The 115,029-nt window shown below is 63.6% G+C and carries 98 protein-coding genes and 1 pseudogene (2 of these 99 cut by a window edge); 53 read left to right on the top strand and 46 right to left on the bottom strand.

Translation table 11 applies throughout. The features are described 5' to 3' along the window. From OKQ63_RS22365 to OKQ63_RS22340, 6 genes are all read left to right on the top strand, one after another. Positions 1-78, top strand: partial view of a LysR substrate-binding domain-containing protein gene (locus OKQ63_RS22365; protein ID WP_264214055.1) — the end only. Its footprint begins 837 nt before the window's first position; only the last 78 of its 915 coding nucleotides appear in the window; its start codon lies off the left edge, out of view; the stop codon is at positions 76-78. Positions 79-173: 95 nt separating this feature from the next. After that, positions 174-1,328, top strand: coding sequence for an aromatic ring-hydroxylating oxygenase subunit alpha (locus OKQ63_RS22360; RefSeq protein WP_264214054.1), 1,155 nt, complete (start codon positions 174-176; stop codon positions 1,326-1,328). Beyond that, positions 1,325-2,776: an aldehyde dehydrogenase family protein gene (locus OKQ63_RS22355; protein ID WP_264214053.1), complete on the top strand. Its 1,452-nt coding sequence runs from the start codon at positions 1,325-1,327 to the stop codon at positions 2,774-2,776. Before OKQ63_RS22360 ends, OKQ63_RS22355 begins: the two co-directional genes overlap by 4 nt. Positions 2,777-2,779: 3 nt before the next feature. Continuing rightward, positions 2,780-3,019, top strand: coding sequence for a hypothetical protein (locus OKQ63_RS22350; protein WP_264214052.1), 240 nt, complete (start codon positions 2,780-2,782; stop codon positions 3,017-3,019). A gap of 94 nt (positions 3,020-3,113) precedes the next feature. Beyond that, a complete protein-coding gene (locus tag OKQ63_RS22345; RefSeq protein ID WP_264214051.1) occupies positions 3,114-4,208 on the top strand; it encodes an alcohol dehydrogenase family protein in 1,095 nt (364 codons plus the stop codon). Continuing rightward, positions 4,205-5,329, top strand: a complete 1,125-nt coding sequence (locus OKQ63_RS22340; protein WP_264214050.1) for a mandelate racemase/muconate lactonizing enzyme family protein — start codon at positions 4,205-4,207, stop codon at positions 5,327-5,329. The genes OKQ63_RS22345 and OKQ63_RS22340 overlap by 4 nt, the downstream gene beginning before the upstream one ends. A gap of 31 nt (positions 5,330-5,360) precedes the next feature. On the opposite strand, the gene OKQ63_RS22335 is transcribed toward OKQ63_RS22340, so the two are convergent. Then, on the bottom strand, positions 5,361-6,056 hold the full coding sequence (locus tag OKQ63_RS22335) for a GntR family transcriptional regulator (protein ID WP_264214049.1): 696 nt from the start codon (positions 6,054-6,056) through the stop codon (positions 5,361-5,363). A 135-nt stretch (positions 6,057-6,191) separates the two neighbouring features. On the opposite strand from OKQ63_RS22335, the gene OKQ63_RS22330 reads away from it, so the two are divergent. The 8 genes from OKQ63_RS22330 to nqrF all read left to right on the top strand — a co-directional run bounded on the left by OKQ63_RS22330 (position 6,192) and on the right by nqrF (position 14,505). Next, on the top strand, positions 6,192-6,890 hold the full coding sequence (locus OKQ63_RS22330) for an aspartate/glutamate racemase family protein (RefSeq protein ID WP_264214048.1): 699 nt from the start codon (positions 6,192-6,194) through the stop codon (positions 6,888-6,890). Positions 6,891-6,913: 23 nt separating this feature from the next. Then, positions 6,914-8,278: an NCS1 family transporter gene (locus OKQ63_RS22325; protein WP_434086066.1), complete on the top strand. Its 1,365-nt coding sequence runs from the start codon at positions 6,914-6,916 to the stop codon at positions 8,276-8,278. Positions 8,279-8,649: 371 nt separating this feature from the next. Continuing rightward, entirely contained in the window at positions 8,650-9,993 is a 1,344-nt protein-coding gene (locus OKQ63_RS22320) for a Na(+)-translocating NADH-quinone reductase subunit A (RefSeq protein WP_264214047.1), read from the top strand. A gap of 5 nt (positions 9,994-9,998) precedes the next feature. Next, entirely contained in the window at positions 9,999-11,207 is a 1,209-nt protein-coding gene (locus tag OKQ63_RS22315) for an NADH:ubiquinone reductase (Na(+)-transporting) subunit B (protein WP_264214046.1), read from the top strand. Further along, positions 11,200-12,003, top strand: a complete 804-nt coding sequence (locus tag OKQ63_RS22310; RefSeq protein ID WP_264214045.1) for a Na(+)-translocating NADH-quinone reductase subunit C — start codon at positions 11,200-11,202, stop codon at positions 12,001-12,003. Before OKQ63_RS22315 ends, OKQ63_RS22310 begins: the two co-directional genes overlap by 8 nt. Position 12,004: 1 nt before the next feature. Further along, entirely contained in the window at positions 12,005-12,658 is a 654-nt protein-coding gene (locus tag OKQ63_RS22305) for an NADH:ubiquinone reductase (Na(+)-transporting) subunit D (RefSeq protein ID WP_264214044.1), read from the top strand. Beyond that, positions 12,658-13,266, top strand: coding sequence for an NADH:ubiquinone reductase (Na(+)-transporting) subunit E (gene nqrE, locus OKQ63_RS22300; protein ID WP_264214043.1), 609 nt, complete (start codon positions 12,658-12,660; stop codon positions 13,264-13,266). Before OKQ63_RS22305 ends, nqrE begins: the two co-directional genes overlap by 1 nt. 15 nt (positions 13,267-13,281) lie before the next feature. Continuing rightward, on the top strand, positions 13,282-14,505 hold the full coding sequence (gene nqrF / locus OKQ63_RS22295) for an NADH:ubiquinone reductase (Na(+)-transporting) subunit F (RefSeq protein WP_264214042.1): 1,224 nt from the start codon (positions 13,282-13,284) through the stop codon (positions 14,503-14,505). Between the two features lie 141 nt (positions 14,506-14,646). Here nqrF and OKQ63_RS26255 read toward each other — a convergent pair whose 3' ends face one another. From OKQ63_RS26255 to OKQ63_RS22275, 4 genes are all read right to left on the bottom strand, one after another. After that, positions 14,647-14,871: a hypothetical protein gene (locus OKQ63_RS26255; RefSeq protein ID WP_434086065.1), complete on the bottom strand. Its 225-nt coding sequence runs from the start codon at positions 14,869-14,871 to the stop codon at positions 14,647-14,649. 115 nt (positions 14,872-14,986) lie between these two features. Next, positions 14,987-15,544 carry a TRAP transporter small permease gene (locus OKQ63_RS22285; protein ID WP_264214041.1) on the bottom strand — a complete coding sequence of 186 codons (558 nt, stop codon included), beginning with the start codon at positions 15,542-15,544 and terminating at the stop codon, positions 14,987-14,989. Positions 15,545-15,620: 76 nt separating this feature from the next. After that, positions 15,621-16,910 (bottom strand): TRAP transporter large permease, encoded by a 1,290-nt coding sequence (locus OKQ63_RS22280; RefSeq protein WP_264214040.1) that lies wholly within the window; start codon positions 16,908-16,910, stop codon positions 15,621-15,623. Positions 16,911-17,013: 103 nt separating this feature from the next. Beyond that, the gene (locus OKQ63_RS22275) at positions 17,014-18,054 is read right to left on the bottom strand and encodes a TRAP transporter substrate-binding protein (protein WP_264214039.1); all 1,041 of its coding nucleotides are present in this window, start codon (positions 18,052-18,054) and stop codon (positions 17,014-17,016) included. A gap of 176 nt (positions 18,055-18,230) precedes the next feature. Here OKQ63_RS22275 and pdxR point away from each other — a divergent pair, with 176 nt between their 5' ends. The 4 genes from pdxR to OKQ63_RS22255 all read left to right on the top strand — a co-directional run bounded on the left by pdxR (position 18,231) and on the right by OKQ63_RS22255 (position 23,829). Then, positions 18,231-19,694, top strand: coding sequence for a MocR-like pyridoxine biosynthesis transcription factor PdxR (pdxR, locus tag OKQ63_RS22270; RefSeq protein WP_264214038.1), 1,464 nt, complete (start codon positions 18,231-18,233; stop codon positions 19,692-19,694). A 272-nt stretch (positions 19,695-19,966) separates the two neighbouring features. Next, complete coding sequence (locus OKQ63_RS22265) at positions 19,967-21,127, top strand: epoxide hydrolase family protein (protein WP_264214268.1); 1,161 nt, start codon at positions 19,967-19,969, stop codon at positions 21,125-21,127. Positions 21,128-21,144: 17 nt separating this feature from the next. Next, on the top strand, positions 21,145-22,629 hold the full coding sequence (locus OKQ63_RS22260) for an aldehyde dehydrogenase (RefSeq protein ID WP_264214037.1): 1,485 nt from the start codon (positions 21,145-21,147) through the stop codon (positions 22,627-22,629). Between the two features lie 165 nt (positions 22,630-22,794). Beyond that, positions 22,795-23,829, top strand: coding sequence for a YeiH family protein (locus OKQ63_RS22255; protein WP_264214036.1), 1,035 nt, complete (start codon positions 22,795-22,797; stop codon positions 23,827-23,829). A gap of 524 nt (positions 23,830-24,353) precedes the next feature. Here the strand turns inward: OKQ63_RS22255 and torT are convergent. Beyond that, positions 24,354-25,406, bottom strand: a complete 1,053-nt coding sequence (gene torT / locus OKQ63_RS22250) for a TMAO reductase system periplasmic protein TorT (RefSeq protein WP_264214035.1) — start codon at positions 25,404-25,406, stop codon at positions 24,354-24,356. Positions 25,407-25,500: 94 nt separating this feature from the next. Here torT and torS point away from each other — a divergent pair, with 94 nt between their 5' ends. Next, entirely contained in the window at positions 25,501-28,431 is a 2,931-nt protein-coding gene (gene torS, locus OKQ63_RS22245; protein WP_264214034.1) for a TMAO reductase system sensor histidine kinase/response regulator TorS, read from the top strand. Here torS and OKQ63_RS22240 read toward each other — a convergent pair. Next, entirely contained in the window at positions 28,404-29,096 is a 693-nt protein-coding gene (locus OKQ63_RS22240; protein ID WP_264214033.1) for a response regulator, read from the bottom strand. The two genes, torS and OKQ63_RS22240, sit on opposite strands and share 28 nt — an antisense overlap. A 207-nt stretch (positions 29,097-29,303) precedes the next feature. On the opposite strand from OKQ63_RS22240, the gene OKQ63_RS22235 reads away from it, so the two are divergent. The 4 genes from OKQ63_RS22235 (at position 29,304) to OKQ63_RS22220 (ending at position 34,329) form a co-directional block, all read left to right on the top strand. Next, positions 29,304-30,230, top strand: coding sequence for an ABC transporter substrate-binding protein (locus OKQ63_RS22235; RefSeq protein WP_264214032.1), 927 nt, complete (start codon positions 29,304-29,306; stop codon positions 30,228-30,230). A gap of 70 nt (positions 30,231-30,300) precedes the next feature. Then, positions 30,301-31,332 carry a quaternary amine ABC transporter ATP-binding protein gene (locus OKQ63_RS22230; protein ID WP_264214031.1) on the top strand — a complete coding sequence of 344 codons (1,032 nt, stop codon included), beginning with the start codon at positions 30,301-30,303 and terminating at the stop codon, positions 31,330-31,332. Then, positions 31,329-33,293 (top strand): ABC transporter permease, encoded by a 1,965-nt coding sequence (locus OKQ63_RS22225; protein ID WP_264214030.1) that lies wholly within the window; start codon positions 31,329-31,331, stop codon positions 33,291-33,293. The genes OKQ63_RS22230 and OKQ63_RS22225 overlap by 4 nt, the downstream gene beginning before the upstream one ends. A 4-nt stretch (positions 33,294-33,297) precedes the next feature. After that, complete coding sequence (locus OKQ63_RS22220) at positions 33,298-34,329, top strand: GlxA family transcriptional regulator (protein WP_264214029.1); 1,032 nt, start codon at positions 33,298-33,300, stop codon at positions 34,327-34,329. 324 nt (positions 34,330-34,653) lie between these two features. On the opposite strand, the gene OKQ63_RS22215 is transcribed toward OKQ63_RS22220, so the two are convergent. Then, positions 34,654-36,183 carry an AMP-binding protein gene (locus OKQ63_RS22215; protein WP_264214028.1) on the bottom strand — a complete coding sequence of 510 codons (1,530 nt, stop codon included), beginning with the start codon at positions 36,181-36,183 and terminating at the stop codon, positions 34,654-34,656. Between the two features lie 130 nt (positions 36,184-36,313). Here OKQ63_RS22215 and OKQ63_RS22210 point away from each other — a divergent pair, with 130 nt between their 5' ends. After that, on the top strand, positions 36,314-37,207 hold the full coding sequence (locus OKQ63_RS22210) for a LysR substrate-binding domain-containing protein (RefSeq protein ID WP_264214027.1): 894 nt from the start codon (positions 36,314-36,316) through the stop codon (positions 37,205-37,207). Positions 37,208-37,592: 385 nt separating this feature from the next. Here OKQ63_RS22210 and OKQ63_RS22205 read toward each other — a convergent pair. Continuing rightward, a pseudogene (locus OKQ63_RS22205) lies at positions 37,593-37,709 on the bottom strand (acyl-CoA thioesterase); the annotation flags it as partial. Between the two features lie 319 nt (positions 37,710-38,028). On the opposite strand from OKQ63_RS22205, the gene OKQ63_RS22200 reads away from it, so the two are divergent. After that, entirely contained in the window at positions 38,029-38,904 is an 876-nt protein-coding gene (locus OKQ63_RS22200; RefSeq protein ID WP_264214026.1) for a dioxygenase family protein, read from the top strand. Between the two features lie 96 nt (positions 38,905-39,000). After that, positions 39,001-39,891 (top strand): LysR family transcriptional regulator, encoded by an 891-nt coding sequence (locus OKQ63_RS22195; protein ID WP_264214025.1) that lies wholly within the window; start codon positions 39,001-39,003, stop codon positions 39,889-39,891. A gap of 15 nt (positions 39,892-39,906) precedes the next feature. On the opposite strand, the gene OKQ63_RS22190 is transcribed toward OKQ63_RS22195, so the two are convergent. From OKQ63_RS22190 to OKQ63_RS22130, 13 genes are all read right to left on the bottom strand, one after another. After that, positions 39,907-41,793 (bottom strand): FAD-dependent monooxygenase, encoded by a 1,887-nt coding sequence (locus tag OKQ63_RS22190; protein WP_264214024.1) that lies wholly within the window; start codon positions 41,791-41,793, stop codon positions 39,907-39,909. A gap of 24 nt (positions 41,794-41,817) precedes the next feature. Continuing rightward, positions 41,818-42,516, bottom strand: coding sequence for an ABC transporter ATP-binding protein (locus tag OKQ63_RS22185; RefSeq protein ID WP_264214023.1), 699 nt, complete (start codon positions 42,514-42,516; stop codon positions 41,818-41,820). Further along, positions 42,509-43,252 (bottom strand): ABC transporter ATP-binding protein, encoded by a 744-nt coding sequence (locus OKQ63_RS22180; RefSeq protein ID WP_264214022.1) that lies wholly within the window; start codon positions 43,250-43,252, stop codon positions 42,509-42,511. The genes OKQ63_RS22185 and OKQ63_RS22180 overlap by 8 nt, the downstream gene beginning before the upstream one ends. Continuing rightward, a complete protein-coding gene (locus tag OKQ63_RS22175; protein ID WP_264214021.1) occupies positions 43,245-44,249 on the bottom strand; it encodes a branched-chain amino acid ABC transporter permease in 1,005 nt (334 codons plus the stop codon). Before OKQ63_RS22175 ends, OKQ63_RS22180 begins: the two co-directional genes overlap by 8 nt. A 4-nt stretch (positions 44,250-44,253) precedes the next feature. Continuing rightward, the gene (locus OKQ63_RS22170; RefSeq protein WP_264214020.1) at positions 44,254-45,123 is read right to left on the bottom strand and encodes a branched-chain amino acid ABC transporter permease; all 870 of its coding nucleotides are present in this window, start codon (positions 45,121-45,123) and stop codon (positions 44,254-44,256) included. A gap of 57 nt (positions 45,124-45,180) precedes the next feature. Continuing rightward, a complete protein-coding gene (locus tag OKQ63_RS22165; RefSeq protein ID WP_264214019.1) occupies positions 45,181-46,356 on the bottom strand; it encodes an ABC transporter substrate-binding protein in 1,176 nt (391 codons plus the stop codon). Between the two features lie 56 nt (positions 46,357-46,412). Further along, on the bottom strand, positions 46,413-47,192 hold the full coding sequence (benD, locus tag OKQ63_RS22160; RefSeq protein WP_264214018.1) for a benzoate diol dehydrogenase BenD: 780 nt from the start codon (positions 47,190-47,192) through the stop codon (positions 46,413-46,415). Continuing rightward, positions 47,189-48,211 carry a benzoate 1,2-dioxygenase electron transfer component BenC gene (gene benC, locus OKQ63_RS22155; RefSeq protein ID WP_264214017.1) on the bottom strand — a complete coding sequence of 341 codons (1,023 nt, stop codon included), beginning with the start codon at positions 48,209-48,211 and terminating at the stop codon, positions 47,189-47,191. The genes benD and benC overlap by 4 nt, the downstream gene beginning before the upstream one ends. 72 nt (positions 48,212-48,283) lie before the next feature. Continuing rightward, positions 48,284-48,811, bottom strand: coding sequence for a benzoate 1,2-dioxygenase small subunit (gene benB, locus OKQ63_RS22150; protein WP_264214016.1), 528 nt, complete (start codon positions 48,809-48,811; stop codon positions 48,284-48,286). Positions 48,812-48,823: 12 nt separating this feature from the next. Continuing rightward, the gene (gene benA / locus OKQ63_RS22145) at positions 48,824-50,212 is read right to left on the bottom strand and encodes a benzoate 1,2-dioxygenase large subunit (RefSeq protein ID WP_264214015.1); all 1,389 of its coding nucleotides are present in this window, start codon (positions 50,210-50,212) and stop codon (positions 48,824-48,826) included. 70 nt (positions 50,213-50,282) lie between these two features. Next, a complete protein-coding gene (locus tag OKQ63_RS22140; protein ID WP_264214014.1) occupies positions 50,283-51,431 on the bottom strand; it encodes a muconate/chloromuconate family cycloisomerase in 1,149 nt (382 codons plus the stop codon). Positions 51,432-51,529: 98 nt separating this feature from the next. Further along, positions 51,530-51,730, bottom strand: coding sequence for a hypothetical protein (locus OKQ63_RS22135; RefSeq protein ID WP_264214013.1), 201 nt, complete (start codon positions 51,728-51,730; stop codon positions 51,530-51,532). Positions 51,731-51,861: 131 nt separating this feature from the next. Next, on the bottom strand, positions 51,862-54,105 hold the full coding sequence (locus tag OKQ63_RS22130) for a methyl-accepting chemotaxis protein (protein WP_264214012.1): 2,244 nt from the start codon (positions 54,103-54,105) through the stop codon (positions 51,862-51,864). 932 nt (positions 54,106-55,037) lie between these two features. On the opposite strand from OKQ63_RS22130, the gene OKQ63_RS22125 reads away from it, so the two are divergent. Further along, positions 55,038-55,487 (top strand): Lrp/AsnC family transcriptional regulator, encoded by a 450-nt coding sequence (locus OKQ63_RS22125; RefSeq protein WP_264214011.1) that lies wholly within the window; start codon positions 55,038-55,040, stop codon positions 55,485-55,487. 421 nt (positions 55,488-55,908) lie between these two features. Here the strand turns inward: OKQ63_RS22125 and OKQ63_RS22120 are convergent, their stop codons facing one another. Further along, entirely contained in the window at positions 55,909-56,844 is a 936-nt protein-coding gene (locus OKQ63_RS22120; protein WP_264214010.1) for a LysR family transcriptional regulator, read from the bottom strand. Positions 56,845-57,010: 166 nt separating this feature from the next. Here OKQ63_RS22120 and OKQ63_RS22115 point away from each other — a divergent pair, with 166 nt between their 5' ends. The 4 genes from OKQ63_RS22115 to OKQ63_RS22100 all read left to right on the top strand — a co-directional run bounded on the left by OKQ63_RS22115 (position 57,011) and on the right by OKQ63_RS22100 (position 60,511). Further along, entirely contained in the window at positions 57,011-58,024 is a 1,014-nt protein-coding gene (locus tag OKQ63_RS22115; protein WP_264214009.1) for a TRAP transporter substrate-binding protein, read from the top strand. A gap of 71 nt (positions 58,025-58,095) precedes the next feature. Further along, a complete protein-coding gene (locus OKQ63_RS22110) occupies positions 58,096-58,632 on the top strand; it encodes a TRAP transporter small permease (RefSeq protein ID WP_264214008.1) in 537 nt (178 codons plus the stop codon). 17 nt (positions 58,633-58,649) lie between these two features. After that, a complete protein-coding gene (locus OKQ63_RS22105) occupies positions 58,650-59,990 on the top strand; it encodes a TRAP transporter large permease (protein WP_264214007.1) in 1,341 nt (446 codons plus the stop codon). 17 nt (positions 59,991-60,007) lie between these two features. Further along, the gene (locus OKQ63_RS22100) at positions 60,008-60,511 is read left to right on the top strand and encodes a universal stress protein (protein ID WP_264214006.1); all 504 of its coding nucleotides are present in this window, start codon (positions 60,008-60,010) and stop codon (positions 60,509-60,511) included. 33 nt (positions 60,512-60,544) lie between these two features. Here OKQ63_RS22100 and OKQ63_RS22095 read toward each other — a convergent pair whose 3' ends face one another. The 8 genes from OKQ63_RS22095 to OKQ63_RS22060 form a co-directional block, all read right to left on the bottom strand. Then, the gene (locus tag OKQ63_RS22095) at positions 60,545-62,044 is read right to left on the bottom strand and encodes a M81 family metallopeptidase (RefSeq protein WP_264214005.1); all 1,500 of its coding nucleotides are present in this window, start codon (positions 62,042-62,044) and stop codon (positions 60,545-60,547) included. Beyond that, positions 62,041-63,666, bottom strand: a complete 1,626-nt coding sequence (locus OKQ63_RS22090; RefSeq protein WP_264214004.1) for an amidohydrolase — start codon at positions 63,664-63,666, stop codon at positions 62,041-62,043. The genes OKQ63_RS22095 and OKQ63_RS22090 overlap by 4 nt, the downstream gene beginning before the upstream one ends. 24 nt (positions 63,667-63,690) lie before the next feature. Continuing rightward, positions 63,691-64,614 carry an oligopeptide/dipeptide ABC transporter ATP-binding protein gene (locus tag OKQ63_RS22085; RefSeq protein ID WP_264214003.1) on the bottom strand — a complete coding sequence of 308 codons (924 nt, stop codon included), beginning with the start codon at positions 64,612-64,614 and terminating at the stop codon, positions 63,691-63,693. Then, entirely contained in the window at positions 64,611-65,591 is a 981-nt protein-coding gene (locus OKQ63_RS22080) for an ABC transporter ATP-binding protein (protein WP_264214002.1), read from the bottom strand. Before OKQ63_RS22080 ends, OKQ63_RS22085 begins: the two co-directional genes overlap by 4 nt. Next, positions 65,588-66,481: an ABC transporter permease gene (locus tag OKQ63_RS22075; protein WP_264214001.1), complete on the bottom strand. Its 894-nt coding sequence runs from the start codon at positions 66,479-66,481 to the stop codon at positions 65,588-65,590. Before OKQ63_RS22075 ends, OKQ63_RS22080 begins: the two co-directional genes overlap by 4 nt. Positions 66,482-66,491: 10 nt before the next feature. Beyond that, positions 66,492-67,430: an ABC transporter permease gene (locus tag OKQ63_RS22070; protein ID WP_264214000.1), complete on the bottom strand. Its 939-nt coding sequence runs from the start codon at positions 67,428-67,430 to the stop codon at positions 66,492-66,494. Between the two features lie 92 nt (positions 67,431-67,522). Beyond that, positions 67,523-69,085, bottom strand: coding sequence for an ABC transporter substrate-binding protein (locus OKQ63_RS22065; protein ID WP_264213999.1), 1,563 nt, complete (start codon positions 69,083-69,085; stop codon positions 67,523-67,525). A gap of 22 nt (positions 69,086-69,107) precedes the next feature. After that, on the bottom strand, positions 69,108-71,087 hold the full coding sequence (locus OKQ63_RS22060; protein ID WP_264213998.1) for a CocE/NonD family hydrolase: 1,980 nt from the start codon (positions 71,085-71,087) through the stop codon (positions 69,108-69,110). A gap of 128 nt (positions 71,088-71,215) precedes the next feature. Between OKQ63_RS22060 and OKQ63_RS22055 the strand changes: the two genes are divergently transcribed. Beyond that, on the top strand, positions 71,216-72,019 hold the full coding sequence (locus OKQ63_RS22055) for a helix-turn-helix transcriptional regulator (RefSeq protein WP_264213997.1): 804 nt from the start codon (positions 71,216-71,218) through the stop codon (positions 72,017-72,019). A gap of 51 nt (positions 72,020-72,070) precedes the next feature. Here OKQ63_RS22055 and OKQ63_RS22050 read toward each other — a convergent pair whose 3' ends face one another. The 3 genes from OKQ63_RS22050 to OKQ63_RS22040 form a co-directional block, all read right to left on the bottom strand. Continuing rightward, positions 72,071-73,765 carry a Na/Pi cotransporter family protein gene (locus OKQ63_RS22050; protein WP_264213995.1) on the bottom strand — a complete coding sequence of 565 codons (1,695 nt, stop codon included), beginning with the start codon at positions 73,763-73,765 and terminating at the stop codon, positions 72,071-72,073. A gap of 3 nt (positions 73,766-73,768) precedes the next feature. Further along, positions 73,769-74,542, bottom strand: coding sequence for an inositol monophosphatase family protein (locus OKQ63_RS22045; protein ID WP_264213994.1), 774 nt, complete (start codon positions 74,540-74,542; stop codon positions 73,769-73,771). Between the two features lie 374 nt (positions 74,543-74,916). Then, positions 74,917-75,666, bottom strand: coding sequence for a helix-turn-helix transcriptional regulator (locus tag OKQ63_RS22040; RefSeq protein ID WP_264213993.1), 750 nt, complete (start codon positions 75,664-75,666; stop codon positions 74,917-74,919). A 150-nt stretch (positions 75,667-75,816) separates the two neighbouring features. On the opposite strand from OKQ63_RS22040, the gene speB reads away from it, so the two are divergent. Together speB and OKQ63_RS22030 are read left to right on the top strand one after the other, a co-directional pair. Beyond that, positions 75,817-76,788 carry an agmatinase gene (gene speB / locus OKQ63_RS22035; protein ID WP_264213992.1) on the top strand — a complete coding sequence of 324 codons (972 nt, stop codon included), beginning with the start codon at positions 75,817-75,819 and terminating at the stop codon, positions 76,786-76,788. Positions 76,789-76,813: 25 nt separating this feature from the next. Further along, positions 76,814-77,899, top strand: a complete 1,086-nt coding sequence (locus OKQ63_RS22030; RefSeq protein ID WP_264213991.1) for an extracellular solute-binding protein — start codon at positions 76,814-76,816, stop codon at positions 77,897-77,899. A 32-nt stretch (positions 77,900-77,931) separates the two neighbouring features. On the opposite strand, the gene OKQ63_RS22025 is transcribed toward OKQ63_RS22030, so the two are convergent. After that, positions 77,932-78,573, bottom strand: a complete 642-nt coding sequence (locus OKQ63_RS22025; protein ID WP_264213990.1) for a TetR family transcriptional regulator C-terminal domain-containing protein — start codon at positions 78,571-78,573, stop codon at positions 77,932-77,934. A 243-nt stretch (positions 78,574-78,816) separates the two neighbouring features. Here OKQ63_RS22025 and OKQ63_RS22020 point away from each other — a divergent pair, with 243 nt between their 5' ends. From OKQ63_RS22020 to OKQ63_RS21995, 6 genes are all read left to right on the top strand, one after another. Further along, the gene (locus tag OKQ63_RS22020) at positions 78,817-79,680 is read left to right on the top strand and encodes an ABC transporter permease (protein ID WP_264213989.1); all 864 of its coding nucleotides are present in this window, start codon (positions 78,817-78,819) and stop codon (positions 79,678-79,680) included. Then, the gene (locus OKQ63_RS22015; RefSeq protein WP_264211123.1) at positions 79,677-80,480 is read left to right on the top strand and encodes an ABC transporter permease; all 804 of its coding nucleotides are present in this window, start codon (positions 79,677-79,679) and stop codon (positions 80,478-80,480) included. The genes OKQ63_RS22020 and OKQ63_RS22015 overlap by 4 nt, the downstream gene beginning before the upstream one ends. A 14-nt stretch (positions 80,481-80,494) precedes the next feature. After that, complete coding sequence (locus OKQ63_RS22010; protein ID WP_264211122.1) at positions 80,495-81,595, top strand: ABC transporter ATP-binding protein; 1,101 nt, start codon at positions 80,495-80,497, stop codon at positions 81,593-81,595. Positions 81,596-81,615: 20 nt separating this feature from the next. After that, a complete protein-coding gene (locus tag OKQ63_RS22005; RefSeq protein ID WP_264211121.1) occupies positions 81,616-82,674 on the top strand; it encodes an extracellular solute-binding protein in 1,059 nt (352 codons plus the stop codon). Between the two features lie 64 nt (positions 82,675-82,738). Continuing rightward, complete coding sequence (locus OKQ63_RS22000) at positions 82,739-84,814, top strand: oxidoreductase (RefSeq protein WP_264213988.1); 2,076 nt, start codon at positions 82,739-82,741, stop codon at positions 84,812-84,814. Then, positions 84,814-86,013 (top strand): aromatic ring-hydroxylating oxygenase subunit alpha, encoded by a 1,200-nt coding sequence (locus OKQ63_RS21995; RefSeq protein ID WP_264213987.1) that lies wholly within the window; start codon positions 84,814-84,816, stop codon positions 86,011-86,013. Before OKQ63_RS22000 ends, OKQ63_RS21995 begins: the two co-directional genes overlap by 1 nt. 49 nt (positions 86,014-86,062) lie before the next feature. Here the strand turns inward: OKQ63_RS21995 and OKQ63_RS21990 are convergent, their stop codons facing one another. Together OKQ63_RS21990 and OKQ63_RS21985 are read right to left on the bottom strand one after the other, a co-directional pair. After that, positions 86,063-87,271 carry a mandelate racemase/muconate lactonizing enzyme family protein gene (locus OKQ63_RS21990; protein ID WP_264213986.1) on the bottom strand — a complete coding sequence of 403 codons (1,209 nt, stop codon included), beginning with the start codon at positions 87,269-87,271 and terminating at the stop codon, positions 86,063-86,065. A gap of 14 nt (positions 87,272-87,285) precedes the next feature. Beyond that, entirely contained in the window at positions 87,286-88,944 is a 1,659-nt protein-coding gene (locus tag OKQ63_RS21985; RefSeq protein WP_264213985.1) for a GMC family oxidoreductase, read from the bottom strand. Between the two features lie 103 nt (positions 88,945-89,047). Here OKQ63_RS21985 and OKQ63_RS21980 point away from each other — a divergent pair, with 103 nt between their 5' ends. From OKQ63_RS21980 to OKQ63_RS21970, 3 genes are all read left to right on the top strand, one after another. Beyond that, entirely contained in the window at positions 89,048-89,938 is an 891-nt protein-coding gene (locus OKQ63_RS21980; protein WP_264213984.1) for a LysR substrate-binding domain-containing protein, read from the top strand. Positions 89,939-90,449: 511 nt separating this feature from the next. Beyond that, the gene (locus OKQ63_RS21975) at positions 90,450-92,141 is read left to right on the top strand and encodes a thiamine pyrophosphate-binding protein (RefSeq protein WP_264213983.1); all 1,692 of its coding nucleotides are present in this window, start codon (positions 90,450-90,452) and stop codon (positions 92,139-92,141) included. A gap of 211 nt (positions 92,142-92,352) precedes the next feature. Next, the gene (locus tag OKQ63_RS21970; RefSeq protein ID WP_264213982.1) at positions 92,353-93,468 is read left to right on the top strand and encodes a cystathionine gamma-lyase; all 1,116 of its coding nucleotides are present in this window, start codon (positions 92,353-92,355) and stop codon (positions 93,466-93,468) included. Between the two features lie 107 nt (positions 93,469-93,575). Here OKQ63_RS21970 and OKQ63_RS21965 read toward each other — a convergent pair whose 3' ends face one another. Further along, on the bottom strand, positions 93,576-94,511 hold the full coding sequence (locus tag OKQ63_RS21965) for a LysR family transcriptional regulator (RefSeq protein WP_264213981.1): 936 nt from the start codon (positions 94,509-94,511) through the stop codon (positions 93,576-93,578). 153 nt (positions 94,512-94,664) lie between these two features. Here OKQ63_RS21965 and OKQ63_RS21960 point away from each other — a divergent pair, with 153 nt between their 5' ends. The 5 genes from OKQ63_RS21960 to OKQ63_RS21940 all read left to right on the top strand — a co-directional run bounded on the left by OKQ63_RS21960 (position 94,665) and on the right by OKQ63_RS21940 (position 101,444). After that, positions 94,665-95,675 (top strand): TAXI family TRAP transporter solute-binding subunit, encoded by a 1,011-nt coding sequence (locus OKQ63_RS21960; RefSeq protein ID WP_264213980.1) that lies wholly within the window; start codon positions 94,665-94,667, stop codon positions 95,673-95,675. A gap of 120 nt (positions 95,676-95,795) precedes the next feature. Continuing rightward, positions 95,796-98,021: a TRAP transporter permease gene (locus OKQ63_RS21955; protein WP_264213979.1), complete on the top strand. Its 2,226-nt coding sequence runs from the start codon at positions 95,796-95,798 to the stop codon at positions 98,019-98,021. Beyond that, the gene (locus tag OKQ63_RS21950; protein WP_264213978.1) at positions 98,018-99,301 is read left to right on the top strand and encodes an NAD(P)/FAD-dependent oxidoreductase; all 1,284 of its coding nucleotides are present in this window, start codon (positions 98,018-98,020) and stop codon (positions 99,299-99,301) included. The genes OKQ63_RS21955 and OKQ63_RS21950 overlap by 4 nt, the downstream gene beginning before the upstream one ends. Further along, complete coding sequence (locus OKQ63_RS21945; RefSeq protein WP_264213977.1) at positions 99,298-100,026, top strand: aspartate/glutamate racemase family protein; 729 nt, start codon at positions 99,298-99,300, stop codon at positions 100,024-100,026. The genes OKQ63_RS21950 and OKQ63_RS21945 overlap by 4 nt, the downstream gene beginning before the upstream one ends. Positions 100,027-100,190: 164 nt before the next feature. Then, positions 100,191-101,444 carry an aminotransferase class V-fold PLP-dependent enzyme gene (locus OKQ63_RS21940; RefSeq protein WP_264213976.1) on the top strand — a complete coding sequence of 418 codons (1,254 nt, stop codon included), beginning with the start codon at positions 100,191-100,193 and terminating at the stop codon, positions 101,442-101,444. A 203-nt stretch (positions 101,445-101,647) separates the two neighbouring features. On the opposite strand, the gene OKQ63_RS21935 is transcribed toward OKQ63_RS21940, so the two are convergent. The 5 genes from OKQ63_RS21935 to OKQ63_RS21915 form a co-directional block, all read right to left on the bottom strand. Then, positions 101,648-102,577 carry an isoaspartyl peptidase/L-asparaginase family protein gene (locus tag OKQ63_RS21935; RefSeq protein ID WP_264213975.1) on the bottom strand — a complete coding sequence of 310 codons (930 nt, stop codon included), beginning with the start codon at positions 102,575-102,577 and terminating at the stop codon, positions 101,648-101,650. A 53-nt stretch (positions 102,578-102,630) separates the two neighbouring features. Continuing rightward, positions 102,631-104,268 (bottom strand): ABC transporter ATP-binding protein, encoded by a 1,638-nt coding sequence (locus OKQ63_RS21930; protein ID WP_264213974.1) that lies wholly within the window; start codon positions 104,266-104,268, stop codon positions 102,631-102,633. Further along, complete coding sequence (locus tag OKQ63_RS21925) at positions 104,268-105,152, bottom strand: ABC transporter permease (protein WP_264213973.1); 885 nt, start codon at positions 105,150-105,152, stop codon at positions 104,268-104,270. Before OKQ63_RS21925 ends, OKQ63_RS21930 begins: the two co-directional genes overlap by 1 nt. A 5-nt stretch (positions 105,153-105,157) precedes the next feature. Next, positions 105,158-106,075, bottom strand: coding sequence for an ABC transporter permease (locus tag OKQ63_RS21920; RefSeq protein ID WP_264214260.1), 918 nt, complete (start codon positions 106,073-106,075; stop codon positions 105,158-105,160). Positions 106,076-106,136: 61 nt separating this feature from the next. Next, on the bottom strand, positions 106,137-107,666 hold the full coding sequence (locus OKQ63_RS21915) for an ABC transporter substrate-binding protein (protein WP_264214259.1): 1,530 nt from the start codon (positions 107,664-107,666) through the stop codon (positions 106,137-106,139). 162 nt (positions 107,667-107,828) lie between these two features. On the opposite strand from OKQ63_RS21915, the gene OKQ63_RS21910 reads away from it, so the two are divergent. Then, positions 107,829-108,746 carry a LysR family transcriptional regulator gene (locus OKQ63_RS21910; RefSeq protein ID WP_264214258.1) on the top strand — a complete coding sequence of 306 codons (918 nt, stop codon included), beginning with the start codon at positions 107,829-107,831 and terminating at the stop codon, positions 108,744-108,746. A 75-nt stretch (positions 108,747-108,821) separates the two neighbouring features. Here the strand turns inward: OKQ63_RS21910 and OKQ63_RS21905 are convergent, their stop codons facing one another. After that, the gene (locus OKQ63_RS21905) at positions 108,822-109,253 is read right to left on the bottom strand and encodes an aspartate/glutamate racemase family protein (RefSeq protein WP_264214257.1); all 432 of its coding nucleotides are present in this window, start codon (positions 109,251-109,253) and stop codon (positions 108,822-108,824) included. Between OKQ63_RS21905 and OKQ63_RS21900 the strand changes: the two genes are divergently transcribed. The 3 genes from OKQ63_RS21900 (at position 109,233) to OKQ63_RS21890 (ending at position 111,564) form a co-directional block, all read left to right on the top strand. Continuing rightward, positions 109,233-109,871, top strand: coding sequence for a LysR family protein (locus OKQ63_RS21900; RefSeq protein ID WP_264214256.1), 639 nt, complete (start codon positions 109,233-109,235; stop codon positions 109,869-109,871). The genes OKQ63_RS21905 and OKQ63_RS21900 overlap by 21 nt on opposite strands. Before the next feature lie 3 nt (positions 109,872-109,874). Beyond that, complete coding sequence (locus OKQ63_RS21895; protein ID WP_264214255.1) at positions 109,875-110,069, top strand: hypothetical protein; 195 nt, start codon at positions 109,875-109,877, stop codon at positions 110,067-110,069. A 196-nt stretch (positions 110,070-110,265) separates the two neighbouring features. Continuing rightward, on the top strand, positions 110,266-111,564 hold the full coding sequence (locus OKQ63_RS21890; protein WP_264214267.1) for a dicarboxylate/amino acid:cation symporter: 1,299 nt from the start codon (positions 110,266-110,268) through the stop codon (positions 111,562-111,564). Positions 111,565-111,717: 153 nt separating this feature from the next. Here OKQ63_RS21890 and cuyB read toward each other — a convergent pair whose 3' ends face one another. Continuing rightward, positions 111,718-113,181, bottom strand: a complete 1,464-nt coding sequence (gene cuyB, locus OKQ63_RS21885; protein WP_264214254.1) for a cysteate racemase — start codon at positions 113,179-113,181, stop codon at positions 111,718-111,720. 3 nt (positions 113,182-113,184) lie between these two features. Then, positions 113,185-114,588 carry an aspartate ammonia-lyase gene (locus OKQ63_RS21880; RefSeq protein WP_264214253.1) on the bottom strand — a complete coding sequence of 468 codons (1,404 nt, stop codon included), beginning with the start codon at positions 114,586-114,588 and terminating at the stop codon, positions 113,185-113,187. Positions 114,589-114,946: 358 nt separating this feature from the next. Between OKQ63_RS21880 and OKQ63_RS21875 the strand changes: the two genes are divergently transcribed. Next, positions 114,947-115,029 carry the beginning of a LysR family transcriptional regulator gene (locus OKQ63_RS21875; protein ID WP_264214252.1) on the top strand. 820 nt of this gene lie beyond the right edge of the window, so only the first 83 of its 903 coding nucleotides appear in the window; it begins with the start codon at positions 114,947-114,949; its stop codon lies beyond the right edge, outside the window.

The raw sequence follows: 115,029 nt of genomic DNA, 5'->3' as shown, positions 1-115,029 counted from the left end.
GAACTGTCGGAATCCGCCCGATTTCTTCGCAATTGGGTGATTGACGAGGTGAGCCGAAGTTCGGGTGAATCCAGCTAAGGCCAGCGCGAAGTTTTCTGATATTGAGTGAATCTGCTCTCTCCCCTCAATGGTGCACAACGCGCACATCTTTTCCCAGGTTTGGAGAGACCCAGATGAACAAGCATGACACGCTTGCCCCGGTGATGGCTCCGGTCAACGTGGCCAACGGCCTGCCGAACGCCCATTACATCGATCCCGCCGTCTTTGCCGAAGAGAAACGCTCGGTGCTGTTCAAGAATTGGTCCGGCATCGGCTTTGGCAAGGATGTGCCGGAGCCGGGCTATGCCAAGCCTGTCGATTTCCTCGGCATGCCGCTGCTGATCGTGCGCGACACCGATGGCGCCGTCGGTGTGTTTCAGAACACCTGCCGCCACCGCGGCATGATCCTGGTCGAAAAACCCGGCAAGATCCGCGGCGCCATCCGCTGCCCGTATCACAGCTGGTGCTATGGCTTGAACGGCCGCCTGGTCTCCACCCCGCATGTGGGCGGCCCCGGCAACAACAAGCATGAGGACATCAAGCTGGACGAGCTGGGCCTGGTGCGCATCCGCTCCTACGTCTGGCGCGACGTGATCTTTGTCAACGTCGACGGCACCGCGCCGGAGTTCGAGGACGCCCACGCGGGCCTCTTGGAGCGCTGGAAGGAATTCGAAACCCCGGTCTTTCACGGCGGCGAAGACTCCGGCTTCACACTGGAAGTGAAAACCAACTGGAAACTGGCGGTCGAGAACTACTGCGAGAGCTACCACCTGCCGTGGGTGCATCCGGGGCTGAACAGCTATTCCCGGCTGGAAGACCACTACAACATCGAAGTGCCGGGGCATTATTCCGGCCAGGGCACCCTGGTCTACCGCCAGATGAAGGGCGAGGACGGCACGGTGTTCCCGGATTTCGAAGGCCTCAGCAGCAAGTGGGACGAAGGCGGCGAATATGTGGCCGTCTACCCGAACGTGCTGCTGGGCGTGCAGCGCGACCATGCTTTCGCGATCATTCTGGAGCCGGTTGATACCGAAAACACCGTCGAGCACATCGAGCTCTACTATGCGAAGTCCAACGAGGACACGCCGGAGCTGGAAAACCTGCGCACCGAGAACGCGAAGCTGTGGAAGACCGTTTTTGAGGAAGACGTCTTTGTCGTCGAGGGCATGCAGAAGGGCCGCCACGGTGAGCTGTTCGACGGCGGGCGCTTCTCTCCTGCAATGGACGGGCCGACCCATAACTTCCACGCTTGGGTGGCCGATCAGGTGACCAAGGGCCGCGCGGCATGAGTTCTTTCCTGAACGACGGGCTGGCCAGGAATTTCCTGGCCGGTGCCTGGGCCGAGGGCGACGGCGGTGCACGCATGGCCGTCGAGGACCCGGGCAACGGCAGCCATGTGGCGGACTGCGCGCTGGCGGGCGAGGAGAGCCTGGCCCGCGCGCTGGAGGCGGCACGGGCAAGTTTCGAGCGCGGCGACCTGGCCGCCATGAAGCCCGCCAAGCGCGGCCAGCTGATGCAGCGCATCGCGGCTGAGATCCGGGGCATCGCCGACGAGGGCGCAGACTTGCTGTGCCGGGAAAGCGGCAAGAGCCTGAGCGCTGCGCATGATGAATTCGAAGAGGCCGCGCAGTATTTCGAATATTATGGCGGCATGGCCGACAAGATCGAAGGCAAGTCGATCCCGCTTGGCCCCGATTACGCTGACTTTACGGTCTATGAGCCCTACGGTGTCTCCGCCCAGATCGTGCCGTGGAACTTCCCGGTGTCGATCGCGGCGCGGTCGCTGGCGCCTGCGATGGCGGCGGGCAATTCGGTGATCATCAAATCGCCGGAACTGGATCCGATGGCGCTGGCGATGCTGGGTGTGGCGCTTGAGCGCGCTGAAGTCCCGGCGGGGGCGGTCTCGATCCTGAACGGTATCGGCGCGGAACTGGGTGCGCGGCTGGTGGAAAGCCCCGCGGTGGATCAGATTGTCTTCACCGGCTCGGTCCCGACCGGCCAAGCGATCCTGCGTGCGGCGGCCAGCCCGGTGACGCCGGCGCTGATGGAGCTCGGCGGCAAATCCGCCGCGGTGGCGTTCGAGGACGCCAATCTCGACACGCTGATGTCCAGCTTGCAAAGCGGCATCTTCTACAACGCCGGTCAGGTCTGCTCCGCCATGTCGCGGGTGCTGGTGCACCGGTCGATCTATGACGAGGCGGTGGAACGCGCCGCGGCGCTGGCAAACGGCCTCAGCGTCGGCCACGGGCTGGAAAACCCCGGCCTGACCCCGGTGATCTCGGCCCGCCAGCTCGACGGCGTTGAGACCCTGACCGCCACTGCCCGCCAAAGCGGCGCGCGCGCGGCGTCCGGCGGTGCCCGGCTGGAGCGCGAGGGCTACTTCATGGCGCCGACTATTCTGGCGGACGTGGACCCTAGCAGCCGCGTGGCGCAGGAGGAGATATTCGGCCCTGTCACCTGCTTCACGCCCTTCGACACCGAAGCCGAGGCCATCGCCATGGCCAACGGCACCGAGTTCGGGCTGGTGGCCGGCGTCTTTACCCGCGATCTGGCGCGGGCGCACCGTGTGGCAAACCGTCTGCGCGCAGGCCAGGTGTTTGTGAACGAATGGTTTGCGGGCGGTATTTCCACACCGTTCGGGGGTGTCGGCAAATCCGGCTTTGGCCGTGAAAAGGGACTGGAGGCGCTCTATAACTATGTGCGCACCAAGAACATCGCGATCTCGCTGAAGGGCTGAGGAATGGAGCGCGCAGAACTCGACCACGCGCTGCTGCAGGCGCATGAGGACAAGGACAGCGCGGCGCTGGTCCGGCTCTATACGCTGGCCGGTGACCGGGCAGAGGCGGCAGGCGATATCAACGCCGCCTGTTTCTACCTAACCCATGCCTTTGTCTTTGCGCTGGAGGCCGGGCTGCCGGAAACCAGGGAGCTCAACCGCCGGCTGGCGGAGCGGGGCCGGGCGCATCCGCTGGAGCCCTGACACAGTTTCAGGCGGCTGTCCCCGCGGGGACAGCGGTCTGTTTGGCCGGCAGGGGAGGGCCGGCCAAAGAATTTCATAGAAGGGAGGCATGGGCATGATCCCCAGCAAAATGGCGGCGGTCCTGCTGACCGGCCACGGCGGCATCGAGAAGCTGGAGTATCGCACCGATGTGCCGGTGCCGCAGCCCGGCCCCGGCGAAGTGCTGATCCGCGTCGCGGCGGCGGGCATCAACAACACCGACATCAACACCCGCATCGGCTGGTATTCCAAGACGGTGGATGCGGACACCGGCAGCGGCGGCGCAACCGGCTTTGACAGCGTCAATGATGATGACGCCAGCTGGTCCGGCAAGCCGCTGGAATTCCCGCGCATCCAGGGCGCCGATGCCTGCGGCCGCATCGCGGCCGTGGGGGAGGGGGTCGACCCCGCCCGCATTGGCGAACGGGTTCTGGTGCGCAACATGCTGCGTACCTATGTGGACTACCGCCCCTATGAGTGCTGGACCTTCGGCAGCGAATGCGATGGCGGCTTTGCCCAGTTCGCAGTGGCGCCGGCGCGTGAGACCCATGCGGTGCACTGCGATTGGTCGGATGCGGAGCTGGCCTCGATCCCCTGCGCCTATTCGACGGCAGAGAACATGCTGCACCGGGTCGGGCTGGGTGCCGAGACCGTGCTGATCTCAGGCGCGTCCGGCGGGGTTGGCTCTGCCGCCGTGCAGCTGGCCAAGCGCCGCGGTGCGACGGTGATTGCGCTGTCCTCCGCCGCCAAGGCGGACGAGGTGCTGGCGCTTGGTGCCGACTGCGTTGTCGACCGCAACGCCGATCTGCGCGCGGAACTGGGCGAGGGCAGCATCGACGTGGTGATCGATCTGGTTGCCGGCGAGCAATGGCCCGCTTTTATGGACGTTTTACGAAGGGGCGGCCGCTACGCCACCGCAGGCGCCATCGCCGGGCCGATCAGCGAGATCGACGTGCGCACGCTGTATCTCAAGGATCTGACCCTGATGGGCTGCACCTTTCAGGAGGATGAGGTGTTCGCCAATCTGATCTCCTACATCGAAGCCGGGGACATCCGCCCGCTGGTGGCCAAAACCTATCCGCTGAGCGGGATTGCCGCTGCGCAGGAGGACTTCCTGAGCAAGAAACACACCGGCAAGCTGGTGCTGATGATCCCGGAGGTCACCGCGTGAAGATCAGGAAGATAGAACTGTACCAGCTGGACCTGCCCTATTCCGGCGGCACCTACATGCTGTCGGGCGGGCGGGAGTACCGCAGCTTTGATGCGTCCTTTGTGCGGATCGAGACCGACACCGGGCTGGAGGGCTGGGGCGAGAGCACGCCGTTCGGCGCCACCTATATCGCGTCGCACGCCCTTGGGGCGCGGGCCGGGATTGCCGAGATTGCGCCGTATCTCTTGGGCCGTGATCCGCGGCAGATGGACCGCATCAATGACGCGATGGACGAGGCGCTGCTGGGCCACAACCACGCCAAATCCGCAATTGACCTGGCCTGCTGGGATCTGTTCGGCAAATCGGTGAACCTGCCGGTCTGCGAGTTGCTGGGAGGCTCCACCGGAAAGCGCCTGCCGGTGATCTCTTCGATCTATGCAGGCAGTCCCGAGGACATGTGCGCCCGCGTCGCGCGGCACCGCCAGATGGGCTATCTGGGCCATTCGGTGAAAATCGGCGCGCTGGATGCCGAGGGCGGCCCGGCGCTGGACGCCGAGCGCATCCGCGCGTCCTTGGCCGACCGGCAGCCGGGGGAGTTCTTTCTGGTCGACGCCAATGGCGGGCTGACGCCGGAAGCCGCGCTGCGGATGCTGCGGATGTTGCCCGAGGGGCTGGATTTCGTGCTGGAGGCGCCTTGCCGCACATGGCGCGAGACCATGTCGCTGCGCAAGCGCTGCACCGTGCCGATCATTCTGGATGAGCTGGTGCAGCAGGATGAGGACGTCGCGCTGATGCTGGCGGAGGACGTGGCGGACGGTATCGGCCTCAAGATCTCCAAGGCGGGCGGGCTGACCCACGGGCGGCGGCACCGGGACATGTGCCTGGCCGCGGGCGCGACCGTGAGTGTGCAGGATACCGTCGGCTCGGTGGTGGCGTTCTCGGCCATTGCGCATCTGGGTGCCACGGTGCCGGAACGGTCCCTGCGCTGCATTCTGGACTGCCGCGATATGGTGACGCTGACAACGGCCGCATTCGACGCGCCGGTCCGGGACGGCGGCGTGCTGGTGCCGGATGCGCCGGGGCTGGGGATCACTGTCGACCGCGATCTGATGGGCGCCCCGCAATTGGTCTGGGACGCCTGACAGGCCCGGCAGGCGCGGTCATCGGCGCCTGCTACCGGCCCGCGGCGGGGCTGCGCGGTGCCTTCAGTTGTTCCTTGAGGCTCATCGGGGCGGCCGGCGGCTTATCGAAATTCAGCCCCTCCTCCAGATGGCGCAGGTGCTGGTCTGCCAGCTGGACCAGCGCATCCGTGTTGCCTGCTTCCAGCGCATCGACGATCCGGTCGTGCTCATCTTCGGCGCAGGAGGAGCTTCCGGTGGGCGAATAGAGCCCCAGAATGAGCGTGCTGCGCATGGTCAGCTCTGACAGGAAACGCTCCAGCACCAGATTGCCGGCGATCTGCGCAATCCGCATGTGAAACTGCCGCGACGCGCGCAGCTCGGCCGGCTTGTCGGCGGCTTTATGCGCGGCGGCTTCCTCCAGAATATTGTCCCGCAGAAAGGCGATGTCCTCCGCCGACGCCCGGCCCGCGGCATGGCGGGCGATGGTGCGCTCGATCGCGCGGCGGGCCTGGAAGATGTCGCGCGCCTCCTTGGGGGAGGGGGTGATCACAAAGGCGCCGCGGTTGGGACGCAGCTCCACCACCTGCTGCGCCGCCAGCGAGGCCAGCGCCCGGCGCACATTGGCACGGTTGCAGGAAAACAGATCGCTCAGCGCCTGTTCGCCCAGCTTGGTTCCGGCCGGCAGGCGCTGTTCCGCAATCGCGTCGAGAATCGCGTTCACGATCAGATCTTCGGGTGAATCCTTCATCGGACCTAAAAAAGTTTTTCCTGCATCGCCGCAACTTAAGGAGCGGAGGGGCGCTTTGCAATGGCTTGCCGGAACCCTTAGGATTGACGTGTTATCAAAAATTGTTAACAATAAATGGTAACAAAGGAGGAGCGCATGAAAATCCTGGTCGTCAATCCCAACTCGACCGAGTCGATGACAACAAAGATCGTGGAGGCCGCGCAGGCCGCCGCCAGCCCCGGCGTCACCATTCTGGGCGCAACCGCGGCCGGGGCGCCGGCCAGCATCGAAGGGCATTTCGATGAGGCGATGTCGCTGCCGGGTCTGCTGGCGCAGGTCGCAGCCGCCGAGGAGCAGGGCGTCGACGGCATCGTCGTGGCCTGTTTCGACGATCCCGGCATCGGCGCCTGCCGCGAGCTGGCCAGCGGTCCGGTGCTGGGCATCTGCGAAGCGGCGGTGAAAGCGGCCAGCATGCTGTCGACCTCGTTTTCGGTGGTGACCACGCTGCCGCGGTCGGTGCCGGTGATCGAGCATCTGATCCACGGCTATGGCCTCAGCCATCAGTGCCGCCGAGTGCGCTCGGCCGCGATCCCGGTGCTGGCGCTGGAAGAGGAAGGCTCCGGCGCGCGGGAGAAGGTGCGCGCCGAGATCCTGCGCGCCATCGAGGAAGATCATTGCGAGGCCGTGGTTCTGGGCTGTGCCGGCATGGCCGATCTCACTGCATGGCTCAGCGAGGAGACCGGCATTCCGGTCATCGACGGGGTCAGCGTAGCCACGCGGATGATCGAGGCGCTGGCAGGCAGCGGCCTGAAGACCAGCAAGATCGGCGCCTATGCGCGCCCGAACCGGAAATAATGGTATCGTCAGGGAGGAAGACAATGACCATGAATGCGGAAATGGAAGCCGTCGCCGAAGGCGGCATTGAGGATCACAGCGGCAAGGGGGTAGGCGAAGAGAGCCTGGCGCCGCAGGAAACCCGGATCATGGATCCGTGGTCCTATCTGTTTGCCTGGCTGGGCGGCTGCGTGTCGATCGGCACCTTCACCATCGGCTCCGGCCTGGTGGGCACGCTGAACCTGCTGCAGACCTTTGTCGCCATCGCCATCGGCTGCACCGTGATCGGCGCGGCGCTGATGATCAACGGCCAGGCGGGCCACAAGTACGGCATCCCCTTCATGGTGCAGGCGCGATCGGCCTTCGGCTTTGCCGGCACCCGGCTGCCGGCGCTGGTGCGCTCGGTGCCGGCCATCGTCTGGTTCGGCTTCCAGAGCTGGATCGGGGCAGGGGCGCTGAACCTGGTTTCGGAGACGATGTTCGGATATGACAACATCGTGGTGTTCTTCATCGGCTTCCAGCTGCTGCAGATCGGCCTGTCGGTGCTGGGATTCCATGGCATCAAGTGGCTGGAGAACATCGGCTCCGTCTTCATCATCGGCTCGCTCGTCTACATGTTCTTCAGCGTGATCAGCAAATACGGCGAGGAAATCTCGGCCAATCTGGTCAATGTCGAAGGCACCTGGGGGGCACCGTTCTGGGGCGCGACCATGTTGTTCCTGGGCATCTACAGCACCATGATGCTGAACGTGTCGGACTATTCGCGCGAGCTGCGCCGCAATGTCGGCCCGGTCCGCCAGGTGGCGATCTATGCCAACTCGATCCTGCCCGCGACCCTGTTCATGGGGCTGATCGGCCTGATGGTGTCCGGTGCAACGGGCGAGGTGGATCCGATCAAGGTGTTCTCCAGCGCCGTCGACAACAAGCCGCTGCTGATCATCACCCTGCTGTTCATCGCCTTTGCCCAAGTGACCACCAACATCCTGAACAATGTGGTGCCGCCGGCCTATGCGCTGATGGACATCTTCAAGATCAAGTTCAAGACCTCGGCCGTGATCGTCGGCCTGCTGGCCTTTGCCACCTTCCCCTGGGAGCTGGTGAAGGATGAATCCGCCGCCGGTCTCAGCCTGTTCATCCAGACCTATTCCGCCTTCCTGGGCCCGATCTTTGCGATCCTGGTGGTGGATTATTTCGTGCTGCGCAAGCAGACGCTGGATCTGGACAAGCTCTATGACGAGAACGGCCCCTATCAGGGCGTCAACTGGGCGGCGGTGATTGCCATGGGTCTGGGTGTCGCGGCGGCGCTGATCTTCTCAGGGGTTTCCTGGTACGCCAGCCTGCTGCCTGCCGGTGTGTCCTATTACCTGCTGATGCAGTACCTGCCGGCCGCGAAGCGGTTCATGGACTGACCGCCACGAAACCCTCTTCGGGAGCCCCGCCTCAGGCGGGGCTCTTTTGCTGTTGGACGGCGAATCAATGATCCGGATCAGAGGCAGGTTTTGCAGCTTGCCGTTTCCGGCTGCGGTTTCTGACGCATTGGCGGCCCCCGGATGCGGCATTCTGGCGTAGAAGCCGTGTCCGCGGGGGAATTTTGGCGGGGTTGCCGGGGGGCGGCCTTGCCATTCGGCGGCAAATTTGATTCGAGTGCGCGCGGCAAGCAAGGCCGTGCCCGGCTGACCAAGAGTCAAAAGCGACGGCAGGCAGCGTTTTCTTTGTCACTGCCGCCGGAAACAGATAAGAACCGCCACGGGAATCGGCCTCGGAAGGACGTAGCGCAAATATGAAAACATTTAACTTGAGGAAGGGGCTGGACCTGCCGGTGACAGGCGCGCCTGAGCAGGTCATTCACCCCGGTCCCGCCATATCTTCGGTGGCCGTGCTTGGCCCCGACTATCTGGGCCTGAAACCCCGCATGCTGGTGCAGGAAGGCGAGGAGGTCCAGCGCGGAACTCCGCTGTTCTGCCACAAGGATGCCGAAGACGCGGTGATGGTCGCCCCCATGACCGGCAAGGTCGTGGCGATCCACCGCGGCGCCCGCCGGGTGCTGCAAAGCGTGGTGATCGCGGTGTCGGATGCCGGGGACAAGGGCCGCGATTTCTCCGCCACCGGCAATGCCGAGACTGCCGAGGGGCTGACCGAGAAGCTGTGCGCCGCGGGCCTGTGGACGTCGTTCCGCACCCGTCCCTATTCCAAACTGCCGGTGCCGGGCAGCAAGCCCGAAGCGATTTTCGTGACCGCGATGGACAGCGAGCCGCTGGCTGCCGATGCCGCGGTGATCATCAATGACGCGGCTGAGGCGTTCGAGGCCGGCCTTAAGGCGCTGACGCTGCTGACCGATGGCACCACCTTCCTGTGCCAGAAGGCAGGCGACAGCATTCCGGGCACTGGTCTTGCCGGCGTGGAGGCTGCGGCTTTTGACGGGCCGCACCCGTCGGGCTTGGCCGGCACCCATATCCACTTCCTGCATCCGGTCCGCGCTGACGATCGGGTCTGGACGATCTCCTATCAGGACGTGATCGCCATCGGCCGCCTGCTGATGACCGGCCATCTGGACCCCAGTGTCGTGGTTGCACTGGCGGGTCCCGCTGCGCGCTCCCCCCGTCTGGTCCGCACCGTCATGGGCGCCTCCACCGATGAGCTGACCCGCGGCGAGATCGCCTCGGACGGTCCGGTGCGGGTGATCTCCGGCTCGATCCTGTCGGGCCGCCAGGCGGCGGGCCCGCTGGCGTACCTCGGCCGGTTTGCCCGCCAGGTCGCCATCATCGAGGAAGACCGCAAGCAGATCCCGCTGGGCTGGATCCGCCCGATGGGCGGCAAATACGCTGTGCAGCCGGTGCTCGGCTCGGCGCTCAGCCGCAAGCTGTTCAGCCTGACCAGCAATCTCAACGGCGGCCGCCGGGCGATGGTGCCCACCGGCACCTTCGAGACGCTGATGCCGCAGGACTACCTGCCGACGCAGCTGCTGCGCGCGCTGCTGGTGATGGACACCGATACCGCACAGGCGCTGGGGGCGCTGGAGCTCGATGAAGAGGACATGGGCCTCGTCGGCTTTGCCTGCCCGGCCAAATATGAATACGGGCAAGCGCTGCGCGACTGCCTGGCCAAGATTGAAAAGGAGGGCTGAGCCGGATGGGATTGCGCAGCTTCTTTGACAGGATCGAGCCGCATTTCGAGAAGGGGGGCAAGTACGAAAAGCTCTTCCCCGTCTACGAGATGGTGGAGTCCTTCCTTTATACCCCGAAAACCGTCACCTCGGTGGCGCCGCATGCCCGTTCATATGTCGATATGAAACGGATCATGACCTATGTGGTGATTGCCACCATCCCCTGCATCCTGTGGGGCATGTGGAACACCGGCTATCAGGCGAACTCGGCAATTGCCGCGCTGGGGGCCGATGCGGCAACTGGCTGGCGGATTGCCCTGCTGCAGATGTTCGGCATCTCGCTGGATGCGGCCAACCCGATGGCCAACATCGCCCACGGGCTCCTGTATTTCCTGCCGATCTACATCGTGACGCTGGTTGCGGGCGGCATCTTTGAAGTCATTTTTGCCACCGTGCGCGGCCATGAGGTGAACGAGGGCTTCCTGGTCACCTCGATGCTGTATGCCCTGATCCTGCCGGCCTCGGCGCCGCTGTGGCAGGTCGCGCTTGGCATCATCTTCGGCGTGGTGATCGGCAAGGAAGTCTTTGGCGGCACCGGCAAGAACTTCCTGAACCCGGCGCTGACCGGCCGTGCGTTCCTGTATTTCGCCTATCCCGCCAACATGTCGGGCGACAGCGTCTGGACCCCGGTGGACGGCTTCTCCGGCGCCACCGCGCTGGGGGTCTCTGCCGCTGACGGCGTGCAGGCGCTGGCCGCCAAGGGCATCGATTGGTCGGATGCGTTCTTTGGCACCATCCAGGGCAGCTTTGGCGAGACCTCGACGCTGGCCTGCGCCATTGGCCTTGCCTTCCTGCTGTTCACCAAGATTGCCAACTGGCGCCTGATCGCGGGCTGCCTGGGCGGCATGGTTGCCTTTTCGCTGCTGCTGAATTTGATCGGCTCCGACACCAACCCGATGTTTGCGATGCCGTGGTACTGGCACCTGGTGCTGGGCGGTTATGCCTTCGGCCTGGTGTTCATGGTGACCGAGCCGGTTTCGGCCAGCCACACCAATGCCGGCCGCTACATCTATGGCGCGCTGATCGGGGTGATGGCGGTGCTGATCCGGGTGCTGAACCCGGCCTTCCCCGAAGGCATGATGCTGGCGATCCTGTTCGGCAACGTCTTTGCCCCGCTGATCGACTACTTCGTCGTGCAGGCCAACATCAAACGGAGGGCGCGCCGCCATGGCTGATACCCAAAGCAAGGGCCTGATCGGCCGCTTCCTCGCCGCATCGCCGGATTCGGTCGGCAAGACCGTGTTCATCGCCGTCGCTGTCTGTCTGGTGGCCTCGATGATCGTGTCCTCCGCCGCGGTGTCCCTGCGCCCGGTGCAGGAAACCAACCGCAAACGCGACAAGCAGCTGAACGTGCTGCAGGTGGCAGGGCTCTACGAGCCGGGCATCAATGTTGCCGAAGCCTTTGCCGCGTTCGAGCCGCAGGTGCTGGATCTGGAGACCGGTGAATTCACCGATCAGTTCGACGCCGCCAGCTTTGACGATCTGGCCGCGGCGCAGGATCCGGAGCTGAGCCGCGCGCTGGACAATGACCCGGCAGGCATCGGCCGCCAGTCGCGCTACAAGACCGTGTATCTGCTGCGCGACGAAAACGGCGGCCTGGACAAGGTGATCCTGCCGGTCCACGGCTATGGCCTGTGGTCGACCCTTTACGGCTTCATCGCGGTGGAGGAGAACGGCAACGACATCTTTGGCCTGCAGTTCTATCAGCACGGCGAAACCCCCGGCCTGGGCGCCGAGGTGGACAACCCGCGCTGGAAGGCGCTGTGGCAGGGCAAGAAGCTGCATGACGACAGCGGCGCGCTGCGGATCAGCGTTGCCAAGTCCCAGGGCCCGGCCGGGCCGGAGCACCACATCGACGCGCTGGCCGGTGCGACGCTGACTTCGGTCGGCGTGGACAACCTGGTGAAATTCTGGATGGGCGAGGAAGGCTACGCACCCTTCCTGGATGCCCTGCAAGCGGGAGACATCTGAGATGGCCCAGACCAAGAAAGACATGCTGGTCGACCCGCTGGTCGACAACAACCCGATCACCCTGCAGGTGCTGGGCATCTGTTCGGCACTGGCGGTGACCTCCTCGCTGCAGGTGGCGTTTGTGATGACCCTGGCGGTGACCTTTGTGACCGCGTTCTCGTCGATGTTCATCTCGATCCTGAGGAACCAGATTCCGGGCTCGATCCGGATCATCGTGCAGATGGTGATCATCGCTTCGCTGGTGATCCTGGTGGATCAGGTGCTGAAAGCCTATGCCTTTGAAATCTCGAAAACCCTGTCGGTCTTCGTCGGCCTGATCATCACCAACTGCATCGTGATGGGCCGCGCCGAGGCGTTTGCCATGAAGAACCCGCCGGTTGCCTCCTTCATCGACGGCATCGGCAACGGTCTGGGCTACGGCCTGATCCTGATGCTGGTCGGTGTGATCCGCGAGCTGTTCGGTTCCGGCTCGCTGTTCGGCATCACCATCCTGGAGACCGTGAACAACGGCGGCTGGTACGTCCCGAACGGCCTGCTGCTGCTGCCGCCCTCGGCGTTCTTCGTGATCGGCCTTCTGATCTGGGGCTTCCGCACCTGGAAACCGAACCAGGTGGAAGAGCGTGAATACAAAATCCAATCCGTGGAGGCGCACTGATGGAAGGGCTGATTTCCCTGGCCGTTAAGGCCGTCTTTGTCGAAAACCTGGCGCTGTCCTTTTTCCTGGGCATGTGCACCTTCATCGCGGTGTCCAAGAAGATTTCCACAGCACTTGGTCTGGGGATTTCGGTGATGCTGGTGCAGGCCATTACGGTTCCTGCCAACAACCTGCTGCTGACCTACCTGCTGAAACCGGGCGCGCTGGCCTGGGCGGGCTTCCCGGATGTGGATCTGACCTTTCTCGGCCTGATCTCCTATATCGGGGTGATCGCGGCAATGGTGCAGATCCTGGAGATGATCCTCGATAAGTATTTCCCGCCGCTTTACAACGCGCTGGGGATCTTCCTGCCGCTGATCACGGTGAACTGCGCGATCCTGGGCGGCTCACTGTTCATGGTGGAACGCGACTACAACTTTGCCGAGGCGGCGACCTACGGCCTCTCCTCCGGCTTCGGCTGGGCGCTGGCGATCACCGCTATGGCGGGCGTGCGCGAGAAGCTGAAATATTCCGACGTGCCGGACGGTCTGCAGGGCTTGGGCATCACCTTTATCACCGCGGGTCTGATGGCGATGGCCTTCATGTCCTTCAGCGGCGTCAAACTGTAAGGAGAGCGCGGAAACATGGAAACTTTCACGCTCGGCGTTGCCCTGTTCACCGTGATCGTGCTGGCGCTGGTGACCATCATCCTGGTCGCCCGCTCCCGCCTGGTCTCGACCGGCAATGTCAACATCACCATCAATGGTGAAAAAACCATCTCGGTGCCGGCTGGCGGCAAGCTGCTGCAAACGCTGGCAGCGGAAAAACTGTTCGTTCCCTCTGCTTGCGGCGGCGGCGGGACTTGTGCCCAGTGCCGGGTCAAGGTGCATTCCGGCGGCGGGTCGATCCTGCCGACTGAGGAAAGCCATATCACCAAGCGCGAAGCGTCCTGCGGCGACCGGCTGTCCTGTCAGGTGGCGGTCAAGCAGGACATGGAAGTCGAGGTCCCGGAAGAAGTCTTCGGGGTCAAGAAATGGCGCTGCAAGGTGCGCTCCAACGACAACGTGGCGACCTTCATCAAGGCGCTGGTGCTGGAACTGCCCGAAGGCGAGGATGTGAATTTCCGCGCCGGCGGCTACATCCAGATCGAGGCGCCCGCCCACCAGCTGTCCTATACCGATTTCGACATCCAGGAGGAGTACCGCGAGGACTGGGATCGCTTCAACCTGTGGCAGTACAAATCCCAGGTGGCTGAACCGGTCGAGCGCGCCTATTCGATGGCGAACTACCCGGACGAGAAGGGCATCATCATGCTGAACGTCCGCGTTGCCTCGCCGCCGCCGGGGTCGGAGGGTATCCCTGCCGGTCAGATGTCGTCCTACATCTTCAATCTGAAACCGGGGGACGAAGTCACCATCTCGGGTCCGTTCGGCGAATTCTTTGCCCGCGACACCCAGAAGGAAATGGTGTTCATCGGCGGCGGTGCCGGCATGGCGCCGATGCGCAGCCACATCTTCGACCAGCTGAAGCGGCTGGAGAACCGCGACCGCAAAATCAGCTTCTGGTATGGCGCGCGCTCGAAGAAGGAGATGTTCTTTGTCGAGGATTTCGACCAGCTGGCCGAGGAGTTCGACAACTTCGAATGGCACGTCGCCCTGTCCGACGCCCAGCCCGAGGACGACTGGAAAGGCTACACCGGCTTTATCCACAACGTTCTGTTCGAGGAATACCTCAAGAACCACCCGGCGCCGGAAGACTGCGAATTCTACATGTGCGGACCGCCGATCATGAACCAGTCGGTGATCAACATGCTGCTGGATCTGGGTGTGGACCGCGAGGACATCATGCTCGACGATTTCGGCGGCTGAGCCGGAGCAGCAAGCCAAAAGCAAAGCCCCGGATGGAACCATCCGGGGCTTTCTTGATTTCTGCGCGCCGGTTTTCAAGGATCGCCTCAAATACGCTCTGCAGCCCATGCCGCCCGGAGCGGCCTGCAATGCCCTGTGCAATCAAGTACAGCCGGATCCGGTGATTGCCGCGGGGCGGCGCGCAACCGACCTGGAGCGGCAGTTCGGCACATTCACGGCAAGACCGCCTTGATCGGGGTGGAAGCCGCCGACGCCGAGGATGGTGGCGCCGAGGCCTTTGGCCTTACGCGCCTTGGCAACGGCGGGGCGGTGCTCCAGCCCGGCGCAGAGGCGTTGCAGGCTGGGGTTTGTCCTGCGGCAACCCATTTGCTCAAGCCTGCTCTGTCTATCCGCAGACTTGGTGCTTCTGGCCGGTTGCGCCTGCGCAAGCCCCCTTTTTGAAGGGCCTGCGCAGGATCCCGGACTTGTCCCAGCTGCCGCGCTAGGCTTCGGCTTCCTGGGCCCGCTCATAGGTGCCCGCGCTGAGGCGCAAGCCGTCTTCCAGCACCGAAGCCAGTGCGCCAATGCAGACAAGCAAGCCGGAGATTGGCACAATCGCAATGGCGTATTTTTTCGGCATGTAATTCGGCTTGAACACGAATTGGCCGTCTTCCCAGGCGAAGTACCACATTTCCCAGTATTTGCCGCCCATCGTGGAGACCGCTTCCAGCCCGTATACGATCATCACGATGCCTAACCCGCCGATAACCAGCGTCCAGAACTGCTGGACCGCGAAGGCAACACCCAGAGGCAGCCAGGAGTAGATCAGGTCAAGGGCGATGTGGTCCTTGTCGCGGACAGTCAGCGCCAGGGCCAGAAACACCAGCCAGATATTGCTGAGCACTGTAAGAAGATCGCCCCACACCGGCGGGTTCTCAAAGACATAGCGCATGATGACCGAGTAGACGGTGAAGGCCGCCATGAGGAACAACAGCACAGAGCAAAGGGCTGTCAGGGTCCTGCTCACGGCGGTGTCGATAAACTTGATGATCCCGATCATCTGCTAGATCTCCCGAAATGGACGGATGCTGCCGTCAATCCGCAACAGGGCGGAGAGAGGCGTGTCATACCCGGCATCAGTTCACAAAGCCCAATGCCCGGGGCAGATACATCGTGAAGCCGGGTACGATGATCAGAATGAACAACAGGGCGAAGAGCGCAGCGAGATAAGGCAGCATCGCAACCGCCACCTTTTCCAGGCGTACCTTCGCAATTGCGCCAGCGGTGAAGAAGGCCACGCCAACCGGCGGTGTGACCGAGCCGATCAAGAAGCCGACAACCACGACCAGCGCGGCCTGCACGTCGGCATACCCCGCCTTCACCATGACATCGACCAGCACCGGACCGACGACAATGATATTGGCGGCTGAGTCCATGACCATGCCCAGCAGGAAGATGAACAGCACCAGCACCAGCGCAAACACCAGCGGATTGTAGGTGTAGCTGAGCAGCCATTGCTCCAGATCGCTGATCGCTCCCAGCGACGTCAGGAGCCAGCTGAACGGCCCGGATGCAGCAATGATGATGAACACCATGGCGGAATTCCGGAAGGCCCGGACAAAAGCGCCTTTGCAATTGTCCCACTTGATGGTGCGATACACAAAAAGCCCGACGACCAAAGCGATGGTGGCCGTCAGCGCGCCTGCTTCCACAACGCCGGCGATGCCGAACACAACCGACCCTACCAGCACGGCCGGTATCAACAGCGCGAAAGAAGACTTGTAGCCCACAATTGCGATTGCCTTGAGGTTGAACGGCTCGTCGCTGCGTTCGAAGTTGTTGCGCTTGGCTATGATGTGGTTGATTGCCATCAGAAGGCCGCCGATCATGATCCCCGGCACGATACCGCCCGCAAACAGCGCCCCCACGGAAATGCCGCCGGCATTCGCCAGAACGATCATCATGATCGAAGGCGGGATGATCCCGCCGATGGTGGAGCTGACCGCTGTAATCGCGGCGGCAAAGGCCGATGGGTAGCCCGCTCGCTTCATTGCAGGCACCAGCAGCGAGCCGACGGTGGCGGTGTCAGCGACCACCGAGCCGTTCATGCCGGCAAAGAACATGCTCACCAGCACATTTGCCTGGGCCATGCTGCCGCGCATGCGGCCGATCAGGCGGCGGCTCAGTTCCACCAGCCTGTCGGTGATGGTGGCACTGGTCATCAATTCCCCGGTCAGCATGAAGAACGGAATGGCAGTCAGCGGCACCGAGTCGATTGCGCTGAACATCTGACTGGGGATCAGGATCATCGGCGCTGCATCGGTGACCAGAATGTAGACCACCGGGATCAGGATCAGCGTGAAGCCGACTGGTGCCCCCAACATGATCAGCAGCACGAGAATTATGAGAAGTATGACGCTTTCCATGAGGGCAAAGTCCTATTGCAGTCAGCGGGGTTCTAAAGACAGGAACGTCTGGCGCGGAGAACAGGCTCCGCGCCATATCTTGCTGCGGGAGGCTAACCGCCCGTCACAGCGCACCCGCTTCTTTGAGCTGAGCGATGAAGTCCGTCATTCCTTGCTCTTCGAGCACGCGGACCGCGGTTTCCGGATCGAAGGTGCCCTTGGCATTTATCCAGGCCCCGATCGCACCTGCGCGCCACTCGGCCAGCTCTTCTTCGGTCGGCACATACCACTCCTCCACCGAAGCCTTGATGGCGTCTTCGCCAGCGGCAACCCATTCGCGGTCAAGTTCCCGCACCCGCTCGCCAAAGGCATCCGCCGCCGTATGCAGCCATTCCCGTTCCTGGTCGCTGAGCGCATCATACTGGCGCTTGTCCATGGACAGCTGGTTGCCCGACCAGGATCCGCCAATCTGAGTATAGTATTTTGCAACCTCATGAAGTTTGGCGATTTCCTGCCATGGTGTTGCGACGTACTGGCCGGAAACGACGCCGGTCTGCAGACCTTGGTAGAGCTGTGTCCAGTCGTAGGGCACCGGCACCGCCCCCCAGTTCTTGATCAGGGTATATTCGATGGGGCTTTTGGTTACGCGCCATTTGATGCCTTCCATGTCCGACGGAACATGCACCGGGCGCATAGCGTTTCCAAGCTGGCGGAAGCCGCCGCTGGAATAAACTGTCAGGCAGACATGGCCTGCTTCTTCGGCCGCGATCTCGCATTGTTTTTCGGCAAGCCATTCCGAGGAGACGCGGTCCGCGTCTTCGATGCTTTTGAAGATGTAAGGCAGGTCGAAGATGGACAGCGCGGTTCCGAAGTTTCCGAAGTTCGCGGTGGAGCTTGTCCAAAGCTGCAGCAACCCCTGGTTGGCCTGCTCACCGCAGGTCTGCTCGCCGCACAGAGAGCCCCGGTAGTGCGGCTCAACCCGCATCTGGCCGCCGGACACCTCTTCCAGCGCCGGCATGAGCGCCTGTTCGATGGCATCGCCGATCGGCATGCCCAGCCGGCCGACTGTACCGAGTTTCAGCACTGTTTCAGCGGCGGCAGACTGCGCAAACATCGCGACGAGCGACGCTGCGCACAGGGCCTTTCCTATGGACCGGATATTCATTGGTTTCTCCTCCTATTGGCATCTTCTTGCTCGCTCCGATCATCCTGTCTGGCCTGAGGCATTCAAAGTGACAGATCGGCTGAAAGGAGGGGACAGATGGTATTGAGCCTGAAACGAGGAGGGGAATTCGGGTACCATGCTGCACGACAAATGCAGCTGGAACAGGGAGCAAACAGTTGGGATCAACCGCGCCACGCTTCATGAAGCTATCTGGGAATTCGAACCTCAGCCTGCGTGATCAGATCTGCGAATCTGTCAGCGCCGCGATAACCTCGCAGTCACTGGCATTGGACCGCCCGCTGCCGTCCTGCCGGGAACTTGCAGACCAACTGGGTGTGTCGCGCAACACCGTTTTTGCCGCATACAACCGGCTGGTGGACTTGGAGCTTCTGGTGTCGCGCGACCGCTCCGGATACTTTGTCAGCCCCAGTGCTGCGGCGCTCCAAACAGCGGAAGCCGGCGCGGCGAAAGACGATGAACGCGATGTTCCATGCCCGGTTGGCTTTCAGGCCAATGATTTGATGCCGGTGGTGAATCCGCTGGATTGGAATGCCTTTCCCTATCCCTTTATCTATAACCAGATTGATCCCAACCTGTTCCCGGTTGACGGGTGGCGGGAATGCACGCGGCAGGTTCTGGGCCGCAAGCACATGCCGGCGTGGGCCAGCGATTCCGTTGAAAGTGACAGTCCCCATTTGGTGCAGCAATTGCGCCAGAGGCTGCTGAACACCCGCGGCATCTATGCCGAAGAAGATGAAATTCTGATCACTCTCGGTTCGCAGAATGCGCTGTTCATCCTGGGGACAATCTTTGCGCAGAACCGGAAGCCTATAGCATTGGAGGATCCCGGATTTTTCGGCGCCCGGAATGCTTTCCGGCTGTCGGGAAACGAATTGGTTGGGGCTCCAATCGATGATCAGGGTTTGACACCCTCGGCAATACCAACGGGCTGCAAACTGGTGTTCACCACGCCGAGCCACCAGTTTCCGACCATGGTGACAATGAGCCAGTCCAGGCGGGAAGAGCTGATCGATGCGGCCGTAAAGAAGGACTTCCTGATCATCGAGGACGACTACGAAGCCGAGATGAACTATGTCGCCAAGTCGTCACCATCGCTGCGGTCCCTCGATCACAACGGCCGTGTTATTTACGTTGGCAGCTTGTCAAAGACAGTTTCGCCGGGCATCCGATTGGGCTTCATTGTTGCCCATCGCGACATTATCCGGGAAGCACGCGTCGCCCGCGGCGTGATGATGCGTCACCCCCCGACGATCGTTCAGGAGATTGTCGCGCTGTTCTTTCAGCTTGGCCATTATGACGCCCATCTGCGCAACATCGAGCGCCGCTACAAGAAGCGCTGGCATGCAATGAACTTGGCGCTGACGAAACACCTTGGAATGCTGGAGCATACAAAATCCGAAGGCGGCACGTCCTTCTGGCTTTCCGGTCCCGAGGGGTTCGATGGTTCAGAATTGGCGCGGCGCCTCAAAACCAAGGGCGTGCTGGTGGATCGCGGCCAGGACTATTATCTGAACCAGAATGACAGCAGAAGCTTCCGCCTTGGTTTTGCTTACGTTCCGGTCTCAAAAATGGATGCGGGGCTGCAATTGATAGCTGATGAAGTGCAGTCGATGATCTGAGCCGCCGCTGACTTGCCACGGCTGTTCTGCACCCATTTCTGTTCAGCTTCATCTTCCATTGCGGGCCTGTCTCCTGTTTGAGGCAGGCCCCGCGGCCGCATGCGCACCAACCGTGCATGCCTAGCGCTGCGATTCCAACTGTCCCTTCGAAAGCCTGCACCTGTCTCTCGTTCCGGGCGGTCGTTTCCAGTTACCTGTCTGCGAGGATGCCCGGCCGGATGGCTTTGGAGCATCGCCATTCAACCCGAGGATTTGGTCCATTGAAAGATCGCATGCTTTCCAACCCGCAGGTCTCCCCTTTCACTTTCCATGTTCCGGATGAAACGCTGGCGTTCATTCGCGACCGGGTTGCCAATTTCCCCTGGCACGAGATGCCGGATGACGGCGGCTGGGGCTATGGCACCAATATGGGCTACCTCAAGGAGCTTTGCGCGTATTGGGTTGATGGTTTCGACTGGCGCGCGCAAGAGGCGGGGATCAACAGCTTTTCGCATTTCAAGGCGCCGGTGGACGGCATCGATATGCACTTCGTCTATGAACAGGGCAGCGGGCCGGACCCTATGCCGTTGATGATCAGCCACGGCTGGCCGGGATCGGTGGCGGAGTTCTTCGATCTGATCGAACCTTTGGCCCATCCTGAGCGCTTTGGCGGCACTGTCGAAGACGCCTTTACCGTTGTTGCCCCCTCGCTTCCCGGCTTCGGCTTTTCCGGGCGCCCGCCCCGTCCCTATGGTCCCCGAAAGATGGCAGGTGTGATCAATTCGCTGATGACCGGCACGCTTGGTTTCGACCGTTACCTGGCCCAGGGCGGCGACTGGGGCGGCGCGATCTGTTCCTGGCTGGGCTATGAGCATGCCCCGGCGTGCTCTGCGATCCACATCAATGTGCTGACGATGCGCCATCCGGACGGGCCGCAAACCCCGGAAGAGAAGGCCTGGGAAGCGCAGTTCGATCACGATCAGATCATGCAGAACGGCTATCGTACCCAGCAGGCCACCCGGCCGCAGACCCTGAGCTACGCAATGATGGACAGCCCTGTGGGCATTGCCGCCTGGCTGGTCGAAAAGTTCCATTCCTGGTCGGACGTGAAGAACGACGACATCGAAGCGGTCCATTCGAAGGATGAACTGCTGACCAATATCATGATCTACATCACCACCCGGACCTTCAATTCCGCCTCGTGGATCTACTACGGCAGGCGTGAGGAAGGCGGACGTGTTCTTTCGCCCGAAGGAAAGCGGGTCGAAGTCCCCACCGGCTGCGCGGTGTTCCCGGCCGAAATGCTGAACTGGCCGCCCAGATCCTATGCCGACCGCATCTACAACATCCAGCATTGGACCGAGATGCCGCGCGGCGGGCATTTCGCGGCGATGGAAGAGCCGGAACTGCTGCTGCAAGACATTCGCAAATTCGCGCGCATTTTGCGCCGCTGAGACAACGGAGTTTCATGATGACCCTCTCTTATGCTGACTTTCAGGCAATTGCCGGCAAGTTGAAACCGAATGGCCAGGCCTTCATCGACGGGCAGTTCTGCGATGCCGCCGACGGCGGCAAGTTTGAAACCTCCAACCCGGCAACAGGTGAGGTGCTGGCAACCGTTGCCCATTGCAAATCCGCCGATGTTGACCGGGCGGTGGCGGCAGCGCGCCGCGTATTCAATGCGGGCACCTGGTCGCGGGCCGAACCCGAGCACCGCAAAGAGGTGCTGCTGAAGATTGCGGCGCTGGTGAGGGAAAACGCCAATGAACTGGCGGTTCTGGAAAGCTTGGACACGGGCAAGACAATCACCGACTGCCTGCACGAGATAGGGGCCGAGGTTCCAAATTTCTTCCAATGGTATGCAGAGCTGGCCGACAAAACCTTTGGCAAGATCGCCCCCACCGGGCCAAGCGCGCTGGCGCTTGTGGTGAAGGAACCGGCGGGTATTGCCGGCGCGGTCCTGCCGTGGAACTTCCCCTTGGTCATGGCCGCCTGGAAAATTGCCCCTGCGCTGGCCGTCGGCTGCTCTGCGGTGATCAAACCGGCGGAGCAGACACCGCTGACGGCACTGCGCCTGGCCGAACTGATCCGGGAAGCAGGCGTGCCCGACGGCGTTCTGAACGTCGTCCCGGGATACGGCCATACAGCGGGCAAGGCGATCGGGCTCCACAATGATATCGACACGGTTTCCTTCACCGGCTCCACCGAGGTCGGCCGGATGTTCATGCGGTATTCGGGCGACAGCAACCTCAAGGGCGTCGGGCTGGAGATGGGCGGCAAGAGCCCGTTCATCGTGCTGGACGACGCGGCCATCGACGACGATCTGATTGAGCATGCAGCCATGTCGGCCTTCTGGAATGGCGGCCAGAACTGCTCGGCCAACATGCGCCAGCTGATCGCAGCGCCGCTGGTCGAGGAATTCACCGCGCGCGTCTGCGAACGGGTCAGGGCGTTCAAACTGGGCGATCCGCTGGATCCTGGCACGGACATCGGTTCGATGATCAGCATGGATCATAAGGCGATGGTTATGGATTATATCCGCAGCGGTGAGGACGAGGGCGCCACGAAACTGATGGGCGGCAACAGCGATCTGCCTGGGCACTTTATCGAACCTGCGGTTTTCCAGAACGTCACACCCGGTATGAAAATCGCGCGGGAAGAGATCTTTGGCCCGGTGCTCGGGATCATGCCGGTTCAGTCCGCCGAAGAAGCTTTGGCGATTGCCTGCGATACAGACTACGGCCTGCATGCCACCGTCTTCACCCGCGACATAGACCGGGCAATTCACATGGCCCGATCGCTGCCGTGCGGCACCGTGTCGGTCAATGGCTTCTCGGAAGGCGATATCAAGACGCCGTTCGGCGGATACAAACAGTCCGGTTCCCTGGCCCGCGACAACGGAACCGAGGCACTGGCGCAATACATGCAGACAAAAACGATCTGGATCAGCACCTGACCAGAACAGGCGGCTGCGTTGCTTGCGGCCGCCAGCACTGTGGCCCGCCAGGCCAGTTGCAGGCTGGTCGGATGGCCTGTGATTTCGCGGCTGTTCCTCCCCGTCATCCACCCACTCGCTTTTGCTCTCCTACAGCGCGGCGCGGCTTTCAGAAGGGTTCGATCAATGCAGGCTAAATCTGTTTCGGAATTTTCCCCCCTCCAGCTGAAAGGCTTCCTTCGCACGCATGGCCGCGGCTTTCTGGTCTCGGCCATCGTGGCCGCTGCCGCGCAGTTCCTATCGGACCACTACGGGGCTCCGGCCATGCTGATGGCGCTGCTCTTAGGCATAGCATTCCACTTTCTGGCCGAAGAAGGTGCCTGCAAGCCGGGCATAGACTTCACGGCCCGCACCGTGCTGAGGTTCGGTATTGCCATGCTTGGCGCGCGCATCAGCGCCGAACTCATGATTGGTCTCGGGCCCAGGCTTATCGCCGTGGTCGCCGCCGGCGTTATCCTGACCATCATTGCGGGGCTGATCGGTGCCCGCCTGCTCGGGCGCGGCTGGCGCTTTGGTCTTTTGACCGGTGGATCAGTGGCGATCTGCGGAGCATCTGCTGCGATGGCGATTTCGGCGGTTCTGCCCAGAAACGAACAGTCCGAACGCAACCTGATCTTTACTGTGCTTTCAGTCACAGTGCTGTCTACCTTGGCGATGATCGTCTACCCGCTTCTCACCGCCCTGTTTAACTTCGATGACACAGCAGCAGGCGTGTTTCTGGGCGGTACCATTCATGATGTGGCCCAGGTCGTCGGTGCGGGTTTTTCCGTTTCGGATCAAACCGGCGAAGTGGCAACCCTGGTGAAACTGATCCGCGTATCCATGCTTGCGCCGGTCGTCCTGATCATTTCCCTGGCTATCAGGCACTACGCGGCCCCGCAGGTTTCCGAGGAAAAGCGCCCGCCGGTCCTGCCCATGTTTGTTGTCAGCTTTTTGATTTTCGCTGCGTTGAATTCATTTGATTTGATACCGCCGCAGGTCATTGCGGCAATGTCGGATCTTTCCCGTTGGGCGTTGCTTGTTTCCATCGCTGCAGTGGGCATGAAAACTTCGCTCAAACGCATTTTCGAAGTGGGCGGTCAAGCGGTTGTGCTGATCGTTGCAGAGACTGTTTTAATTGCGCTTTGGGTCCTGATCGGCGTCACACTGATCAACCACTGATCGGCGAGGGAATATTATAGATGCATCGTAAATCCGTCCCGGATTTCGCTCTATCGAGAACAAATCAGAGACCGCACGGTCAAATGCCGGCCGTCGGCACACCCCGGACATTGGCCGTTTTAACATCTGTGCGTAATACCTGAATGGCAGAGTTTTCTCCTGCCAGGCGGCGAGACCTTGTCAGCGGAGCAGCGGTTCTGTGCGCTGCTTGCGCGCGCAGCAGGCTTTACACCGCGATCTGGACTGAGCTCCAGAAATAGGACCACAAGTGGTGCGGCCTCCGCGCTAAGGGGCTGCATCGTTCTGCCGCAAAGATCTGCGCAGGGTCACACAGCCGGTGAGTGTCGCGCAAAGGGGCTATCTGCTGCGCCCTGGGCAATTGGCCGGCCCACTGTCATGACCGCCACGGGAAGTCCGCCACGGGCCAAACGGCAGCTGGCGGACATGCTCAAAGGATGGCCGGTGGCGGTCTGGCGGTCAGCAACAGGGCCGCCAAACAAAAAAAGGCACCTGCGCTCTTGCGTTCAGCGTTTCGGCTGAAAATCGAAGACCGGGACAAAACTTGCCGGCGCCAGGGTCTGGTCCAGCAGGTCCGCCGCGACCGTGCCGCTGTCGAATATCCTGATGGCAGGCCCGGCATGTTTGACAAGCAGGCTGCCTTCGATCGCACGCACTGCCATTTCAACCGCCAGCCGCCCCTGAAGCACGGGAAAATCCGAGGGTGCCGCAACGATGCGATCGCGCAGGACCCCGCGGTAGACCGCATGGGTCATGTAGTCTGACACAACCTGAACCTGCTGCTGCTTGCCGCGGGCGCGCAGCACCGACACTGCGGCCTCGGCAGAGGGAGCAGATCCGGCGATGTATTCCAGGTCAGGCACCTCATCCAGCGCCTCCTCGACCAGCCGCACCTGGATCTCGCGCCCGGTATCGCCGTATTTGGTCACTGCAATCACCGCAGAACTCTCCGCCAGGGCGGCACGGAATCCTTCATCCACAAAAGCCACCCAACCCGCTTCTGCCGGCCCGGGAAACCAAGCGACCTTGACTGGCGGCGCCCCCTTGGGGTGACGCGCGGCAATGATCCTCCCCGCTTCGGCGCCCATTTCCGTCCAGGACACGCCCACCTTGGCGGTGACCCCTGCATCGGCGATGTCATTTACCGCAGCAATCACCGGGACAGAGGCTGAAATACGTTCGACCGTGCTGGTCAGGCCCGCAAAGGATACGGTGCCGAGGATCAGGGCATCAGCACCGGCAGCAACACATTCCTCGGCCTGCTGAATTTGCCGCTGGAGGTTGGGATAGCCGCCAGCCTCGACAAGCTTGAAGGACACCCCCAGCCGGGTGGCTTCCGCCACCATCCCGTAATTGACGCTCAGCCAGTAGGCATCCTTCATGTGCGGATAGGCGACACACAGCCGCCAGGCCTGCGCCGCCTGCTCAAGCGGTGCATAGTCCATCGCCTCAAGCCCGCTGCCGTAGTCAAAGGCGGTTTTCGGCACCTGCACGCGCCACGTGTCTGCAGCTGCCAGCGTATGAAAAAACGTGAAGAGCATTAGCCACAAAACGCGCATGAGGTCCCCTTTTCCAGGCTCGGAGGATAGGCAGCAGGACGCGAAAGGGAAATTCAAATTTGCGAAATCTGCAAATGCAGGCGAAAGTTCTGGAATGTTGGAAAAACTCGGCCTTGGCGGAAAACTGAGCCTCGCATTCATCGTCATTGCGGGTCTGCCGACAATTGCCGGCATTCTCGGTCTGGTCGAATTGCGGGGGCTTGCACGCCGCCAGGCAGAGGTGATCAGCCAGACCATACCGGCCATCGCCGAGGTGCGCGGCATGGCGGAAGAAAGCACCAGGATCATTGCCATTGCTCCGGAACTGGCCGCGGTCACGAGCCAGGCGGAACGGGCGAACCGGGCTCAGTTTCTGTCCGATCAGGTCGAGGCGCTCACCCGGCGCCTGGACGCGCTGGAGCGCGGCGGGATCACCGGGTCCAGCCGTCTGCGGGCGACGGTGACAGATGCCGCGCGGGTGCTTGCGCTGCTTGATGAACTGGTGGAAACCCGCATCGCGCTGCGCAGCGGCTTCAAGCAGCTGGCCGACCGCAACCTGACAGCTGCAAACGACCTGCTGAGCATGGCCGACACGTTGGTTGCCAATGCCGAAATGGGAACAACGGCAGTTATTTCAAGTCTTTACAGTCCGGGCACCTCACCTGTTGAAGAACAGGCCCGCATCGATATGCTCGACAAGCTGATCGAAGTCGACCTTTTCCAGCTGGGCCTGATGTTCGAGCTTCGGTCGCAAACTGCGGAAATCGGGCTGCTGATAAACCGGATCGAAGAGGCCGCCAACGATGCTGAACTGGAGGCGGTTGAAGCCGCGCTGATCAGCCGCCTGGAAATCGTTTACCGCCGCATCAAGGCCATCCGTGATCCTGGCCGCCGCCAGCAAGCAGAGAGCTATGCCGCACTTCTGCGGGCATTGCCGGAAAGCAACACAGGCCTCTTTGGCCTGCGCAGCCGCATCCTGTCCACCGAAGAACGCATCACAGCCCTCAAACAGGATTTGCAGAACACTGCGCTGAGGCTGGGCGACGAGGCCTCTGCCGTCGCCGATCAGGCACAGGCGCGGGCAATCAGTTCGGGCAACGCTGCCGCCGCGGACATTCAGCGGGCACAGCTGCGCAACGGTTTTGCGGCCATCTCAGGGTTCCTTCTGTCGCTGGCCGTTTTGTGGTTCTATGTGCGCGGCAGCATCACCCGCCGGCTCAACCAGCTGGCAGGCACCATGGCAGCGCTGATGCGCGGCCAGCTGGATCATCCGGTGCGCCCGCGCGGACAGGACGAGATCGCCCGCATGGAAGCGGCAGTGGAGGTTTTCCGCCAGCAGGCCCTCGACAAACTGGAGCTGGAAAAAGTCCGCGACCGGAACGAACGGGAACTCAGGGAACACCGCAACAACCTGCAATCCCTGGTGGCCGAACAGACGGACCGCCTGCGGGAGGAAGTCGAAGCTCATGATGAGGCCCGGCAGAAAGCTGAGGCCGCGGATCAGGCAAAGTCCGAATTCCTGGCGATGATGAGCCACGAAATCCGCACTCCGATGAACGGCGTGCTGGGCATGCTGCGCAGTCTCTCGGACGAGGGCTTGCCGCCCCGGCAGATGGAGCGTCTGCGCGTGGCGCTGGTCTCGGGCCAGAACCTGCTGAAAATCCTGAACGATATACTGGACTACTCCAAGATCGAAAGCGGCGCTCTGGAACGGGAAGATGTTACGTTTTCACTGCGCGGCCTGATCAACGACATCGTCGTTCTGCTGCGCCCCGGGGCGGACAGCAAGGGGATCCATCTCTGGCTGGACGCGCCGGAGGCATTGCCCGACCTGGTTGAGGGGGACGCCGCCAAGCTGCGGCAGATCCTGTTCAACCTGCTGTCGAACGCGCTGAAGTTCACCGATGAGGGCGAGGTCATCCTGCGGGTCCGCACAAACGGCAATGCCGAAGGGAGCCTCTGGATCACCTTTGAGGTCAGCGATACCGGCAAGGGCATCTCGGAAGACGCCAAGGCGCGCATCTTCGAGGCCTTCGAGCAGGAGGACACGGACACCGCCCGCAAATTCGGCGGTACCGGGCTGGGTCTGGCGATCAGCAGGCATTTCGCCCAAACCATCGGCGCCCGCCTGTCTCTGGAAAGCACCAAGAATGTCGGCTCCGTGTTCACCCTGTCGGTGGAGCTGGCGCCCGGCGATCCAGCAGACTTGGAGCCGGAAGACCCGCCGATTCCGGTCAGGCCGTCCGGACCGGCCCTGTCGGTTCTGGTGGTGGAGGACAATGAGATCAACCAGATGGTCGCGCAAGGCTATCTGGAGCGCATGGGCCACAGCTGCCAATGCGTGGCGAGTGCGGAAGAGGCGCTGGCCCTGCTGCCGGACGCACAGTTCAATCTGGTGCTGATGGATGTCAACTTGCCGGGCATCAGCGGCACCGAGGCTACCCGCCGTTTGCGCGCGATGCCGGACCCGCGGCTGTCGAAAATGCCGGTCATCGGCATCTCTGCACATGTGCAGGAAGAGCAGATCGAAACCCACCTGCAGGCCGGGATGAATGGTTTTGTGGCCAAGCCGGTCTCCCCGGAACGTCTCGCCAAAGCGCTGCAAAGCGTCACCCAGGGGCGCGAGGGCGAGGTTTATCTGTCAGCCCGCCAAGCTTCCTCTGAACGGGACGGGCATGCCAGTCTGCTTCGGCAGATGCAAGAAAACATCCAGGATCTAGGGGCTGGTCAGGCGTTTGAAATCGCAGTGATCTTCCAGCAGGAGCTGCCCCGCAGCATAGACAGGATGAACGCGGCCCAAGCGGCGCAGGATCTCGCGCGGCTGGCAAGAGAAGCCCACCGGGCAAAAGGGGCTGCCAGCAGCTTCGGGCAACGGGACTTGGCGGGCCTCCTGGCCAGCCTGGAAGAGGCTGCCGCCAACGGCCGCCGGACAGCTGCCGCAGAGCGGCTGGGCAGACTGAACACATTGGCTCCGCAGGTGCTGGAAGCTCTGTCAGGTGTGCTGCGTGTTTGCGGCTATCAGTCCAAGGGCGCGGTGAACACGTAACCTTCACCGTGCACGGTGGTGATGATCCGCGGGTTGGCGGGCGCCTCTTCCAGCTTGCCGCGCAGACGCCGGATCAACACGTCCACGGTCCGCGGGTTGGCGCCGTATTGGCGATGGGTGACCCGGCTCATCAAAGCATCGCGCGATGCAACCTCGCCCGCACGGCTGATCAGCATATCCAGCACCTCGAACTCCGCCCGGGTCAGCGGAACGCTGTCCCCCTCGAGGGTTTGAAGATGCCGGGCCGCGACGTCAAACCGGAAGTTGCCAAAGGTGTAGACCCGGCGCGACAACCGCCGCGCCTCCTGGGTCCGGCGCAGCAGATTCTTCAGCCGGGCCAGCAGTTCACGCCGGTTGAAGGGCTTGCAGACGTAGTCATCGGCGCCAAGTTCCAAACCCACGATTCTGTCGATCTCGTCATCCCGGCCGGTCACCAGGATGATCCCGATGTCGGATTTGGCCCGCTGCTCCCGGGTAATCTGCAACCCGTCTTTGCCGGGCAGGTTGATGTCGACCAGAAGCAGGTCAACGTTGCTTGTCTGCAATATCCGCTCGGCCTCTTCGGCGGTTTCCGCTTTGGAAACGCTATAGCCCTGCGCATCGAGATAGCTGGCGAGGGTGCTCCGGGTGACCGGTTCGTCCTCGATGATCAGAATATGCGCCATGTTGGCAGTGCCCCCGCAAATTTTCCCGCCAGTTAACAAATTTTAACATAAATGGCCAGCCTGTTCATCCCTCCAGGCTGACCTGTTCACATCTGCTGCCTAGCCTCCGTCTCCGAAAGCACTGCTTTCACACAGCAACAAGCCTCAGGCCATCGGGACCGGGGCTGCGACAACAGGGAGACACACATGAAAATCCGGAAACACCTCATGGCGAGTGCCACGGCCATGGCGCTGGCGGCTCCGATGGCGATGGCCGAAGATTCCTCGGATCCCATCATCATTCCGATACACAACTGGTCGAGCCAGATCGTGATGAGCCACGTTGTCGGCCAAATCTTCGAATCGATGGGCAACAACGTCGAATTCGTCTCGACCGACAGCCAGGCGGTCTATGAATCCGTGCGCCTGGGCGATGTGACGCTGGAACTGGAAGTCTGGGAAGGTGCGTTCGGCAAGTCCTTCAACGAGGCACGGGCCAAGGGCGGCCTGCATGACGCAGGTGACCACAACGCCGTGACCCGCGAGGACTGGTGGTATCCGGCCTGGACCAAGGAAGCCTGCCCCGGCTTGCCTAGCTGGGAAGCGCTGAACGATTGCGCCGCCGTTTTTGCCACGCCTGAAACCGGCGACAAGGGACGCTTCCTGGGCGGTCCCGTCGACTGGCTCAAGCATGACGCCGAGCGCGTCGAGGCCCTGAACATGAACTTCACCGTGGTGAATGCAGGGTCTGCCTCGGCGCTCTGGGCAGAAGTCGCCGCCGCTGAAAAGACCAAGAGACCGGTTGTGATCTTCAACTGGACGCCGAACTTCGCCGAGGCCGTCTGGCCGGGCGAGTTCGTCGAGTTCCCGGCCTGGGTGGACGGTTGCGATAAGGACCCATCGGTCGGCCCGAATCCGGACGCCACCTATGACTGCGGCAATCCGGCAACTGGCTATCTCAAGAAAGCCGCCTGGGACGGCATGAAGGAGAAGTGGCCGGCTGCATACAAGACGCTGACCGAAATCAGCTTCACCAACCCTCAGATCGCCGAGATGGCCAAGCTGGTCGACATTGACGAGATGGAGCCTGAAGACGCCGCCGCCGAATGGCTGGAGGCCAATGAGGATCTCTGGAAGCCCTGGACCGGTTCCTGAACGCCGCTTCTCTCTCCAACTCCCCGGGGCGGTTCACTGCCCCGGACCTCATACTAATGAAAGTAGACCCATGACCGCCGCCACCCCCGTCATTTCCTGCAAAAACGTCTGGAAGCTGTTTGGCGCCAATCCGGAACAGTATCTGAAGTCGCTGACCGGCAACCCGGGCTTTGATGAAATCCGCCAAGCCGGTTACATCGCCGCGGTGCGCGATGTTTCCCTGGATATTGCCAAAGGGGAAATGCTGGTGATCATGGGGCTGTCCGGCTCCGGCAAGTCGACCTTTGTGCGCTGCCTGTCGCGGCTGATCGACATCACCGGCGGCGAGGTTCAGGTCGAAGGCCAGAACATTGGCGGCATGTCCGAAAAAGAGCTGATCGATCTGCGCCGCAACAAGATGGGCATGGTGTTCCAAAGCTTCGGCCTGCTGCCGCACCGCACCGTGCTGGACAACGTCGCTTTCCCGCTGGAAATGCGCGGGCAGGACCGCCACGAACGCCGTGCCCGCGCGCTGGAGGTGATTGAACTGGTCGGCCTGTCAGGGCGCGAGGACTATTTCCCGCGGGAATTGTCCGGCGGCCAGCAGCAGCGGGTAGGAATTGCCCGCAGCCTGGCAATCGAACCCGACATCTGGTTCCTGGATGAACCTTTCTCCGCCCTCGACCCGCTGATCCGGCGCGAGATGCAGGACGAATTTCTGCGCCTGCAGGAAATGCTGGGCAAGACCATCGTCTTCATCACCCATGATTTCGACGAGGCGCTGCGCCTGGCCGACCGCATCGCCATCATGAAGGACGGCGTGGTCGAGCAATGCGATACCCCCGATCAGATCGTGCTGAACCCGGCCACCGAATATGTCGCCAAGTTCACCGAGGAAATCGAGAAATCCCGCGTGGTCCACGCCGGGGTGCTGGCGCGGGCGGTAAACGGCCACAGCCTGACGGGCGCACCGATTGGCGACAAGCAGACCATTTCCGAACTCGCCCGGCTGCTGGTCAATGACAGCCGCGAATTCCTGCCCGTGGCCAACAACGCAGGTACCCTGATCGGCGCAATGAGCCGTCAGGAAGCACTGGACGTGCTGCTGGGAGCGGGATCATGACCGACCAGACTATGACGCTTGCAGGCAAACCACAGGTCTGGACGCGCGCCAGAACGGGCTGGGTCATCTTCGCCGCGGCCTGCCTGCTGGCCGCAGGCAATTCGGTTCTGCCGTCCGGGCTGGTACGGCCGCCGGAATGGATGATCCTGCCCTTTGCCGACTGGATCAACACGGCATTTGTGTTCATCCGCGATGATCTCGGCCTCCTCTACCTGACCCGCGCCTTTGCGGATGGCGTGGAGTGGCTGCTCGATGTGACCGCCAACCTGCTTTACGGCAAGAACCGCTGGCCCCGGATCGGCCCCATTCCCTGGACCGTGATCGCCAGCATCGGCTTTGTCACCGGCTATGCCCTGCAAGGCTGGCGGCTGTCACTGCTGACCGGCGGCACCTTTGTCTGGATTGCTGTCATGGGGCAGTGGAAATGGGCGATGGAGACCCTCTCCGTAATCGTCGTCGCCGCGCCTTTTTCAATCCTGTTCGGCCTGGTCATGGGCATCCTCGCCTGGCGGTCCAAGACCTTTGAGCGGATCCTGAATCCGATCCTCAACATCGCGCAAAGCCTGCCGCATTTCGCCTATATGATCCCGGTGGTCGTCTTCATCGGTGTCGGCCCCAAGGCGGGTGCGATTGTCACGATCATCTTCTCGGTGCCGCCGATGATCCGCATGTCGCTGCTCGGCCTGCGCAAGGTTCCGCATGAGGTGATCGAAAGCGGCCATATGTGCGGCTCCACCCGCTGGCAGCTGCTGCGCCACGTGCGCATTCCAACAGCGAGGACCGAGATCCTGGTCGGCGTCAACCAGGTGATCATGCAATGCCTGGCCATGGTGGTTCTCGCCAGCTTCATCGGCATGCCCGGCCTGGGGCAGAAGCTGCTGCAGCTTTTGCAGGCGCTGAAGATCGGCCGCTCTGTCGAGATCGGCATCACCATCGTGCTGCTGGCGGTCATGCTGGACCGCTGCACCAAGGCCTGGGCCACCAAACAGCCGGAGCATTTCGAGAAAGGCATCTCGTTTGCCGTTCGCAACAAGTTCCTGCTGCTTGGCCTTGGCCTGTCGCTGGCCTGTCTGGTGCTGGCTCAGTTCATCCCGCTGATGGACCAGATCGACCGCCGCAATGCCTTCACCATCTCCAAACCGATTGATGCGGTTGCGGATTGGTTCATCGTGCTGATCGATCCGGTCACCCAGTGGCTGCGCTGGTTCCTGATCACCTGGGTGCTGATCCCGATCCGCGATGCCTTCCTGTGGATGCCCTATGCTGCCGTTCTGGCCCTGCTTGCGGCCACCGGGTGGGCTGTCGGCGGGCTGCGGTCTGCGCTGGCATGCCTCGCGTTCTTCGGCCTCATCGCGACCTCCGGCTGGTGGGACCGCGCCATGATCACGGTCTACACCGTCGTTGTCGCCGTCTGCATCGCTGCGGCGATGGGCTTCCCGCTCGGGATCTGGGGTTCGTTCAATGAAAAACGCGCGGGCATCGCGCTGCTGATCTGCGACACCCTGCAAACCTTCCCCAGCTTCATCTACCTGATCCCGGTGGTCATGCTGTTCGGCGTCAATGACGTGGCCGTGGTCGGTGCGGTTGTCCTGTTCGCGGCGGTGCCGCTGGTGCGCTACACCATCGAAGGGCTGCGGCAAGTCCCGGAAACCCTGATCGAGGCCGCGGACATGTCCGGCGCCACCCGGATGCAGACCTTGTGGAAAGTGCGGCTGCCGATGGCCCTGCCGACTATCATGGTCGGGGTCAACCAGTCAGTTATGTTCTCGCTGTTCATGGTCATCATCGCAGCCTTCATCGGCACCCAGGATCTGGGCCAGGAAATGCAGCGCGCACTGTCCTCGACCGATGTGGGCAAGGGGCTGGTGCTGGGTCTGGCCGTTGCCTTCATGGGGCTGATGGTGGACCACCTGGTCACCACCTGGGCGCGGTCCAAAAAAGAAGCGCTGGGGCTGGAGTGATGCCATGACCCTGCATTCCAGCGACTTCGGCCCCGCCCCGCTTCGCCGCATCGGCTTCCTGCTGTTTCCCGGCTTTCCGATGGCCTGCCTAACCGCAGCCGTGGAACCGTTGCGGGCCGCAAACGAGATCGCAGGACACCAGGTTTTCACCTGGAGCCTGGTAACCGAATCCGGCGCGCAGGCAGCAGCCTCTGCAGGCATGCATTTTTCCGCGGCTTCCAGCCTGGCGGATGCCGAAGGCATTGATTGCCTGTTTTTGCTGTCCGGTCCTGAAGCGGAGTTTGAAGACCCGGTCTCAAGTCCTGGCCGCCTGCGCTACCTGGCCCGCCACGGCGTCGCACTGGGCGGGGTGTCCGGCGGTGTTTTCCCTCTGGCCTCCAGCGGCGTTCTGTCCGGACGGCGCTGTGCGGTTCATTGGTGCTACCGCAGCGCCTTTGAAACAGCCTTTCCGGATTGCACGGCGGTGGACAGTCTGGCCGTCCGCGACGGCGCTATTCACACAGTTTCCGGAGCAACGGCGATGTTCGACCTGTCTTTGGAACTGATCTGCATTGCACTGGGCGAAGCGGCCATGAATGAAGTTGCGTGCCTGTTCCAGCACCCCGTCATCCGCAGCGGCAGCTCGCGGCAGAAGGTCCCGGTTCTGCAAAGCGGCCGAACCGTCGACCAGATGCCGCCAGCGGTCAAACAAGCGATGTCCATATTCTCCGAGAACGTCGAAATCCCTGTCGGCATACGCGATGTCGCCCGCATGGCCGGTATATCCCCGCGCCAGCTGGAGCGCAGCTTCCGCACAGCCACGGGCCTCAGCCCAGGCGAGTATTACCGCCGCCAGCGCCTGAAGGCTGCCCGGCAGATGGTGCGGTACTCCTGGGACAGTATCTCGGACATCGCCCACGCTGTCGGCTATGCCAGTTCCTCAACACTGACGCTGCATTACCGCAAGTTCTACGGCGTCACACCGGTTCAGGACCGCAAGCAGAGATTTCTTCCCGACACCCGCGGGCCGGTTCACGGCAGCCCTGTTCTGACTTAGCCGGCAAAAATACAGCCGCACGGGCGTCAGGCCGATGCCGATGCGATGGACGCCGGAGAGCATTATGACATTCCGGGCCGGACCGTTCCCGCCGATTGGATGCGCCAACCGGCTTCGACATATTTCACCAGCAGGGGACAGGGCCGGAACTTTGTGCCGGCCAGCCCGCCGATCATCAGCAGCGCGCCGAGCACCAGCGACAGCGGTCTGGCGCGGGCGCTGCCGGATTGCCGTGCCCTGCCTCTCCTCAAGGGCGGCGCACAGCCTGCACGCCGCCCGAGGGGGCGGCGTGATCCGGATGGCTGGCCAATGTCCCGGCAGCCGTTACAGCGCGGCCAGCTTGCCCTTTTCCGGCTTGCCGGTCGGGGTGCGCGGCATTTCGTCCAGGAACACAAAATGTTTGGGGATCATGAATTTGGCCATCCGTCCGGCGCAGTGGGCCCGCAGCGCATCGGCGCTGGTGCTGTGGCCATCCTTGACTGTGACAAAGGCCTTGATGTCTTCCTCGCCCATCTCACCGGGAATTGCTATGACCGCACAGTCTTCGAGTGCCGGGTGGCTCAGAATGCCTTCCTCGACTTCATAGCCCGAGACCATCTCGCCCTTGACCCGGATCCGTTCGCTGACCCGGTGCAGGAAGTAGAACAGCCCGTCTTTGTCCATGCGGCCGATATCGCCGGTCTGGAACCAAAGGTTGCGGCGGCTTTCCAGGGTGCGCTCGGGCATCCCGAAATAACCGTCGGCCATGACACCGGGCTCCTTGGGGCGCACCGCCACATGACCAGCCTTGCCGGCGGGCAGCCGTTCCCCGTCGTCGTCTTGAATTTCGACATCGAAATGCGGCAGCACGATCCCGCCCGGGTGGTCCCATTGCGGCACCACAACCCAGCCCGCATCGGTCGAGCCATAGCCGCCGCCGGGGATCAGATGGGTGTTGAACCGGGCGTCGAAATCCGCCTTGGGCACCGGAGCGGGCGTCGACCAGCAGCGGGTGATCCTGTGGCTTTTCTCCAGGTCTGATGGCGGGCTGGCCCACAGCAGCTGCTGCACCGAGCCAAGCATCATGTACCAGGTCACGCCGTATTCGTTCACTTCGCGCCAGAAGTTCGACAGGCTGAAACGGTCGCGCATGATGACCCGGCCGCCGGTCATCATGGTGGGCAGAATATCGTAATAGGCCGCGCCGATATGCGACAGCGGGTAAGGGGCGTAGACGCAGTCGCCGCCAGTCACCCGGAACGGGCCGATCATGTTTTCCGCGGTGCGCACAGCATAGCGGTGCGACAGCATGCAGCCTTTGGATACCCCGGTGGTGCCGGAAGTGAACAGGATGGTTGCGGTATCCGTGTCCTTGGCCGGTGACACGATATGATCGATGCGCTCTGCCAGCAGCTCTTCGAACAGGATGACCTCCAGGTCCGGGAACAGGCGGCGCGCCTCGTCCGCGGCGTCCATCATCACCAGCGCCCGCAGATGCGGAATGCCGCTGCGGACCTGATCCAGCGCCTCCAGATGGGCACCGGAGGTGAACAGGACCGGTGCCTGGGTCTGATCAATCATCCGCGCCAGCGGCGCGCCGCGCATGGCCCGGTTCACCGACACTTCGACGACGTTGATTTTCTTCAGGGCATAGGTGAGGGCGAGATATTCCATGCTGTTCTCCAGCACAATCGCGGCATAGCCCAGGCCGCTGCCGAACCGGTCCTGCATGCCATGGGCCAGACGGTTGGTCAGCGCTTCGAACGCGCCGTAGCTGACCGTTTGCCCGGTCTCGGCCATGGTGACGAATGGCCGGTCCGCAAAATTTGCGGCACAGTCATGAAGAAGATCCCCAAGGGTGATCTTAAGGGTCATGGCAGCCTCCTGCTGTTTCTCGCCTGACAGTCCCGGACGAATTAATTTATCGCTGCAGCCCTTAAAAAGAGGGTTTTTCGTAATCATTCCATAAGCTACAACTTATGAAATGTGGAACCTGCTCCCGCCCGTGCAAAGCCTGAAACTGTTTGATGCGGTGGTCCGCCACCGCAGCATGACACGGGCTGCGGCAGAAATTGGTATATCCCAGTCAGCGGTCAGCCAGTCGGTCCGGCAGCTCGAGGACTTCGTGCAAGTGCCTTTGCTGGACCGGTCTTCGCGGCCCATGGTCCTGACAGATGAAGGAGAGCGGTTCTACCGGGCCAGTCTCGACTCCCTGGGCCGCCTGTCGCAGGCTGTCGAGGACCTGCGGCGGCAGTCCCGCGGGGATGGCAAGACCGTCACCATTTCCTGCAACCTGGGTTTTGCGACCTATTGGCTGATGCCGCGGCTCAACTTCTTCAGCGCTGACTGTCCGGATATCGCGGTCAATGTAATGGCCGCCTATCACGGTGCTGCCGGTCTGCAATCCGGCACCGATATTGCAATCCGCTATGGCGACGGCAGCTGGCCGGACGGCGACTGGCAGCTGCTGTTCAAGGAGACCATTGTGCCCATCTGCTCGGCCGGATACCTGGAGCGGGCCGGGCAGATCACCGGGGCGGAACAGCTGTCCCGCCAACGGCTCATTCACGTTACCGGCACCACGCCCGACTGGTTGGGCTGGGAGTATTATTTTAAGCGCCTTGGCCATGGCAAACTGCCGGTCCCGGGCGGGCTGCGCTTCAGCAATTATGTGCAGGCGGTGCAGACTGCACTCAGCGGGGAGGGTATCATGCTGGGGTGGAGATCCGTTGCCGCGGATCTCTTGAAATCACAGCAACTGACCATCGCCTATGCTGAACCCATCCGCCTTGCCAGCGGCTATTACATCAGAAGCGCAGGCAACCAGGACGATGGCAGCTGTGCCGGCAAGTTTCTCGGGTGGCTGAAACAGCAGACAAGCCGGACGCCGGATTTCTGAATGATGGAAGAAAGTGCGGTAGAATTGCAGGGAGAGAGCAGCCGGGGAGATCTTTGGCTGCCCATCGCGACGCCGGCCGCAGGCGCGCACAGTGCGGGACCAAGTGGGCTTCCGCCGCACGCGCACCATTGACCGCAAAGGAGCGGGCATCACGTCTTCCAAGTGGAACCGGCCGGATTGGCCGCAGAGGGCACTGACGCTCTTTCACGCCGAATTTTGGCACTTCTGTCTGACATGGCAGGCGGGAGGGACACTTCTGAATTGCAAAAGGGTGACAGTTCAGCTTTGCGCGCGCAACTAAAACCACGTAATAGTGGTTATGTTAAATCTATTGGCATGCAGATGCTGCCACCGTATGCATGCCGAACTTCATTTCACTGCAAATTCAATGCCTTAATGGCCGAAGCAAACCTTCCTGTGCAACACTGGCAACCAATTGGCCGTCTTCCGCGTAAATGGCGCCCCGGTTGAAGCCTCGGCCATTGCCGGTAAACGGCGCGTCGAATTCACCGCGCTTGCCCGGATCAACCCGGAACGCATTGCGCAAAAGAACCTCGTGGCGCGGCTCCAAGACGCCTTCGCCCACGCCTTTAGAGCGGCGGCGGCGAAGGCCGGCAAATGCATTGCCGCGCACATATGGGTCTTTGTTGCCAGCGCGCCCTGAGGACCAAAGAGATTTGGTGCGGTATCACCCGATACCGCTGCAGGCATTGGTGCGAAGCGCGGGTTGGGGAAGTCTGTTTGGCAAGCGTGCGGGCGGTAAAACGGTCCGTACCTGGATCCCAGCTCGGACCCTAGATTGCCAGGAGGAGGAACAACCCATGGGCATCGTCAACCAAGACAATATCACCGGCGTCGTCATCGACAGTCTCGGCAAGCACGGCGGCGTAACCGGCCGCCAGCGTGAGATCATGACCTCGCTGGTCAAACACCTGCATGCCTTCATCAAGGACGTGAAGCTGCAGCACAGTGAATTCCTTGGGGCCTGCGACTATCTCGCGCGTGCAGGCAAGCTGTGTGACGACAACCGCCAGGAATTCATTCTTCTGGGCGACATCCTCGGGGTCGAAGTGCTGGTCGACATGATGACCAACCCGATCGAGGGTAACGAAAGCGAGTCGACCGTGCTCGGCCCGTTCTACCGTGAAAACCCGCCGGTGCTGCCGAAAGGCGCTTCGACGATCCAGAAGCACTTTGAAAACGAGGAAACAGCCTATTTCGAAGGGTATGTCAAGGATGAGCACGGCAGCGGCATCGCCGGCGTGACCCTTGACGTTTGGGAGGATGCGCCGAACGGGGTTTATGAGAACCTCGATCCCGACCAACCCGAATACAACCTGCGCGGCCGGTTCGAGACCGACGAGAACGGGCATTATGCGTTTGTTGCCGTGCGGCCGGTGCCTTACCCGATCCCGGACGACGAAACCGCGGGCGAGCTGCTGCGTTTCATGGGCCACCACCCGAACCGCCCGGGCCACATGCACTTTATCATCTCGAAGGACGGCTACCGCCCGCTGATCAGCCAGATCTACGACGCCGACAGCAAGTGGCTGGATGATGACAGTGTGTTTGCAGTGAAGGAAAGCCTGATCGGACAATTCAAGCCGGCGCCCAAGGAACTTGGCACCGATCTGCACTTCGAATTCGACTTTGTGCTGAAAGACAGTGCCGGTGCGCAGGCCGTCGCAGCGGAGTAGCCGCCCCATCCTCCCTGAAAACGGGCCCCCGGTATCCGGGGGTCTTTGTTTGATGGGCCGCATCGCGCTAGGATGACCTTCGGGGGAGCATACGGCATGAACTTCAAGCAGCTGACCTATTTCATTGCGGTCGCGGAAGAGTTGCATTTCGGGCGCGCCGCAGAGCGGCTGGACATGGCGCAGCCGCCGCTGAGCCGCCAGATCAAGCAGCTGGAAGAAGAGCTGCAGGCAATCCTCTTCAACCGCGGCCGCAGCGCGATTACGCTGACCCAGGCGGGCGAGCGGCTGCTGGAGCGCGGCAAGTCGATCCTGGCACAGCTGGATGACACGCGGCTGGAAGTCCGCAGGCTGGGCCAGGGCGCTGAGGGGCGGCTGCGCATCGGGTTCGTCGGGTCCGCAACCTTTGGAATCCTGCCCAACATCATCAAGTCCTACCGCAAGAATTTTCCGGAAGTGAACCTCTGCCTGATCCCGATGAACAACGCGCAGCTGCAGCGGGCGCTGGTCTCGCGCGAGCTGGACGTGGCCTTTGCCCGTCCCGCCCTGCAGGACCCTGAATTCCTGACCAAGGAGCTGATGGAGGAAAAGCTGATCCTGGCGCTGCCGGATGTGGTGGACACTGGCGGGCGCAGCATTGCCAAGCTGGAGCGGCTGCAGACACACAACCTGATCCTCTATCCGGAATACCCGCGGCCCAGCTATGCCGATTTCGTCCTGAATGCATGCATGGAAGCCGGGTTCGAAGTCCCGTTGCGTGTCTGGTGCATGGATCTTCAAACTGCGCTCAGCCTTGTTTCCGTGGAAGAGGGTGTCTGCATCGTGCCCGAGTCGGTGGCCTCGGCCCCGCGCAAGGGGATGAAATTCCTCAGGATCGAGCCGGAGATCGCCCGCACGGTACTGGCGGTGAACTATCGCCTGGACGAGCAGGGTGTGCACGTCCAGAATTTTGTCCGCATCGCGCAGAAAGTTGCCCGCAAGGTTTTGTGACGGTCCCGCGCCCGGTCAGGAGGCGGGCTGCATGATCCTTTCGAAATAGCGGGCCAGCCCGGCTGCTGCTGCGACAGGCAGCACATCGGCTACATATTGATCGGGCCGCACCACCACCACACAGCCCGCTGTCCGGTTGATCCCGCGCAAATCGTAGATGTCACGGCCGGGACGCTGGTCGGCGCAAAAAACCTTCTCATGATCGGTCAGCCCGTACTGCCCTTTTTGCGGTTTCAGCAGTGCCGGAAGCCGGGCTGCGTCCAGATCATGGTGATGACCGGGATAGACCGCACGCAGATCGATCACACTGTCGGGATCCGACTCCGGCGGCGTCCAGCGCAGAAGCGGTGACGCAGGATCACTGGCGAGAAAGCTGAACAGCGCATCAGGTCCGGCATCTTCGCCGGCAAAGACGAAAACGCGCCAGCGGCCATCCGCTTTGACCACATGGCCCAGTTGCATAGGTCTGGCATCGAAGAACCGGACCACCGGTGCGGAATGAAAGCGGGTTCCGATCCCGAAGCCTTGGGCCAGCGCCTGATGATCGCCGCTGCCCGTCAGCACGGATGGGGCATAGCGCACGGCCACGCCTGCCGTGTAGCGCCCGTGTTTGATGAAGTGTTTCTGGAATGCCGGCGTTTCCGCGCCGCCGCCGGTGTCTGCGCGTTCGGACATGATCCTTGCCCACTCGCGGTCGAAATCAATCAGATCCTGCGCCACGCCCTGCCGTTCGGCGGAATAGCTGTGCAGCAGTTGCGGCCGGGCCTGACCGCGCAGGACCGCTGCCAGTTTCCAGCCGAGATTGAACGCATCGCCCATCGACACGTTCATCCCCTGCCCGGCCTTCGGGCTATGGGTGTGGCAGGCGTCGCCCGCGATGAAAACGCGCGGCAGGCGGCTGTCTTCAGCGCCTGCCGGGACATCGTCGAACTTGCCGCACAGACGCTGGCCGATTTCGTAGACCGACCACCAGGCGACCTCCTTCACCTCGAACGTGTAAGGGGCAAAGATGCGCTTGGCGGCGGCAATCAGGTCTTCGATGGCGATCTTGCGGTCTGCCACCCGCTCGTCCGCTGCCAGCTTGTCCATTTCGATGTAGAGGCGCACCAGATAGCCGCCTTCGCGCGGGATGATCAGAATGGTGCCCTGATCGGCCGACCGCACCAGCGACTTGAGCCGGATGTCCGGAAAATCGGTGTGGCACAGCACATCCATCACACCCCAGGCCTGGTTGGCCGCCTCGCCGGTCAGCTGCCGCCCGATAGCCTTGCGCACCGCGCTGCGGGCCCCGTCGCAGCCAACAACGTAGCGGGCCCGGACAGTCTCGGTGCCCTGCCCGCCCCCGGCCGGCTCCAGAGTAACCGTCACCGGGTAATCCTCGGCCTCCGGGCCGATCGACAGCGCCGTCATCTGACGGCCGTAGTCCGGTGCCAGACGGGTCGGCGAGTTGCGCATGACGTCCAGGTACATGTCATGCACCCGCGCCTGGTTCAGGATGACATGAGGCATCTCGCTCAAGCCGTCCTCCACATCCTGCACGCGGCCGTTGCGCACGATGCCGCCATCGCGGCCGGGTTTCCAGAAGGCCGCCTCGTTCACCCAATAGGCTTCGTGCTTGACCTGCCCGGCAAAGCCGAAGGCCTGGAACATTTCCATCGACCGGCAGGAGACGCCGTCCGCCTGCCCTTTTTCCATCGGCGCGTCCTTGCGTTCGACGATGCAGGTGGCGATGTCCGGAAAAGCCGACAGCTGCGCGGCCAGGGTAAGGCCCGCCGGACCGGCTCCGACAATCAGAACGTCGGCGTATTCGGGCAGCTTGTTCTGCCGGCGCTGTTCCGCGCCCGGCGCGGCTTCAGCCAACCTGGGATCGCCGGGGCGGAAGCCGTTCAGGTGATATTGCATGGATTTCTTGCCTCCGGTTGCGGATCAGACGCCAAGCCATTTGTGCTGCACGTCATCGTCGGCGCGGATGTCCTCCGCGCTGCCGCTCCAGACAGCCTCGCCCTTGCCGATCACGATGATATCGTCCGCCAAGGAGGTGGCGAAGCCAAAATTCTGCTCGACAATAAGCATCGAAAGACCATCTGTCTTCAATTCCTGCAGCTTGTCGTGGATCAGTTTGACGATGATGGGGGCCAGCCCCTCGGTCGGCTCATCCAGGATCAGCAGCCGCGGGTTCATCAGCAAGGCGCGCGCAATCGCCAGCATCTGCTGCTCGCCCCCCGATAGCTGGGCGCCGCCGTTGCCCATCCGTTCGCCCAGGCGCGGAAACAGCTCCAGCACCCGTTCCATCGTCCAGCCTGAGCCGGCGCGGCTGAACCGCCAAGCGGCAATCTCGAGGTTTTCGCGCACGGTCAGTGACGGGAAGATGTCGCGGGTTTCCGGGACATAGGCTATGCCGCTCTTGGCAATCTCAAAGGGGCGGCCGGAGACCGGTTGGCCGTCAAAGACGATCCCGCCCGATGTCAGCGGCAGCAGTCCCATGATGGTTTTCAGCGTGGTGGACTTGCCGGCCCCGTTGCGGCCCAGAATGGCCAGAACCCGGCCCTGCTGCGCGGTTAGCGACAGGCCGTGCAGAACCTGCGTTTCCCCGTAGCCGGACTCGACAGCGTTCAATTCAAGCATCTTCCCAGCTCCCCAGATAGATTTCCTGCAGCAGTTTCGACCGGCGCGCTGCCTCGGGGAGGCCGTCAAAGACCACTTCGCCGTAGTTCAGCACGGTGATTGTATCGGCAACATCAAAGGCCAGATCCATGTCATGCTCAATGATGAGCAGGGTCAGGTCGCGCGGAAGATTGTTCAGCAGGCTGTGAAAGTCTTTGGACATTTCCGGCCCGACGCCGCTGGTGGGTTCGTCCATCAGCAGCACCTTGGGCCGTGCTGCCAGCGCCACGCCGACTTCAAGCTGGCGCCGCACGCCATAACTGATCCCGGATACCCTGGCGTGGAGATATGGTGCCAGGCTGACCTGATGCGCCACATCCCCGATGATTTCGCGCACCTCCGGCAACGCTAGGCTGTCCGCCCAGAGCCGGGTGGCGTTGCCGGTGTGCACGGCGGCAGCAAGGCCGAGGTTTTCCTCAACCGTCAGCCCGTCGAACAGCGTGTTCTTCTGGTAGCTGCGCGACAGACCGCGGCGGGCCCGTTTGGCAACCGACAGCGCGGTGACGTCCTCTCCCGCCAGATGCACCGAACCGCTGCCCGGTGCCAGCTCGCCTGCTAGCTGGTTGAACAGAGTGGTCTTGCCCGCGCCATTCGGCCCCAGGATGACGCGGCGCTCGCCGCGCTCCAGTTTCAGCGACACGTCACGCGTGACGTGAACCGCACCAAAGCTCTTGTCCAGATTGCGTGTCTCAAGCATCGCCCAGCACCTCCTCGGACTTCTGTTTGCGCGCAGCCTCCGCCGCCCGGCGATCGCCCCGCCCGCCCCAGCGGGCCTCGATCCAGCCGACAATCCCGTTTGCGCGGCTCATCACGACGGCGATCAGGATGGCGCCCACAACAAGGTGCCAGTAGGGTGTCACCGCGCTCAGCTCATGTTTCAGCAGCAAAAAAGCGGCAGCGCCCACCAGCGGCCCGACCAGCGTGCCGAGCCCGCCCAGGATCACGACCACCAGCGCCTCGCCGGAGACCGTCCAGCTCAGCAGGCCCGGCGAGATATACATGATGTGCTGCGCCGCCAGCGCCCCGGCAAGTCCCGCGATCATGCCCGAGAGGCCGAATACATCCGCCTTGACGCGCCAGACCGTCAGGCCAAGCGCGCGCATGCGCTGTTCATTGTGCTTCACACCGCACAGCGACCGGCCCAGCCCCGAACGCAGGATCAGAACCGCGGTGCCGTAGACCGCGGCCAGAACGGCCAGGCAGAACAGGGCAAATCCGCGGCTGCCGGACAGGTCGATCCCGATCTGGCTCAGATCCAGCCGCGGAATGCCGCCCAGCCCGTCGTCGCCGCCGAAAACCGGTGCTTCGAATACATAGGAATAGGCCATCTGTCCAAAGGCGAGCGTCGCCATGATGAAATAAATGCCGTGGCTGCGCGCGCAGACCGCGCCGATCAGCCAGGCGGCGGCGCCGGTCACGGCGGCCGCCCCGGCCATGGCGGCCAGGGGCGGAAGACCGGCCTTTGCCGACAACAGCGCATAGGCATAGGCGCCGCCGCCCATCAGCGCGCCATGGCACAGCGAGACCATGCCGCCAAATCCGGCCACGATGTCGAGCGCCAGCACCAGCATGGCGAGGATCAGGATTTCGGTGAGGATTTCCAGTCCGAAGTATTCGGCGGTGAGGGCCTGGAAGAGGGCCGCGGCAGCCAGCAGGCCGAGCACGGCGCAGCGCAGAGAGGTGTGATGGAACATCGGCTTATCCTTTCGCCGGAAACAGGCCCGCAGGCTTGATGACTAGGACTGCTGCCAGCAGCGCGTAGATCAGGACAGAAGCAGCCTGCGGGGCCAGAACCGCGCCGAAGGTCTGCACAAAGCCGTAGACCAGCGAGCCGGCGATGGCCCCCTTGAGCGAGCCCAGCCCGCCGATCACGATGACGATCAGCGTCGGGATCAGGATCTGCAGCCCCATGTCGGGCGTCACGCTGAGCAGCGGCGCCGCAACCGCGCCCGCCAGGCCGGCCAGCCCGCAGCCGACGCAGAAAACGATGAAGAACAGCCGCTCGACATTGATGCCGAGGCAGGCCGCCATGGCATCGTTGTCGACCCCGGCGCGGATCATTGCGCCGATCTGGGTTCGGTCCAGAACGACGGCCAGCGCTGCGAAGATGGCAAGCCCCAAGGCAATGATGAATAGCCGGTAGGCCGGGTATTCAATGCCCAGGAAGGTCAGGCGGCCGTCCAGAATGGCGGGAATTTCGATCGCCAGGGCGAGATCGCCCCAGAAGAACCGGGTGACGTCGAGCAGCGCAAAGATCAGGCCGAAAGTGACCAGCACCTGGGCCATCGGACCGGAGTTGCGCATGCGCTTGATCAGCCCGGAGTAGAGCAGCACGCCTGCCCCGGCGACCGCAACCGGAGCCAGGAAGAACCCCATCCAGTAGCCGCCGATGGCAGCCAGCGAGGCGGCAAAGTAAGCCCCCAGCGCATAAAGCGATCCATGCGCGAGGTTGACGAAATGCATCAGCCCGAAGATCACTGTCAGGCCGATGGAAAGCAGGAATAGAAGCATGGACAGCTGGAGCGCATTCAGCGCCTGCAGCATCCAGAAACCAAGATCATGTGCCATGAAAGGCCCTCCTCGGATTGAAAGCCCGGCCGTGCTGGGACGGCCGGGCGGGCATCGTCAGTTGGAAACCGGCGCCATCTCGCAGCCGTTTGCCGGATCGGCCTCGGCGGGCAGTTCGGCCAGCACCTTCTGGGTCAGGCCGCCTTCGGCCGCTACAGTCTCGTAGACGTAGACCGGCTGCACGATGTTGTTGGTCGCCGGGTCGATCGACAGCTTGCCGCGCGGCCCGTCAAAGCTGACCTGGCGCAGGGCTTCAGCCAGCGATGCCCGGTCGTGAGCACCGGTTTTGGCCGCCTCGATCAGCGCCCGGGCTGCGTCATATCCATGCACGGCGAATTCCGACGGCAGACGCCCGGTCTTGGCCTGGAAAGCCGCGACAAAGGCGGCATTGGCGGCGTTGTCGAGTGTCGGCACGTAGTGCAGCGCGGTGATCACGCCCTCGGCGGCCGGGCCTTCGGCGTTGACATACAGCGGAGAAGTCAGGAAGCCGGAGCCATACAGCGGCAGATCCGCCTTCAGCCCGAAACTGTCGTACTGCTTGACGAAGGAAATCGCCTCGCCGCCGGCATAGAACACATAGACGGCATCGGCACCGCTGGCCTTGGCCTGCGCCAGGTAGGGGCCGAAATCCTGAGTCTTCTGGAACGGGGTGAACTCCTGCCCGGCGATCTCGCCGCCCGCGGCGGTGAAGCTCTCGACGAAGCCGCCGATCATCTGGCGGCCCGCCGCGTAGTCCGGAGCCAGGGTATAGACCTTGCGGATGCCCTGATCATGCATCCACTGCCCCATCGGCCGGTTCACCTGCCCGTTGGAAAAGGACATCCGGGTGATATAGGGCGAGCAGCTGGTGCCGGTCGCCTCGTCATTTCCGGCATTGGCCACGATCAGCGGCACCCCGGCGCCATGCACGGTGTCGCGCACGGCACCCAGAACGCTTGAGCTGACGATCCCCGCCATCACATCGACCTTGTCCTGCAGGATCAGCTTCTTGGCCTTGCCAAGCGCCACCGGCGGCTTCACTTCGGTGTCTTCGCGGACAATGTCGAAACCGGTGCCGGCTTCGCTGCCGAACTGTTCCAGGGCCACGGCAAAGCCCGCTTCGATGTCATTGCCAAGCGCGGCATAGACGCCCGAGAACGGCAGCAGCAGGCCGACCTTGATGTTCTCCTCCGCGGCTGCAGGCACAGCGAGACTGGTGGCGAGCCCGAGGGCCGCCAGGATTGCGCGTTTCATTGTGATTTCCTCCTGTTGGTATTGCGGCCCCTCCTCAGGGCCTGCCCGGCTCGGCGTCAGCCGAGATCTCCGCCCCCCACCGGCACCGTGACGCCGGTGATGTAGGATGCGTCCTCCGACGCCAGAAACAGGATCGGGCCGGCCTGTTCGTCGAGCGTGCCGTAGCGTTTCATCAGCGACGACTGCACCGTCTGATCGACGATGGTCTTGTACCAGTCCTCGCGCTGTTCTTCCTCGGCATTGGGGTTGCGCGCCACGACGCGCGGCGGCGCCTCGGTGCCGCCCGGGGCGGCGGCCACTACGCGGATGCCGCGTTCGGCCACTTCCCAGGCCAGGCTCGCCGTGATTGCATTCACACCGCCCTTGGCCGCCGCGTAAGGCACGCGGTTCAACCCGCGCGTGGCGATGGACGACACGTTGACGATCACGCCCGAGCCCTGCGGCAGCATATGCTCAAGCGCGGCGCGGCAGCAGTACAGCGTCGGGAACAGCGACCGGCGCACTTCGGCGTCGATCTGCCCGGGATCGTAATGCTCAAACGGCTTGGCCCAGATCGTTCCGCCGACATTGTTGACCAGGATGTCGATCCGGCCCCACAGGTCCATAGCGGCCTGCATCGCCTCCGCGCAGCCCTCCCAGGTTTCAAGGTCAACCGAGACTGCCCGCGCCGCGCCGCCCGCGCTGCGGATCATCTCCGCCGCCTCTTCGCGCGCGGGGGAGCGGTCCACGATCAGCACCCGGGCGCCCTCCGCCGCGGCCCGTTCGGCAACCCGTCGGCCGATGCCCTGGGCCGCGCCGGTCACGACCATCACCTTGTCCTCAAACCGGCGGGTCATGCGGCTTCCGCCTCTGCTTCGGTCGGATTAAACTTCTCAAAGTAGAAATTCGCAGGCTCGACCCCCAGCTTGCTGAAGTGGCCCCGCACCGCATCAACCATCGGTGGCGGGCCGCAAAGATACACATCGCAGTCGCCGCCATTGAGATCATCGGCGGTCACGTGATCGGTGACAAACCCCTTGCGCTCATGTGCGTCCTCTTCTGCTGCGAGGATCGTAATGACAGTGATGTTGCCGATCTTTCCGGCCAGTTCGTTCACCCGGTCCAGCTCCACCAGGTCGGCGGTACGGGTCACCGCGTAGTACAGCAGGATGGGATGATCCGTCCCCTGCTCCGCCACCTGCTCCAGCATTGACAGGAACGGCGCAAGTCCAGTGCCGCCCGCCAGCCACAGCTGCGCGCGCTCGACCGGGCGCAGGTAGAAGGCGCCCATCGGGCCGGTCAGGGTCACAGCATCACCCGGCTGCACGCGCGCGCCGAGATAGCTGCTCATCACGCCGCCCGGCAGGTTGCGGATGAGGAACGTGGGTTCATCCGATCCGGGTGCCGACGAGAAGGAGTAGGACCGGTGCCGGCCGCTGCCCGGGACGGTCACGTTCACATACTGGCCAGGCAGGAAGCCGAGCGGCTTTGCCAGTTTCACCCGCAGGCCAAAAGACGTTTCCGACAGAATGTCGACGCCCAGAACCTCGCCCTCGACCGCTTCCGGCGCGGTCTTGCACACCGCCGAGGATGCCGGCACCCGCAGCACGCAGTCGCTTTCCGGGACCATCTGGCAGGTGAGGACATAGCCCTCTTCAGCCTCCGCGGCGCTCATCGACTCGTCCATGTAGAATTCCAGCTCGTATTCTCCCTTTTCGGCAAAGCACTTGCAGGTGCCGCAGACGCCATCACGGCAATCCATCGGCAGGTTGATCTTCTGGCGGAAAGCGGCATCGGTCACCTTTTCGTCGGCGCCGCATTGAATGACGCGGGTAACACCATCTTCGAAGTTCAGGGCAACATTGTAGGTTGTCATGGCATGCTCCTCCCTTGGCCGCGCACCGGCATGTCCGTGCGCGGAGATTGCGTCTGATCCGGCCAGGCGGGATCAGATGTGGTAGACATCAATCACGTGGTGGATGTGATCGTTCTTCAGCACCACCTTCTTGTCGGTGATCAGGGGCTTCGGTCCGCTGGTATCGATCGTGTAGAACGACGTGCCCCAATGCTGGTCGGTGCCGCCGTAGCGGTAGCTCAGCGTGTGCCAGTTGAAGCGCAGGCGGATTTCGGCTCCGTCGCGGCTCACCACCTCGATATTGGCGATATTGTGGTTGGTGCGCGGCTCGGGCAGCGAGGTGGCAGACGAGCGGTCGGTCTTGATCCGGAACACCCGGTCTTCGATGCCCTGCTTGTTGGGATAGTACATCAGCGACATCTCGGTCTGCGGATCCTCCGTCAGCTCGTCGAAGTCGTCCCAGGCGGGCATCCAGAACGGGCAGTCCTGATGATAGAATGTCAGCCAGGTGTCCCAGTCGCGGTCGTCAAGGGCGCGGGCCTCGGCATAGATAAAAGCCTGGACCTCCTCAAAATCCATCCCGGCGGCTGTATCGGTGCGTTCCAGTGTCATCGTGCTCATGTAATTTCCTCCTCACTCGGCCGCGGTGCGCGCTTGGGGCGCGGTGCCGCGTTCCTTGGCGATGGCTTCGCCCATGCGATCGGACCAGTTGCTGTGCTGGATGACGAACAGGCCTTCGTCCTCGGTGCGGGCGCCGGACAGAACCGGATTGATGCCCAGAGCCGCGGCGTCCTCATCGGGGCCTTTGATCCATTGGGTGGCCCCGCGGGTCAGGTCGTTCCACTTGGCGTGTGCGGCACCGGCATAGCCGCGCTGCGTCGCCCGGAATTCTTCGGTGTCATCCGGCGTCGCCATGCCGGAGGCGTTGAAGAAGTCCTCGTACTGGCGGATGCGGCGGGTGCGGGCTTCCTGGCTCTCGCCCTTGGGCGCGATGCAATATATGGTGACTTCGGTCTGGTTGACGCTGATCGGCCGGAACACCCGGATCTGGGAACTGAACTGGTCCATCAGGAACACGTTGGGATAGAGGCAGAGATTGCGCAGCACGCCCACCATCCATTCGGCTTTGGTCCTGCCGTGCTTTTCGGTCCATTCCTCCAGCCGCGGATAGCCCGGGCGGTTGGTCGGGTCGGCCCACTGGGTCCACAGCAGAATGTGGCCGTTTTCATAAGCATGGAACCCGCCGCGCTGCTTGGCCCATTTCGAGGCATCGGTTGCCTTGATCGCGTCCTCCTTGCCGTCGTCGGTGCGGTGCGCGGTGGTGGCGACGTAGTTCCAGTGCACGGCTGAGACGTGATAACCGTCGGCGCCGTTTTCGGCCTGCAGCTTCCAGTTGCCGTCATAGGTGTAGGTCGAAGACCCGCGCAGCACTTCCAGCCCTTCATCGGCCTGATCGACGATCATGTCGATCATCTTGCGGGCCTCGCCCAGATAGTCCTTCAGCGGCTGGACATCGGCATTCAGCGACCCGAACAGGAATCCGCGGTAGTTCTCGAACCGGGCAACCCTGGTCAGATCGTGGCTGCCGTCCTTGTTGAACTGCTCCGGGTAGCCGGCGCCCTTGGGGTCTTTCACCTTCAGCAGCTTGCCGGTGTTCGAGAAAGTCCAGCCGTGGAACGGGCAAGTGAAGGTCTTCTGGTTGCGGCGCTTGAAGCGGCACAGCTGCGCCCCGCGATGCGAGCAGGCGTTGACCAGCGCGTTCAGCTCTCCGTCCTTGCCGCGGGTGATGACCACCGGCGTGCGGCCCATATGCAGCGTGAAATAATCGCCCGGCTCCGGGATCTGGCTTTCATGCGCCATATAGATCCAGTTGCCTTCAAAAATGTGCTTCAGTTCGAGCTCGAACAAGTCTTCGTCGGTGAAGATATCGCGGCGGCAGCGGAACACACCGTTTTCCGGGTCGTCCTGGATTGCGCCGTCCAGACGGGCTTGGAATTCATCGAGATTGGATTGGGTGAACATCAGTCGTCCTCCTCCTGACTGCCGCGCAGCGTGTTGCTGCGCAGGGCTGGGTTTGATGTCGTGCCGCCGGTCAGACGCCGGCCGCGGCCTTCATGACGCGGCTGCTGCCGCGGCGGAAAAAGGCGATCTTGTCGGGGTCGAGCACCGCGCCGATGCCGGGTTTCTTCGGGACTTCGACGCAAAAATCGCGGTAGCGGACGGGCTCGGCCAGGATGTCTTCGGTCAGCAGCAGCGGCCCGAAGAATTCGGTGCCCCACTGCAGTGTCTCGACCGTTGCGCACAGCTGCAGGGCCGCGGCAGTGCCGAGCCCGGTTTCCAGCATGGTGCCGCCGTACAGCCCGAGCCCGGCCGCCTGGCCCACGGCAATCACCTCGGATGCCCGCTTGAGTCCTCCGGACTGCGCAACCTTGATGGCAAAGACATCCGCGGCCTTGGCGGCAGCGACCGCCAGCGCATCTTCGGGGCCGTTCAGCGCCTCGTCCGCCATCATCGCGATTTCATATCCGCTGGTCAGCTCCGCCATTGCCTTGCGGTAGCGCGGCTGTACGGGCTGTTCGACAAGTTCGCACCCGGCATCCTGCAGCCCTTTCAGGCCCCAGCGGGCATCCTGCAGCGACCAGGCCGCGTTGACGTCGACCCGCACGCTGGCGGCATCGCCCACGGCCGCCTTGATCCGGGCGACATGGGCCACGTCTTCACGCACCGGCCGCTTGCCGATCTTGAGCTTGAAGATGTTGTGGCGGCGGGTGCTCAGCATCTCCTGCGCTTCTGCGATATCCGTGCCGGAATTGCCCGAAGCCAGCGTCCAGGCAACGGGCAGCCGATCATGCACGGCACCGCCAAAAAGCCGGGATACCGGCACGCCGAGGCGTTTGCCCAAACCGTCCCAAAGCGCGATCTCGACCGCGGCTTTGGCGATGCGGTTGCCTTTGACCAGCCTGTCGATCAGCTGGATTGCACCGTTCACGTCATCGCCGCTGCGCCCCAGAAGGACCGGTGCGATGTAGGTGTCGATGGCGGACTGGATGCCTTCAGGGCTTTCCGCCCCGTAGCTCAGGCCGCCGATGGTGGTGCCTTCGCCAATCCCCTCTGAGCCGTCGGCAAACCTGATCCTGACCAGCACAGCCGTCTGTGTCTGCATCGTGGTCATCGAAAGCACATGGCCGCGGATGGTCGGGATATCGAGGATTATGGACTCGATCTGGTCGATCTTTGTCACGGCTTCACCACATCTACAGGTTTCGTTGGCCTGCAGGTTGCCCGCGGGTGACGGTCGCTGTCGATGATGGGACGGGTCTTGGGTGATACCCTGACAAGTCACAGGCAGCGGCCAATCCCCAGGTCAGCCGTCAGCAGCGCGTCCGTCAGGTTCTGGAAGACTGCCGGGCTTGGGGGGGATGTCAGAGCAAAATCCATGCCGCCTGCGGCGATGCCCTCTGTGACCTCGCCAAGCGTGCGGATATGCGCCTCCAAGCGATCGGCATCAGACCTGCGGTGATGTGCGAGCAAAACTGTCACTGCGGTTTGTGAAAAGCCGCAAGAGCGATCGGGCGCATTGTCAGCATGATTGCCGCATAGAACCCCTGGCCGGCTCAATCCCGGCCAGCCATGCCGTCTTCAGGCGCTCAGGCGCTCAGGCGCTCAGGCGCTCAGGCGCTCAGGCGATGGGGCGCTGTTGCGCTCCCTGGGCTGGCCGCACCGCCGAGATCGAACCGGCCGACAATACCTGTCAGGCTGTGCGACTCATTCTGCAGCAGCTGGCTGGCGGCGGCGGCCTCCTCGGCCATGGCGGCGTTCTGCTGGGTCATGCTGTCGAGCTGATGCATGGCGCCGTCGATCTTTTCCAGCCCGCGCGACTGCGCGCGCACGCCATCGGCGATTTCGGTGACCAGCCCGGAGACCGCCGAGACCTGCTCTATGATGCTGGTCAGCGCGTCCCCGGCACGGCCCACCATGGAGACGCCATTTGCCACATGTTCCTCGCTGGCGCTGGTCAGCCCCTTTATCTGGCCGGCGGCATTGGAGGCCCGTTGCGCCAAGGCCCGGACCTCGGATGCGACGACGGCAAAACCCGCGCCTGCCTGCCCGGCCCGTGCGGCCTCGACCCCGGCGTTCAGTGCCAGCAGGTTGGTCTGGAAGGCAATGTCGTCGATCATGTTGATGATCTTGGAGATTTCCGCCGAGGCTTCCTGGATCTGATCCATTGCCGCGACCGCGGAGGTCACCACTTCGGTGCTCTGCTCCGCTTCGCTGCGCGCCCCGCGCATGGTCTCATCCATCCGGCTTGCCCGTTCGGCGGTGGAACGGATGCCGCCTGTCAATTCGCGGATTGCGCCTGCGGTTTCTTCCAGCGTGGCGGCCTGGCTTTCGGTGCGGTGGGCCATTTCCGTGGCGGAGCCGCGCTGTTCTTCGGAGAAGCGCCCGACATTTTCGGCCGCTCCGACAACCTCGCCCATCGAGACGCGCAAGCGGTCCAGGCTGCGGTTGAAATTTTCCCGCAGGGTTTCGTAATGGCCGTCAAACGGCACCCGGATGTCACAGGCCAAGTTGCCGCGCTGCAGCTCGGACAGGGCGGCGCTCATGCTGTCGACCACCGCGGCGGTGTGGCGGGCGGCTTCGACCTCCCGCGCCGCGGCAGCATCAGCCTCCTTCAGTTTGCCGCGGAACGTGTCGAGACTGCGGGCCAGGTCGCCCAGCTCATCGCCCCGGTCACGGCCTTGAATTCCGGTATCGTAATTGCTGTCCGCCAGCGCGTTGGTGGCGTCCCGCAGCGCGTGAATCGGGCGGGTGACGCTGCGCGCCGCAAGCCAGGACACCCCGATGGCTGCCAGCAGCGCCGCACCGATCAGCCCGGCAGCAGTCAGGCGGATGCGTTCGACCACGGCAAAGGCGGTGCGTTCATCGGTTTCCAGCACCAAAGACCAGTCGAACCCGGGCAGGTCCAGGGGCATTACCTGGGCAATGGCGCGTTCATTCAGCGACGAGGCAACTGCCTCGAACTGGCCTGCTTCGCGGGCTTTCGCCGCCTGGATCTGCGGCCTGTCCGGCATCTGCTGCAGAACCGGGAACAGCCCGGGCACCGAGGACGGGCTGCGGGCCAAGCCGTCGCTGCTGACCAAAAAGATGTTCTGATGGGTGCCGCCCGACAGATTGCTGGTCAGTGCATTGACGATGTCTGCGCTGCCCAGCTGCACCGCGATCACCCCGACCACTTCATTGCGTTTGGAGAACACCGGGGCGGCCATGAAGGCCGCGCCGCCATCCGCGCCATGGCTGTAGGTGCCAAAATCCGCGGCCACCACCGTGCCGGCCTCTGCCTGCAATGCGGCGTCAAACACCTGGGCCAGTCCACTGGTGTCTTCCTCTTGGATAAAGGTCAGGAAATCCCCCTGTTTCTTGACCGTGTAGACCACCTGCCCCGCGGCGCTGATCAAATAGAGATCCTGATAGCCATTCAGGCGCAGGCTTTGCAGAAAGGTTGGATGGTAGGTGACATGCGACTGGTTGTAATAGCTGCCGTCGCCGGCATCCGTCAGTTCCTCCCGATGGTTTGCGGGATGCGGGTTCGCGGCCGAATAGGTCTGTTTCAAATAGGCCACCGGATCGTCTTCCTCGACCATGCCGATCACCCGTTCGAAATTGCCGATTGCCCGGAATACCGCGGGCTGGCCTGCCAGGCTGGAGACATCGGAGCGGGCCGCCTTGATCAGGAACGTCAGCGCCTGGGCTCCGGATTTGGCCTCAATCTCCTGGGCGGCAAAGGCATTTTCCCGTATGCTGCGCTCAGCCATTGAGTAGACCAGCAAAGATACGGTGACGAGGAACGCCCCCGTCAGCGTGACCATGATCAATGGCAGCTTCAGTTTCAATGGCAGCTTTGCGGTCCGGGGCATTGGCGAATCTCTCCTGCATTCGGCGGTGTTCCGGCAGGCGCCGGCACATGCAGGAGTGTTAATCAGAAAAGTCCTGAAAAAGTGTGTACCGCAAGTCTACCGCAAATGAAGTTTTCCGGAATCTTTGCGTCAAGGGTGCCGCAAATCACCTGCTTGAGAAAATGGCAGATAACTCTACGTAAGGCTTTGTTTTAATACGTTATACTAAAAATTTCTTCCCGTGGGTGCAATATTCGATGCCGCAAAACGTTCTGCTGCAATTTCCTCATATTTGACATTCTTTCATGAGGTGCTGAAAACAGCCTGAGCTTGCCTATTAAGCTTCTGCTGGGACAGGGTAACGTTCTGGCCGCGCCCGCGCCAGGAACCCTTGCCCGGGCACGGGCCGCCGCCGCCGCCGCCGCGGTGCAACGGATGGTCATTTCGGCCGCTTTGCAACCGGTCCTCAGCATCCGAGAAGGGTTCAGACCTGGGCAAGACAACCAGTTCCGGTTACGGCAGCGTTTGACCGGCCAGCCGGTTCAGTTGCGGCGTTCAGCCTCCCTCATGTCCGCGGGCCGGCGGGGCGGCCGTATCACTATGTCACCGGACATTCGGGAAATGGCCGAACTTAGAGTTTCCGGGGCCAGGCAGAAATGATCGCGCCGGCGCTCAGCACTGGCGCCCGGCAGTCGTTAACGATCGCAGGCATGCGTGAGGCTGCTTCTCCCGGGAAACTGGCAATGCTCGGCCGCAAGAGTGGGTTCTGGTGCCCTGAGAATACTGCGAAAGCCAGCCCAAGCGGCTGACCTGCCTGGGTTTCCTGTGCGCGGATTTTTCTTCAGGACCGGATCCATGCAGCACCGTGCCTGAAAGGTCCTAGTGCCATCGCGTGGCGCGGCGCGATGACGAAAAAAGTTGTCATTCGGGCGGCATCAGACGAAAAATCAGCCATGGATGAAAAAGACTACGATATTCTCCGGCTGATCCAGTCCAATGCGCAGCTGACGGCTGAGGCCATAAGCCACGAGATCGGCCTGTCCGCGCCCGCAGTTCAGAAACGGCTGAAGAAACTGCGCGATACCGGTGTGATCGAGAAGGAAATCGCCATCCTGTCCCCGGTCCGGCTGGGGCGGGAGATGACCGTGATCGTGCAAGTGATGCTGGAGCGTGAAAGCCGAATGCATCTGGACGCTTTCAAGCGCAAGATGCGCCGGGCCAAGGAAGTGCAGCAATGCTATTACACAACAGGAGAAGCCGATTTCATCCTTGTGGTCATTGTCAGGGACATCAAGGAGTACGAGTCCTTTACGCAGGAACATTTCTTTGATGAATCCAATGTCAGCCGCTTCACCTCTTCAGTGGTGATGGACCGTGTCAAGGTGTCGCTGGACATCATCTAGGTCAGGCCCCGGGCGGGCAATCGCATCGGGCTGGCACCGCCGCAGGGACGCTGTCTTCGCCAGGGCAGCCAAACCCCAGCAGCAGCCCGTTCAGGTCCTGCCGCTGCAGGCAGTAAATGGGCGGCCGGTGTGCCTCCAGCGGGTCAAGCACACCCATGTCCCGCATGGTATCAAACCCGGATATTCTGCGAATGAGCCCGGATTATCCGCATCCAGCCTGCAAACATCGGACCGAGCCCGGAATAGTGTGAACCGGCTTAGGGCAGCATGGAGCCGCGTCCGCAGCACTGCTGTAGCGTCTTGCCGGGTCCGCAGAGCCAAATCTGACGAGAGGGGGCAGCCCGGAAAATGCCGCGCTTGCAGGCGAGCAGGATCCGGCCACCACCCCTATTGGATTCAGCTCGATGGTGTCAGAACTGCGTCACACCTCCGCCGCTTGTCCGGAGTGGACTGCAACCAGAGTATCAAGAAACAGTTTGGTGATGCGGTTCACGGCCGGCCGCCTGCGGGTGACGGCAGCGAACTGGCTGCGGTAAAAGATTTCCTCCGGCAGCACTTTCTTCATCAGGCCGTTGCCGACAAAGCCCGCCGCGAGGTGATCCGGCAGGAACCCCAGATAGCTGCCCGACATGATCAGGATCGCCAGCGCCTGTTCGTTCTGCACCTTGGCGGCGCGGCGGAAGCCCAGTTTCTGCCCCACATGCAGGTTTGGCGAGTTCACCCGGATGCCCGCGTAATTCATCGCCTGAACATCGCTCAGCCCCAGGCTGGCGTGGTCGCAATCAAAGAACGGATGCCCCCTGCCGCAGTAGAGAAACATGTTCTCCCCGTAAAGCGGCATGTAAACGAGGCTGGGAGACGGCCGGTGCAGCGCCAGAATGCCGATGTCGAGCGCACCGCCGATCACCTTGGTCTCGATCACGTTGGGCGGCTCCAGCGACAGATCGATCTCCACCGACGGGGCCGCCCGGTTGAATGCGCGGATACCGCCCGGAACAAAGGCTTCGGGGTTGGAGGCGCATTGGTCGAACAGGGCAATCCGGATGGTGCCCGCCAGCTGCTGCTTGATTTCATTCACCTCGGCCCGGAAGTCCGACACCGATGTCAGCAGGCCTTCGGCGGATTTCAGCACCTTGATGCCATCATCGGTCAGCGAAAACCCCGCCGGGCCGCGGTTGCACAGCTTCAGATCCAGCCGCAGTTCCAGGTCGGCGATGTATTTCGAGATCGTCGACTTACCGATGTTCAGCTCGCTTTCGGCCGCCGCCAGTCCGCCGCTTTCGGCAACTGCCTTGAACACCCTCAGCAGCTTCAGGTCCGCATCAGCGACATGTTTGATGTGGGATTTACGGGCCATTATTAAGTTCGATATATATGAAACCTTGCTTTCATAAGTTTACATTCCCGAAACATAAAACGCAATGTAGCTTCCCGCAGACCAAGTGCGGATCAGACTGGCAGTGACGCTGTGGAGGGCGGGCCGGCCCGCGCCTTGGCTTCAGATGACAATACGGGAGGAAGTCATGTCATTTTTCAAAAAGGTCTGCACGCTGACCGCAGCCGTTTCTGCCGCCGCGATGCTGACCGCCGGTGCGGTGTCCGCCAAGAATTTCAAGATCGCCGTCGGCGACAGCGCCGGCAGCCCGCAGGAAGCCACCGGCAAATTCTTTGTTGAGGCATTGGAAGAGAAATCCGGCGGCAAGCACACCGCAACCCTGTTCCTGAACGGCCAGCTGGGCTCCGAGCAGGACACCGTCAACGAGGCCGCCATCGGCACCCTGGACATGTCGCTCTTGGCCATCAACAACGTCACCCCGTTCTCGCCGACCGTGGGCGTGTTCACCCTGCCCTATGTGATCCTGTCGCTGGAAGACGCCGAAACCCTGACCCAGGGCCCGATCGGCCAGGAGCTGACCGAGAACACCCTGCGGGACGCCGGCGTGCGCATCATCGCCTGGACCTATACCGGCTTCCGCCGCCTGACCAACTCGAAAAAACCCGTCACAACGGTTGCCGACCTGCAGGATCTGGTGATCCGCGTTCCCAAGAACGAGATCATGATCGAAACCTACAAGTCCTGGGGCATCAACCCGACTCCGATGGCCTGGTCAGAGACCTTCACCGGCCTGCAGACCAAGGTGGTTGACGGTCAGGACAACCCCTACATGACGATCAACGCGATGAAGTTCTACGAGGTGCAGAACCACGTCACCAACCTGCGCTACATCTTCTCGATCGAGCCGCTGATCGTCTCCGAGGCGGTGTTCCAGGAGCTGAGCGCCGAAGACCAGCAGATCATCCTGGACGCGGGCCAGGAAGCCACCTTGAAATCGGCCCAGTTCCTGCGTGACAGCGAAGCCGCGATCAAGGAAGAGCTGACCGCCAAGGGCATGGCCATCGTGGACCCGGAAAACGATGAAGCTGAATTCATCCAGCTGGCAACCGAAGCAGTGTGGCCCAAGTTCTACGACTCTATCGGCGGTGTTGAAAAGATGAACGCGGTGCTGACCGCCATCGGCCGCGACCCGGTACAGTAAGCCTCCGGCAACTCCATAAAAACAACGGGGCAGCGCCTCCCGCGCTGCTCTGCACAGGGGAGGAGACCATCATGTTCTGGAAATTCCTGGACAATATAGAAAGCTATATCTGCCGCCTGTTGCTGTCCGGCTTTGTCGTTCTGCTGTTTGTGCAGATCGTCTCGCGCGAGGTGTTCGGCCATTCGTTTTCCTGGATCGAGGAACTCTCGGTCTACATGTTTGTCTGGTTTGTCTACTTCGGGGCCTCTTATGCGGCGCTAAAGGGCGCGCACAACCGGGTCACCTTCCAGTTCAAGTTCCTGCCCGCGGGCTGGATCAAGTACATCGAGGCCTTTGCCGACCTGTTCTGGCTGTTTTTCAACTGCTATTTCCTGTGGCTGGCCACCGATTTCGTCTTCAACAAGATGAACAAGTTCTGGAAGTCGCAGACCTTGGGCATCGAGATGAAATACATCTACATGGTGCTTCCCATTGCGTTCACGCTGATGACCATCCGCATCCTGCAGGTGAATTACCGCAAGCTGATCCGCGGCGAGGACATCCACGATCCCGACCAAATCGACCTTGACGAGATCAAGGCCGCCGCTGGCGCTGACAGCCGCATATAAAAGGGAGGGACAGGACAATGGAAACCGAAATCGTCACGATCCTGTTTGGATCATTTCTGGTGCTTTTGCTGCTCGGCGCGCCGATCACGGTTGCGCTGGGGGTGTCGTCGCTGATCTCGTTCCTCTATCTGGACGAGAACCCGATCAAGTTCGTGCAGATCGCCTTTACCTCGGTGGGCTCCTTCCCGCTGATGGCGCTGCCGGCGTTCATTCTGGCCGGCGCGCTGATGGAGGCCGCGGGGATCTCCAAACGCCTGATCAATGTGGCCGAAAGCCTGGCCGGGCCGTTCACCGGCGGCATTTCCGCTGCGACCGTGATGGCCTGCCTGTTCTTCGGCGCCATCTCCGGCTCTGGCCCCGCCACCACTGCCGCCGTCGGCATGCTGATGATCCCGGCGATGATCAACCGCGGCTATGAGCGCGGCTATGCCTCTGCCGTCACCGCATCCTCCGGGGGCCTTGGCATCATCATCCCGCCGTCGATCCCGATGGTGATCTTCGGCATTGCCGCCCTCGGCATGGCGCCGCCGCCGGAGGCGGTGGAGAAATTCGGCACCTTCCAGTCGGTCTCGATCTCGAAACTGTTCATCGCCGGCTTCATGCCCGCCTTCCTGATCGCCACCAGCCTGCTGATCCTGAACTTCTTCATGTCCAGGAAACGCGGCTACAAGGGCTCCGCCGATGGCTGGTCGATCCGCAACGTGGGCTGCGAAATGTATCGCGGGTTTTGGTCGCTGATGGCGCCCTTGGTGATCCTGGGCGGCATCTACACCGGCTTTTTCACTCCGACCGAGGCTGCCATCGTGGCGATCTTCTACACCCTCGTGATCGGCGTCTTCATCTACCGCGAGCTGACCTGGTCGTCGCTGTTCCAATCACTGGAGGCCACAACCTGGCTCACCGGCCGCGTGCTGCTGATCCTGTTCACCGCCACCGTGTTCGGCCGCCTCTTGGTGGAGAACCAGATCCCGGCGCTGATTGCGGACTCGATGCTCAGCTTCACCCAGAACCTCTATGTCATCTGGGCGCTGATCATCTTCTTCCTGCTGTTTGTCGGCATGTTCATGGAAACCCTGGCAACGATTCTGATCCTGGTGCCGGTGATGCTGCCGGTGGCCTATTCGGTCGGCATCGACCCGATCCATTTCGGCGTGGTCATGGTCTGCACCCTGGGCATCGGCTTCCAGACGCCGCCCTTGGGGGAGAACCTGTTCATCGCCTCGGGAATTTCCAATATCTCGATCGAGCAGATCTCGCTGCGCGCCCTGCCCTTTGCCGCGGTGAACACGATTGCGATTTTCATCATCGCCTTCTTCCCGGAAATCTCGCTGTGGCTGCCACGGCTGTTTGGCTACTGATGGGAAAGGAGACCGGCATGAAACCAATGATCACCAGCATTCTGTTTGCCACCGACCTGTCGCACAATTCCACCTACGCGCTGCGCCATGCCGCCAGCCTGGCGCTGGCGACAGGGGCAGAAATCCACGTGCTGCACGTGAATGAACCGATTTCGGAAGATGCCCGCATCACGTTCGAGATGTTTGTGCTGAACGACGAGACCCGCAAGACCGCAGCCAAGCGCCGCCACGAGATGGTCAAGCAGGTGCTGGCCGAGCGCCAGGCCCGGTTCTGGGCAGCGCTTGAGGGCGATGACGCCAGGATCCGCGACCAGGTCTCCTCGGTTGAGGTGACCGACGGCCACCCGGCGGAGGTGATCCTGCGCCGCTCGGTCGAGCTGGGCTGCGACCTGATCGTGCTGGGCGCCCATGACCACGGGTTCTCCCACACCTTCCTGGGCACGGTGGCCAAGCGCGTCCTGCGGCGCTCGCAGATCCCGACGCTGGTGGTGCCCTATCAGAACGGTGAAGCTGAGGATTGATCCTCCCCGCAAGCGGCGCCCCCTGACGAGGTGTCAGCCCTTTGCAGGGGCGGTTCTGACGTCCGGGTGCAGGTTTCTGTAAGGAACCTTGGCCAGATCGCAAGGGAAGACGCCGGGCGCGGCCACCGGGTAGACGGCACTGGCCACCGGCTCGAAATCGGCGCGGAAATGGGCGGTGCTTTTCACGCAGATGGTGCTGAAGCCCTGGGGCGTTAGCCCGATATGGGTGAAATGCGCCAGGTCCAGGCACTGGTTGCGGATGCTGGTCACCACCAGGGTGATATCCGCCTCTGACCCGTGCAGCCTAAGCGCGGCTGTCAGGCCCAGCGTGGCCACCCCGCCGCCATACATTTCGCCGGTGTAGCGGCAGGTGCCGTCACCAAGGGCCACAACCTGAAACGCCGCCTCAAAAGGCTGGTCCCCTACCGCACCCGAGCGCCCGCCAAGAGCGGCGCGGAAAATGCCGCCCTCCCCCGCCTCATGCGCGGCGGCGGCGGCTTGCGGGTCATGAAACAGCCCCATCAGCACGCCCTGCGCGCCCGCCTCAGCCAGTGCGGCCAGCAGCCCGGTGGTGTCCGAGGTGCCGCCGGCGCCGGGATTGTCCTGCACATCCGCCAGCACCACGGGTTTGTCCGCGCGTGGCTGGCAAGCAATCGCGGCGGCCTCCTGCAGGGACAGCATGGGATGGGCCGACTGCGCCTCCAGCGCAGAAAACAGCGCTGCGATGTGGTCCGCGGCCCTGGCGGCCGCCCCGGCCGTATCTCCATAAGCCACGCAGGAGGGCCTTGTGTCCGGGAAATCCGCCGCGGTGAAGCCAAGCGCGATGTCAGCCAGCACGCCGGCCTCTTCCAGCGGCGGCAGCGCGGCATAAAGCGCAGCACCCGGCGTGGCGTCAGTGTACTGCGCATGCAGCGGGATCAGATAGTCCATTTGCCGGAATGCCTTGTACAGCGTCCCGCCCTTCAGCAGCCGCTGCAGCACCGGCACACAGCGCGCGCCGGTACCGCCCATGTCCAGATGCGGATAGGTGCGGAAAATCGCGATGTAATCCGCCAGTTGCACCGACGCGGGTGAGATATTGGCGTGTAAATCCAGGCTGACCACGACGGGCAGGTCAGGGCCAACCAGCGCCCGGATCCGCCGCAGGATCTCGCCCTCACCGTCGGCGTGGCTCTCGGTTACCATCGCGCCATGCAAGTCGAGAAAGATTCCGTCCAGCGGCCCTGCGGCGCGCAGCCCGTCCAGCAGCTTGCCGCAGATGGTGTCAAACGCCTCATCGGTTACCTGCGCCGAGGGCTCCGCCGCGCACCACAGGATGGGGGCCAGTGCCATGCCAGCTGCCTCGGCCGCCGCGGCGAATCCCGCGATGGGCAGGTTCATGCCGCGGGTCTCACGGATCACCTCTGCCCCGTGCAGCATGGCGGGCCATGAATCCGCCATCTCGAACTCCGCCAGCCCGGCCTTGGTGGTGGCGAAGCAATTGGTTTCATGCTGAAAACCCGCAATGGCGATCCGCGGTCTGGCCTGCATCATGGGTGCTCCTGTGCCCAGACCACCTGCCCGCGGCGGATGGTTCGGGTGACCTTGGTGGCTTCAATGCTGTCCGGGTCTTCCAGCGGGTTTCGGTTCAGCACCGCAAAATCCGCCAGCTTGCCGGGTTCGATGGAGCCGCGGGTGCCCTCCTGGAACACCTGCCAGGCGGCGTCGATGGTCTGGGCCCTGAGGGCCGACAGCGCGCTGATCCGCTGCGCCTCTCCCAATCGGCGGCCGCTGGCGGTCAGTCGGTTCACCGCGCAGTGGGCCAGGTGGATCGGCCGGGTGGGCGTCACCGATGCGTCGTTGTGGATGGTGTAGCGCACGCCATAGCGCTCGGCGGAGGCACAGGGAGAGATCCGCTCGGCCCGTTCCGGCCCCAGAAAAGTATCGTAATGCCGGTCGCCCCAGAAATGCACATGTGCCGGGAAAAAGCTGACGGTGATCCCCAGCCGTGCCATCTGCTGCAGTTGGTCATCGCGCAGGGCCTGGCCGTGGATGATCGTATGGCGGTGATCGGCCCTCGGGTTGACTTCCAGCGCGGCGGCCACCGCATCGATGAACATCTGCGCGCCCGCATCGCCGTTGCAATGGCAATGGATCTGGTGGCCCAGATCATGCAGTTTCTTCACCTCGCGGCGGTGCTCCGCGGCATCTGCATAGGGCATCCCGCAGGGGTGCGCCGGGTCCACGGGCCTGTGATAGGGCGCGCTGAGGTATGCGGTCTGCAGCTGGAACGCCCCGTCGGTGAACAACTTGCGCGGGCCGAGAGTGAAATGCGGATTGCCCGGCCAGTCCAGCGCGTCCGGGCCTTCTGTCAGCGCCGGTTCCAGCTCGCCAATCGGCAGCAGCATCAGGTCATATCTCGGATCCTGATCCGCGGGCAGCGAGGCAAAGTGCTCCAGCATCTTGCGGGTCGCCCAAGCGTTTTGCGCATAGGTGACGCCATGCGCCAGATATTCGTCCCGGCAGCTGTTGAATCCCGCCCAGAACCGTTCGCGGCCAATCAGAAAATCGGTGTCGCCCATCTCTCCCATCGCCGACAGGCCCTCGATCAGCCCGGTGAGCGCGCCGGTCTCCGGATTGCGCCCGAAACGCCCGCCCAAGGGGTCCGGCGTGTCGCGGCTCACCCCGTGGCGCTGCAGCGCCATCGAGTTGGCAGACCCGTTATGGCCCGAGGCGTGGATCACCCAGATGGGATGGTCGGTGGAGACACTATCCAGCTCGGCGCGCGTGGGCATCCGCCCTTCGGCGATGGCGGTATTGTCGAACAGCACCCCCATCACCCAGTCGCCCGCGGGTGTTTCCGCCGCCTTGACCCGCAGCCGGTCCAGCGCCGCGGGTATGTCCGGGCAGCCGCCGCTGGGCGGCGAGGCGAGGTTCACCCGGAACAGCCGGATGAAGCCCGGATCCGGGAAATGCCCGTGCGGGTCGATGAAGGCGGGGATCAGGGTATGACCCTGCAAATCCACCTCATCTGTGCCCGCGGGCATTTTCGCGCGCAAGTCCGCCTCCGGGCCAACAGCGCGGATGGTCCCGCCCGCGGTCAGCACCGCCTCGGGCGTCGGGTTGGCCGCATCCATCGTCAGGATCGGGCCATTGAAATACAATGTGCTTGTCATGGTCTTTTCAGTCTTTAAAGTGTGTCAGCCCAAGGGGGCCAGGCAGCGCAGCCCGTGGCCGTTGCCGGGTTCCCATTGCGGGGTTTGGGTGCAGATCTCCTGCGCAAACGGGCAGCGCTCGCGGAACTCGCAGCCCGAGGGACGCTTCAGCAGGCTGGGCGGCTCGCCCTTCAGGGCGATGCGCTCCAGCCGCGCGTCGGGATCGGGCTCCGGGTTGGCACTCAGCAGGCAGCGGGTATAGGGGTGGCGCGGCTGCTTGAAGATCGCCTCGGTGGTGCCTTCCTCGACCAGGCGGCCCAGATACATGATGCCCATCCGGTCGGCCACGTGGCGCACCACGTTGAGGTTATGGGTGATGATCACCATCGCCAGCCCCAGCCGCTCGCGCAGGCCGTTCATCAAATTCAACAGCTCGCCCTGCACCGACACGTCCAGACCCGCGGTGGGCTCATCCGCCAGGATCAGCTTCGGCTCCAGCGCCAGGGCGCGGGCAACACCCACCCGCCGTGCCTGCCCGCCGGACAGCTGATAGGGGTAGCGGCCCGCAAAATGCGCAGGCAGGTTCACCATCTCCAAAAGCCGTTTGGCCTCGGCGTCCAGATCGCGGTCCTTCATGCCCTGAATGCGGTAAGGCTCGGTGATCAGGCTGCGGATGGTCAGGCGCGGCGACAGGCTGCCGACCGGGTCCTGGAACATCATCGCAATGTCCTTGCGCAAGGGGCGTAGTTCGCGCTCCGAGGCGCCGCGGATCTCCCGGCCCTCGAACCTGACCGAGCCTTCCTGCGCCGGCGCCAGCCCGGCAATGGCGCGGATCACCGTGGTCTTGCCGGAGCCGCTTTCGCCAACCAGCGCATAGGTTTCGCCCGGCTCCACGGTAAAGCTGACACCGGCCAGGACGTTGACTGGGCCATAGCTGGTCTTCAGGTCTTTCACATCCAGCAACGTCATTGCGCGGCCTCCTCATGGTTCAGCCAGCAAGCGGCGTGGCGACCCGGTGCCAGCTGGCTCAGCGGCGGCACCTCAGCCGCGCAGCGCGGCATCGCCTGATTGCACCGGTCGCGGAAAATGCAGCCGCCGGGCAGGTTTGCGAGGTCCGGCACCTCGCCCGGGATGGTCGGCAGCACGCGGGCGCGTTCCTTGATGTGGCCCGGGTCGCAGTCGATCAGGCGGCGGGTGTAGGGGTGCTTGGGATCGTGGAAGATCTCGCGCACATCGCCGCTTTCGACCACCGCGCCCGCATACATCACCACCACCCGGTCGCAGAGCTCGGCAATCACGCCCAGATGGTGCGAGATGAACAGGATGGCGCAGTCGAACTCCTGTTGCAGCTCCTGCAGGCGCTCGATGATCTGCACCTCCAGCGTGGCATCCAGCGCCGTGGTCGGCTCATCCGCGATCAGCAGGTCAGGTTCCGACATCAGCGCCATGGCGATGGCGATGCGCTGGCGCATGCCGCCGGAGAACTCATGCGGGAACTGGTCCAGCCGCGCCTCAGGGTCGGGAATGCCGACGGCGCCCAGCATCCTGGCGGCACGCGCGCGCTTTTCGGCTTTGGATGCCTTGGAGCGGTGCTGGATATCCAGCATCTGGCGGCCAATGGACAGCACCGGGTTGTGGGTCTGCATCGGGTCTTGGAACACGATGGAGATATCTGCGCCGCGCAGATCCCGCATCCTGCGTTCGGGCAGCTGCAGCAGGTCCTCGCCCTTGAACCGCACCTCGCCCTGCCGGAACCGCGTGTTCGGCGCGGTCAGCCGCAGGATCGAGGAGATCAGGGTGGACTTGCCGCATCCCGACTCGCCGACGATGCCGACAATCTCGCCCTTTCGCACGTCAAAGCTGATATCGCGCAAGGCGCGCAGGTCGCCGCGGGCGGTCTCGTAATCGACGCTGAGGCGGTCGATTTCCAGCAGGGTGTCAGTCATCGCTGTTTCCTCAATTTCGGGTCGACCACGTCACGCAGGGACTCGCCCAGGAAGGTGAAGCCAAGCGTTGCCAGAATGATCGGCAGCCCGCCGCCCACCACCAGCCACGGGGTCTGGCGGATCAGTGAATAGCCGTCCTTCAGCAGCGCCCCCCAGCTGGGGGTTGGCGGTTTCACCCCAAGGCCGAGGAAGGAAAGCCCGGCTTCCAGCGCGATCACGGTCGGGATGTCCATCGCCGCCAGCACCGCCAGCACCCCGATGATATTGGGCAGCATGTGAACGCCCAGAATGCGCTTCATGCTGGCGCCCATGGAGCGCTCGGCCAGAATGAATTCGGAGTTGCGCAAGGTGAGCGTCTGGGTCCGCGCCACCCGGCCATAAGTCGGGATCGAGGTTGCCATGACCACAAACACCACGGTCTGCAGGCTTGGCCCCACCAGCGCCATCACGGCCAGCGCAAACATCACGGTGGGGAAGGAGCGGATGGTATCAAAGAGCAGCATCAAAAGGTTGTCGAGCCATTTCGGCCCGTAGCCCGCGATCATGCCCAGCGTCAGGCCGATGGCCATGGCGCCAAAGACGGCGGGCAGCGCCACCTTCAAGGCCACCTGGCCGCCCATGATGACGCGCGAAAATGTATCGCGGCCCAGCTGATCGGTGCCCAGGAAATGCGCGGGCGACGGGCCCTGCAGACGGTCCTTGATGTTCATTGCCACGGGGTCGTAGGGCACGATCCACGCGGCAAAGACAGCGCAGAACACGATGGTGCCGACGATGATCAGCCCCATCAGCCCCAGCGGATCGCGGGCGACGCCGGTGAGGATCTGGCCCAGCTCGGAGCGGGGCCGGGATGGGGTTGCAGGCAGGGTTCCGGACTGGATGTCAGACATAGCAGCCTCCTCAGTTCGCCGTGCGGGCGCGGGGATCGAGCCAGGCGTTGATCAGGTCGGCCAATGCAGTGGACACCACGAACAGGCCGGTCGAAATCAGCACCGATCCCATCACGATCGGGTAGTTGCGGGTGGTGATGCTGTCGATCACCAGCTTGCCCAGGCCGGGGCGGGCAAAGACGATCTCGGCAAAGACGGCGGAGCTGAGCAAAAACCCCATGCCGACGCCGATCACCGTGACCACCGGCAGGATGGCGATGCGCAGCGCATAGACCAACACCACCCGGCGTTCGCGAATGCCAAAGGCGCGGGCGGTGCGGATGTGGCTTTCGCCCATCACCTCCAGCATCGAGGCGCGCACCAGCCGGGCGATATAGCCGACCCAGCTGAGGCCGATGGCAAAGGCCGGCAGTACCAGGTGGTTCAAGCGGCCCCAGAAGCCTTCGCCGGCGCCGATGGCCGGGAACCATTGCAGATGCACCGCAAAGATCAAGAGCGACAGCAGCGCGACCACAAATGCAGGCGCGGCGACAAAGCTGACGGAAATCGCCGCGGTGACCCGGTCGATCAGCGTGTTGGGATGCGCGGCGGCATAGGCCCCCAGCCCGATGCCCAGGGTGGCGGACCAGATGATCGATCCCAGGATCAGCCACAGGGTATGCGGCAATTGCTGGAACACGATTTCGGTCACCGACCGGCCCGAGAACACATCAATCCCCAGATCGCCCTGCAGAAGATTGCCGTAAAAGATGACAAGCTGTTTCCAGATCGGCTGATCCAGCGCCAGCTCAGCCGTCAGCCGCGCCTGCAGCTCGGGCGTGGCACGCGGGCCCAGCATGATCTGGACCGGATCGCCGGGCACGGCGCGGATCATCAGGAACATGACAGTGACCGCCACGATCAGGATCAGCAGCGCCAGGCCGAACCGCCGGATTGCATAAAGTAACATGGCCGCATGGCCCCCTTTTATTCGCTGTGCGGAGGAAAACGGCACGGCTGCACCGCAAATTGCAGCCGTGCCAGGACAGGCCCGGGGGAGGGTCAGGCCTTGCCGAAGTAACGCAGGAGCGCCAGCCCGTCGGGCCGCAGCGCCGGCACGACATGCGCCGAATGAACCACCGGCGTTGCCTCATGGGTCAGGAAGCGGTAGGCGCCGCTCTCTTCCATCAGGTCCTGCGCGCGCTGGTACATCTGGTCCCTCTTGGCCTGATCGGTCAGCTGCGCAGCCTCGGCGTGGATCTTGTCGAATTCCTCGTTGCTGAACTGTTCCCAGTTCCAGTGGCCGACCTGTTCGGTAGTGAACCAGGAGGTGGCGTAATACGGATCCGGGGTCATCGAGTAGCGGTTCAGCACCAGCTGCAGGTCCTCATTGTCGGCGCTGGCCCAGAACGCCCCGGATTCCAGCACGTTGACCTCAACCGCGATGCCGATCTGCGCCAGCGTTGCCTGGATCACCTGGGCGGCGGTGGTGAAGGTGGTCTTGTTCAGCGTGTCGAGCTTGAGGGTGACATTGGTTTCACCGGATTCCGCCAGCAATTCCGCCGCCTTGGCAAAATCCGCCTGCGGCGGCACCAGCGACTGCGCGCGGTTGCCCGCAAGGCCCGGCGCGATGATGCCGGTCGAAGGCTGCACAGCACCGAAATAGGCCGCTTCCAGCACCGATGGCACGTCGATCGCGTGCTGGATCGCTTGGCGCAGCTTCTTGTTCTGCAGCTTGGGGTGATCCAGGTTCATGCCCAGCCAAGTGTAATACAGCGACGGGTATTCCAAGAGCGTGCCGCTGTTCGGCACCCCGTCGCGGTATCGCTGAACCGACCCCAGCGAGACGCGGGTAAAGTCCAGCTCGCCGGCCTCAAAGGCGATCTCGGCGGTGTTCTCGTCGTCAATCGGCAGGATTTCGATGGTGTCCCAGGCCGGTGCCTCGCCCTTCCAGTCCGGATTGCGCTTCAGCACGGTCTTTTCCTTGGGCAACCAGCTGTCGCGCAGGTAGGGGCCGGATTCTGCCACCGGATCGGTTGTCGCCTTGCCGCCCGCGGCTTCCCAGGCCTTTTTCGACACGATATTGCCGGTGATATAGGGCAGCGCGATGCTCCAGAGCGGCGCAAACGGCTCTTTCAGCACGATGGTGCCTTCGCGTTCGCCGGTCACTTCGACGTGGCTCAGAGGGCCCATGTCGGGCTTGTTCGGGCTTTCTGTCTCTTCCGCCACGATCCGCTCAAAGCTGAATTTGACGTCTTCGGCGGTCATCGCGCCAAAACCGTTTGTGAAGCCGATGTCGTCGCGCAGCGCGAATTTGATGTGGGTCTCGTCGCCCTGTTCGATCATCGCGGCCGCGTCCATCTGCCAGTCCCACTCGCGGCCCGGCTTGTACTGGATCAGCTTGTTGTAGATCGAGGCGTGGATCTCCTCGTCGATCACGCCTTTGGAAAAGGCCGGATCGATGCTTTGCAGATCGCCGTAAGAGCGCACCCGCAGGGTGCCGCCGTCTGCCGCCATGGCGCGGCTGCCGAGGCCCATCGGCAAGGCCGCAGCCGCCCCCAGCGCGGTGGCGCCCTTGAGAAACTTGCGCCGTCCCACCGGCGTCTTGGTCCATTCGATCTTCATGGTTTCCTCCCTTAAGATCAGATCAAAGAAGCCCGCGCGGAAGGGTTTCAGCCCATTCCTTTGCCAGGACCTCGGTTTCATCCGCGCTTTCCGTTGCGCGCAGTTTGCGGGTCAGATGGAAATTCTTCCTGTCGCAATACATGGTGCTTTCGGTATCGATGGCGATCTGCCAGCCGTCCCGTTCAAAGGTGAAACGCCACTGCGTCTCGAACCGGGCCGAGGCCTGGTCATTCGGGTGGATGGCATAACGCGCAGTGGCATGGCTGCCGGTGGCCAGCCCGTGATCGGGGTTTCGAGCCTCGCCAAAGTCGTCGAAGGTCTCCAGCACTACGGTGCCATCCTCCAGCACCTTTCGTTTTGACCGGCTGGACGGCGTGCGGAGTTGCTCCGCGGCCAGCACCGGGAAATCCTGCGCGGGGCCGGGGTTGGCCGGGGCAATCTCCTCCTGCACCGCGCGGACGGGCAAATACAGCGCGCTGCCCTCCAGATACAGGGTGACCGCCGCAGCCTCCGGCGCGGGCCAAACGGTCGGCCAGTAAGAGGTAGTAAGCGCCAGCCGCAGCCTGTGGCCTGCCCGCAAGCGGTGCGCGCACTGATTGAGCACAATCTCCGCCTCGCAGATTTGTCCTGGCACCAACGCCTCCAGCGCCTCATGGCTGCTGAGATGCGTCAGGTTCAACGCCCTGTAGCTTATCCGCTGCGACACACCCTCGGGCGAGACATCGCACAGCCGCGCCACGATCTGCGCCACCGGCTTGTCCGCCGAGACCCGCAGTTTCAGCCGTGCCCGGCCCAGCAGCTCCAGCGGTGCGTTCAAGGCTTCACTGTCAAAGCAGACCGACAGGGCGTCATCCTCCGCCTGATCGCCCGCCAGTTCATGGCCGATGTGCATGCCCGGGCAGAAAGACCCGGCAGCCTGACCCGCATGGGCGGGCGAGCGGACGGCCAGCATCCCCTGCCCCGCCGCCGCAGCAAAGCCGCCGGACACCAGATGCCAGACCTCTTCGGACACGTTGGGCGAGGGCCATTCCGCCTCCGCCACCCAGCGCCCCTGCCGCGGGGTGTTCCGCGCCGCCGGATTGAAATGCTCCTGCATATAGGTGCGGCAGGCGGGCAGGTCCTCGGCGCCGTTTTCCTCCTGCTTCAGCCAGCGGTCGAACCAGCCGAGCACCTCGGAATGGAAATCCGCCGCATCCAGCCGGGAGAGATGCGTATAGCAGTGCTCCCACGGGCCGATCAGCGCCTTGGCGGGACCTTGCAGATTGGCTGCCAGCGCAGGCGGCGCGTTCACGTAAGGATCGGCCCAGCCGGTGATTGCCAGCACCGGCACCTGGATTGCAGACCAGTCCCCGCTGACCGAGCCATGCTGCCAATAGCCGTCCCGCAGCGGATGCTTCAGCCAGTCCGCCGCCAGGAAGGGCACCTCTTCCATCCGGGCGATCCAGTCTTCGCGCCAGTCCGGACGCAGCCGGGGATCGGCGGGCCGGGTCAGACAGGCAAACATCCGGGCGCCCCAAGCGGCATTGCCGCTCAGCAGGCAGCCCCCCATATAGTGGATGTCATCCCCATAGCGGTCGACGGTGGAGGCCACCGCCACCACGGCCTTCAACGCCTCGGGGCGGCGGACGGCCAGCTGCAGCCCGTTGGAGCCGCCCCAGCCGATGCCGATCATCCCCACCCGGCCGGTGCACCAGGGCTGCGCCGCAATCCAGGCCAGCACCGCCTCGCCGTCGCGCAGCTCCTGTTGGGAATATTCGTCATCGAACACCCCTTCGCTGTCACCGGTCCCGGCAATATCCACCCGCACGCAGGCATAGCCTTCCGCGGCAAACACCCGGTGCGTGGTCTCGTCCCGCGCTGCGGTGCCGTCACGCTTGCAGCAGGGCAGATACTCCAGGATCGCGGGAAACGGCCCCGTGCCCTCCGGCAGCCACAGACGCGCCGCCAGCCGGCGTCCATCCGGCATCGGGATCCAGTGGTCTTTGGGGCGGGCATCTTGCATTGCGGTCTCTGGGCAGGGTGTCAATGCCTCCAGAAAACCCGGTTTTCCCAAATACGGAACTGTGCGAACATGCGCGAACTGACGTTATATGATCTGAACCCGCGTCAGAAAGCGAAGGAATCCGGCCATTGCCCGATAATTTTTCAGAAAACCTGCGCTCGCTCTGCGCCGAGCATGGCAGCATCGCGCAGATCTGCCGCGAGATCGGAATCAACCGCCAGCAATTCAACCGCTACCTCAATGGCAGCAGCCTGCCCGCGGCGCACAACCTGCGCCGCATTGCGCGCTATTTTGCACTCCCGGAAGCGCAGCTGTTTGCCGCCAGTGCAGAGTTCGAAACCCGGCTGGCCGAAGCGGCAGGACCGGTGCAGCACAGTCCGGGCGAACAGTTTCTGGCCCCTTTCCGCGGCCAGCAGCGCAATCTGAAACGCTATCTCGGCTTCTACCACGCTTATTTCCACACGCCTTCCTGGGGAGAGGGGATCTTCTGCGCGCTGGCACGGTTCACCGAAAAGGACGGGCTGATCCTGTCGCGCAACCTGGAAATTGCCCATGATCCGGAGCAGAGCATCCGGCAGATCTCGCGCTACCAGGGGCTGGTGACGCTGCGCGGCAACCGGCTGTTCATCACCGAGCACGAGCGCGCCCGCGAAGGCAGCGTGGCGCAGACCATTCTGTTTTCCGCCCACCGCCAGCAGCTGAAATACCTGCGGGGGATGACCATGGGGGTGGCGTGGCGGCCGTTCCCGCGTCCCTATGCGGCGCGGACGATCTGGAAACGGCTGGATGAGCGGGTCTCGGCGCGCGAAGCGATTGCCGCCTGCGGTGTCTACCCGGTGCGCAGCCCGCGGATCGACCCGACCGTCAGAAATTACCTGGAAACCCCGGCCAAGGAAGATCTGCCGGAAACATCCGGCAGTTTCCTGTTCTGAGCCCAGCCGGTACCCTGGCGCAAAAGTCGGCACTTGGGGCGCTGTCCTGCGTCAGTTTTCCACAAGCGCGGTGCCCGTCCGTTTCGGCATGTCCTCAATCAGGCGGGTTTCCAGCAGCTGGCCATGCCGGTACAGGATCGGGTAGGCCACCGCCGCGATATGGCTGTTGAACTCCCGCAAGGCGCGCAGCGTTTCCAGATGGATGTCGCTGGTCTCAAAACTGTCCGCCGCCCCGTGCTGCAGCCGCCGCAGATGGCGTTTGCGGCTGTCGCTCTCGGCCCGCTTGATCTCGCTCTTTTCCAGGCTCAGCAGACGGGCGCTTTCCAGGTCGTCCGAGACCAGCACGTTTTTGGCCAGTTTCAGATTGGCCAGGATGTTTTCATGCATCTGCACCAGCTCTCCCCAGCCCTCGTTGGAGAAGGCGGCACCTTTCTTGCGCTTCTCCCCGGCCAGAGCGGCAAGACGCTTGGCCACCACATCACCTGCGGTTTCCAGCCGGATGGCATATTCCATCAGGCCTTGCATCTGGTCGGCAGTGTCCTTGCCGATGTCTTCCGCCGGACGGTCTGCGACAAATTTACGGATGCCGGACAGGCAGGCGTTGACCTCTTCATCAACGCTCTGAACCGCCTTGATCTCGTCCTTGCCGCCTGACCGGTAGAGCTCCAGGGCGGGCTGGAACATGGTCTCGACAAGGTCACTCATCCGCAGGAGTTCGCGTTTGAGGCTGAACAGCGCCTGCGCCGGAGGGCCGGACGTGTCCGCATCCAGTGCGCTGACCGGCCGGCCCGGCAGCGCCGCCGTTCCCGGCGCCGGCGGCTGCGGCAGCAGCCGTTCAAACAGCGGTGCCAATGGCGTGCAGAGCGGCAGCGCCAGCGCCAGGAGGGATGCGTTGAAGGCGAGATGCGCGTTGACCAGCATCTGCCCGCCCTGCGGATCGCCCAGCAGTCCCTGGCGCAGCGCCAGATTGGCGCCGAACAGGCAGAGCACCGCCCAGGTTCCGCGCAGCGCAAGGTTGGCATAAGGGATCCGCCGCGCCTTCAGATCCATGCCGCGGCTCAGCCAGACCGGAATGAAGGCGGAGCCGAAATTCGCCCCCAGCACCAGCGACAGCCCGGCGGCAAAGGGGATCGCGCCGATCTGCACCAGCGTCACGCACATCAGGATCGCCGCCACCGAGGAATGCATCACAAAGGCCAGCGCGCCGCCGACCAGGAAGGCGGTGACATAATCGCGCGCCAGGTAGCCTGCGACGGCCGGCAGGAAGGCGCTGTCGCGGATCGGGTCCATTGCCTCGCGCAGAAACCTGAGCGAAATCAATATGAAGGCAATTCCCATCAGGATCCGCCCCAGCTGGCGCGCCTTCTTGGCCTCGGTCTTGACAAACAGGTAGCCGCCCGCCGCCAGCAGCACCGGCACCAGCCAGTCGAGCTTGAACGACAGGATCTGGATGATCAGCGCCGAGCCCAGATCGCCGCCCAGCACGATCGCCAGCCCGGTGGGAAACGCCAGGTAGCCGCTGGCGGCAAAGCCGGAGGTCAGCAGCGCCACCGCCGCCGAGCTTTGCAGCACGATGGCCAGGATCAGCCCCATGAGGCCTGCCTGCAGATGGCTTCGGCGGCCCGTCAGCAGCCGCTGGAACGAGGCGCCATAGCTGCGCTCGATCCCGGTCCGCACCATCCGCACCGCGTAAAGCAGCAGCATCGTGGCACCTGCCAGGCTGATCAGGAGCGTTAGAATTGCCATCCGTCACCCCTTGATCAATGCCAGCATGTCGGCGTGCAGTTCCGGTGTGGCCGCTGAAATCACCCGGCCATCGGAGTCCAGCCCCAGCGGCGCGCCATCCCAATCCGTCATCACCCCGCCTGCCGCCTCGACCACCGCCAGAACCGGCAGGTAGTCATACGGCTGCAAGTCATAGTCGATCACGGCATCCACATGCCCCGCCGCCAGCAGCGCGTGCGGGTAACAGTCGTAGGCAAATCGGCGGGTCTGGCCGGAATGCATCAGCCGCTCGAACAGCTGCGGGCAATCGCGGTGGATCTTGTCGCCTTCGTTCACGAACAGGACCGACTGCTGCAGCCGGGTCTGGCTCGAGACATGGACAGGCGTGCCGTTCAGCGTCGCACCTTGGCCGCGCACGCCCAGGAAGGTCTCCCCGAGGGCCGGCATACCGATCACACCAAGCTGGGGAAGGCCGCCTTTCAGGTAGCCCAGCAGAAAGCCGAACAGCGGATGGCCGGACAGAAAGGAGCGGGTGCCGTCGATCGGATCGATGATCCAGACATCCTCCCGGTCAGCACCGTCAAAGCCGTGCTCTTCGCCAAAGATGCCATGATCCGGGAAATGGTGCTCCAGATAGGCGCGTACCTTTGCTTCCACTCCCTTGTCGGCTTGGGTGACGGGGCTCTCGTCTTCCTTGAACTCGACCCCCAGACGCCCGCGGAAATAGCCGCGGGCAGCCTCGGCGGCGATTTCTGCTACCCGGACCGCGTGTTCGGTGTAATCCAGTGTCTTCTGCATCGGTTCAGGTTCCATCCCAATAGTTTCTTGCCCTGGCAGCTGAGCGGCGGATGGCTGGTCCGGATGCGGTTCCGATGCTGCCAAAGCGCTGCGCCACCTCCAGCAGGCTCTCTGCCTTGGCGGATTGCCGGGGCCGCCCGGCCCATCCGCGAATCCCAACTTGCTGGTCAAAATTCTCGAAACTGTGGGTTTGGTCAACAGTAAAGTTGATTTTTGACCGTTACTTCGCTGAAATTTTTGCAATTCTGTGTGAATTCCCGGATTTTTGAGTGAGCTTTTGACCGGATTTCGCGGGCATGGCAGAGACACTGCAACCTTGCAGCTGGACCCCAGCAAGCCGCAGACCGGAACCGGTGCCCGGCTCGCTTCCGGCGCTACACGGCGCCAGCGAGATGCCGGGTGGCCAGGGAAAACAGCTCTGCCTGCGACGCGATCCCCAGCTTGGAATAGGCGTGGTGCCGGTGCACCTTCACCGTGCCCTCGGCAATGCCCAGATAGGCCGCGGCAGAGGGTGTCGAATGGCCTTGCAGGATCAGCTGCACCACCTCCCGCTCGCGCGGGCTGAGCACGCCGGTGCCGAAAGTCTGCATCCGGTCTTCCCAGCCGGCCTGCTGGAACCCTTGCGCGGCCGCTTCCGCCTGCCCCCATTGCCGCCGGATGGCGGCGGAAATCACGCCGAACACCGCATTCAACCGGTCCGTGTCCGCCGCTTCGAACCGCTGCTGGCGGGCAAACCGGGCGAGCGAAACGATGAACCAGCTCTCTGCCCCGTCTTGCAGCAGCACGCCGATCTCGTCGCTGATGCTGATCTTGCGGTAAAAGGCGCGGTAGTATTCCGAGCGGTAGAAGGCCTCCGGCGCCAGGTCCATCAGCCGGTAGGCGCCCGGCGTGCAGCCGTTGCGGCAGGCCTGATAGAGCGGGTCCAGCAGATAGGGGCCGCTGGCGTAGAACTCCACCGTGATGGCCGCCTGCAGCTCATCGAGGTCCTGATACAGCGACACCGGCGGCCGCGCGCCCTCGTAACGCGAAATGATCATCGAATCGAAATTGCAGCATTGGCGCAGGATCTGCCGCAGGGCGCCGGGGAAGCGCTCGGTACCGATCATCTCTGCCAGCGCCGCCATGGCATCCGCCCACGGGCCGGGCAGCGGAGGGAATTGGGTCTCCGTGTGCATACTATACCTATAGATATATATCCTTTGCCCAGTTTACCGGCATAAGCGCGGATTTCAAACTGGGGGCCAAAGCAAATTTCCAACCCTACGGAGCCCCAGATGACCGATACCTCCAGTGTGAACCCCGTGCAGGGCGACCTGGCCTTTACCCGCGCAACCGACCGCGGGGTGATTGCCGAGGCCAGCTATGCCGGCGCGCTCAGCTTCATGCGCCGCCGCTATACCCGCGGACTGAGCGGCGCCGATGTGGCGGTGATGGGCGTGCCCTTCGACCTGTCGGTCTCCAGCCGCTCCGGCACTCGGCTCGGTCCCCGCGCGGTGCGGTCGGGCTCCAGCCATATCTCCTGGTCCAAGCCCTGGCCCTGGGAAGCTGACCCCTATGAGGCGCTGCGGGTGGTTGATTACGGCGATTGCGAGTTCGATTATGGCTACCCCCACAAGGTGCCGGGGCAGATCGCCCAGGCCGCCCGCGATGTGCTGGAGACAGATACCGCGCTGCTGTCGATCGGCGGCGACCACTTCATCACCTATCCGCTGCTGAAGGCGCATGTGGAAAAGCATGGCCCCCTCAGCCTGATCCAGTTCGACGCCCATTCCGACACCTGGGCCGATGAGGAAGGCCGCATCGACCACGGCACCATGCTGTGGCACGCCATCCGCGAAGGGCTGGTGGACCCGGCCCGCTCGGTCCAGATCGGCATCCGCACCCACAATCCCGACCCGATGGGCATGAACATCATCGACGCCATCGAGGTGCAGAAAACCGGCCCCGAGGCGGTGGCGGAGAAAGTCCGCTCCATCGTCGGGGACCGCAAGACCTACGTCACCTTCGACATCGACGCGCTGGAGCCCGCCTCCGCCCCCGGCACCGGCACGCCGGTGATTGGCGGCCTCAGCCCCTATCAGGCGCAGGAGATCATCCGCGGGCTGGCGGGCATCGATGTGGTGGGCATGGATGTGGTTGAGGTCGCGCCAGCCTATGACATCTCGGAAATCACCGCCATTGCGGCAGCCACCATCGCCAACGATCTGCTCTGCCTCTACGCGGCCGGTCCCTCCGGCCAGCGCTGAGGCAGTGCGAAACAGGGAGGATAAAATGTTCAATAACACCCTCGCGCCGGCTGCTCTGCTGGCCGCCGCCCTGGCGGCACCCGCAGCCGCCGGAGAGCTCGCCATCTACAACTGGGCGGATTATTTCGGCGGCACCACCATCTCCGGCTATGAGGCCGCCAGCGGCACCAAGGTGACGCTGGACTATTTCGACAGCAACGAGGTTCTGGAAACCAAAATGCTGGCGGGCGGCTCAGGCTATGATGTGGTTTTCCCCGCCGCCTCCAACGCCGAGCGCCAGTTGCAGGCCGGCGCGCTGCACCCGATCGACACCGCGCGGCTCAAGAATTACGGCAACCTGCGCCCGGACATCCTGGCGTCGCTCGACAAGATCCCGGGCGGGCGCGGGCTGGGGGTGCCTTACACCTGGGGCACCATCGGCATCGCCTACAATCCGGCGCTGGTCACCGAGCGGCTGGGGGATCTGCCCGTCGACAGCTGGGACCTGCTGTTCAACCCGGATTACGCCTCCAAGCTCAAGGACTGTGGTGTGGGAGTGCTGGATTCGCCGGTCGAGATGCTGTCGGTCACCCTGAACTACCTTGGGCTTGACCCCTATTCCGAGGACCAGGCAGAGATCACCCAGGCGCAGGACCTGCTGGCCGGGGCGGCAGAAAACATCCGTTATTTCAACAACCAAAAGCCCTCCACCGATCTGCCCGCGGGCAATGTCTGCCTGGCGGTGATGTATTCCGGCGATGCCGGCATCGCCCAGGCCCGCGCGCTGGAGGCGGACAACGGCGTCGAAATCCGCTATGCCATTCCCAGGGAGGGTACGCTGATGTGGATCGATCTGATGGCGATCCCGGAAGACGCCCCCAACAAGGACCAGGCCTATGACTTCATCGACTATATGCTGCGGCCTGAGGTGATTGCCGAGGTCTCCAACACCGTCTTTTTTGCCAATGCAAATGCGGCCGCGGATGCCCATGTGCTGCCCGAAGTCCGGTCCGATCCGGGGGTTTACCCGGACGCGGCCGCGCTGGCCCGCCTGTTCCCGGACAAGAGCCTGGGTGCCAGGGCCCTGCGCCAGCGCACCCGCGCCTGGACCAAGGTGAAATCGGGGATCTGACCTGCACGGGGCCGCCCGGCGGCCCCCTCTGCCTATATGGGGCGCACAGCACCGGCGAGCGAGAAATGCGTCGGGAACAGCGCTGCCAGGAAGCGGAAGATGATCCGCATTGCCTCCTCCCGGTCGAACCGGTCCGGATGCAGCAGGAAGTCGGTCCACATGCCTTCGAGCAGCGCCAGTGTGCCGTGGGTCGCATCACGGGCAACGCCGGACGGGTCGGGGGTTCCTGCCTCCCGCACAATCCTGGAAAAGGCGTTGTGTATCATGTTGCGCAGCCGCCCGTCGCGGGTGTCCGAATATTCCGCAATGGCCTTTCGGTTGCGGGCCTCGCCGCGGAAGGCATACCAGATGCTGACATTGCGCCGGTTCAGCACCCGCTCGCTGAGGTCGCCGCGCACAATCATCTCGATCCGCTCCTGGGCGCTGTCGCCAGCTGTGTGCAGCAGCGCTTCCAGCCCGTCGTAATACTCTTCGGAGGAATGATGCGCGGCGGCATGCACCAGGTTGTCCTTGCCGCCGAAATGCAAGTGGATCATGCCGCGCGACAGGCCCGCGCGCTGAATGATCTCGCTGACCGAAGTCTCCGAGATCCCCTTTTCCGCCACCGAATCCAGCACCGCGCCGATCAGGGCAAGGCGGTTCTGCTCGCGGTTTTGTTCCCTTTTGCCGGTCATCTGGTCCCGAGTTCGCAATCCTGTCTGCAGCCTGGGCGTGCTGTAGCGCGGTTTGCGCCGGCGCGGCAAGCTGCGGCATTTGTCCAATCTAGGCACAGATCCGGACATTTCTCCAGAAAAAATGGACAGTTGTCCATTATTTTCAGAAACCGGTTGACAGCAAGCCCCGCCAGCCGCCAATCTTAGATGGACGATTGTCCATTTTTCAACCCTCGCCCGCAGATCACGCAGCAATGGAGTCTCATGGCCGGATTTCTCAGAACCGAAGCAGGCAAGGGCCTGGCGCTGAGCGCCCCGGCGTCGCTTTATGTGGGGCTGCTGGTGGCGGCGCCGCTGGGCATCCTGGTGGCCTACAGCTTCTGGACCCAGACCTATGTCGAGGTGGACAGGACGCTGACCTGGGCGAATTACCTGGAGGCCGCCACCGATCCGCTGGTGCGCCACCTGATGCTGCGCTCGATCGCCATTGCCGGCGCGGTGACCGCCGCCACCGTGGCGCTGGCCTACCCGATTGCCTATTTCATCGCCTTCCGCACCCGGAAGAAAACCCTGTGGCTCTTGCTGATCACCATCCCGTTCTGGTCGAGCTACCTGTTGCGGGTGTTCAGCTGGAAACTGATCCTGGGCTTCAACGGGGTGATGAACTCGGCGCTGCTCTCGCTGGGGCTGATCGACGAGCCGCTGACCTTCCTGCTGTACAATGAATTCGCGGTGGTGCTGACCCTGGCGCATGCCTGGGCGCCGTTTGCGATCCTGCCGATCTATGTGTCGCTGCAGAAGATCGACCGCGCGCTTCTGGAGGCGGCCACCGATCTGGGCTGCTCGAAACTCGAACGTTTCTGCCGGGTCACCCTGCCGCTGTCTGTGCCCGGCATCATCGCGGGCAGCCTGATCATCTTCATTCCGACCGTCGGCGACTACGTGACGCCGTCGCTGGTCGGCGGCTCGCAGGGCAAGATGGTGGCGAACCTCATCCAGGTGCAGTTCGGCCCCGCCAACAACTGGCCGCTGGGCGCAACACTGTCGCTGGCGGCGATGGCCGCGGTCGGCTGTGTCGCCCTCCTGTTCGTCATCCTGGCCACCGCCCTGGGGAGGAGGATCCGTTGAGCAAACCCGTCCGTTTCCCCTGGCTGCTGGCCTATGCGGTGGCCTATCTGGCCTTCCTCTACCTGCCGGTGCTGCTGCTGCCGCTGTTCTCCTTCAACGACGGCACCATCGTCGCCTTCCCGATGAAGGGCTTCACCCTGAAATGGTACGCCCAGCTGGGCGCGCAGGACACGCTTTTGCAGGCGATGGCGAACTCGCTGATCGTCGGCGCGGTGACCGCGCTGGTGGCCACGTCGCTGGGGCTGTTCGCGGCCCGCGCCTATGTGCGCTACCGCTTCAAGGGGCGCGAGCTGTCGGAGGGGCTGGTGATGCTGCCCTTGGTCATCCCCGGCATCATCGTGGCGTCGTCGATGCTGGTGCTGTTCATCTCGCTGGGGCTGAAGCCGTCGCTGACCACGGTGATCCTGGGCCATGTGTTCGTGGCGCTGCCGTTTGCGGTCTCGATCATGAAATCGGCCTTCGACGACTTCGACCAGTCGCTGGAGGAAGCCGCCTTCGACCTGGGCGAGAGCGTCATCGGCACCTTCCGCCGGGTGACCCTGCCGATCGTGGCGCCGGGGATCGTCGCCAGCCTGCTGGTCACCTTCACCGTGTCGTTCGACGAGTTCGTGCTGGCCTTCTTCCTGTCCGGCAACCAGCCCACCCTGCCGGTCTATATCTGGAGCCAGATCCGCTTCCCGGCGAAGCTGCCGAACACGCTGGCGCTTGGCTCCTTGCTGCTGCTGGCCTCGGTGCTCTTGCTGCTGACGGCCGAATACTTCCGCCGCCGCTCCACCAAATCCGCCGCCACATCCGCCTGATGAAGGATACCCAGATGACCAGCCAGAACATCATCGAAATCTCCGGGGTGGAAAAGCGCTTTGGCACCTTCACCGCGGTCAAGGACCTGAACCTGGCGCTGAAGGAGGGCGAGTTCTTCTCGCTGCTCGGGCCTTCGGGCTGCGGCAAGACCACCGCGCTCAGGATGATTGCGGGGTTCCAGGACCATGATGCCGGCACCATCCGCATCGCGGGCCAGGAGATGGCGCATATCCCGGCCAACAAGCGCCCCACCAACATGGTGTTCCAGTCCTATGCGATCTTTCCGCATCTGAACGTCGGCGACAACGTGGCCTTCGGCCTGCGCAAGCTGAACCTTGGCAAGGCGGAGGTGAGGGACCGCGTCGCCGAAGCGCTGGAGATGGTCGAGCTGGGCGGGCTGCAGGCGCGCAAGGCGGATGAGCTGTCGGGCGGCCAGCGCCAGCGGGTGGCGCTGGCCCGCGCCCTGGTGATGCGGCCCAAGGTGCTGCTGCTGGATGAGCCCCTGTCGGCGCTCGACAAGAACCTGCGCGAGGCGATGCAGTTCGAGATGCGCCGCCTGCAGCAGAAGCTCGGGATCACCTTCGTGATGGTCACCCACGACCAGTACGAGGCGATGACCATGTCCGACCGCATCGGCGTGATGTTCCAGGGCCGGCTCAAGCAGGTCGACAAGCCCGAGGTGCTCTATGCCCGCCCCTGCAGCCGGGAGGTGGCCGCCTTCATCGGCGGCATGAACTTCCTCGACGCCGCCGTGACCGGCGAGGTGAACGGCAAGCTGCAGGCCGAGGTGCAGGGGTTCGGCCCGCTCGCCATCGACGTGAACCCCAATGTGGCGCGGCGCGGGCCGCAGCTGCTGGCGGGCATCCGTCCCGAGCAGCTGGAGATCTCGGCGCAAAAGCCCGACGGCTATGACGGCTACCTGCAGGGCACCGTCGCCAACGCCGCCTTCTACGGCGAGAACGTGCACTACCACGTCACTGCCGAGGGGCTGCAGCAGCCCATCGCGGTGTCGGTGCCGAACTACTTCCACACGGTTGATCACAAGCAGGGCGATCCGGTCTGGCTCGGGGTGCAGAACGCCTCCGTCATCGACCTCGGCGCCCGCGAGACATGAGAATAAAGGGAGGAAATCACATGACGCATTTCAACACGGCACTGGCGGCTGCCGCAGCCCTGGCCGCCTCGGCAGGCCTCGCCGCCGCCGATGCGGCCAGCCTGTCGGTCTTTGACTGGTCCGGCTACGAGGACCAGGGGTTCTACGGCGATTACGTCGCAAAATACGGCGGCGCCCCCAGCTACACCTACTTCGGCAGCGTCGAGGAGGCCTTCACCAAGCTGCAATCGGGCTTTGCCGCCGATCTGGCCCACCCCTGCACCGATGCGCTGCGCAAATGGGTGGCCGCGGATCTGATCAAGCCGATCGACACCTCGAAGATCGCCAACTGGGACAAGCTCTTGCCGCAGATCAAGGAGGTCGACGGCGTCACCATCGATGGCCAGACCTACATGGTGCCGTTTGAATGGGGCAACACCGGGCTGATCTACCGCACCGACCAGATCGCCGAGGGTGACGTCTCGCTGCAATTGCTGGCGGATCCCGCCCATCAGGGCAAGATCGCCATTCCGGATGCCGCGTCTTCGGCCTATGCGATGGCGGCTTTGGCCACCGGCGCCTCCAGCTATACGGACATGTCGGACGCGGAATTCCAGAAGGCGTCCGATTTCCTGCGCCAGATCCACCCCAACGTGCGCTTCTACTGGTCCGATGCGGGCCAGCTGGACCAGGCGCTGGCCTCGGGCGAGGTCACCATGGGCTGGGGCTGGAACCAGTCGGAGCTGAACCTGATCTGGAACGAAACCCCGGCCCGGATGATGCGCGACGTCGGCAAGGGCATCGCCACCTGGGTCTGCGGCTATGTGCATCTGCAGTCCTCGACCCGGAGCGACGAGCAGGTCTATGACATGCTGAACGCGCTGAGCGCGGAAGGAAGCGGCAAATACATCATCGAGAACTGGGGCTATGCCCACGCCAATGCCGACGCCTTCGCCTCTGCCGACCCCGAGCTGATCCAGACCTACGGCTTTGGCGATGTGAACAGCTTCTTCGAGGACAGCCTGTTCTTCGACGCGGTGACCCCGGAGCTCGAGGGCCGGATGCTCAAGGAGTTCGAACGCATCAAGGCCGGCTTCTGATCCGCCCCGCGCCACGCCCCGCGCCCCGCCAACCGACAATCACTGAATGAAAGGATGTGCCAACATGCCAGGCGCAAATGGGTATTCCATTCTGTTTGAACCGGTGAAGATCGGTCCCGTCACCGCCCGCAACCGGTTTTACCAGGTGCCCCATTGCAACGGCATGGGCCATGTGCGTCCGCAGGCCGAAGCCGCGATGCGCGGCATGAAGGCCGAAGGCGGCTGGGCCGTGGTTTCGACCCAGGAGACCGAAATCCACCCGACCTCCGACCTGGGGCCTTATGCGGAAAACCGCCTGTGGGACGAACACGACATTCCCGCCCTGCGGCTGATGACGCAGCAGGTGAATGACCACGGTGCGCTGGCCGCGATCCAGGTGGCCCACAACGGCCACCATGCCACCAACCACCTGACCCGGGCGCCGGTGCTGGCGCCCTCGGACGGGCCGATCGACACGGTGTTTCCGAAACAGGCCCGCGCCATGGACAAGCAGGACATCCGCAACCTGCGCCGCTGGCACCGCGCCGCCGCCCGCCGCGCCAAGGAGGCCGGCTTTGACATCGTCTATGTCTACGCCGGCCACCAGATGACCCTGGCGCAGCACTTCCTGCTGCCGCAGTTCAACAGCCGCAGCGACGAATACGGCGGCTCTCTGGAAAACCGCGTCCGCCTGACCCGTGAACTGTTGGAGGAAACCCGCGAGGAGCTCGACGGGCATTGCGCCGTCGCCTTCCGCTTTGCGGTCGACCAAATGATGGGCGCGGACGGCATGCAGGCGCATGAGGAAGGCCGGGCGGTGGTCGAGATGCTGGCCGAACTGCCGGACCTATGGGACGTGAACGTCTCGGACTGGAGCAACGACAGCCAGACCACCCGCTTCCAGCCGCAGGACGGTTTTCAGGTTCCGTACATCGATTTCGTCAAGCAGGTGACATCGAAACCGGTGGTCGGGGTCGGGCGCTTCACCTCGCCGGACCTGATGGCTTCGCTGGTCAGCAAGGGCGTGCTGGACCTGATCGGCGCCGCCCGCCCCTCCATCGCCGACCCGTTCCTGCCCAGGAAAATCGAGGCCGGCCGCATCGAGGAGATCCGCGAATGCATCGGCTGCAACATCTGCGTGTCAGCTGACAATCTCGGCGTGCCGATCCGCTGCACCCAGAACCCGACCATGGGCGAGGAATGGCGCCGCGGCTGGCATCCGGAGAAGATCGCGCCCAAGGGTAAGGAAACCAGTGCCTTGGTGGTCGGTTCCGGCCCGGCGGGCCTGGAATGCGCGCTGCAGCTCTCCAACCGCGGCTATGACGTGACCCTGGCCGAGGCCGCGCCTGAATTCGGCGGCCGCGCCCTGCGCGAGTCCCGCCTGTCCGGGCTGGCCGCCTGGAAACGGGTCGCCGACAACCGGCTTTGGCAGCTGCAGCAGCGCGCCAATGTGCAGATGTTCACGGACAGCCCGATGAACGCCGCCGAGGTGGCGGACCTGGAAATCCCCAATGTCTTCATCGCCACCGGCAGCCGCTGGCTGCGCGATGGCAGCGGCCGCTCCAACCGGGCGCCGCTTGCGCTGGAGGGCCTGCCCGTCTTCACCCCGGACGACATCATGGCGGGCAAGCTGCCGCCCGCGGACGGCCCGGTGCTGATCTATGACGATGACCAAGCCTATATCGGCGGTGTGCTGGCGCACCATCTGGCGGCTGCCGGGCGCAAGGTCATCCTGGCCACTCCCGGCGCCGTGGTCTCGGCCTTTACCGAGCTGACGCTGGAACAGGCCCGGGTACAGGCTAGCCTGATCGAGGCCGGGGTGGAGATCATTCCGCTGCATCTGCTGCACTCCGCGGATGCCGATGGCGCCACCCTGGCCTGTGCCTATACCGGGCGGCCGCGCGCGGCCGCCTGCGCCAGTCTGCTGATGGTGACTGCCCGCCGGCGCGAGACCGCGCTTTACGATGCTCTGAAGGCAGATCATGCGGACCGCTTCACCACGCTGGAGCTGCTTGGCGATGCCGCCGCCCCGGGGCTGATTGCCGATGCGGTCTTTGCCGGCCACATGGCGGCGCGCAACTTCGAACGCGACCCGGCGGCGGCGGACGCGGACTGGTTCCGCCGCGAACTGATCTCTCTGAACGGAATGGGAGGCGAATGATGCCCAAAGATGACCTGCAAGTGATGCGCGATCTGATGGAAGGCTACCAGGAAGGCTTTGCGCTGGACCGGCATTTCTATACGTCCCAGGCGGTCTATGACCACGACATCAAGGCGTTTTGGAACCGCAACTGGATCTGGGCCGGCCACGTCAGCCAGGTTGCGGAGCCCGGCGACTATTTCCTGTTCGACTACGGCCCGGAATCGGTGATCGTGGTGCGCGACCGCGAGGGAGCGGTGCGCGCGCATCTGAATGTCTGCCGCCACCGCGGCTCCCGCGTCTGCCTGGAACAGCAGGGCGCAGCGCGGGTGTTCTCCTGCCCCTACCACGCCTGGACCTTCGGATTGGACGGGCGCCTGCGCGGCGGCCGCGCCATGGGGCCGGACTTCGACCCGTCTGAGTACGGGCTGTTCCCGGTGCAGGTGCAGATCTTTCAGGGGCTGATCTTCATCTGCGCCGATGAAAACCCGCCGCCGCTGGCCGAAAGCCTGGCGCAGCTGGCGCCGCTGTCGGCGCCGCTGCAGCTGGAAAACCTGAAACTGGCGCACCAGGCCTCCTACCCTGTCGCCGCCAATTGGAAGCTGGCGCTGGAGAATTACCTGGAGTGCTACCACTGCGCACCGTCGCATCAGGAGTTTTCCCGCAGCCATTCGCTGAAGGACCCGGCGGATGTGGAGAAATACGGCGACGATCTGCGCGCGCGCTCCGCTGCCATCGGCCTGCCCGGCGGTGAACTGGACCTGACCGGCGCCAATGCGCCCGCGCCCGGCGCCGATGTCTACTGGCGCCGCTATCCGCTGTTTCCCGGCTACGGGACCGGCAGCAGGGATGGCAAACCGCTGGCCCCGGCGCTGGGGCAGCTGACCGGGATGGACGGCGGTGCCACCGATCTCACCATCGGCACGCTCAGCTATTTCCTGATCTACGCCGACCATGTGGTGGGTTACCGTTTTGTGCCGCGCGGCCTGCAGGAAACCGACATTCAGATTGTCTGGTATGTGCGCGGCAATGCGGAAGAGGGGCGCGATTACGACAAGGAGGCGCTGACCTGGCTGTGGCACGTCACCTCGCTCGATGACGAGCGGATCATCCGCCACAACCAGGAGGGGGTAAACTCGCACCGCTTCGTGCCCGGTCCGCTGTCGGAAATGGAATGGGGCATCCCGGGCTTCTATCACAGCTATTTAAGCATGATCTGACCCAGGAAAAACCGCCCCGGAGAATGCTGCCGGGGCGGGCACGCTGCCGCTACTGCACCACCGGCTGCTGCGCCAGCTCCAGATGCAGCTCGGTGCCGGTATAGGGGCTGGCGGCAATTGCCGCATCGTCCAGCTCCACCCCCAGACCCGGTTCGGTGGAGGGGATCACATAGCCCTCTTCCCAGCTGATCGAGGATTTGAGGCAGGACATGTACGGACCCTCAAAGGTGCCGATCGATTCCAGAATCAGGAAGTTCGGGCTGCAGGTCGCAATCTGGATATTCGCCGCCGCCACCACCGGCCCGCAGTACAAATGCGGCGCGATCTGGGCCTGCCGGGTTTCGGCCATGCTGGCGATCTTCTTGGCCTCCAAGAGGCCCCCGACCCGCCCCAGATCCATCTGCAGGATCGAGGCCGCGCCGGCCTCCAGCACGCGCGCGAATTCATGTTTGGTGCACAGCCGCTCGCCGGTCGAGATCGGCACCGAGGTGAACCGCGCCACCTCCGCCATGTCGGCGGGGTTTTCCGGCGGTACCGGCTCCTCGAACCACAACGGCTCATAGGGTTCCAGCCGCCGCGCCATCCGCTTGGCGCCGGAGACGGTGAACTGGCCGTGGGTACCGAACAAGAGGTCGGCGCGGGTGCCGACCGCCTCGCGGATGCGTTTGACGAACAGCTCGCTGCGCTCCAGGTCCTGCATCCGCGGCTGGTGCCCGTCATAGATCGTATAGGGGCCTGCGGGGTCGAATTTCACCGCGGTAAAGCCCTGCTCCACCCGCTGCAGGGCAACCTCGGCGGCGATGTCCGGGTCATTGTAGACGTTGGGCGTGTCCGGGTCCGGATACACATCCCCCTCCGGCGGGTAGAGATAGGTATAGCTGCGCAGCCGCTCATGCACCTGGCCGCCCATCAGCTCATACACCGGCTTGCCCGCGGCCTTGCCGATGATGTCCCAGCAGGCCATCTCCAGACCGCTGAGCACTCCCATGACGGTCACATCGGGCCGCAGCGTGTAGCCGGCGCCATAGGATTTGCGCCACAGTTTTTCGATATGATGCGGATCGCAGCCCGCAAACTGGCGGGCAAACATCTCCTGAGCCATCGCGCAGCACAAGTCCGGGCCGAAGGTCGCGTTATAGATCTCCCCGACCCCGCTGATGCCGCAGACGGTGGTGAGGCGCACAAAGATGAAGTAGCGGCCGCCGTGGCGCGGCGGCGGATTGCCGAACACAAAGGTTTCGATCTTGTCGAGTTTCATCCGCTGTTTCCCTGTCATTCAGCCGCCAAGGGCCTGTTTTCATTGTCTTCCAGAACCAGCTCCGCGCCGCGTGCCGCCAGCATCATGGTGGGTGCATTGGTGTTGCCCGAGGTCACATTCGGAAAGGACGAGGCGTCGATCACCCGCAGGCCCGCCACCCCATGCACCCGAAGCCGCGCATCCAGCACCGAGTCCGCCGCGTCATGGCCCATCCGGCAGGTGCAGGAGGCATGGAACACGGTTCCGGCGCGGGTGCGGAAGTTCTCCAGCAGTGCTTCGTCGTCCATCCCGATGATATCCGGCGCCCGGCGTTCGCGTGTGACGCTTGTGATGGCAGGTGTGGACGCCAGCGCCTGCAGAAGGCGGCCGGCCCGCACCGCGGTGGCCTTGTCCTCCTCCGTCGCCAGCGAATTCGGCGCGATCAGCGGTGCCTGCACCGGGTCGGCGGATTGGATGGCGATCTGCCCCCGGCTGGTCGGCCGGCTCGGCTGCACGCACAAGAGGAAGCCGTTGTCCCGGTCAATCTGCGGCTTGCCCGAGGGGCGCGTGGAATAGGACGCCGGGTTGCAATAGACCTGCACGTCCGGCAGCGCGGCGCCCTGGGTGCGGACAAAGCCGCTGCATTGGTTGACAGGCACGCTCAAGGGGCCGCGGCGGGTCAGCACATACTGCAGCCCGGCCCGCATCTGCCCGGCGAGGCTGCCCAGCCGGTCGTTCAGCGTCGCCGTATTTGCCCAGAAGAAATGCGACACCGCCAGATGGTCCTGCAGCCCCTGCCCGACCTGCGGCAGGTCATGCTTCACCGCAATGCCGTGGCGCCGCAGCAGCGCCGCCGGACCGATCCCGGACAATTGCAGCAGCTGCGGCGTGTTCACCGCACCCGCGCTCAGGATCACCTCGCGCGCCGCCAGCGCCAGTTCCGGCAGCCCCTTCGTCCGGTAGGCCACGCCGGTGGCGCGCCCGCCGGAGGTCAGCACCTTTTCCACCAGCGCACCGCTGACAACGGTCAGATTGCCGCGCGTCATCGCGGGCCGCAGGAACGCATCCGCCGAGGACCACCGCCGCCCGTCCTTCACCGTGCTGCGGACATAGCCCATGCCCTCGCCCGGCAGCGTATTGGCTCCGGCATCGGCGGCTGCGTTCATGTCCTCAAGGACCGGCCAGCCCATGTCCTGCGCCGCCGCCAGGAAATTCCTGGCAAAGGGATGCATCCGCTCGCTCAGATCCGTGACCCGCACCGGGCCGCTGCCGCGCAGGCGGCGGTTGCCGCCCTGCCACTCATCGTTGGTTTCCAGCGCCTCGTAGCTGCGCCGCACGCTGTCCCAGCCCCAGCCGGCGGCGCCGGCGGCCACCCAATCCTCGAAATCATGCGGCAGCCCGCGCACATAGGCCATCGCGTTGATCGAACTCGACCCGCCCAGAACCTTGCCCCGCGGCCAGTAAGCCTCGCGCCCGTTCAGCCCCGGATCCGGCGCCGCCGAGTAGCGCCAATTGACCGCCGGATCCGAGAAGGTGAAGCCATATCCCACCGGAATCCTGATCCAGAACCGCCGGTCGGTGCCGCCGGCCTCGATCAGCAGCACCTTGTAACGCCCGTTCTGCGTCAGCTTGTCAGCCAGCACACAGCCCGCTGAACCGGCCCCGACGATAATGAAATCAAATGTTTGCGCCATCGCCCTGCGAGTCCTTCGATCTTCCGCAACCTTGCACAGCGCCTTTGGCGTAAATCAAACAATGTGTTTTGCCCCTAAGACCAAACTCTGCTTAAAGGTATCCATGACCGATCTGCCCCACGTCACCTGGCTGAAGGCCTTTGAGGCCGCCGCGCGGCTCAGCAGCTTCTCTGCCGCGGCAGAGGAACTGGGCCTGACTCCGGCCGCCATCAGCCAGCAGATCCGGCTGCTGGAAAAACACCTGAACACCCAGCTGTTCACCCGCCTGCCCCGCGGTGTGGCGCTGACCGACACCGGCCAGGCCTATGCGCAGCCGATCCGCAAATCCTTTGACGACATGCAGCGTGCCACCACCGGCCTATTCAGCAGGAAACGCAAGCGGGTGGTGCGGCTGCGGGCAACGATCTCCTGCGCCGCGCTGGTGATCGCGCCGCAGCTCGCCCGGTTTCAGGCCGAGCACCCGGATATCTTCGTGCAGCTGTCCACCACGGTCTGGGCCAGCCGCTTTGACGAGGAAGCGCTGGATATCGACATCCGCTATGGCTCCGGCGACTGGCAGGAAAGCCAGATCCTGCATCTGGGCCATGAAAGCGCCATCCCGGTCTGCAGCCCCGCCTATGCCGCGGCCCTTGGCGGCAACCCGTCCTTCGGGGATCTGGCCAGCGCCGACGTGGTGCAGATCATCGGCTCCGAAACCGACTGGGGCCGCCTGGCCGAACTGCACGGGCAGACCTTGCAGGTTACCACAGACTGGCTCAAGGCCGATTCCTCTTTGCTAGCGCTGCAGACGGTCGCTGCAGGCCGCGGGGTGACGATGGTGCTGGAGAGTTTTGCCCGGCAATATATCGACCAGGGGCTGGTGGTCGCTCCGACCGGTTACAAACTGCCGAAACGCCGCTCCCACTACATGGTGATCAATGACCGCGCGGGACAGCGGGAGGAGGTGGCGGCCGTTTCCGCCTGGCTCACCTCGCTTTATCAGGCGCTGACCTGAAGCCTTCCAGCCGCCGGAGACCCTCCGGCAACGCCGACACTTGCGGGCCGCCGGATCTGCCCGCCGCCGCGGCAAGCCGGTCATCGGGCACGGCATCGCGCCGTGCCGGCGGATTTTCAAAACTCTGGGCCTGAAGCCCGAAATCCCGCTGTCCTCACTCTCAGGATATCCGAGAGGCACAGGATCATCGCTTTGCGGGCCGTGGCCCGCTCGACCGGCTCCGCATCCGGGGGCCGCAGATGGCCTGATCCGGCTGCGGAACCTGCAATGTTTCCCCAAGCTGTCCCCGCGTGGACAGCTTGGGGTATCCGGAAGAACAGAAACAGGGCCGCTGTTCAGATCAATGCGGTAAGCGTTTGCCCGGGCGGACACGAGCCTGTCGCTTGCGGGACGGGCAGAATTCGACGTGAATTTTGGTCTTCACATCTATCTACATTACTGTATACAATTCTGAGGACGAAGCCGGACACCGGCTCCGGTCAGTTTTCACGACGGCTTTCAGGGGGCACGCATGAAGAACACGATGAACGGCGCCGAAGCGATGGTGCGCTCTTTGGAGACGCACGGGGTCACCCATATCTTTGGCCTGTGCGGCGACACCACGCTGCCTTTCTATGACGCGATGAACCGGCTGGAGCACGGCATCACCCACGTGCTGACCCGCGACGAGCGCAGCGCCGCCTATATGGCGGACGGCTTTTCCCGCGTGACCGGCCGGGCGGGCGTCTGCGAAGGACCCTCCGGCGGCGGCGCCACCTACATCCTGCCGGGGCTGATCGAAGCCAACGAGAGCTCCTATGCGGTGCTGTCGATCACCACCGACATTTCGGTGGGGTCTTATGGCAAATACCCGCTGACCGAGGTCGATCAGGACGCGCTGATGCGGCCGCTGACCAAGTTCAACACGGTAATCAAGCGTGCCGATCACATCCCGCGCATGGTGCGCCAGGCATTCCGGGCGATGACGACCGGGCGGTCCGGCGCGGCGCATCTGGGATTGCCCTATGACATCCAGTATGACGATGTGCCGGCCAGTGACATCTGGGGCGATCCCAAGCACCAAAGCTATCCCGCCTACCGTGCAGCGCCGGAACCGGGCGCGGCCGAGGCCGCGGTCGAGGCCATCCTTACCGCCAGATCGCCGCTGATCGTCTGCGGCGGCGGGGTGGTAATCGCGCAGGCGATGGAGGAACTGGGCAGGTTGGCCGCCCGTCTCGACATTGCCGTGGGCACTTCGATCTCCGGCAAGGGGTCGCTGGCCGACACCCACCCGCAGTCGCTGGGCGTTGTCGGCTCCAACGGCGGCACAGATGAGACCTGGGAGATGATGGAGGCTGCAGATCTGGTGGTCTTCATGGGCTGCCGCGCGGGCTCCACCACCACCTCGCGCTGGGAGGCGCCGAAGCCGGGCCGGCGCATCGTGCATTTCGACAACGACCCGATGGTGATCGGCGCCAACTACCCGACCGAGGCGGGCGTGGTAGCGGACCTGAAACTGGCGCTGCAGGCGGTGAATGCCTACCTGGACAGCCGCGAAGGCGATCTGCCATCCTTTGGCGGGGCCGCCAAAGTCGCGAACATCAAGCAGCGCAAATTCGCCAAGTTCGAGGCGCTGGCGCACAGCAAGACCGATCAGATCCTGCCCGAGCAGATCATCCATGCGCTGAACCGGAACCTGCCGGACAACGCCATTGTGGTATCCGACCCCGGCACCAGCTGCCCCTACTACAATGCCTATTCGCAGCAGAAACATCCGGGCCGCCAATACATCACCAATCGCGCCCATGGGGCCTTGGGCTATGCGCTGTCGGCCTCGCTTGGCGCCTGGTTCGGCCGGCCCGGGAGCAAGGTTGTGGGCATGATGGGCGACGGTTCCTTCAACTTCACCTGCGGCGAGCTGGAGACCGTGGTGCGCTGCAACGCGCCGATCACCTATGTGGTGTTCTCCAACGCCAACTTCGGCTGGATCAAGGCCAGCCAGCGCGATGATTGCGATAAGCGTTATTATAATGTGGACTTCAACCGCACCAACCACGCGGCGGTGGCCGAGGCCTTCGGCGTCAAGACCTGGCGGGTGGAACGGCCTGAGGATCTGGACCAGGCCATCAAGGCGGCCTTTGCCCATGACGGCCCGACCCTGATCGACGTGGTCTGCCAGGCGCTGGAAGAAGCCGCCGCGCCAGTGCGCCGCTGGATGGGGTAAATACGCGCTATCCCGCTATATTGTACCGCCCGGCGGCACCGCCGGGCAGCGCCCGTCCGCCCCGTCAACCCGAAGGCTTGCCTCCGGTAAAACGGGCGGGCGCTTCCCTCAGCGTTTGGTTTCGAAACGCTCAAAACCTATTGCTCCCGATTTTCTTTTTGTCGATCGCCGGTTATCAATCCTGAACCCCCAGTTCCAGGAGAGGCGCCCCATGGACAAACCCACAGCCCCCAAAGCCGGAGCCATGCTGCACCTGCGCGGCAACACGCTGTCCGAGGGCGACCCGGTGGCGCTGCCGCTGACCCAAAGCTCGATGTATCACCTGCCGGGCGACTGGACCGGCGGCCCCTGCTATGGCCGCGCCGACAACGCCACCTGGGAGCACCTGGAGCATGTGCTGGGCTATCTGGAGGACGCCCCGGTGCTGGCCTTCCCTTCCGGCATGGCGGCGATTTCGGCATCGCTGTTTGCCACGGTCAAGGCAGGTTCGCGGATCCTGATCCCGTCGGACGGCTACTACGTCACCCGCCGCCTCAGCGAGCGCTTTTTGCAGAACCTCGGCGTCGAGGTCGAGCAGCGCCCCACTGCCGGCTTTGCCGAGGGCGGGTTTGACGGCTTTGACGTTGTTTTTGCGGAAACCCCTTCCAATCCGGGCCTGGACCTTTGCGACCTGCGCGCGATTGCCGATGGGGTGCATGCGGCGGGCGGGCTGCTGATCGTCGACAACACCACCATGACCCCGCTGGGCCAGCGCCCGCTGGAGCTGGGTGCGGATGTGGTGGTGGCCTCCGACACCAAGGCGCCGGGCGGCCATTCGGACGTGCTGATGGGGCATCTGGCCACGCGCAACAACGGCGTGCTGCAGGCCGCGCGCGAGTGGCGCCAGTTCGGCGGCGGCATCCCCGGCCCGCAGGAGGCCTGGCTGGCGCATCGGGGCCTGGAGACCCTGGAGGTCCGGTTCGACCGGATGTGCAGCACGGCCGAGGTGCTGGCGGAGCGGTTGGCCGCGCATCCGCTGGTGCAGGCAATCCGGTTTCCGGGGCTGGCCTCGGACCCTTCGCACAGCCTCGCCAAACTGCAGATGTCGCGGTTCGGCTTCCTGATCTCGATCACTCTGGACGGCGCAGAGCAGGCAGATGCTTTCATCAACAAATGCCCGCTGGTCCGTGCCGCGACATCGTTTGGCGGGGTGCATACGTCTGCCGAACGCCGCGCCCGCTGGGGTGATGCGGTGGCGCCGGGATTTGTGCGCATCTCGGTTGGGACGGAGCCAGCAGAAGAGCTGTGGAGCGCCATGGCCGCCTCGCTGGAGGCGCTTGGCGGCTAGGGTTTCGGCTCTCCGTTTTGCCTGCCGCGCAAACGGCAGGCGCGGGCCCGCGCCCACCCCGGACGACAGCTGGGCAAACCGCCCTATCAGATTGAACGTCGCAGGTCTTAGGACCTGTTGCCGCCAGCAGACTCCGCCAGGATCAGCTGAACATTCTGCCGCCAGGCTTCGACAAAGCTGGCCGCCAACTGCGACAGCGGACGTTCGCTGGGGGTCAGGATGGAATAGCCGAAGGGGATCTCCGGCTGGAACGGCAGAAACCGGATCCGCTCTTCGCCCGCGTTGCTGCGGCGGTAGCTTGCGGCACTCAGCACATCGACCACCGCGCAGGCCTGGCCGGCCGCGATGAAGTGGAACAGCGGCAGGAAATACTGCGCGTCATAGCGCAGGTTGAATTCGGCCTCTGCGGCCAGAAACGCCTGCGAAGTGGCCTGATAGGTGTTGTGGTCCGGCTGCAGCGCCCCCATCGGCAAACCGTTCAAATCCCCGGCGGTGACCACCGCGCGCCGTGCCAGCGGATGGCTGACCGGCACCGCGCAGAGGCAATTGCTGGGCAGCTCCTCTGCCGTATACAGCCTGCGGTCACCGCGGAACCGGGTCATGTCGCAGAAGCCGATGTCGAAACTGCCCGCCGCCACCAGGCTGCGCACCTGCGGCGACGACCGCGTGGCCAGCGTCACCCGCACCTCGGGCTTTTCGGCGACAAAGCGGCTGATGAACTCCGGCAGCAGAAAGGTCGACGGCCCCGGCATTGCCACGATGCGGATCGAGCCCTGCACCCGGTCGCGCATATTGGCCAGGTTCTGCTGCGCGGTCTCCATCCGCGACAGGATCTCGGTCGCCTCCTCCATCAGATACTGGGCTTCAGGCACCGGCACCAATCGGCGTCCTTCACGCAGGAACAGGGTCAGGCCCAGCTCCTCCTCCAGCGTCTTGATGGCGGCGCTGATGGCAGGCTGTGTACGGTGCAGGTTGCGTGCCGCCTGGCTGACGGAGCCGGTCTTCATGACCTCATGAAAGACCGCAAGCTGGTGAGAGTTCATTTTCGGGCTCCCGGCGCAAAGCCATCATAAATTTGATCTATACGTACCGTATAATTTTAAATTTGTTCTTATGTTTTTCCTTCCCCATGATGCAAGCATCGGAGGAGAGAGCTGCGGGGCAACGCCGCAGTCGGCAAATCAAGGGAAGAGATAATGGGACTTTTCAAGAAACTGACCGGGGCCGCCTTGGCCTGCACCATGCTGACCGGCGCGGCGGCGGCGCAGGACATGACCTTTTTCCGCATCGGCACCGGCGGCGCGGGCGGCACCTATTTCCCGATCGGCGGCATCATTGCCAACGCGATTTCCAACCCGCCGGGCTCGCGCGCCTGCGACGAGGGCGGCAACTGCGGCGTGCCCGGCCTGGTGGCGATGGCGCAATCCACCAATGCCTCGGCCCATAATGTGAACGCGATCCAGGCGGGCCAGATGGAAGCGGGCCTGTCCGGCGCCGCCACGCTGCACTTCGCCTATCACGGTACCGGCAAGTTCGAGGGCAACGCCAAGCCGGACCTGCGGGTGATCGCCAACCTGTTCCCGGAGGACCTGCACCTGGTGCTGCCCGAGGGCCACAAGCTGGAAGGACTGGCGGACCTGAAGGGCAAGCGTGTCGGCATCGCCCAAGCGGGGTCCGGCACCCAGATCGCGGTGGAGCTGATTCTGGCGGACCACGGCGTCAACCGCAGCAACATGGATGAGGCCGAGCTGAACAACGCCCAATCCGCCGAGCGTATCGCCGACGGCCAGCTGGACGCCTATTTCTATGCCGCAGGCACGCCCGTCGCGGCGATGATCCAGCTCGACAACACCAAGGGGATGGAGCTGCACAACTGGTCGGCGGAAGAGGTCAAACAGGCCAATACCACCGTGCCCTACTACATCCCCTCGACCATTCCGGCGGGCACCTATCCGGGTGTGGATTATGACGTGAACACCGTGGCGGTTTCCGGCATGCTGGTCACCAATGCCAACATGGACGAAGAGCTGATCTATCAGATCACCAAGGCGATGTGGTCGGATACCGCCCGCAAACTGCTCGACAACGGCCACCCCAAGGGCAAGGCGATCACCCTGGAAACCGCGCTGGATGGCGTCGAGGGAATCGGCGTGCCGCTGCATCCGGGGGCCGAGCGCTTCTACCGCGAAGCCGGCCTGCTGAAGTAATTCCTCCCCTGAACTGCGGCAGCAGAGTGCGCTTTGCTGCCGCCTTTTGTTTCCCGGCGCCCCTGTCCGCAGCACGGATCAACGGCGCGCGCCGGCTAGGCCCCCGGACTGGAGACCCCGATGTCCCTGGACACCCATCTCGACACCAAGGCGCTGGAGGAGCTGGAGAAGCAATACGACTCCGCCCTGAACACGCGCGACAACGGACCCAAGCTGACGCGGTTCATCTATTGGGCCAGCATTGCCTTTGCCCTTTACCACCTGTGGACGGCCGGTTTCGGCACGCCGGTGGACCATACGCATATGGGCATTCACCTCGCGGGCCTGTTCCTGTTCATCTTTGTGGGCTTTCCGCTGATCAAATCCGCCCGCAGCCTGGAATGGCGCGGCCCCAACCCGCTGCGCCCCGGCAATGTGCCGCTCTATGACTGGGCGCTGGCCGGCCTCGGCATGGCGGCGGCACTGTTCCTCTGGGTCAGCTGGCGCGGGTTCGGCATGTTCGGGTTCGACATCGCGGAACAGGCGCTGCGGCAGGGCAATCCCTCCAGCCTCGATGTGTTCTTTGGCTCGGTTTTGATCCTGACAGTGCTGGAGATCGCGCGCCGCACAATCGGCTTTGTGCTGCCGCTGATCATTCTGGTGTTCATGATCTACGCGCTGTTCGGCCCCTATATGCCCGCGCAGATCCTCAAGCATCCCGGCGTCAACTGGCAGCAGTTCGTCAACAACATGTACTTCCCGTCCGAGGGCATTTTCGGCGTGACGCTGTGGGTGGTCTCCACCGTGGTGTTTCATTTCGTGCTGTTCGGCGTGGTGGCGCAGCGGATGGGGCTGGGGCAGTTCTTTGTCGACAACGCGATGATCATGGCAGGTCGCTACACCGGCGGGCCGGCCAAGGTGTCGGTGGTGTCGTCGGCCTTCTTCGGCACCATTTCCGGGTCCTCCATCGCCAACACGGTCTCCACCGGCTCGCTGACCATCCCCAACATGAAGAAGATGGGCTACCCCGGCCATTTCGCGGGCGGGGTTGAGGCCGCGGCCTCGGCGGGCGGACAGATCACCCCGCCAATCATGGGGGCGGCGTCCTTCCTGATGGCCGAGTATCTGGAGGTCCCCTACACCACCATCGTAATTGCGGCGATTGTGCCTGCGATGATGCATTACATCGGGGTGATCTCGATTGTGCATTTCACCGCGAAGAAGCTGGGCCTGACCGCCTACCCCAAGGATCAGCTGCCCAAGTTCCTGGCCGTGTGGAAAGAGGGCTGGTACACCATCATTCCGCTGATCGCGCTGCTTCTGGTGCTGTTCTCGGGCTATTCGCCGAATATGGCGGCCTTCATCGGCCTCAGCCTCTGTGTGGTGGTGGGCTTCTGCGCCTTCAACAAGCCCGCAACCATGGTGATCCCGCTAGCCTTGCTCGGGTTCATCTTCTGGAAGGCGTCGCCTTATTCCGGCGAGGGCTACACACCGGTGATGGCCGGGATGCTGGCCGCGCTGACGCTAGTGGGCTGTCTGCACCGCAATGAACGCCAGAACTTCCGCGACCTTTTCGACAGTTTCCACGTCGGTGTGCAATACGCGCTGGCGGTGGGTGCGGCGTCCGCTGCGGTGGGCATTGTGGTCGGTGTGATCAACACCACCGGCGTCGGCTTCCGCCTCGGCTTCATGGTCACCGGCGGTGCGGCGGATATGGCGGCAGCGATTGCGCCGCTGCTGGACTGGACCTCGATCGAGGCGTTCAGCCAGCCGTCGATCCAGCAGTTCCTGTCGCTGGTGCTGATCGCCATGGCCTGCATCCTGATGGGGGCCGGCCTGCCGACCACCGCGCTCTATATCATGCTGGTGGCGGTTGCGACACCTGCCCTCAGCCAGCTGGGCGTGCCGCCGCTCGCCACCCATATGTTCGTGCTCTACTACGGTGTGATTTCCGAGATCACCCCGCCGGTCTGCGCCTCGGCCTATGCGGCGGCGGGGATTGCGGGCTCCAACCCGTTCCGCACCGGGTTGAACGCGTTCACCCTGGGGCTGGGCAAGCTGATGGTGCCGATGGTGTTTGTCTACGCGCCCACCATGCTGATCGTGCTGCCGGAGCACTTCACACTGCTGAGCTTCACTCAGGTCACGGTCACCTGCGCCGCTGGCGTCTTTGCCATCGCCACGGCTGTCTCGGCCTACTTCCTGGCGCCGCTCAACGGCATCTGGCGGCTGCTGATGGCCATCGCAGGTCTGCTGCTGGTGGCGCCCTCCGGCGGTTCTGACATCGCCGCGCTGGCGGTGATGGCGCCGGTGCTGGTGCAACAGCTGGGCCAGCAGCGCAAACTTCAGACCGAGGCCGCGCAATGAGCGGCCCCGCCTCCCCCGATGTGCCTGGCTCCCCCGATGTAACAGTCCTGGGCGCCGGGATCGTCGGCATCTGCTCGGCCCTTTCGCTGGCCGAACGGGGCCTCAGGGTCCGGCTCATCGACCGCGGCGCGCCGGGCCAGGCGACCTCTTACGGCAATGCCGGCATCATTTCCCCCTGGTCGGTGGTGCCGCAGTCGATGCCGGGCCTTTGGAAGAAAGTGCCGGGCTGGCTGCTGGACCCGCTGGGGCCGTTGACGGTAAAGCCCGCCTACCTGCCGAAACTCGCACCCTGGGGCCTGCGGTTCCTGTCGGAAGGGCGCGCGGGGCGGATCCAGCAGATCTCCGGCGCGATGGACACCCTGAACCGCAACTGCGTCGAGCTGTACCGCCAGTATCTGGCAGGCACCGGGCATGAGGATCTGGTGCAGGACAGCTGTTACGTCCATGCCTTCCGCAATGCGGACGCCGCCGATCTGAATTCGGTTGATTACCGGATGCGCGGCGGCCGCGGCGCCGACATGGAGCGCATTGGCGCAGCGGAGCTGCGCGATCTGGAACCGGCGCTGACGCCGGAGTTCCAGGCCGCGATCCTGATCAAGGGCCAAGCGCGCGCATTATCGCCCGGCCGGATCGGAACGGTTCTGGCCGAAAAGTTCCAGTCCATGGGGGGCGAGATCCTGACCCGGACCGTACGGGCCATACTGCCATCAGAGACCGGCGGCTGGACCTATACCACCGATGCGGGCCAGGAGTGGACGCCCAAGCTGGTCTTGGCGATGGGGGTCTGGTCCGGTGAGCTGCTGAAACCGCTTGGCATCAGGATCCCGATGGAATCCGAACGCGGCTACCACGTGTCGTTCCCGAGCCCGGGTGTCGCGCTCAATAACTCGATCATGGATATGGACATGAAATTCGTGGCCTCCTCGATGGAGGAAGGGCTGCGGGTGGCCGGCACCGCCGAGTTTGCGGGCCTTGACCAGCCGCTTAACCGCAAACGCCTCGACGGGCTGGTGCAGCTGGCCAAGGCACTGCTGCCGGACTTGCGGGCGGACGATATGGACACCTGGTCCGGCCAGCGCCCCAGCCTGCCCGACAGCCTGCCCTGCATCGGCGAGGTTGAGGGCTTCCCCGATCTGATCGCCGCCTTCGGCCACAGCCATTACGGGCTGATGATGGCGCCGAAAACCGGGCGGCTGGTGGCGGATATCGTCAGCGGCACACCAATGAACGAAGACCTCTCCCCCTTCCGGGCACGGCGTTACGAAAGGCTCAAGGCATGACACTCCACCCCGGCGGGCAGAACATCTGCGGCGTCTCCATCGGCGTGCTGGCGCTGGAAAGCTACTTCCCCAAACCGCCCGGCCATATCAAGAACCCCTCCAGCCTCGGCTTCACCACACTTTATGAAATGCTGGACGGGATCACCGTGCCGGAACTTCTGGCCAATCCGACGGACCAGATGAAGGACCGGCTGATCGGGGCCGCCAGGCGGCTGGAGGCCAAGGGCGTGCGGGCGATCACCGGCTCCTGCGGGTTTCTGGCGATATTCCAGAAGGAGATCGCGGCGGCGGTGAACGTGCCAGTGTTTGTTTCCTCGCTGATCCAGGTGCCTCTGGCGCATCAGATGACCGGGCGCACGGTGGGTGTGATCACCGCCTCGGCCGCCAGCCTGACCGAAGCGCATCTGCTGGGTGCGGGTGCAGAACACACGCCGATTGTGGTGCAAGGGCTGGACGAAGCAGAGGAATTCTCCGCCGTGATCCTGCGCAATGAGCGCACGGCGATGGATCTGGCCAGGGTGGAGGCAGAGCTGCTGGCCGCGGCCAAGGGCATGATCGCCCGCAACCCGGAGATCGGCCCGATCGTGCTGGAATGCACCGATCTGCCGCCTTATGCCCATGCGCTGCAGCAGGCGCTGAACCGGCCGGTGTTTGATATCATCACCTTGTCGGAGATGGTGCACCGGGCTGCATTGCGCATGCCATTTCCAGGGTTCATCACTTGAGAAATGGTTTGCCGGCGAAAGGCTGAACCGCCCGGCGCTGCCCTCATTTCAGTCTGGCAGCCACAGAGATTTCCACCCCTCAGCCCCGGAATTTTTTGCATGCTCCCGCCCGGCAACCGCCCTACTGTGGCGGCAAATTGAACTCTTTCCTGTTTGGACTTGCCATGCCCCAGATCGCCGACACTCTGCTGGACCAAATCCGCGCCCGCTTTGCACAGGTGGACACTTGCCCCGAACAGGGCAGCCGCATCTTCTTTGAAAACGCCGGCGGCGCGCTGACGCTGAACTCGGTGGTGGAAACATCGGCCCGCTATGCCGCGGTCCCCGACAACCAGGGCCGCGACAACCCCGGCAGCCATGAGCTGGTGCGGGTGATCACCAAGGCCAAGGACGACATGCGCGTGTTCATGAACGCCCCCGGCGGCCAGTTCTTTGTGGGCGAAAGCGGCACCGAGCTCTTGTTCCGCCTGATCATGAACGCCTGCCTTGGCACCGCAGCGGGCGGCACCGTGCTGGGTTCGACGCTGGAGCATCCGGCGACCCGCTCCGCCTGTGCCCGCTGGGCCGGGGTGGCGCGGCAGAAGCATGTGCTGATCCCGCATGACGATGCCGCCGGAACCATCACCGCCGAAGCCTATGCCCGGGCGGTCACCCCGGACACGGTTGTGGCGACCATCGTGCACACCTCGCCGGTCACCGGCATGGGTGTGGATCTGGCCGCCTGCGCCGCCGCCATCCGGGAAGCTGCCCCGGAGTGTTTTATCATCGCCGACGGCATCCAGCACGCCGCCCACGGGCGCATCGACCTGACGGCCTACGGTGTGGATGGCTATGTGATCTCGCCCTACAAGATGTTCTCGCGCCATGGCTATGGCCTCGCCTGGATCTCGGACCGGCTGACCCATCTGCCGCATAACGCGCTGATAGACGGGCCTGCGGACAATTGGGAAATGGGCACCCGCGACACCGGCAGCTATGCGACGCTGTCGGATGTGGCCGGTTACCTGGAATGGCTCGGCGGCGAGGTCAGCGATGCCACCGACCGGCGCGCCAAATTCGCTGCCGCGGGCGAGGCGATCCATGCCCAGGAAAAGGCCCTGACCGATGCGATGATCTTTGGCACCGGAAATCTGCCGGGCCTTGCCGAGATGGAGGGCGTCACAATCCTCGGCGGTGCCAACAACCCCGCGCGCGAGGGGCTGGTATCGCTGACCGTCGCGGGGGTTCCTTCAGTGGATGTGGTGAAACGGCTGAACGCACAGGGCATCCGCACCCATCTGCGCAAGGCGGATCATTACTCCGGCAATATCCTGGCGCCATTGGGCATGGACAGCTGCGTGCGCGTGTCCATGTGCCACTACAACAGCATCGGCGAAGTGGCAAAATTTCTGGGCGTGATGAAAGAGATCACGGGCTAGGGACTGCCAAGTTTCGGCGTCCCGCCCGCAAGGCCTTTGCTTCCCCGTTCCATCGTTTCCTGCGCCGTCCGGACGTATCACTGTATTGCACTGGGCCAGCGAACCGCTGGCCCGGCGAGGCGTGGCCGTCGCCTGCGAAAGCATGCGCATCAGGTGCCAGCGCTCCGGAACGCGGACCGCCGCCCGCCTCCGCCGCGGATGCCTCAAAGCGCAAAAACCGCCACCTGTGCGGCTTCGCCCTCGCATTGCGCCGCGCGGTACATGCCAGGCGTGTTGAATTGCAGCACCGGCGCTCCGGTGCGCGTCAGGGCGATCACCCCGCCGCGGCCATTGATCACGGGCAGTTCGGTCATCACCTTGCGCTCCACCGCATCGGCCAGAGCGACCCCGCCGTATTCGATCATGGCAGCAATATCCCGCGCCACCGTCATCCGCATGAAGGCCTCGCCGCGGCCAGTGGCCGAAACCGCGCAGCTCTTGTCATTTGCATAGGTGCCGCCGCCGATGATGCCGGAATCGCCAACCCGGCCAGGCGCCTTGTTGTTGAGCCCGCCGGTCGAGGTTGCAGCGGCCAGGGAGCCGGCCCGGTCCCGCGCCACGGCGCCCACGGTGCCGTAGCGCTTGCCGTCATGGTCCAGCGTGACGGCGCCGGAGGCGCGGGTGGCGTTGAACTGCGCCCGCCGCATCTCGGTTTCGAAATAGCCGGAGCTGATCAGCTCGAAGCCGGCGCCCGCGGCATAGCGCTCAGCCCCTGCCCCGGCAAAGACCACATGCTCTGAATGGTCGAGGATATACCGCGCCAGGCTGACCGGATTGCGGATGTGGCTGACGTTGATGACCCCGCCGGCTGCCAGGTCGCTGCCGCGCATGATCGCCGCCTCCAGTTCAAACGTGCCGTCCGAGGTCATCACGCTGCCATGGCCCGCATTGAAGCAGGGGTTGTCCTCCAGGCTGCAGACCGTGGCCTGCACCGCATCCAGGCTGGAACCGCCTGCGTCCAGCACCTCCCGGCCCGCGGCAAGCGCCGCGGCCAGCCCGGCCCGCACTTCCGCTTCGCGGGCGGCATCCATCGTTTCCCGGCGCATCACGCCGGCGCCGCCATGCAGGGCAATGGCCCAGCCTGTTTCACTCATTGCTGCTCTCCCTTGTTGCTGCTGCCCGCTTGTGTTCCCCGCGGCGCGCCCGCTCACGCTGCATGCTCCAGCCGCGGCACCGAGGCCAGCAGCCGCTTGGTGTAGTCCTGCTGCGGCCGGGCAAAGAGATCCTGCACCAGCGCCTGCTCGACCACGGCACCGTCTTTCAATACAACAACCCGGTCCGCGATTTGCTCGACCACGCCCAGATCATGGGTGATCAGCACCATGGTGAGATCGAGCTCGGCCTTCAGCGTGTCCAGCAGGTCCAGAACCTGCGCCTGGATCGAGACATCCAGCGCCGAGGTCGGTTCATCGCAGATCAGGATTTCGGGACGCAGGATCAGCGCCCGGGCGATTGCCACCCGCTGCCGCTGGCCGCCCGACATCTGGTTCGGAAAGGCGTGCAGGAAACGCGGGCTGAGCCCGGTCTGCTCCATCAGCCCGCGCACCTTCTGCTCGCGCTCGCCGCGGCTGCCGATGCCATGGATGTCCAGCGGCTGGCGGATGATCTCGCGCACCGAACGGCGCGGGTTGAGGGACGAGAACGGGTCCTGAAACACCGGCTGCACCAGCCGCGCCCGCGCTGCCGCATCCATCTTGCGCACATCGGTGCCGTTGAACAGGATCCGGCCGCCATCCGGCGCCATCAGCCCCAGCATCATCCGGGACAGCGTGGATTTACCGGAGCCGCTTTCGCCGACCAGGGCCAGGGTTTCGCCGCGGCCCACTTGCAGCGAAACATCCTGCGATGCCTTCACCTGCCGGATCGGGCCGAACAAGCCGCGGCGGACGTGGAAGGTCTTGCTGATCTTCTGCACCTCAATGGCGCTCGGGCGCTTCACCGCCTCCACGCTGCGCCCCTTTGCATGCGGGATGCTGGCCAGCAGCCGCCGGGTATAGCCGTGCTGCGGATTTTTCAGCACCTCGGCAGTAGCGCCGGTCTCGACCACGTCACCCTTCAGCATCACCACGACCTTGTCGGTGTATCGGGCAACCACGCCGAAGTCGTGCGAGATCAGCACCATTGCAATGCCGAGCCGCTGTTGCAGGTCTTTCAGCAGCTCCAGCACTTGAGCCTGAATGGTCACGTCCAGCGCGGTGGTCGGCTCGTCCGCGATCAGGAGATCCGGCTCGTTCATCAGTGCCATGGCAATCATCAGACGCTGGCGCTGGCCGCCTGAAAACTGATGCGGATACTGGCTGAACCGTTCGGCTGGGTCCGGGATGCCCACCGCGTCCATCAGTTCCAGCGCGCGCGTCCTGGCCTTGGCATGGCTGCCGCCGTGCAGGGTGACGGTTTCGGTCAGCTGGCGCCCGACAGTGTATACCGGGTTGAGCGAGGTCATCGGCTCCTGAAAGATCATCCCCGCGCGCTGGCCGCGGATATCACGGGCCAGGGCGCGGTCATTCATCTCCAGCAGATTGCGCCCGCACAGTTCCAGCCGCGCTGCGCCCGATGCCGCAGCGGGCGGCAGCAGCCCCATCACTGCCAGTGCGGTCATCGACTTGCCCGAGCCGCTTTCGCCAACGATGCCAACGGTTTCGCCCGGATGCAGGTCAAGGTTCAGCCCGTTTACTGCGGTCAGGGTGCCGCTCGGCACCGGCAGGGTCACCGTCAGATCACAGATCGAAAGAACCGGAGCTTTTGCCCCGCCCTGCGGCTGTGTATGAACGCTTGTGTTTTCCATCAGTTGCGGCCCTCCGGTGCCGTGATGTCGCGCAGCGCGTCCCCCATCAGGTTGATTGCAATCACCAGAACAAACAGCGCGGCGCCGGGGATGATCACCAGCCAGGGCTGGAAAAAGATCGCATTCTTGCCCTCGGCGATCATCAGCCCCCAGGAGGGCATCGGCGAGGGGATGCCCACGCCCAGGAAGCTGAGCGAGGCTTCGGCCAGAATGGCGCTGCCCACTTCATAGGTGAAGACAACCAGGATCCGGCTGATCAGGTTGGGCAGGATCTCGCCCCAGAGGATCGAGCGGACCGGCGCGCCAAGCGCCTGCGCCGCGGCCACGAATTCCTGCTGGCGCAGGCGCTGGGTGGCGGTGCGGCTGATCACCAAGTAAAGCCCCCAGTGCAGGAAACCGATGACCGCAATCACCACCGGCACGGAGGGACCGATCAGGAACACCAGCGCCATCGCGATCAGCAGGCTGGGCAACGCCAGCTGGCAGGACAGGATGAAGCTGATCGCCTGGTCCACCCGGCCGCCGTAGTACCCGGCCACCACCCCCAGGGTGACACCCAGGACACAGCCGATCGACGCAGCCAGGAAGCCGACCGCAAGCGAGATCCGCGCACCGTACAGCAGCCGCGCGAGATAGTCGCGGCCCAGGTGGTCGGTGCCCAGCGGATGCTCCCACCCGCCGCCGGCCCAGACCGGCGGCAACAGCCGGTCAGTCAGTACCTGGCCGGCGAAATCATAGGGCGTCAGCAGGGGCGCAAAGACGGCAGCCAGGGTGATCAGGGCCAGAACGGCGGCCCCGTAGATGAAGCCGCGGTTTCTCCGGGCCTTGGCCCGCATCGCCTGAGCGGGTGTCAGGCCTTCGATGTCGATATCGGTCGTGGTCATGTCAGTCACCCCAAACGGATCCGCGGATCCAGCCAGGCATTCAGCACATCGGCGAGGAAGGTCAGCAGCACGAAGACCAGCGCGAAGATGAACACCAGCATTTGAACGGTCGGCACATCGCCGGCCAGGATACTCTCCAGGGCAAGCCGCCCCATTCCATTGATTGCAAATACGCTTTCGGTGACAATCGAGCCGCCGAGCTTGCTGCCGAGCTGCACCGCCAGCACGCTCACCACTGGCAGGATGGCATTGCGCATCGCATGGCGGGTCAGCAGCCGGAGACCGCGGTAGCCCTTGGCCCGGGCGGTGCGGATGTAATCCGAGCCCATCACCTCCAGCAGCCCGGTGCGGGTGAGCCGCATCACCGCCGGCACCGACGACAGCCCCAGCACGCAGGCGGGCATCACGAAATGCCAGAATGTGTCCTGGCCGGAGACCGGGAACAGCGGCAGCATCACCGCAAACAGCAGAATTGCCATGATGCCGAGCCAGAAGTTCGGCACCGCCTGCGCGGCCACGGCAAGTGCCAGCGCAAACCGGTCGATGACTGTGTTGGAGTACAGCGCCGACACCACGCCGAGCGGGATTGCCACCAGGATGGTAACACCGATCGCCATCCCGGCCAGTTGCAGGGTGATCGGGAAGTGCCGCTGCACCAGCTCCACCACCGGCGTGCGCCAGAAGTAGCTGTCGCCGAAGTCGCCTGAGGCCACCCCGCCGAGCCAGCTTGCATACTGGATGTGCAGCGGCCGGTCCAAGCCCAGCTGCGCGCGGATCTGCGCGACCTGGGCGGGAAGGGCATCCTCGCCGGCCAGGGCCTCGGCCGGATCGGTGGCGTAATAGAGCAGGATGAAGGTTACCAGGCTGACGGCCAGAGCCACCGCCAGCGCCAGGATGCCTCGCTTGCAAACATAAAGCAGCATCGGCCGGTCCTTTCTAACATGGCGGCCGGCCCCGGAACACGCCGGGACCAGCCAGGGGAGGTTACTTCCAGCGGGCCAGGAACAGCCGTTGCATGCCATCGTCCGGCTGGCTGAACTCCAGATCGTTCGAATAGAGGAAATTCATCGGGTATTCCTGGATCGGGACCCAATAGGCCTGCTCGGTTATGGTCTGGATTGCCTGCGAGAATTTCGCTTCACGCTCAGCCTGGTCGTAGGTCTGGTTGGTACTCAGCACGAGCTTGCTCAGCGCTTCGTCGCCGGTATAGACCTTGGGCGTTTTCAGATCGAACAGATCGGGAATGATCGCTCCGGCATCCGGGATCGAATAGGATCCCCAGGTGTCGTAGTAGAGGCTCAGCTTGCCGGCGTTGCGGTCCTTGGAGATGGATTTCACATAGCGCAGATTGGCCCGCACGCCGATCTTGGCCCAATACGCGATCACCGCCTCCTGCAGCGGCCGGTCGCGCGCCGCCCACAGATCGATCTCGAACCCGTCGGGGTATCCGGCCTCAGCCAGGAGCGCCTTTGCCTTGTCCGGGTCATAGCCATAACGGACCCTGCCCTGGTCGCAGCCGAATTGCAGGCTGTGGCAGGGGGTCCTGGCCACCTTGGCGCTGCCGCCGGTTATGCTGGCCACCAGCTCCTCGTGGTTCACCGCGTGGTTCAGCGCCTGGCGCACCCGCAGATCCCGCAGCGGCGTGGTCTCGTCGGCGCGGCCCGCCGCATCCAGCGACAGGTAGCCGACCCGCAGCGATGGCGCGGTCAGGAACTGCGCCCGGCCGGTGCCCGCCACATTCTCCGCCATCTCCGAGGAGATCCCGAAGGTCCAGTCCACTCCGCCCGACATCACTTCGGCCACCTGAGTGGCCTCGTCGGGGATGAACCGGATCACCAGCCTGGCGATGGACGCGTCCTTGGGGCTGCCGGCGCGGTAATTGTCATACAGGTCCAGCACCACCTTCTCACCGGGCAGAAATTCCGCCACCCGGTAGGGGCCGGTGCCCAAGTTCAGCGTCATCTGCGCATCCGGATCAGTGACGCCGTCAACCTCATACGAACCCGCCTTGCGGAGCTTCGAATAATAACTCAGATCATAGAGCACCATCGCGTTCGGCGCCTTCATGCGGAAGATCACGGTCTGCGGGTCCACCGCCTCGACGCTTTCCATCCACTGCGCAATGCGCTGGCCGAATTTGGTTTCCGCCTCAGGGCGCACGATGTGCTGGAAGGAATAGACCACATCTGCTGCGGTCAGCGGCGAGCCATCGTGAAAGGTGACATCGCTGCGCAGCTTCACGACCAGCGTGGTCTCATCAGTGAATTCATAGGAATCGGCCACCAGAGGCACCGGTTTTTTGACTGCGGGGTCGACGTAGAACAGCGCATCATCGATCAGCAGGCCCAGTATGTCGTTCTCGCGGGTGGTGGAATAAAGCCCGTCGGTGGTCGCAAGGCCGCGGGCAAAGGCCGCGGTGAGCGTGTTATCGGCCTTGCCTGCAAGCGCCGGCGGCGCGCCTGCGAGCACTGCGCCGATCATCCCGGCAGCCATTAGGGCAGATTTGAGTTTCACGGTGGGTCCTCCCTGGATGCAGCATGAAAACTGTTGCCGGGGATTTGGCGGCCAGGGGGGCATGGTGTCCAATACCAAGGTGGCCGAACGTTATGCCGAATCGGCATATCCTGACCTAACCTGATGTGACACATTGGTTCTATTCCGATCAGGAGGGGCCCTATGGAACTCAAATGGCTTCAGGATTTTGTCGCGCTGGCGACCTCGCGCAGCTTCAGCCGGGCCGCGGTAGAGCGCAACGTGACCCAGCCGGCCTATTCCCGCCGCATTCGCTCATTGGAGAATTGGATCGGAGTGCCGCTGTTCGACCGCAGCACCTACCCGGTGCAGCTGACGCCGGCCGGCGAGGAATTTCTGCCCCGCGCACGGACGATGATAACGGAGATCAACCTGACCCGGCGGGATCTGCGGCAGATACGTTCGGATTTTGATGCGTCGGTACGGGTCCTGGCGCTGCACACGCTCACTTTCAGCGTCTTGCCGCCAGTGATCACCGAGTTTGCGAAGCTGGACCCGAAAGGCGTAGTCACCGTATTGCCCTCGGTCCAGGCCGTCGAAGAGTATTTCGAAACGCTGGCCAGCGGCCTGGCGGATATTGTGGTCACCTATCAGACGCCGGGCCTGCAGCTCGGGGCTTCCGAGCTTGCGCAGTTCGAGCTGCGCGAGGTGGGGCGCGACGTGTTGCGGCCAGTGGCGGCGCCTGCGCTGGCAGCAGAGCTGGGCCCCGACTGGCTTGCCGCCAAGGCCCCCGTGGTGCCGTTCCTCAGCTACTCGGAATATTCCTTTTCTGACAAGCTGATCGCCCCGGTGCTGATCCGGCACCATGACAAGCTGCGCCCGGTGATGAAAAGCACCCTCGGCGAAGGTCTGCGCCAGGTTGCTCTGCTTGGCCGCGGTGTTGCCTGGCTGCCGGAAACCCTGATCCGCGGCGATCTGGAGGCCGGGCGGCTGGCAGTGCTGCCGGGCACAGACCTGGAGATCGGCCTTTCGATTGTCGCCTACCGCCTGCCCGTCGGCCGCAACCGCGGGGTCGAGCTGTTCTGGGATCTTCTGCCAGAGGCTGCGCGTGGTCAGGAATAGCGGGGACAGTGCAGGCACCAAGGGACAGCGCAAGCATCCGCTTCTGCGCTGGTCAGAACCGGCACCCGCGCTGCATCAGACCTGTACCTCTGCGGGCACAAACCCGCAAAAGACGAAATCCCGGATCGCGCGGGTCAGCACATCCAGCGTGTCGATCACCGGCACCGGACTGCCGGGCTCCCCGCGAAGCAGGGAAAACTCGGTGCAGTCCACCAGGCACAGGTCAGCGCCCGCCGCCGGGCTGGGCCCCGAACGCTTGACCGATTGGATGGCAGCCAGCAGCGCAGGTTCATCCTGCGGGTAAAGGCCATGCATCCCGTTGGCCGCCAGCGCGCGGTCAAACAGACCAATCTGCCGCAGCGCGGGGGAGCCCAGAACACCGCTCCGCGCGCCCTTTCCGTTCTTTTCCAGGGCAGCCTGAGCCGAAAGCGTCACCATGTTCAGCAGCGGCACCCGTGCTGCAGCTGCGATGTCCGGCGCATAGTGATGCGCGGTATTGCAAGGCATCGCCGGGCCATCACCCAGCCGGCCTTTTCGCCCCGGATCAGGGCATTTGAGCATTGGCTTGGCCAGGATATTCCGGACCGCAGCAGCAACCGGGTGCAGATCCGCAGCGGCTTGCACGAAAGCGAGCCGGAAATCCGGGCCTTGCCGCAGCGGCTGGACGAGTTGCAGCGCCTGATCCGCTTTGCCGGCGCCGCAGAGACAACGGTAACGGTCACGGCCCAGCATGCGCTGGCGCAGACCATGATGTGCGGCTGCATGAATTTGGTGCAGCAGGAGGCCGGGCCGGTGAATTTCCGGCAGCGCACGGCTGACCGGTCCGAGTGCATATCGGCCTTCGTGCGCGGCGATGCCGAGCTGATGCTCTGCTATAGTGCCCCCGATGACCCCCATCTGCCGTTTGACGAAAGCTATGCGCGCATGCATTGGGGCGATGAGGCGCTGATCCCGGTTGCGGGCAGCGCCGGAGCACTGGATCAAATTCCCAAAGACCGGCCGCTGATCAGCTACCCGGAGCAGAGCTATCTGGGTCAGCTGCTGGCCCGTGCCGAACGGGCAGGGCTGGTACGGCCGTGCGAAGGGCGGCCAATCTGCGATACCGAATTTTCGGCAGCGGCCTAAAACATGGTTCTGAACGGGCTGGGCATGGCTTGGCTGCCGATGAGCCTGATTCACGACGAAATCGCCGCCGGGCAACTTGAGGATCTCAGCTCCGCCTTGGGTCAAGTGCCTCTGGATATTGCCTTTTATGCCCCGCCAGGCAGCGCCTTTGATACGGATTTCGTGGTCCGGGCCGCAGCGCGTTTGAGCGCAAATTGACCTAGGCGGCCAGATTCCGCCCGGGGCCGCATTATGCCTGAACCCTTCCCGCTCCACGCATTATGCAAATTTTGCAATGCACTTCTTCTCTTTGCAACACGGTTGCGCAACCCGCCATGTTAAGGTCCGCGCCACGATCGGGAACGGCCTCCGACAATCTTCCGGAAGCCTCTTGGAACTGAAGTGGGAGGACGACATGACGTCGCGCAGGGAAACGACAGGTATAATCGCAAGCTGGACCAGCCTGTTGCTTTGGAAACAGATCGCCATTGCGCTGGTGCTGGGGGCCATGCTCGGCATTGCCCTGAACATGACCGGCAATGAAGCCATCGCGGCCACGATCAAACATGTCGGCACGCTGTTCATTTCAGCGATCAAGATGCTGATCGTGCCGCTGATCTTCGTGTCTCTGGTCTGCGGGATGACCTCGGTCAGTGACATGGCCCGCATCGGCCGGGTCGGCGTGAAGGCCATCCTGTTCTACTTGGGCACCACGGCCTTTGCGATCACCATCGGCCTGCTGCTCGGCACCATCCTGCAGCCCGGTGCCGGCACCGACCTTGCCACCGCCGCGGCGATGGAGGCGAAGGAGGCACCGCCCTTCATCAATACGCTGCTGGGCATCGTTCCGAACAATCCGGTTGCGGCAGCAGCCGACGGCAATGTGCTGCAGATCATCTTCTTTGCCATCGTGTTCGGTCTGGCGATCAATCTGGCGGGCAAGCCGGCCCAGCCGGTGCGCGATTTCTTTGAATCGCTGAACGCGGTGATCCTGAAGCTGACCGAAATCGTGATCTCCTTTGCTCCCTACGGCGTGTTTGCCCTGATCACCTGGGTTGCCGGCACCTACGGGCTGGACCTGCTGCTGCCGCTTGGCACCGTGATCTTTGCGCTTTACCTCGGCTGCGTCATTCATGCGCTGGTGGTTTATGGCGGCCTTGTGGCCGTGGTGGCCCGGCTGAACCCGGTGCGCTTCTTCCAGGGTGTGATCGAACCGCAGATCGTGGCCTTCACCAGCACCTCCAGCTCCGGCACCCTGCCGGTCACCATGACCGCGGTGGAGCGGAACCTGGGCGTCGACCGCTCGGTTTCCAGCTTCACCCTGCCTCTGGGCGCGACCATCAATATGGACGGCACCGCCATGTACCAGGGCGTCGCCGCGCTGTTTGTGGCGCAGGCCTTTGGTGTCGAGCTGGGCATGCAGCAGTATGTGACGATCATTCTGACCGCAACTCTGGCCTCAATCGGCACCGCTGGCGTGCCGGGGGCCGGGCTGGTGATGCTGTCGCTGGTGCTGACCTCGGTGGGTCTGCCGCTGGAAGGCGTGGCAATCATTGCGGGCATCGACCGGATCCTGGACATGGCGCGCACCGCGCTGAACGTGACCGGCGATGCCGCCTGCACGGTGCTGATCGCGAAATCGGAAGATCAGATCGACACCACCGCCTACGACACGCCGCATGTCATGAAGTCGCCGGAGCTGAAGGACGTCTGACAACCGGCGAACCGTGCACTACCGGGCCGGGCGCTGCAGCGTCCGGCCCTATCCTTTTTGCAACAGGCATGCGGCACAAAAATGCCCTCCGCATGATGCGGAGGGCATTTCAGGTTGCGGCTGGTGCCGGCAGCCGTTTCCGGTAGCGCTGCTTCATACCTCCCGCGAATGCGGCCCGTGTTCCGCAGCCTGCGCCAGGCTAGCGCATTTTGCCGCCAGCACCTGGGTGGGGTCGATGAGCTGCCCGATGGCTGCGCTGCCCGGTTCCGGCGCGATCAGCGGCAGCTCGGTGCATCCCAGGATCGCCGCCTCGGCGCCAGCGGCCTTCAGGTGCTCGATTGCCTTAACGATCTGTTCCCGGCACAGCCCGCTGATCCGGCCGGCCTTCACCCCCTGCGGGCCGTAAATCGCCTCCATGACCAGCGCCTGATGCGCCTCGTCCGGCACCACCGGCAGCAGACCGGCGGCCTCCAGCGCCTCCTGGTACAGCCCGCTTTGGATGGTGCCGCTGGTGGCAAGGATGCCGACCTTGCGGACTGCCGGGAAAGCGGCGCGGATGTGGTCGGCGGTCACCGTCAAAATGCTGACGATGGGAATGTCGAGATGCCGCTGAATCCGGTCGAGATAGGCATGCGCGGTATTGCAAGGGATGGCGATGATGTCGGCGCCGCCGCGCTCCAGCTTCTTGCAGGTCGAATAAAGCGCGATCGAAGGATCGGTGCCGCCGCCCAGCAAGTTCTCGGTGCGGTCGGGAATCTGCGGGTTCTGTTCGACCAGCACCTTGAGGTGGTCCTGATCGCGCCGCGCATCCGTGCCGGCCACGAGTTTCGACAGGAAGTCCACCGTCGCCGCCGGGCCGACACCGCCCACCACGCCAACCTTGAACGGCCGCCGGGCGGCCGCGCCGGTCAGCGCCAGCGCATGTTCGGCATAAAGCGTGGCCGTGTTCAGGACCGGGATGCCCGCCGCGCCGGTCAGCTGTTCGATCAGCAGCGGCAGCTCCGTCAATCCGGGCACCACCAGGTCCGCACCCATGCCGCTCAGTTCCTCCAGCGCGCGGATCACCGGTTCCGTCACCCTGGCATCGCGCCGCCCGGTCTTGAAGCCATCCGCGCCATAAACCGCCTCCAGCATTGCCGCCTCGGTGGCCCGCTGCGGGTATAGAACCTTTATTCCGCCATCGAAAAGCCCGTCAAACAGCCCGCTTTTGCGGACATAGGGCGAGGTCAGCACACCGATATTCCGCGGCGGCCGCGGCAGCGCCGCGACATGGTTGCGGATGGCATCGGTCATGCTGACCAGCCGCAGACCCAGCTCCTCGCGCAGCTCATTCAGGAAAGTATGCGTCACGAAGCAGGGCAGCAGTGCCGCGCCGCAGCCATTCCGCTCCATCCGGGCCAGCGTGTCATAGACGTAGAATTTGCGGTGGGCCGGCTGGTAGTCCGGATCCGCGGGAGAGACAGGTTCCCGCAGCGGACGCTGCTCGAACAGGATCTCGCGGTGGTCTCCTTCGGAGCGGACCGGCGTGACCTGCACCAGCCGGTTGAGAAGATCCGCCCCGGCCAGCGCCCCCAGGCCGCCGACAATGCCCAGTCTCAAAGATGCACGTGCGTCCATCGGTTACTCCCCTGCCAGGTTCTCCGCCGGAAGGTTCTCCATCACCTGGGCGGCCAGGGCCTCCGGCAGTGCGCCGCCCGCCGCTTGCCGCAGGCTGAAGCCATGCGCCTGGGCGAATTTCGCCAGCTTGGTCGCCGCCTCGTAGCCGATCACCGGCACCAGCGCCGTCACATGCACCAGGCTGCCTTCCAGAAGCGCGGCACAGCGCGCCTCATCCGCGATGATACCCTCAACGCAGCGGCTGCGCAGCACATCCATCGCCTGGGTCAGCGAGCCCATGGTCTCCATCACCTTGTGAATGATCACCGGCTCCATCGCATTCAGCTGGAACTGCCCGGCTTCGGCCGCCATGGTGACGGTCAAATCATTGCCGATCGCCTGGAAGCAGACCTGGTTCACCACTTCCGGGATCACCGGGTTGACCTTGCCCGGCATGATCGAAGAACCGGCCTGAACCGCAGGCAGGATGATCTCGCCCAGCCCCGCCCGCGGCCCCGAGGCCATAAGGCGCAGGTCGTTGCAGATCTTGGAGAGCTTGATGGCAATCCGCTTGAGCGTGCTGGAAAACATGACGAACGCCCCCAGATCCGAAGACGCCTCGATCAGGTCCGCAGCCGACACAAGCGGCTCGCCCGAAATCTCCCGCAAATGGGTGACGGCAAGCTCGCGGAATGCCTCGGGCGCATTGATGCCGGTGCCGATGGCTGTGCCGCCCAGGTTTACTTCGGTCAGCAGCGCCGACAGGTCCGCCAGCCGCTGGATATCTTCGTTGATGGTGTTCGCAAAGCCGCGGAATTCGGCGCCCAGCGGCATCGGCACCGCGTCCTGCAGCTGCGTCCGCCCGACTTTCATGATCCCGGTGAATTCCTCCCCCTTGGCATGAAACGCCGAGACAAGCTGCTGCATCGCTTCGATCAGCGGCACGGTGCGCGCAAGCACCGCCAGGCGGATCGCCGTCGGGTAGACATCATTGGTGGACTGCGACCGGTTGACGTGGTCGTTCGGGTGCAGTTCCGCGTAATCGCCATAACGGTGCCCGAGCTTGAGAAGCCCGAGGTTTGCAATGACTTCATTGGCATTCATGTTGGTCGAGGTCCCTGCCCCGCCCTGCATCACATCGACTGCGAACTGGTCATGATGCCGCCCGGCAATGATCTCGTCACAGACAGCAACGATGGCATCGGCACGGGCCGCAGAAAGCACGCCAAGTCCGCTGTTGGCCAAGGCACAGGCTTTCTTGACCATCGCCAGCGCCGCAATCAGTTCCGGGTACTGGCTGATCGGAACGCCAGTAATCGGGAAGTTGTCGATGGCGCGCTGGGTCTGCACGCTCCAGGCGGCCAAAGCCGGGATTTCGACGGCGCCAAGGCTGTCGGTTTCGGTGCGGAATGCTGCTGTCTGGTTCATCGGAAGATCCGGTTATTGAGGGGGGCTGAAAGAAACAGGTATGGTTGCCGTACTGCGGCGGGGTGGCGGCCAAGACACCGGGCGGACCCGGGGAAAGCGTCTTTTGGGTGCGGAGCCGCGATATGGCTGCCGTCATTTCAAGTTTTTTTGCATTTTCGCCAGTCGCATGTCCGGATTCAGGCAACGGCCGCCCGGCGCTTTGGTCCGGTGCGGCGCCTTCCGGCGACCAGCAGGTTCGCCGCAAATCTGCGGCAGCCCGGCGGGCGCGGCTATAACAAACTTCGCAATGGCATTGCAAAGTTTGCATCATGCAAATTTCGGATCATGATATACCCTGCCGGCACAAGGGAGGCATTCGATGGAAATTGACTGGCTTGAGGACTTTTTGACACTGGCTTCTGCACAGGTTTTTGCCCGGGCGGCCGATGCGCGCAACGTCAG

This window comes from Leisingera thetidis, from assembly GCF_025857195.1.
GTDB lineage: Bacteria > Pseudomonadota > Alphaproteobacteria > Rhodobacterales > Rhodobacteraceae > Leisingera > Leisingera thetidis.
Note: the sequence above shows the minus strand (reverse complement) of the source record. Positions and strands in the feature narration are given on the sequence as shown.

Excerpts from the sequence above, each read along its gene's own strand:
- nqrF (WP_264214042.1), top strand. The coding sequence starts at position 13,282 with ATGGAAACTTTCACGCTCGGCGTTGCCCTGTTCACCGTGATCGTGCTG.
- OKQ63_RS22120 (WP_264214010.1), bottom strand. The coding sequence starts at position 56,844 with ATGGCCCGTAAATCCCACATCAAACATGTCGCTGATGCGGACCTGAAG.
- OKQ63_RS22090 (WP_264214004.1), bottom strand. The coding sequence starts at position 63,666 with ATGACAAGCACATTGTATTTCAATGGCCCGATCCTGACGATGGATGCG.
- OKQ63_RS22110 (WP_264214008.1), top strand. The coding sequence starts at position 58,096 with ATGTTCTGGAAATTCCTGGACAATATAGAAAGCTATATCTGCCGCCTG.
- OKQ63_RS22355 (WP_264214053.1), top strand. The coding sequence starts at position 1,325 with ATGAGTTCTTTCCTGAACGACGGGCTGGCCAGGAATTTCCTGGCCGGT.
- OKQ63_RS22070 (WP_264214000.1), bottom strand. The coding sequence starts at position 67,430 with ATGTTACTTTATGCAATCCGGCGGTTCGGCCTGGCGCTGCTGATCCTG.
- OKQ63_RS22280 (WP_264214040.1), bottom strand. The coding sequence starts at position 16,910 with ATGGAAAGCGTCATACTTCTCATAATTCTCGTGCTGCTGATCATGTTG.
- OKQ63_RS22050 (WP_264213995.1), bottom strand. The coding sequence starts at position 73,765 with ATGGCAATTCTAACGCTCCTGATCAGCCTGGCAGGTGCCACGATGCTG.
- OKQ63_RS22085 (WP_264214003.1), bottom strand. The coding sequence starts at position 64,614 with ATGACGTTGCTGGATGTGAAAGACCTGAAGACCAGCTATGGCCCAGTC.
- OKQ63_RS22260 (WP_264214037.1), top strand. The coding sequence starts at position 21,145 with ATGACCCTCTCTTATGCTGACTTTCAGGCAATTGCCGGCAAGTTGAAA.
- OKQ63_RS21935 (WP_264213975.1), bottom strand. The coding sequence starts at position 102,577 with ATGAGTGAAACAGGCTGGGCCATTGCCCTGCATGGCGGCGCCGGCGTG.
- OKQ63_RS21930 (WP_264213974.1), bottom strand. The coding sequence starts at position 104,268 with ATGGAAAACACAAGCGTTCATACACAGCCGCAGGGCGGGGCAAAAGCT.
- OKQ63_RS21880 (WP_264214253.1), bottom strand. The coding sequence starts at position 114,588 with ATGAACCAGACAGCAGCATTCCGCACCGAAACCGACAGCCTTGGCGCC.
- OKQ63_RS22360 (WP_264214054.1), top strand. The coding sequence starts at position 174 with ATGAACAAGCATGACACGCTTGCCCCGGTGATGGCTCCGGTCAACGTG.
- OKQ63_RS22240 (WP_264214033.1), bottom strand. The coding sequence starts at position 29,096 with ATGGCGCATATTCTGATCATCGAGGACGAACCGGTCACCCGGAGCACC.
- torS (WP_264214034.1), top strand. The coding sequence starts at position 25,501 with ATGTTGGAAAAACTCGGCCTTGGCGGAAAACTGAGCCTCGCATTCATC.
- cuyB (WP_264214254.1), bottom strand. The coding sequence starts at position 113,181 with ATGGACGCACGTGCATCTTTGAGACTGGGCATTGTCGGCGGCCTGGGG.
- OKQ63_RS22350 (WP_264214052.1), top strand. The coding sequence starts at position 2,780 with ATGGAGCGCGCAGAACTCGACCACGCGCTGCTGCAGGCGCATGAGGAC.
- OKQ63_RS22040 (WP_264213993.1), bottom strand. The coding sequence starts at position 75,666 with ATGGCGGCGCTGGCAGAGATGATCGGTACCGAGCGCTTCCCCGGCGCC.
- OKQ63_RS22170 (WP_264214020.1), bottom strand. The coding sequence starts at position 45,123 with ATGGCACATGATCTTGGTTTCTGGATGCTGCAGGCGCTGAATGCGCTC.
- OKQ63_RS22325 (WP_434086066.1), top strand. The coding sequence starts at position 6,914 with ATGACCATGAATGCGGAAATGGAAGCCGTCGCCGAAGGCGGCATTGAG.
- OKQ63_RS22175 (WP_264214021.1), bottom strand. The coding sequence starts at position 44,249 with ATGTTCCATCACACCTCTCTGCGCTGCGCCGTGCTCGGCCTGCTGGCT.
- OKQ63_RS22060 (WP_264213998.1), bottom strand. The coding sequence starts at position 71,087 with ATGCAAGATGCCCGCCCCAAAGACCACTGGATCCCGATGCCGGATGGA.
- OKQ63_RS22335 (WP_264214049.1), bottom strand. The coding sequence starts at position 6,056 with ATGAAGGATTCACCCGAAGATCTGATCGTGAACGCGATTCTCGACGCG.
- OKQ63_RS22180 (WP_264214022.1), bottom strand. The coding sequence starts at position 43,252 with ATGCTTGAGACACGCAATCTGGACAAGAGCTTTGGTGCGGTTCACGTC.
- OKQ63_RS21975 (WP_264213983.1), top strand. The coding sequence starts at position 90,450 with ATGAAGAACACGATGAACGGCGCCGAAGCGATGGTGCGCTCTTTGGAG.
- benC (WP_264214017.1), bottom strand. The coding sequence starts at position 48,211 with ATGACAACCTACAATGTTGCCCTGAACTTCGAAGATGGTGTTACCCGC.
- OKQ63_RS22025 (WP_264213990.1), bottom strand. The coding sequence starts at position 78,573 with ATGACCGGCAAAAGGGAACAAAACCGCGAGCAGAACCGCCTTGCCCTG.
- OKQ63_RS22265 (WP_264214268.1), top strand. The coding sequence starts at position 19,967 with ATGCTTTCCAACCCGCAGGTCTCCCCTTTCACTTTCCATGTTCCGGAT.
- OKQ63_RS21970 (WP_264213982.1), top strand. The coding sequence starts at position 92,353 with ATGGACAAACCCACAGCCCCCAAAGCCGGAGCCATGCTGCACCTGCGC.
- OKQ63_RS22185 (WP_264214023.1), bottom strand. The coding sequence starts at position 42,516 with ATGCTTGAATTGAACGCTGTCGAGTCCGGCTACGGGGAAACGCAGGTT.
- torT (WP_264214035.1), bottom strand. The coding sequence starts at position 25,406 with ATGCGCGTTTTGTGGCTAATGCTCTTCACGTTTTTTCATACGCTGGCA.
- OKQ63_RS22255 (WP_264214036.1), top strand. The coding sequence starts at position 22,795 with ATGCAGGCTAAATCTGTTTCGGAATTTTCCCCCCTCCAGCTGAAAGGC.
- OKQ63_RS22080 (WP_264214002.1), bottom strand. The coding sequence starts at position 65,591 with ATGACTGACACCCTGCTGGAAATCGACCGCCTCAGCGTCGATTACGAG.
- OKQ63_RS22305 (WP_264214044.1), top strand. The coding sequence starts at position 12,005 with ATGGCCCAGACCAAGAAAGACATGCTGGTCGACCCGCTGGTCGACAAC.
- OKQ63_RS21945 (WP_264213977.1), top strand. The coding sequence starts at position 99,298 with ATGACACTCCACCCCGGCGGGCAGAACATCTGCGGCGTCTCCATCGGC.
- OKQ63_RS22275 (WP_264214039.1), bottom strand. The coding sequence starts at position 18,054 with ATGAATATCCGGTCCATAGGAAAGGCCCTGTGCGCAGCGTCGCTCGTC.
- OKQ63_RS22030 (WP_264213991.1), top strand. The coding sequence starts at position 76,814 with ATGTTCAATAACACCCTCGCGCCGGCTGCTCTGCTGGCCGCCGCCCTG.
- OKQ63_RS22065 (WP_264213999.1), bottom strand. The coding sequence starts at position 69,085 with ATGAAGATCGAATGGACCAAGACGCCGGTGGGACGGCGCAAGTTTCTC.
- OKQ63_RS22225 (WP_264214030.1), top strand. The coding sequence starts at position 31,329 with ATGACCGACCAGACTATGACGCTTGCAGGCAAACCACAGGTCTGGACG.
- OKQ63_RS22230 (WP_264214031.1), top strand. The coding sequence starts at position 30,301 with ATGACCGCCGCCACCCCCGTCATTTCCTGCAAAAACGTCTGGAAGCTG.
- OKQ63_RS22320 (WP_264214047.1), top strand. The coding sequence starts at position 8,650 with ATGAAAACATTTAACTTGAGGAAGGGGCTGGACCTGCCGGTGACAGGC.
- OKQ63_RS21925 (WP_264213973.1), bottom strand. The coding sequence starts at position 105,152 with ATGACCACGACCGATATCGACATCGAAGGCCTGACACCCGCTCAGGCG.
- OKQ63_RS22105 (WP_264214007.1), top strand. The coding sequence starts at position 58,650 with ATGGAAACCGAAATCGTCACGATCCTGTTTGGATCATTTCTGGTGCTT.
- OKQ63_RS21920 (WP_264214260.1), bottom strand. The coding sequence starts at position 106,075 with ATGCTGCTTTATGTTTGCAAGCGAGGCATCCTGGCGCTGGCGGTGGCT.
- OKQ63_RS22195 (WP_264214025.1), top strand. The coding sequence starts at position 39,001 with ATGAACTTCAAGCAGCTGACCTATTTCATTGCGGTCGCGGAAGAGTTG.
- OKQ63_RS22345 (WP_264214051.1), top strand. The coding sequence starts at position 3,114 with ATGATCCCCAGCAAAATGGCGGCGGTCCTGCTGACCGGCCACGGCGGC.
- OKQ63_RS22005 (WP_264211121.1), top strand. The coding sequence starts at position 81,616 with ATGACGCATTTCAACACGGCACTGGCGGCTGCCGCAGCCCTGGCCGCC.
- OKQ63_RS21905 (WP_264214257.1), bottom strand. The coding sequence starts at position 109,253 with ATGCCTTGCAATACCGCGCATCACTATGCGCCGGACATCGCAGCTGCA.
- speB (WP_264213992.1), top strand. The coding sequence starts at position 75,817 with ATGACCGATACCTCCAGTGTGAACCCCGTGCAGGGCGACCTGGCCTTT.
- OKQ63_RS22045 (WP_264213994.1), bottom strand. The coding sequence starts at position 74,542 with ATGCAGAAGACACTGGATTACACCGAACACGCGGTCCGGGTAGCAGAA.
- OKQ63_RS21940 (WP_264213976.1), top strand. The coding sequence starts at position 100,191 with ATGCCCCAGATCGCCGACACTCTGCTGGACCAAATCCGCGCCCGCTTT.
- OKQ63_RS22130 (WP_264214012.1), bottom strand. The coding sequence starts at position 54,105 with ATGCCCCGGACCGCAAAGCTGCCATTGAAACTGAAGCTGCCATTGATC.
- OKQ63_RS21890 (WP_264214267.1), top strand. The coding sequence starts at position 110,266 with ATGACGTCGCGCAGGGAAACGACAGGTATAATCGCAAGCTGGACCAGC.
- OKQ63_RS21990 (WP_264213986.1), bottom strand. The coding sequence starts at position 87,271 with ATGAAACTCGACAAGATCGAAACCTTTGTGTTCGGCAATCCGCCGCCG.
- OKQ63_RS21895 (WP_264214255.1), top strand. The coding sequence starts at position 109,875 with ATGGTTCTGAACGGGCTGGGCATGGCTTGGCTGCCGATGAGCCTGATT.
- OKQ63_RS22315 (WP_264214046.1), top strand. The coding sequence starts at position 9,999 with ATGGGATTGCGCAGCTTCTTTGACAGGATCGAGCCGCATTTCGAGAAG.
- OKQ63_RS22190 (WP_264214024.1), bottom strand. The coding sequence starts at position 41,793 with ATGCAATATCACCTGAACGGCTTCCGCCCCGGCGATCCCAGGTTGGCT.
- OKQ63_RS22310 (WP_264214045.1), top strand. The coding sequence starts at position 11,200 with ATGGCTGATACCCAAAGCAAGGGCCTGATCGGCCGCTTCCTCGCCGCA.
- OKQ63_RS22330 (WP_264214048.1), top strand. The coding sequence starts at position 6,192 with ATGAAAATCCTGGTCGTCAATCCCAACTCGACCGAGTCGATGACAACA.
- OKQ63_RS21965 (WP_264213981.1), bottom strand. The coding sequence starts at position 94,511 with ATGAACTCTCACCAGCTTGCGGTCTTTCATGAGGTCATGAAGACCGGC.
- OKQ63_RS22235 (WP_264214032.1), top strand. The coding sequence starts at position 29,304 with ATGGCGAGTGCCACGGCCATGGCGCTGGCGGCTCCGATGGCGATGGCC.
- nqrE (WP_264214043.1), top strand. The coding sequence starts at position 12,658 with ATGGAAGGGCTGATTTCCCTGGCCGTTAAGGCCGTCTTTGTCGAAAAC.
- OKQ63_RS21955 (WP_264213979.1), top strand. The coding sequence starts at position 95,796 with ATGTCCCTGGACACCCATCTCGACACCAAGGCGCTGGAGGAGCTGGAG.
- OKQ63_RS22165 (WP_264214019.1), bottom strand. The coding sequence starts at position 46,356 with ATGAAACGCGCAATCCTGGCGGCCCTCGGGCTCGCCACCAGTCTCGCT.
- OKQ63_RS22125 (WP_264214011.1), top strand. The coding sequence starts at position 55,038 with ATGGATGAAAAAGACTACGATATTCTCCGGCTGATCCAGTCCAATGCG.
- OKQ63_RS22020 (WP_264213989.1), top strand. The coding sequence starts at position 78,817 with ATGGCCGGATTTCTCAGAACCGAAGCAGGCAAGGGCCTGGCGCTGAGC.
- OKQ63_RS22220 (WP_264214029.1), top strand. The coding sequence starts at position 33,298 with ATGACCCTGCATTCCAGCGACTTCGGCCCCGCCCCGCTTCGCCGCATC.
- OKQ63_RS21910 (WP_264214258.1), top strand. The coding sequence starts at position 107,829 with ATGGAACTCAAATGGCTTCAGGATTTTGTCGCGCTGGCGACCTCGCGC.
- OKQ63_RS22010 (WP_264211122.1), top strand. The coding sequence starts at position 80,495 with ATGACCAGCCAGAACATCATCGAAATCTCCGGGGTGGAAAAGCGCTTT.
- OKQ63_RS21985 (WP_264213985.1), bottom strand. The coding sequence starts at position 88,944 with ATGGCGCAAACATTTGATTTCATTATCGTCGGGGCCGGTTCAGCGGGC.
- OKQ63_RS22075 (WP_264214001.1), bottom strand. The coding sequence starts at position 66,481 with ATGTCTGACATCCAGTCCGGAACCCTGCCTGCAACCCCATCCCGGCCC.
- OKQ63_RS22285 (WP_264214041.1), bottom strand. The coding sequence starts at position 15,544 with ATGATCGGGATCATCAAGTTTATCGACACCGCCGTGAGCAGGACCCTG.
- OKQ63_RS22000 (WP_264213988.1), top strand. The coding sequence starts at position 82,739 with ATGCCAGGCGCAAATGGGTATTCCATTCTGTTTGAACCGGTGAAGATC.
- OKQ63_RS21995 (WP_264213987.1), top strand. The coding sequence starts at position 84,814 with ATGCCCAAAGATGACCTGCAAGTGATGCGCGATCTGATGGAAGGCTAC.
- OKQ63_RS21960 (WP_264213980.1), top strand. The coding sequence starts at position 94,665 with ATGGGACTTTTCAAGAAACTGACCGGGGCCGCCTTGGCCTGCACCATG.
- OKQ63_RS26255 (WP_434086065.1), bottom strand. The coding sequence starts at position 14,871 with ATGGGTTGCCGCAGGACAAACCCCAGCCTGCAACGCCTCTGCGCCGGG.
- OKQ63_RS22100 (WP_264214006.1), top strand. The coding sequence starts at position 60,008 with ATGAAACCAATGATCACCAGCATTCTGTTTGCCACCGACCTGTCGCAC.
- OKQ63_RS21950 (WP_264213978.1), top strand. The coding sequence starts at position 98,018 with ATGAGCGGCCCCGCCTCCCCCGATGTGCCTGGCTCCCCCGATGTAACA.
- OKQ63_RS22200 (WP_264214026.1), top strand. The coding sequence starts at position 38,029 with ATGGGCATCGTCAACCAAGACAATATCACCGGCGTCGTCATCGACAGT.
- OKQ63_RS22095 (WP_264214005.1), bottom strand. The coding sequence starts at position 62,044 with ATGATGCAGGCCAGACCGCGGATCGCCATTGCGGGTTTTCAGCATGAA.
- OKQ63_RS22215 (WP_264214028.1), bottom strand. The coding sequence starts at position 36,183 with ATGACCCTTAAGATCACCCTTGGGGATCTTCTTCATGACTGTGCCGCA.
- benD (WP_264214018.1), bottom strand. The coding sequence starts at position 47,192 with ATGACCCGCCGGTTTGAGGACAAGGTGATGGTCGTGACCGGCGCGGCC.
- OKQ63_RS21900 (WP_264214256.1), top strand. The coding sequence starts at position 109,233 with ATGCGCGGTATTGCAAGGCATCGCCGGGCCATCACCCAGCCGGCCTTT.
- OKQ63_RS22115 (WP_264214009.1), top strand. The coding sequence starts at position 57,011 with ATGTCATTTTTCAAAAAGGTCTGCACGCTGACCGCAGCCGTTTCTGCC.
- OKQ63_RS21980 (WP_264213984.1), top strand. The coding sequence starts at position 89,048 with ATGACCGATCTGCCCCACGTCACCTGGCTGAAGGCCTTTGAGGCCGCC.
- benA (WP_264214015.1), bottom strand. The coding sequence starts at position 50,212 with ATGTTCACCCAATCCAATCTCGATGAATTCCAAGCCCGTCTGGACGGC.
- benB (WP_264214016.1), bottom strand. The coding sequence starts at position 48,811 with ATGAGCACGATGACACTGGAACGCACCGATACAGCCGCCGGGATGGAT.